Origin of the sequence: Rhizobium sp. LjRoot258 (assembly GCF_964254185.1) — a bacterium.
Lineage (GTDB): Bacteria > Pseudomonadota > Alphaproteobacteria > Rhizobiales > Rhizobiaceae > Rhizobium.
The window spans coordinates 2,577,572-2,690,963 of record NZ_CAXUST020000001.1; the positions used below are offsets into that span (position 1 = coordinate 2,577,572).

The 113,392-nt window shown below is 60.0% G+C and carries 104 protein-coding genes, 1 tRNA gene and 3 pseudogenes (2 of these 108 cut by a window edge); 48 read left to right on the forward strand and 60 right to left on the reverse strand.

Translation table 11 applies throughout. The features are described from left to right. Positions 1 to 140 carry the end of a COG3650 family protein gene (locus ACSQ9D_RS12760; RefSeq protein ID WP_436282527.1) on the forward strand. The gene continues 292 nt to the left of window position 1, outside the view, so the window shows 140 of its 432 coding nt (coding positions 293-432); its start codon lies beyond the left edge, outside the window; the stop codon is at positions 138 to 140. A 47-nt stretch (positions 141 to 187) separates the two neighbouring features. After that, the gene (gene guaD, locus ACSQ9D_RS12765) at positions 188 to 1,495 is read left to right on the forward strand and encodes a guanine deaminase (protein ID WP_436282528.1); all 1,308 of its coding nucleotides are present in this window, start codon (positions 188 to 190) and stop codon (positions 1,493 to 1,495) included. A gap of 52 nt (positions 1,496 to 1,547) precedes the next feature. On the opposite strand, the gene ACSQ9D_RS12770 is transcribed toward guaD, so the two are convergent. Continuing rightward, positions 1,548 to 2,441, reverse strand: coding sequence for a LysR family transcriptional regulator (locus ACSQ9D_RS12770; RefSeq protein WP_436282529.1), 894 nt, complete (start codon positions 2,439 to 2,441; stop codon positions 1,548 to 1,550). A 124-nt stretch (positions 2,442 to 2,565) separates the two neighbouring features. Here ACSQ9D_RS12770 and ACSQ9D_RS12775 point away from each other — a divergent pair, with 124 nt between their 5' ends. Genes ACSQ9D_RS12775 through ACSQ9D_RS12790 form a run of 4 tightly spaced genes read left to right on the forward strand, consistent with a single transcriptional unit; the run spans position 2,566 to position 5,461 of the window. Further along, positions 2,566 to 2,961 carry a (R)-mandelonitrile lyase gene (locus tag ACSQ9D_RS12775; protein ID WP_436282530.1) on the forward strand — a complete coding sequence of 132 codons (396 nt, stop codon included), beginning with the start codon at positions 2,566 to 2,568 and terminating at the stop codon, positions 2,959 to 2,961. Positions 2,962 to 2,975: 14 nt separating this feature from the next. Then, positions 2,976 to 3,965: an aldo/keto reductase gene (locus ACSQ9D_RS12780; protein ID WP_436282531.1), complete on the forward strand. Its 990-nt coding sequence runs from the start codon at positions 2,976 to 2,978 to the stop codon at positions 3,963 to 3,965. 32 nt (positions 3,966 to 3,997) lie between these two features. Further along, entirely contained in the window at positions 3,998 to 4,735 is a 738-nt protein-coding gene (locus ACSQ9D_RS12785) for an SDR family oxidoreductase (RefSeq protein WP_436282532.1), read from the forward strand. 48 nt (positions 4,736 to 4,783) lie between these two features. Further along, positions 4,784 to 5,461: a dihydrofolate reductase family protein gene (locus ACSQ9D_RS12790; RefSeq protein WP_436282533.1), complete on the forward strand. Its 678-nt coding sequence runs from the start codon at positions 4,784 to 4,786 to the stop codon at positions 5,459 to 5,461. A 36-nt stretch (positions 5,462 to 5,497) separates the two neighbouring features. Here the strand turns inward: ACSQ9D_RS12790 and ACSQ9D_RS12795 are convergent, their stop codons facing one another. Continuing rightward, positions 5,498 to 6,349: a LysR family transcriptional regulator gene (locus ACSQ9D_RS12795; protein WP_436282534.1), complete on the reverse strand. Its 852-nt coding sequence runs from the start codon at positions 6,347 to 6,349 to the stop codon at positions 5,498 to 5,500. A 95-nt stretch (positions 6,350 to 6,444) separates the two neighbouring features. Here ACSQ9D_RS12795 and ACSQ9D_RS12800 point away from each other — a divergent pair, with 95 nt between their 5' ends. After that, positions 6,445 to 7,413, forward strand: coding sequence for a quinone oxidoreductase family protein (locus ACSQ9D_RS12800; RefSeq protein WP_436282535.1), 969 nt, complete (start codon positions 6,445 to 6,447; stop codon positions 7,411 to 7,413). A gap of 75 nt (positions 7,414 to 7,488) precedes the next feature. After that, on the forward strand, positions 7,489 to 8,631 hold the full coding sequence (locus ACSQ9D_RS12805; RefSeq protein ID WP_436282536.1) for an alpha-hydroxy acid oxidase: 1,143 nt from the start codon (positions 7,489 to 7,491) through the stop codon (positions 8,629 to 8,631). A gap of 1 nt (position 8,632) precedes the next feature. Here the strand turns inward: ACSQ9D_RS12805 and ACSQ9D_RS12810 are convergent, their stop codons facing one another. From ACSQ9D_RS12810 to ACSQ9D_RS12850, 9 genes are all read right to left on the reverse strand, one after another. After that, a complete protein-coding gene (locus ACSQ9D_RS12810) occupies positions 8,633 to 9,373 on the reverse strand; it encodes a metallophosphoesterase family protein (RefSeq protein ID WP_436282537.1) in 741 nt (246 codons plus the stop codon). A gap of 3 nt (positions 9,374 to 9,376) precedes the next feature. Further along, complete coding sequence (gene uraH / locus ACSQ9D_RS12815; protein ID WP_436282538.1) at positions 9,377 to 9,733, reverse strand: hydroxyisourate hydrolase; 357 nt, start codon at positions 9,731 to 9,733, stop codon at positions 9,377 to 9,379. Further along, a complete protein-coding gene (locus tag ACSQ9D_RS12820; protein ID WP_436282539.1) occupies positions 9,730 to 10,230 on the reverse strand; it encodes an ureidoglycolate lyase in 501 nt (166 codons plus the stop codon). The genes uraH and ACSQ9D_RS12820 overlap by 4 nt, the downstream gene beginning before the upstream one ends. A gap of 4 nt (positions 10,231 to 10,234) precedes the next feature. After that, on the reverse strand, positions 10,235 to 10,597 hold the full coding sequence (locus tag ACSQ9D_RS12825; protein ID WP_037118359.1) for a HepT-like ribonuclease domain-containing protein: 363 nt from the start codon (positions 10,595 to 10,597) through the stop codon (positions 10,235 to 10,237). After that, positions 10,594 to 10,884 carry a nucleotidyltransferase family protein gene (locus ACSQ9D_RS12830; RefSeq protein ID WP_436282540.1) on the reverse strand — a complete coding sequence of 97 codons (291 nt, stop codon included), beginning with the start codon at positions 10,882 to 10,884 and terminating at the stop codon, positions 10,594 to 10,596. Before ACSQ9D_RS12830 ends, ACSQ9D_RS12825 begins: the two co-directional genes overlap by 4 nt. Positions 10,885 to 10,938: 54 nt before the next feature. Then, on the reverse strand, positions 10,939 to 11,436 hold the full coding sequence (uraD, locus tag ACSQ9D_RS12835; protein ID WP_436282541.1) for a 2-oxo-4-hydroxy-4-carboxy-5-ureidoimidazoline decarboxylase: 498 nt from the start codon (positions 11,434 to 11,436) through the stop codon (positions 10,939 to 10,941). Next, positions 11,436 to 12,359: an allantoinase PuuE gene (gene puuE / locus ACSQ9D_RS12840; protein WP_436282542.1), complete on the reverse strand. Its 924-nt coding sequence runs from the start codon at positions 12,357 to 12,359 to the stop codon at positions 11,436 to 11,438. The genes uraD and puuE overlap by 1 nt, the downstream gene beginning before the upstream one ends. A 99-nt stretch (positions 12,360 to 12,458) precedes the next feature. Continuing rightward, the gene (locus ACSQ9D_RS12845; RefSeq protein ID WP_436282543.1) at positions 12,459 to 13,181 is read right to left on the reverse strand and encodes a DUF1045 domain-containing protein; all 723 of its coding nucleotides are present in this window, start codon (positions 13,179 to 13,181) and stop codon (positions 12,459 to 12,461) included. Between the two features lie 112 nt (positions 13,182 to 13,293). Then, positions 13,294 to 14,472 (reverse strand): NAD(P)/FAD-dependent oxidoreductase, encoded by a 1,179-nt coding sequence (locus ACSQ9D_RS12850; protein ID WP_436282544.1) that lies wholly within the window; start codon positions 14,470 to 14,472, stop codon positions 13,294 to 13,296. Here ACSQ9D_RS12850 and mnmD point away from each other — a divergent pair. Further along, a complete protein-coding gene (gene mnmD, locus ACSQ9D_RS12855) occupies positions 14,471 to 15,187 on the forward strand; it encodes a tRNA (5-methylaminomethyl-2-thiouridine)(34)-methyltransferase MnmD (RefSeq protein ID WP_436282545.1) in 717 nt (238 codons plus the stop codon). The genes ACSQ9D_RS12850 and mnmD overlap by 2 nt on opposite strands. Here the strand turns inward: mnmD and ACSQ9D_RS12860 are convergent. Then, positions 15,184 to 18,018, reverse strand: a complete 2,835-nt coding sequence (locus ACSQ9D_RS12860) for a response regulator (RefSeq protein ID WP_436282546.1) — start codon at positions 18,016 to 18,018, stop codon at positions 15,184 to 15,186. The two genes, mnmD and ACSQ9D_RS12860, sit on opposite strands and share 4 nt — an antisense overlap. A 293-nt stretch (positions 18,019 to 18,311) precedes the next feature. Here ACSQ9D_RS12860 and ACSQ9D_RS12865 point away from each other — a divergent pair, with 293 nt between their 5' ends. The 3 genes from ACSQ9D_RS12865 (at position 18,312) to ACSQ9D_RS12875 (ending at position 21,572) form a co-directional block, all read left to right on the forward strand. Continuing rightward, entirely contained in the window at positions 18,312 to 18,704 is a 393-nt protein-coding gene (locus ACSQ9D_RS12865; protein ID WP_436282547.1) for a hypothetical protein, read from the forward strand. A gap of 332 nt (positions 18,705 to 19,036) precedes the next feature. Further along, a complete protein-coding gene (locus ACSQ9D_RS12870; RefSeq protein WP_436282548.1) occupies positions 19,037 to 20,734 on the forward strand; it encodes a DEAD/DEAH box helicase in 1,698 nt (565 codons plus the stop codon). A 196-nt stretch (positions 20,735 to 20,930) separates the two neighbouring features. Continuing rightward, positions 20,931 to 21,572 carry a bleomycin resistance protein gene (locus ACSQ9D_RS12875; protein WP_436282549.1) on the forward strand — a complete coding sequence of 214 codons (642 nt, stop codon included), beginning with the start codon at positions 20,931 to 20,933 and terminating at the stop codon, positions 21,570 to 21,572. On the opposite strand, the gene ACSQ9D_RS12880 is transcribed toward ACSQ9D_RS12875, so the two are convergent. Further along, a complete protein-coding gene (locus ACSQ9D_RS12880; RefSeq protein WP_436282550.1) occupies positions 21,569 to 22,480 on the reverse strand; it encodes a DMT family transporter in 912 nt (303 codons plus the stop codon). The genes ACSQ9D_RS12875 and ACSQ9D_RS12880 overlap by 4 nt on opposite strands. Before the next feature lie 355 nt (positions 22,481 to 22,835). On the opposite strand from ACSQ9D_RS12880, the gene ACSQ9D_RS12885 reads away from it, so the two are divergent. Genes ACSQ9D_RS12885 through ACSQ9D_RS12895 form a run of 3 tightly spaced genes read left to right on the forward strand, consistent with a single transcriptional unit; the run spans position 22,836 to position 26,016 of the window. After that, positions 22,836 to 24,245: a circularly permuted type 2 ATP-grasp protein gene (locus tag ACSQ9D_RS12885; RefSeq protein ID WP_436282551.1), complete on the forward strand. Its 1,410-nt coding sequence runs from the start codon at positions 22,836 to 22,838 to the stop codon at positions 24,243 to 24,245. Continuing rightward, positions 24,245 to 25,186: an alpha-E domain-containing protein gene (locus ACSQ9D_RS12890; protein ID WP_436282552.1), complete on the forward strand. Its 942-nt coding sequence runs from the start codon at positions 24,245 to 24,247 to the stop codon at positions 25,184 to 25,186. The genes ACSQ9D_RS12885 and ACSQ9D_RS12890 overlap by 1 nt, the downstream gene beginning before the upstream one ends. 11 nt (positions 25,187 to 25,197) lie before the next feature. Next, complete coding sequence (locus ACSQ9D_RS12895; RefSeq protein WP_436282553.1) at positions 25,198 to 26,016, forward strand: transglutaminase family protein; 819 nt, start codon at positions 25,198 to 25,200, stop codon at positions 26,014 to 26,016. 80 nt (positions 26,017 to 26,096) lie between these two features. Here the strand turns inward: ACSQ9D_RS12895 and ACSQ9D_RS12900 are convergent, their stop codons facing one another. From ACSQ9D_RS12900 to chvE, 5 genes are all read right to left on the reverse strand, one after another. Then, positions 26,097 to 27,530, reverse strand: coding sequence for an aldehyde dehydrogenase family protein (locus ACSQ9D_RS12900; protein WP_436282554.1), 1,434 nt, complete (start codon positions 27,528 to 27,530; stop codon positions 26,097 to 26,099). Between the two features lie 70 nt (positions 27,531 to 27,600). Beyond that, positions 27,601 to 28,596 (reverse strand): AraD1 family protein, encoded by a 996-nt coding sequence (gene araD1, locus ACSQ9D_RS12905; RefSeq protein WP_436283830.1) that lies wholly within the window; start codon positions 28,594 to 28,596, stop codon positions 27,601 to 27,603. 111 nt (positions 28,597 to 28,707) lie between these two features. After that, positions 28,708 to 29,916, reverse strand: a complete 1,209-nt coding sequence (gene mmsB / locus ACSQ9D_RS12910) for a multiple monosaccharide ABC transporter permease (protein ID WP_436282555.1) — start codon at positions 29,914 to 29,916, stop codon at positions 28,708 to 28,710. After that, a complete protein-coding gene (gene mmsA / locus ACSQ9D_RS12915; protein ID WP_024317666.1) occupies positions 29,913 to 31,451 on the reverse strand; it encodes a multiple monosaccharide ABC transporter ATP-binding protein in 1,539 nt (512 codons plus the stop codon). Before mmsA ends, mmsB begins: the two co-directional genes overlap by 4 nt. A gap of 99 nt (positions 31,452 to 31,550) precedes the next feature. Beyond that, positions 31,551 to 32,615 (reverse strand): multiple monosaccharide ABC transporter substrate-binding protein, encoded by a 1,065-nt coding sequence (gene chvE / locus ACSQ9D_RS12920; protein ID WP_436282556.1) that lies wholly within the window; start codon positions 32,613 to 32,615, stop codon positions 31,551 to 31,553. A 273-nt stretch (positions 32,616 to 32,888) separates the two neighbouring features. Here chvE and ACSQ9D_RS12925 point away from each other — a divergent pair, with 273 nt between their 5' ends. Both ACSQ9D_RS12925 and ACSQ9D_RS12930 read left to right on the forward strand, forming a co-directional pair. Next, on the forward strand, positions 32,889 to 33,899 hold the full coding sequence (locus ACSQ9D_RS12925) for a LysR family transcriptional regulator (protein WP_037118392.1): 1,011 nt from the start codon (positions 32,889 to 32,891) through the stop codon (positions 33,897 to 33,899). A gap of 55 nt (positions 33,900 to 33,954) precedes the next feature. Continuing rightward, entirely contained in the window at positions 33,955 to 34,428 is a 474-nt protein-coding gene (locus ACSQ9D_RS12930) for a hypothetical protein (RefSeq protein WP_436282557.1), read from the forward strand. On the opposite strand, the gene ACSQ9D_RS12935 is transcribed toward ACSQ9D_RS12930, so the two are convergent. Beyond that, positions 34,429 to 34,671, reverse strand: coding sequence for a hypothetical protein (locus tag ACSQ9D_RS12935; RefSeq protein WP_436282558.1), 243 nt, complete (start codon positions 34,669 to 34,671; stop codon positions 34,429 to 34,431). 154 nt (positions 34,672 to 34,825) lie between these two features. On the opposite strand from ACSQ9D_RS12935, the gene iolG reads away from it, so the two are divergent. Further along, positions 34,826 to 35,818 (forward strand): inositol 2-dehydrogenase, encoded by a 993-nt coding sequence (gene iolG, locus ACSQ9D_RS12940; protein ID WP_436282559.1) that lies wholly within the window; start codon positions 34,826 to 34,828, stop codon positions 35,816 to 35,818. A 92-nt stretch (positions 35,819 to 35,910) separates the two neighbouring features. Here iolG and ACSQ9D_RS12945 read toward each other — a convergent pair whose 3' ends face one another. Further along, entirely contained in the window at positions 35,911 to 37,134 is a 1,224-nt protein-coding gene (locus tag ACSQ9D_RS12945; protein ID WP_436282560.1) for an ROK family transcriptional regulator, read from the reverse strand. Positions 37,135 to 37,358: 224 nt separating this feature from the next. Here ACSQ9D_RS12945 and xylF point away from each other — a divergent pair, with 224 nt between their 5' ends. From xylF to ACSQ9D_RS12965, 4 genes are all read left to right on the forward strand, one after another. Further along, entirely contained in the window at positions 37,359 to 38,399 is a 1,041-nt protein-coding gene (gene xylF, locus ACSQ9D_RS12950) for a D-xylose ABC transporter substrate-binding protein (protein WP_037118402.1), read from the forward strand. Positions 38,400 to 38,663: 264 nt separating this feature from the next. Beyond that, positions 38,664 to 39,977, forward strand: a complete 1,314-nt coding sequence (locus tag ACSQ9D_RS12955) for a sugar ABC transporter permease (RefSeq protein ID WP_436282561.1) — start codon at positions 38,664 to 38,666, stop codon at positions 39,975 to 39,977. A 14-nt stretch (positions 39,978 to 39,991) separates the two neighbouring features. Next, positions 39,992 to 40,792 carry an ATP-binding cassette domain-containing protein gene (locus ACSQ9D_RS12960; protein ID WP_024317657.1) on the forward strand — a complete coding sequence of 267 codons (801 nt, stop codon included), beginning with the start codon at positions 39,992 to 39,994 and terminating at the stop codon, positions 40,790 to 40,792. A 129-nt stretch (positions 40,793 to 40,921) separates the two neighbouring features. Further along, a tRNA-Arg gene (locus tag ACSQ9D_RS12965) sits at positions 40,922 to 40,998 on the forward strand. Positions 40,999 to 41,042: 44 nt separating this feature from the next. Here the strand turns inward: ACSQ9D_RS12965 and ACSQ9D_RS12970 are convergent. Next, positions 41,043 to 42,232: pseudogene (locus ACSQ9D_RS12970) on the reverse strand (IS481 family transposase). A gap of 316 nt (positions 42,233 to 42,548) precedes the next feature. On the opposite strand from ACSQ9D_RS12970, the gene ACSQ9D_RS12975 reads away from it, so the two are divergent. Further along, on the forward strand, positions 42,549 to 42,815 hold the full coding sequence (locus tag ACSQ9D_RS12975) for a hypothetical protein (protein WP_436282562.1): 267 nt from the start codon (positions 42,549 to 42,551) through the stop codon (positions 42,813 to 42,815). Between the two features lie 59 nt (positions 42,816 to 42,874). Here ACSQ9D_RS12975 and ACSQ9D_RS12980 read toward each other — a convergent pair whose 3' ends face one another. Further along, positions 42,875 to 43,894, reverse strand: coding sequence for an ABC transporter substrate-binding protein (locus ACSQ9D_RS12980; RefSeq protein WP_436282563.1), 1,020 nt, complete (start codon positions 43,892 to 43,894; stop codon positions 42,875 to 42,877). A gap of 529 nt (positions 43,895 to 44,423) precedes the next feature. Here ACSQ9D_RS12980 and ACSQ9D_RS12985 point away from each other — a divergent pair. The 5 genes from ACSQ9D_RS12985 to ACSQ9D_RS13005 are packed head-to-tail and all read left to right on the forward strand — an operon-like array spanning position 44,424 to position 50,129. After that, positions 44,424 to 45,431, forward strand: coding sequence for an ABC transporter substrate-binding protein (locus ACSQ9D_RS12985; protein WP_436282564.1), 1,008 nt, complete (start codon positions 44,424 to 44,426; stop codon positions 45,429 to 45,431). Between the two features lie 23 nt (positions 45,432 to 45,454). Beyond that, positions 45,455 to 46,012, forward strand: a complete 558-nt coding sequence (locus ACSQ9D_RS12990) for an SCO family protein (protein ID WP_436282565.1) — start codon at positions 45,455 to 45,457, stop codon at positions 46,010 to 46,012. Beyond that, a complete protein-coding gene (locus ACSQ9D_RS12995; RefSeq protein WP_436282566.1) occupies positions 45,978 to 48,605 on the forward strand; it encodes an ATP-binding protein in 2,628 nt (875 codons plus the stop codon). The genes ACSQ9D_RS12990 and ACSQ9D_RS12995 overlap by 35 nt, the downstream gene beginning before the upstream one ends. Next, entirely contained in the window at positions 48,602 to 48,967 is a 366-nt protein-coding gene (locus tag ACSQ9D_RS13000) for a response regulator (protein WP_072379538.1), read from the forward strand. Before ACSQ9D_RS12995 ends, ACSQ9D_RS13000 begins: the two co-directional genes overlap by 4 nt. A 13-nt stretch (positions 48,968 to 48,980) precedes the next feature. Continuing rightward, on the forward strand, positions 48,981 to 50,129 hold the full coding sequence (locus tag ACSQ9D_RS13005) for a response regulator (RefSeq protein ID WP_072379540.1): 1,149 nt from the start codon (positions 48,981 to 48,983) through the stop codon (positions 50,127 to 50,129). Positions 50,130 to 50,617: 488 nt separating this feature from the next. On the opposite strand, the gene ACSQ9D_RS13010 is transcribed toward ACSQ9D_RS13005, so the two are convergent. From ACSQ9D_RS13010 to ACSQ9D_RS13070, 13 genes and pseudogenes are all read right to left on the reverse strand, one after another. After that, on the reverse strand, positions 50,618 to 51,055 hold the full coding sequence (locus tag ACSQ9D_RS13010) for a DUF6634 family protein (protein WP_436282567.1): 438 nt from the start codon (positions 51,053 to 51,055) through the stop codon (positions 50,618 to 50,620). A 456-nt stretch (positions 51,056 to 51,511) separates the two neighbouring features. Next, the gene (locus ACSQ9D_RS13015; RefSeq protein ID WP_436282568.1) at positions 51,512 to 51,811 is read right to left on the reverse strand and encodes a hypothetical protein; all 300 of its coding nucleotides are present in this window, start codon (positions 51,809 to 51,811) and stop codon (positions 51,512 to 51,514) included. Beyond that, the gene (locus ACSQ9D_RS13020) at positions 51,795 to 52,742 is read right to left on the reverse strand and encodes an endonuclease/exonuclease/phosphatase family protein (RefSeq protein WP_436282569.1); all 948 of its coding nucleotides are present in this window, start codon (positions 52,740 to 52,742) and stop codon (positions 51,795 to 51,797) included. Before ACSQ9D_RS13020 ends, ACSQ9D_RS13015 begins: the two co-directional genes overlap by 17 nt. A 145-nt stretch (positions 52,743 to 52,887) precedes the next feature. Further along, a complete protein-coding gene (locus ACSQ9D_RS13025; RefSeq protein WP_436281716.1) occupies positions 52,888 to 54,243 on the reverse strand; it encodes an IS110 family transposase in 1,356 nt (451 codons plus the stop codon). A gap of 423 nt (positions 54,244 to 54,666) precedes the next feature. Further along, complete coding sequence (locus tag ACSQ9D_RS13030) at positions 54,667 to 56,280, reverse strand: PAS domain-containing sensor histidine kinase (RefSeq protein ID WP_436282570.1); 1,614 nt, start codon at positions 56,278 to 56,280, stop codon at positions 54,667 to 54,669. A gap of 1,017 nt (positions 56,281 to 57,297) precedes the next feature. Beyond that, entirely contained in the window at positions 57,298 to 58,386 is a 1,089-nt protein-coding gene (locus ACSQ9D_RS13035; protein ID WP_436282571.1) for a CobW family GTP-binding protein, read from the reverse strand. Positions 58,387 to 58,391: 5 nt separating this feature from the next. Further along, on the reverse strand, positions 58,392 to 59,909 hold the full coding sequence (gntH, locus tag ACSQ9D_RS13040; protein WP_436282572.1) for a guanitoxin biosynthesis MBL fold metallo-hydrolase GntH: 1,518 nt from the start codon (positions 59,907 to 59,909) through the stop codon (positions 58,392 to 58,394). Positions 59,910 to 59,974: 65 nt separating this feature from the next. Further along, positions 59,975 to 60,187, reverse strand: a complete 213-nt coding sequence (locus ACSQ9D_RS13045; RefSeq protein ID WP_436282573.1) for a hypothetical protein — start codon at positions 60,185 to 60,187, stop codon at positions 59,975 to 59,977. Next, positions 60,184 to 60,968: pseudogene (locus ACSQ9D_RS13050) on the reverse strand (DUF2092 domain-containing protein). The gene ACSQ9D_RS13045 and the pseudogene ACSQ9D_RS13050 overlap by 4 nt, the downstream one beginning before the upstream one ends. A 436-nt stretch (positions 60,969 to 61,404) precedes the next feature. After that, a complete protein-coding gene (locus tag ACSQ9D_RS13055; protein WP_436282574.1) occupies positions 61,405 to 63,354 on the reverse strand; it encodes a DUF3604 domain-containing protein in 1,950 nt (649 codons plus the stop codon). Between the two features lie 55 nt (positions 63,355 to 63,409). Next, positions 63,410 to 64,528 (reverse strand): hypothetical protein, encoded by a 1,119-nt coding sequence (locus ACSQ9D_RS13060; RefSeq protein WP_436282575.1) that lies wholly within the window; start codon positions 64,526 to 64,528, stop codon positions 63,410 to 63,412. A gap of 21 nt (positions 64,529 to 64,549) precedes the next feature. After that, positions 64,550 to 65,530, reverse strand: a complete 981-nt coding sequence (locus ACSQ9D_RS13065) for a HupE/UreJ family protein (RefSeq protein WP_436282576.1) — start codon at positions 65,528 to 65,530, stop codon at positions 64,550 to 64,552. Positions 65,531 to 65,553: 23 nt separating this feature from the next. Continuing rightward, the gene (locus ACSQ9D_RS13070) at positions 65,554 to 66,438 is read right to left on the reverse strand and encodes a peptidyl-prolyl cis-trans isomerase (protein ID WP_436282577.1); all 885 of its coding nucleotides are present in this window, start codon (positions 66,436 to 66,438) and stop codon (positions 65,554 to 65,556) included. 228 nt (positions 66,439 to 66,666) lie between these two features. Here ACSQ9D_RS13070 and ACSQ9D_RS13075 point away from each other — a divergent pair. Further along, positions 66,667 to 66,866, forward strand: a pseudogene (locus ACSQ9D_RS13075) (esterase); the annotation flags it as partial. A gap of 18 nt (positions 66,867 to 66,884) precedes the next feature. Here ACSQ9D_RS13075 and ACSQ9D_RS13080 read toward each other — a convergent pair. Both ACSQ9D_RS13080 and ACSQ9D_RS13085 read right to left on the reverse strand, forming a co-directional pair. Next, positions 66,885 to 67,568 carry a methyltransferase family protein gene (locus ACSQ9D_RS13080; protein ID WP_436282578.1) on the reverse strand — a complete coding sequence of 228 codons (684 nt, stop codon included), beginning with the start codon at positions 67,566 to 67,568 and terminating at the stop codon, positions 66,885 to 66,887. A gap of 1 nt (position 67,569) precedes the next feature. Continuing rightward, positions 67,570 to 67,854, reverse strand: a complete 285-nt coding sequence (locus tag ACSQ9D_RS13085) for a GbsR/MarR family transcriptional regulator (RefSeq protein ID WP_436282579.1) — start codon at positions 67,852 to 67,854, stop codon at positions 67,570 to 67,572. A gap of 56 nt (positions 67,855 to 67,910) precedes the next feature. On the opposite strand from ACSQ9D_RS13085, the gene ACSQ9D_RS13090 reads away from it, so the two are divergent. Both ACSQ9D_RS13090 and ACSQ9D_RS13095 read left to right on the forward strand, forming a co-directional pair. Then, positions 67,911 to 68,075 (forward strand): hypothetical protein, encoded by a 165-nt coding sequence (locus ACSQ9D_RS13090; RefSeq protein WP_436282580.1) that lies wholly within the window; start codon positions 67,911 to 67,913, stop codon positions 68,073 to 68,075. Between the two features lie 306 nt (positions 68,076 to 68,381). After that, positions 68,382 to 69,131, forward strand: coding sequence for a DUF4336 domain-containing protein (locus ACSQ9D_RS13095; RefSeq protein ID WP_436282581.1), 750 nt, complete (start codon positions 68,382 to 68,384; stop codon positions 69,129 to 69,131). Positions 69,132 to 69,489: 358 nt separating this feature from the next. On the opposite strand, the gene ACSQ9D_RS13100 is transcribed toward ACSQ9D_RS13095, so the two are convergent. After that, positions 69,490 to 69,936 (reverse strand): MarR family winged helix-turn-helix transcriptional regulator, encoded by a 447-nt coding sequence (locus ACSQ9D_RS13100; protein WP_436282582.1) that lies wholly within the window; start codon positions 69,934 to 69,936, stop codon positions 69,490 to 69,492. Between the two features lie 68 nt (positions 69,937 to 70,004). On the opposite strand from ACSQ9D_RS13100, the gene ACSQ9D_RS13105 reads away from it, so the two are divergent. From ACSQ9D_RS13105 to ACSQ9D_RS13115, 3 genes are all read left to right on the forward strand, one after another. Further along, complete coding sequence (locus tag ACSQ9D_RS13105) at positions 70,005 to 70,376, forward strand: VOC family protein (RefSeq protein ID WP_436282583.1); 372 nt, start codon at positions 70,005 to 70,007, stop codon at positions 70,374 to 70,376. Positions 70,377 to 70,686: 310 nt separating this feature from the next. After that, complete coding sequence (locus tag ACSQ9D_RS13110; RefSeq protein ID WP_436280820.1) at positions 70,687 to 71,778, forward strand: IS5 family transposase; 1,092 nt, start codon at positions 70,687 to 70,689, stop codon at positions 71,776 to 71,778. Beyond that, on the forward strand, positions 71,775 to 72,119 hold the full coding sequence (locus tag ACSQ9D_RS13115; protein ID WP_072382315.1) for a hypothetical protein: 345 nt from the start codon (positions 71,775 to 71,777) through the stop codon (positions 72,117 to 72,119). Before ACSQ9D_RS13110 ends, ACSQ9D_RS13115 begins: the two co-directional genes overlap by 4 nt. A gap of 62 nt (positions 72,120 to 72,181) precedes the next feature. On the opposite strand, the gene ACSQ9D_RS13120 is transcribed toward ACSQ9D_RS13115, so the two are convergent. The 3 genes from ACSQ9D_RS13120 to ACSQ9D_RS13130 form a co-directional block, all read right to left on the reverse strand. Then, the gene (locus ACSQ9D_RS13120) at positions 72,182 to 73,090 is read right to left on the reverse strand and encodes an RNA polymerase sigma factor (protein WP_436282584.1); all 909 of its coding nucleotides are present in this window, start codon (positions 73,088 to 73,090) and stop codon (positions 72,182 to 72,184) included. Continuing rightward, positions 73,087 to 73,830: an SDR family NAD(P)-dependent oxidoreductase gene (locus ACSQ9D_RS13125; RefSeq protein WP_436282585.1), complete on the reverse strand. Its 744-nt coding sequence runs from the start codon at positions 73,828 to 73,830 to the stop codon at positions 73,087 to 73,089. Before ACSQ9D_RS13125 ends, ACSQ9D_RS13120 begins: the two co-directional genes overlap by 4 nt. Positions 73,831 to 74,471: 641 nt before the next feature. Continuing rightward, positions 74,472 to 75,383, reverse strand: coding sequence for a LysR substrate-binding domain-containing protein (locus ACSQ9D_RS13130; protein WP_436282586.1), 912 nt, complete (start codon positions 75,381 to 75,383; stop codon positions 74,472 to 74,474). A gap of 164 nt (positions 75,384 to 75,547) precedes the next feature. Between ACSQ9D_RS13130 and ACSQ9D_RS13135 the strand changes: the two genes are divergently transcribed. The 3 genes from ACSQ9D_RS13135 (at position 75,548) to ACSQ9D_RS13145 (ending at position 78,090) form a co-directional block, all read left to right on the forward strand. Further along, positions 75,548 to 76,246 (forward strand): type 1 glutamine amidotransferase domain-containing protein, encoded by a 699-nt coding sequence (locus ACSQ9D_RS13135; RefSeq protein ID WP_436282587.1) that lies wholly within the window; start codon positions 75,548 to 75,550, stop codon positions 76,244 to 76,246. Between the two features lie 69 nt (positions 76,247 to 76,315). Continuing rightward, complete coding sequence (locus ACSQ9D_RS13140; protein WP_436282588.1) at positions 76,316 to 76,732, forward strand: GlcG/HbpS family heme-binding protein; 417 nt, start codon at positions 76,316 to 76,318, stop codon at positions 76,730 to 76,732. A 200-nt stretch (positions 76,733 to 76,932) separates the two neighbouring features. Continuing rightward, complete coding sequence (locus ACSQ9D_RS13145) at positions 76,933 to 78,090, forward strand: MFS transporter (protein ID WP_436282589.1); 1,158 nt, start codon at positions 76,933 to 76,935, stop codon at positions 78,088 to 78,090. A 222-nt stretch (positions 78,091 to 78,312) separates the two neighbouring features. On the opposite strand, the gene ACSQ9D_RS13150 is transcribed toward ACSQ9D_RS13145, so the two are convergent. Continuing rightward, positions 78,313 to 79,020 (reverse strand): helix-turn-helix transcriptional regulator, encoded by a 708-nt coding sequence (locus ACSQ9D_RS13150; protein ID WP_436282590.1) that lies wholly within the window; start codon positions 79,018 to 79,020, stop codon positions 78,313 to 78,315. Positions 79,021 to 79,108: 88 nt separating this feature from the next. Between ACSQ9D_RS13150 and ACSQ9D_RS13155 the strand changes: the two genes are divergently transcribed. Further along, positions 79,109 to 79,507 (forward strand): VOC family protein, encoded by a 399-nt coding sequence (locus ACSQ9D_RS13155; RefSeq protein WP_436282591.1) that lies wholly within the window; start codon positions 79,109 to 79,111, stop codon positions 79,505 to 79,507. A gap of 983 nt (positions 79,508 to 80,490) precedes the next feature. On the opposite strand, the gene ACSQ9D_RS13160 is transcribed toward ACSQ9D_RS13155, so the two are convergent. From ACSQ9D_RS13160 to ACSQ9D_RS13175, 4 genes are all read right to left on the reverse strand, one after another. After that, positions 80,491 to 82,449, reverse strand: coding sequence for a mechanosensitive ion channel family protein (locus ACSQ9D_RS13160; protein ID WP_436282592.1), 1,959 nt, complete (start codon positions 82,447 to 82,449; stop codon positions 80,491 to 80,493). Between the two features lie 291 nt (positions 82,450 to 82,740). Continuing rightward, positions 82,741 to 83,112, reverse strand: coding sequence for a response regulator transcription factor (locus ACSQ9D_RS13165; RefSeq protein WP_436282593.1), 372 nt, complete (start codon positions 83,110 to 83,112; stop codon positions 82,741 to 82,743). A gap of 101 nt (positions 83,113 to 83,213) precedes the next feature. After that, the gene (locus ACSQ9D_RS13170; RefSeq protein WP_436282594.1) at positions 83,214 to 83,831 is read right to left on the reverse strand and encodes a response regulator transcription factor; all 618 of its coding nucleotides are present in this window, start codon (positions 83,829 to 83,831) and stop codon (positions 83,214 to 83,216) included. Next, complete coding sequence (locus ACSQ9D_RS13175) at positions 83,828 to 85,720, reverse strand: sensor histidine kinase (protein WP_436282595.1); 1,893 nt, start codon at positions 85,718 to 85,720, stop codon at positions 83,828 to 83,830. The genes ACSQ9D_RS13170 and ACSQ9D_RS13175 overlap by 4 nt, the downstream gene beginning before the upstream one ends. Before the next feature lie 189 nt (positions 85,721 to 85,909). Between ACSQ9D_RS13175 and ACSQ9D_RS13180 the strand changes: the two genes are divergently transcribed. The 3 genes from ACSQ9D_RS13180 (at position 85,910) to ACSQ9D_RS13190 (ending at position 88,846) form a co-directional block, all read left to right on the forward strand. Continuing rightward, positions 85,910 to 86,920, forward strand: coding sequence for an HAD family hydrolase (locus ACSQ9D_RS13180; RefSeq protein WP_436282596.1), 1,011 nt, complete (start codon positions 85,910 to 85,912; stop codon positions 86,918 to 86,920). 96 nt (positions 86,921 to 87,016) lie between these two features. After that, positions 87,017 to 87,850, forward strand: coding sequence for a hypothetical protein (locus ACSQ9D_RS13185; protein ID WP_436282597.1), 834 nt, complete (start codon positions 87,017 to 87,019; stop codon positions 87,848 to 87,850). 207 nt (positions 87,851 to 88,057) lie between these two features. Next, a complete protein-coding gene (locus ACSQ9D_RS13190; RefSeq protein ID WP_436282598.1) occupies positions 88,058 to 88,846 on the forward strand; it encodes a hypothetical protein in 789 nt (262 codons plus the stop codon). Positions 88,847 to 88,887: 41 nt separating this feature from the next. Here ACSQ9D_RS13190 and ACSQ9D_RS13195 read toward each other — a convergent pair whose 3' ends face one another. The 3 genes from ACSQ9D_RS13195 to ACSQ9D_RS13205 form a co-directional block, all read right to left on the reverse strand. Next, a complete protein-coding gene (locus ACSQ9D_RS13195; RefSeq protein ID WP_436282599.1) occupies positions 88,888 to 89,310 on the reverse strand; it encodes a DUF2721 domain-containing protein in 423 nt (140 codons plus the stop codon). Positions 89,311 to 89,365: 55 nt separating this feature from the next. Beyond that, positions 89,366 to 90,025, reverse strand: coding sequence for a hypothetical protein (locus tag ACSQ9D_RS13200; RefSeq protein ID WP_436282600.1), 660 nt, complete (start codon positions 90,023 to 90,025; stop codon positions 89,366 to 89,368). 98 nt (positions 90,026 to 90,123) lie between these two features. After that, positions 90,124 to 91,797 carry an arylsulfatase gene (locus tag ACSQ9D_RS13205; protein ID WP_436283831.1) on the reverse strand — a complete coding sequence of 558 codons (1,674 nt, stop codon included), beginning with the start codon at positions 91,795 to 91,797 and terminating at the stop codon, positions 90,124 to 90,126. 647 nt (positions 91,798 to 92,444) lie between these two features. On the opposite strand from ACSQ9D_RS13205, the gene ACSQ9D_RS13210 reads away from it, so the two are divergent. After that, positions 92,445 to 92,738 carry a hypothetical protein gene (locus ACSQ9D_RS13210; RefSeq protein WP_436282601.1) on the forward strand — a complete coding sequence of 98 codons (294 nt, stop codon included), beginning with the start codon at positions 92,445 to 92,447 and terminating at the stop codon, positions 92,736 to 92,738. Between the two features lie 90 nt (positions 92,739 to 92,828). On the opposite strand, the gene ACSQ9D_RS13215 is transcribed toward ACSQ9D_RS13210, so the two are convergent. The 5 genes from ACSQ9D_RS13215 to ACSQ9D_RS13235 all read right to left on the reverse strand — a co-directional run bounded on the left by ACSQ9D_RS13215 (position 92,829) and on the right by ACSQ9D_RS13235 (position 100,734). Beyond that, positions 92,829 to 94,145 (reverse strand): glucoamylase family protein, encoded by a 1,317-nt coding sequence (locus tag ACSQ9D_RS13215; protein ID WP_436282602.1) that lies wholly within the window; start codon positions 94,143 to 94,145, stop codon positions 92,829 to 92,831. A 163-nt stretch (positions 94,146 to 94,308) separates the two neighbouring features. Beyond that, positions 94,309 to 96,756 carry a phosphoketolase family protein gene (locus tag ACSQ9D_RS13220; protein WP_436282603.1) on the reverse strand — a complete coding sequence of 816 codons (2,448 nt, stop codon included), beginning with the start codon at positions 96,754 to 96,756 and terminating at the stop codon, positions 94,309 to 94,311. Positions 96,757 to 96,786: 30 nt separating this feature from the next. Next, the gene (locus tag ACSQ9D_RS13225; protein ID WP_436282604.1) at positions 96,787 to 98,502 is read right to left on the reverse strand and encodes an ABC transporter ATP-binding protein/permease; all 1,716 of its coding nucleotides are present in this window, start codon (positions 98,500 to 98,502) and stop codon (positions 96,787 to 96,789) included. A gap of 378 nt (positions 98,503 to 98,880) precedes the next feature. Then, positions 98,881 to 99,231, reverse strand: a complete 351-nt coding sequence (locus ACSQ9D_RS13230) for a hypothetical protein (RefSeq protein WP_436282605.1) — start codon at positions 99,229 to 99,231, stop codon at positions 98,881 to 98,883. Between the two features lie 309 nt (positions 99,232 to 99,540). Next, positions 99,541 to 100,734 (reverse strand): MFS transporter, encoded by a 1,194-nt coding sequence (locus ACSQ9D_RS13235; RefSeq protein WP_436282606.1) that lies wholly within the window; start codon positions 100,732 to 100,734, stop codon positions 99,541 to 99,543. 433 nt (positions 100,735 to 101,167) lie between these two features. Between ACSQ9D_RS13235 and ACSQ9D_RS13240 the strand changes: the two genes are divergently transcribed. From ACSQ9D_RS13240 to ACSQ9D_RS13265, 6 genes are all read left to right on the forward strand, one after another. Then, positions 101,168 to 102,307, forward strand: a complete 1,140-nt coding sequence (locus tag ACSQ9D_RS13240; RefSeq protein ID WP_436283832.1) for an alpha/beta hydrolase — start codon at positions 101,168 to 101,170, stop codon at positions 102,305 to 102,307. A gap of 191 nt (positions 102,308 to 102,498) precedes the next feature. Next, on the forward strand, positions 102,499 to 104,112 hold the full coding sequence (locus ACSQ9D_RS13245) for an arylsulfatase (RefSeq protein WP_436282607.1): 1,614 nt from the start codon (positions 102,499 to 102,501) through the stop codon (positions 104,110 to 104,112). 312 nt (positions 104,113 to 104,424) lie between these two features. Beyond that, on the forward strand, positions 104,425 to 105,399 hold the full coding sequence (locus ACSQ9D_RS13250) for a formylglycine-generating enzyme family protein (protein WP_436282608.1): 975 nt from the start codon (positions 104,425 to 104,427) through the stop codon (positions 105,397 to 105,399). A gap of 14 nt (positions 105,400 to 105,413) precedes the next feature. Next, positions 105,414 to 106,391 carry an HAD family hydrolase gene (locus ACSQ9D_RS13255; RefSeq protein WP_436282609.1) on the forward strand — a complete coding sequence of 326 codons (978 nt, stop codon included), beginning with the start codon at positions 105,414 to 105,416 and terminating at the stop codon, positions 106,389 to 106,391. 66 nt (positions 106,392 to 106,457) lie between these two features. Beyond that, positions 106,458 to 106,988, forward strand: coding sequence for a DUF1269 domain-containing protein (locus tag ACSQ9D_RS13260; RefSeq protein WP_037118454.1), 531 nt, complete (start codon positions 106,458 to 106,460; stop codon positions 106,986 to 106,988). Between the two features lie 105 nt (positions 106,989 to 107,093). Continuing rightward, a complete protein-coding gene (locus tag ACSQ9D_RS13265; RefSeq protein ID WP_436282610.1) occupies positions 107,094 to 108,116 on the forward strand; it encodes an Lnb N-terminal periplasmic domain-containing protein in 1,023 nt (340 codons plus the stop codon). A 331-nt stretch (positions 108,117 to 108,447) separates the two neighbouring features. Here the strand turns inward: ACSQ9D_RS13265 and ACSQ9D_RS13270 are convergent, their stop codons facing one another. The 6 genes from ACSQ9D_RS13270 to ACSQ9D_RS13295 form a co-directional block, all read right to left on the reverse strand. Beyond that, positions 108,448 to 110,175, reverse strand: a complete 1,728-nt coding sequence (locus ACSQ9D_RS13270; RefSeq protein WP_436282611.1) for a tetratricopeptide repeat protein — start codon at positions 110,173 to 110,175, stop codon at positions 108,448 to 108,450. A 131-nt stretch (positions 110,176 to 110,306) separates the two neighbouring features. After that, positions 110,307 to 110,606, reverse strand: coding sequence for a hypothetical protein (locus ACSQ9D_RS13275; protein WP_436282612.1), 300 nt, complete (start codon positions 110,604 to 110,606; stop codon positions 110,307 to 110,309). Positions 110,607 to 110,872: 266 nt separating this feature from the next. Next, the gene (locus ACSQ9D_RS13280) at positions 110,873 to 112,081 is read right to left on the reverse strand and encodes an adenylate/guanylate cyclase domain-containing protein (protein ID WP_436282613.1); all 1,209 of its coding nucleotides are present in this window, start codon (positions 112,079 to 112,081) and stop codon (positions 110,873 to 110,875) included. Positions 112,082 to 112,221: 140 nt separating this feature from the next. After that, positions 112,222 to 113,088, reverse strand: coding sequence for an efflux RND transporter periplasmic adaptor subunit (locus ACSQ9D_RS13285; protein ID WP_436282614.1), 867 nt, complete (start codon positions 113,086 to 113,088; stop codon positions 112,222 to 112,224). Beyond that, on the reverse strand, positions 113,085 to 113,294 hold the full coding sequence (locus ACSQ9D_RS13290) for a DUF1656 domain-containing protein (protein WP_037118468.1): 210 nt from the start codon (positions 113,292 to 113,294) through the stop codon (positions 113,085 to 113,087). The genes ACSQ9D_RS13285 and ACSQ9D_RS13290 overlap by 4 nt, the downstream gene beginning before the upstream one ends. Further along, positions 113,291 to 113,392, reverse strand: partial view of an FUSC family protein gene (locus ACSQ9D_RS13295; RefSeq protein ID WP_436282615.1) — the 3' portion only. It continues 1,992 nt past the right edge of the window; 102 of the gene's 2,094 nt are visible here — the last part of the coding sequence; its start codon lies off the right edge, out of view; it ends in the stop codon at positions 113,291 to 113,293. The genes ACSQ9D_RS13290 and ACSQ9D_RS13295 overlap by 4 nt, the downstream gene beginning before the upstream one ends.

The window sequence follows — 113,392 nt, forward strand, 5'->3', positions numbered from 1 at the left end:
TGACGCTGACCAAGGCGGATTGCTCCGATGGCATGTCCGATCGCCACTACCCGCTCAACGCGGTTCTGGCATTCGGGGACAAGACCATGTACGGCTGCGCCGCCACGCCGGCGGCAATCGCGGCCCAGCCGGCACCGTGACGCGAAAACCGCCACGACCGGACAATAGACAGAGGGGGCAGAACGCCATGACACACACACTTCTCCGCGGCCGGCTGCTCACCTTTTTGCGTGCGCCGCAAGAGCTTGGCGACACCGGAAGCTACCTCTACGAGAGCGACGGCGGGCTGCTGATCGAGGATGGCCTCATCCTTGCCTGCGGCGCTTACGACAAGGTGAGCGCGCAAGCCCCCGCCGACGTCGTGGCCGTCGATCATCGGCCGCATCTGATCATGCCGGGTTTCATCGACACGCATCTTCATTTCCCGCAGATGCAGGTGATCGCCTCCTATGCGGCAAACCTGCTGGAATGGCTGAACACCTATACCTTCCCGGAGGAATGCCGCTTCGTCGAAAGCGCCCATGCCGCGCGCATCGCCACGCATTTCTACGACGAGCTCGTGCGCCACGGAACGACGACGGCGGTCGCCTACTGCTCCGTCCACAAGACCTCCGCCGATGCCTTCTTCGCCGAGGCGCTGAGACGCAACATGCGCATGGTCGGCGGCAAGGTGATGATGGACCGCAACGCCCCGCAGGGACTGCTGGACACGCCTCAGATGGGCTACGACGAGACCCGTCAGATCATCGCCGAATGGCATGGCAAGGGCCGCTGCCACGTCGCCATCACGCCGCGCTTCGCGATCACCTCGACGCCGGCGCAGATGGAAGCCACCCAGGCACTCGCCCGCGAGTTTCCCGACCTGCACATCCAGACGCACCTCTCGGAAAATCACGACGAAATCAAGTTCACCTGCGAGCTCTATCCCGAGGCGATCGATTATACCGATATCTATGCGCGCTACGGCCTGCTTGGCGACAAGACGCTCTTCGGCCACTGCATTCATCTCTCGGATCGCGAGGCCGATGCGATGAGCGAGACAGGCTCGGTCGCCGTGCACTGCCCGACCTCGAACCTCTTCCTCGGCTCCGGCCTCTTCCCGCTGAAGGCGCTTGCGCGCCGGGACAAACCGGTGCGCATCGGTGTCGCGACCGACATCGGCGGCGGTTCCAGCTATTCCATGCTGCGCACGATGGACGAGGCCTACAAGATCCAGCAATTGCTTGGCGAACGCCTGAACCCGCTGGAAAGCTATTACCACATGACGCTCGGCAACGCCCGATCGCTGTCGCTCGCCGAGCGGATCGGCACGCTCGATGTCGGCTCGGACGCCGATATCGTCGTCCTTAATGCTGCCGCCACCCCGGCCATGGCACTGAAGATGGAGGTGGTGAAGACGCTGCCGGAAGAGCTGTTCGTGCTGCAGACGATGGGAGACGACCGCGCGATCGTCGAGACATACGTGGCCGGCGTCGCGGCCAAGAGCACCATTTGAGTTTTCGCGCTGCTTGGAAGAACCGGCCACCGACCGTTGGGGCCCCTGTCGCTCACGCGCGATAACGAAGCGCGTTGACGATGAGCGAAAACGCCGGAGAGGTCTGCCGTCTGCTCGGATAGTAGAGATGATAGCCGGGGAACGGCGCACACCAATCCTCAAGCACCCGGACGAGCCCGCCTGCCGAGAGATGTTGCTGCACCAGCATTTCCGGCATGTAGGCCAGGCCGATCCCCGAAAGCGCCGCGTTCAACCGCAGCTGGACATTGTTGAACACCAGCTGCCCCTCGACGCGCACCTTCAGCTCGCGGCCGTCCTTCTCGAATTCCCAGGCATAGACGCCGCCATAGGTGGGAAGGCGCAGGTTGATGCAGTTATGGTCGGTCAGATCGGCAGGTATCTCCGGTTTGGGTCGCCGCTCGAAATAGGCTGGCGCCCCCACCACCGCCATGCGCATATCCGGTCCGATGCGCACCGCAATCATGTCCTTCGCCACTTGCTCGCCCAACCGCACGCCGGCATCGTAGCGCTCGGCGACGATGTCGGTCAGCCCGTAGTCGACGATGATCTCGACGTTGATGTCGGGATAGTGCGGTAGCAGCTTTTCGAGTGCCGGCCACAGAATGGCATCGGCCGCATGCTCGCCGGCATTGATGCGGATTGTGCCCGCCGGCTTCTCGCGAAACTCGCTGAGTGCTGCCAATTCGCTCTCTATCTCGTCGAAGCGCGGCCCGATCGAGGTCAGCAACCGCTCGCCCGCCTCCGTTGGCGACACGCTGCGCGTCGTACGCGTCAAAAGCCGAAGCCCGAGCCGGGTTTCAAGCCCGCGGATCGTGTGGCTGAGGGCGGATTGCGACACGCCGAGCTTGGCCGCTGCCTTGGTGAAGCTCTTTTCCCGCGCCACGGCGAGAAAGGCCACAAGATCGTTGATCGATTGGCGCGTCATTCATGAGCCCTTCTCATAAGCATTTGCGATTTATACCATCTAATCGCAAGAAACCGAACGCCCTAAATCTCTCTCCGACACGGCCGGAAAAGCACCAGGCTGCGAAGTCACGAAAGGACGAGAGATGAAAATCAAGCGAAACGGCTCCGATCCATCCGCCAAGGGACCGGCGGATTATTTCACCGGAACGGTCCGGATCGACGCGCCGTTCCAGGCGACAGCGCCGGCGCGCGTCGGCGGCGCAACCGTGACCTTCGAGCCGGGCGCACGCACGGCCTGGCACACCCATCCGCTCGGCCAGACGTTGATCGTCATCTCAGGCAGCGGTCGGGCGCAGCGCGAAGGCGGCCCGGTCGAGGAGATCCGCGTCGGCGACATTGTCTGGTTCGAACCGGGCGAGAAGCACTGGCACGGCGCCTCCGCTACCACAGCCATGACCCATATCGCGATCGCCGAAGCCCGCGACGGCAAGGTGGTCGACTGGTTGGAAAAGGTCACCGACGAGCAATACCAGAACTGAACGAGGAGATACCAATGCACAAGCGTACACTTGGAACGAGCGGCCTCGAAGTATCCGCCATCGGCCTCGGATGCATGGGCCTTAGCTATGGCTACGGCCCGGCGACGGACGCGCAGGACGCCATCAAGCTGATCCGCGCCGCCTTCGAACGCGGCGTCACCTTCTTCGACACCGCCGAGGCCTACGGTCCGTACAAGAACGAAACACTGCTCGGCGAGGCGCTGGCGCCCTTCCGCGACAAGGTCGCCATCGCGACCAAGTTCGGCTTCAACTTCGGCCCGGACGGCGCTCAGAGCGGTATGAATAGCCGGCCCGCCCACATCAGGGAGGTTGCGGATGCGGCGTTGAAGCGTCTCAACACCGACGTCATCGATCTTTTCTACCAGCATCGCGTCGATCCCGACGTGCCGATCGAGGACGTCGCCGGCACTGTCAAGGAGCTGATCGGCGAAGGCAAGGTCAAGCATTTCGGCCTCTCGGAAGCGGGTGCCAGGACGATCCGGCGCGCCCATGCGGTCCAACCTGTCGCCGCACTCCAGAGCGAATATTCCCTGTGGTGGCGTGAACCGGAGCAGGAGATCCTGCCGACCCTCGAAGAGCTCGGCATCGGCTTCGTCCCCTTCAGCCCGCTCGGCAAGGGCTTCCTGACCGGCGCAATCAACGAGACGACGACCTTCGACAGCAAGGATTTCCGCAACGTCGTGCCGCGCTTTTCCGCCGAGGCCCGCAAGGCCAACCAGGCGCTCGTCGATCGCCTGGGCGAGATCGCGCGGCAGAAGAATGCGACGCCGGCGCAGATCGCTCTTGCGTGGCTGCTGGCCCGCAAGTCCTGGATCGTGCCGATCCCCGGCACGACGAAGATCCACCGCCTGGAAGAAAATATCGGCGCCGCCACCGTGCAGCTGACGAGCGAGGATCTCGCCGGCATCGAAACCGCCCTCTCGGGCATAAAGGTCGAAGGCGACCGCTACCCGGCGCACCTGCAGGCCAGGGTCGATCGCTAGGTGGCGACCAAAACGGATGGAAAGGACATGCCATGACGGAAGGCATCAGGGATAAGGTCGTCGTCATCACCGGCGCAAGCAGCGGCCTCGGAGAAGCCGCCGCCCGCCGTCTTGCCAGAGACGGAGCCAAACTCGTTCTTGGCGCACGACGCCTCGATCGGCTGATGGCGATCGCGGACGAGCTCGACCTCGGCGGTGATGCAGTCATCGAAACCGACGTGACGCGCTTTGATCAGGTCAAGCGGCTGGTCGATCATGCCGTTCGGCTGCACGGTCGCATCGACGTGATCATCAACAATGCCGGCCTGATGCCGCACTCTCCTCTCGAGCGCGGCAAGGTCGAGGATTGGGACCGGATGATCGACGTCAACCTGAAGGGCGTGCTCTACGGCATTGGCGCGGCGCTGCCCTACATGAAGGAGCAGAAGAGCGGTCACATCATCAACGTTTCGTCGGTGGCCGGCCACAAGGTCAATCCGGGCGGCGCCGTCTACGCGGCGACAAAGCATGGCGTGCGCGTGATTTCGGAGGGACTGCGGCAGGAGGTAAAACCCTACAACATCCGCACGACGATCATCTCGCCGGGCGCGGTTGCGACCGAGCTGCCCGACAGCATCACGGAACCCGATGTCGCCGAGCGCGTTCGCAAGGTCTACGAACTGGCGATCCCTGCCGCCTCCTTCGCCAGCATGGTGGCCTTCGCCATGAGCCAGCCGGAGGACGTCGATGTCAACGAAATCCTGTTCAGGCCGACGAAGCAGGAATATTGAAATCGAGGGCGGCCGGAGCCGGCCGCCTTCACCATACCGGAGAACAACGTGAAGCCATACGTCGTCATGCACATGGGATCGAGCATCGACGGCAGGATCGTGCCGTCGCAATGGCCACAGGAGATCACGGCCGCCCTCACCGCGATCTATGAACGCTTGCATCGCGAGCTTGCGGGCGACGCCTGGATCGTCGGACGCGTGACGATGGCCGAATTCGCAGAGGACGATCCCCGGCCAGTCGTGACGCACGAGGCCTTCCCTCGCTCCGCCTGGAAGGCGCCGGGAGCCGCGAAAGGCCCCTATGCGGTCGCGGTCGATCAGGGTGCCAAGCTGCACATGAACATCAACGAGATCAACGGCGACCCGATCGTGATGATCCTGCCGGAGAGTGTGCCGGACAACCATCTGGCGGAACTGCGCCGCGACGGAATTTCCTATCTCTTTGCCGGACGAAACGAGATCGACCTGGCTCTCGCTCTCGAACGCCTCAGTGCCGATTTCGGCATCGAACGGCTGTTGCTCGAAGGCGGCGGCGGCATCAACGGCAGCTTTCTGTCGGCCGGGCTCATCGACGAGATCAGCCTCCTCATCCTGCCTGTCGCCGACGGCAGCGTCAACGTGCCGACCACGTTCGATCGTCCGATAGAGCCGGCAACGCGTTTGTCGCTCATGTCCCTCGAGCAACTAGAAGGCGATGTCGTCTACTTGCGCTATCGCCCTTGGTAATGTGGGACGAACGGGCTGATGGATAGCTGCGGCGTATCAGCCCGACCACGAAATCGACTTCAACGCGTCCATGACAACCCGGACGATCGGCACGCTGCGGATGTCGGCATGGACGACGAGCCACAGTTCTCGCGTCAGCGGGCGCGGTTGAGGGATCGCTTCGACAAGATCATCCAGGCCGGCCAGCATGAAATTCGGCAGCATGGCGATGCCGCCGCCGGCACGCGCTGCGGCGAGCTGAAACTCCAGCGTCGTTGCCCGCAGCGCCACCTTGCGGCCCTCCGTTGCCTCGGCAAGCCGTATCGATTGCGGCGCGCTCGCCATCGTTTCGTCATAGGCGATGAAGGTCCTCTGCTCGTCCGGCGTCGCCGCAAGATAAGCAGCCGTGGCATAGAAGCCGAAAGCGACATCTCCGAGCTTGCTGATGACGAAGTTGCCCTGCTCCGGCTTCGTCATGCGAACGGCAATATCGGCCTCCCGCCGATCGAGTGAGGCGTAGCGTGTCTCACCGACGATCGTGATGCCGATATCGGGATGCCGACCGCGCAACGCGACCAGTGCGGCCGGCAGCAGTGCGGCAGCGAGCGTCGGCGGCGCGCTGATCCTGACCTCCCCGGCAAGCGTCGCACCGGCAGCAAGCCCCAGCCTCTCGACCGCAAGAGCCTCCTCGCCCATGCGCTCGGCCATCGCCGCCACCCGCTCGCCTTCCGGCGTCAGCAGAATGCGGCGGCCGCGCCGGTCGACCAGCTTCACGCCCGTCTGCTCCTCGAGCCCGGCAACCCGCCGGGAAACCGTCGCATGCTCGACTCCGAGAGCACGAGCAGCCCCGAGCAACGTGCCGGTCCGCGCCAAGGCAGCAAAATAGCGAAGACTTTCCCAATCGATCATTGTTCATTTTTTCCCATTGAATGACAATCAATAGGGAATTTTCGATCATGACGCCACGCGCAATGATGGCTGCACAGCAATCGGAGTGCGCTTTCATGGACAGGGTCGTTACACTTCTCGCGCCAGGCGGCGTCGAGCAATTGCAGGTTTTTGAACAGACGCCGCAGGATCCGGGCGCAACTGAAATCCGGATACGCCATGATGCGGTCGGCATAAACTTCCTCGACATCTACCACCGGCGCGGGCTCTACCCGTTGCCTGCCTACCCCGCCGTGCTCGGCGTCGAAGGCGCCGGCGTCGTGGAAGCAGTCGGAAGAGAGGTCACGGACCTGAAGGCCGGCGACCGCGTTGTCTACGCTGGCGCGCCTGTCGGCGCCTATGCCGCGACACGACTACTGCCAGCAGCGCGCGCCATCCGCCTGCCTGATAGCGTGCCCTCGCAGGTTGCCGCTGCCTCCATGCTGAAGGGGCTGACGGCCTATATGCTGCTGACCAAGACCTACCGCGTCGAGCCCGGAACCACCCTCCTCGTCCATGCCGCCGCCGGAGGTCTCGGAAGCATCCTCGTGCCGTGGGCCAAGCACCTTGGCGCCACCGTCATCGGAACCGTCAGCTCGCAGGAAAAGGCAGAGCTTGCCCGCGCATATGGCGCCGATCACCTGATCGTCGGCCGTAATGCCGATGTCGTCGGCGCCGTGAAGACGCTGACAGACAACAGAGGCGTTGACGTTGCCTATGACGGCATCGGCGGCGGGATGCTGGCAAAGTCCATTCGCGCCGTCCGTCCGCTCGGCGTCGTGGCAACCATCGGACAGGCAGGCGGGCCGATCCCGCCCGTCTCGGTCGACGAGCTCCGTCCGGGAAAATGGCTGACGCATCCGAGCATCATGGCCTACATCACGGATACCTCAAGCTACCTGGCCGCAGCCGAGGCGGTGGTCGAAATGCTGGCATCCGGCATCGCTGCAACGATCGCCCGCGAATACGCTTTGGAGGAGGCTGCGCTAGCCCAGCAATTCCTCGAAGAGGGACGTGCCGCAGGCAGTCTGATTCTTGTTCCATAGGCATGAAAGAGATACACAAAGCCTTGGAAATCATGTTAAGGGCCATGGCGTTATTCAGATGTGAAAGTCTTATCCATGGCCACGCCTCTCACGATCGCCGACCTGAAAAGTCTTGCCCAGCGCCGCGTCCCGAAGATGTTTTTCGACTATGCGGATTCCGGTGCCTGGACAGAGTCGACCTACCAGGCGAACGAGAGCGATTTCTCCAAGATCAAGCTGCGCCAGCGCGTGCTCGTCGACATGACGAACCGCACGCTGGAGACGACGATGATCGGCCAGAAGGTGGCAATGCCGGTGGCACTTGCCCCGACCGGCATGACCGGCATGCAGCATGCCGACGGTGAAATGCTGGCCGCCCGCGCCGCCGAGGAATTCGGCGTTCCCTTCACGCTGTCGACGATGAGCATCTGCTCGATCGAAGATGTCGCCTCGGTCACCACGAAGCCCTTCTGGTTCCAGCTCTACGTGATGCGCGATAAAGACTTCGTGCTCAACCTGATCAACCGCGCCAAGGCGGCGAAGTGCTCTGCCCTCGTCCTGACCGCCGACCTGCAGATTCTCGGCCAGCGCCATAAGGACCTGCGCAACGGCCTTTCGGCACCGCCGAAGTTCACCCCGAAGCACGTCTGGCAGATGGCGACGCGCCCGTTCTGGTGCCTGGACATGCTGCAGACGAAGCGCCGCACCTTCGGCAACATCGTCGGGCACGCCAAGAACGTTTCGGACCTCTCCTCGCTCTCGTCCTGGACGGCGGAGCAGTTCGACCCGCAGCTTTCCTGGGCAGACGTTACCCGGATCAAGGAACAATGGGGCGGCCCGCTGATCATCAAGGGCATCTGCGACGTCGAGGATGCGAAGGCGGCAGCTGAAACCGGCGCCGATGCCATCATCGTCTCCAACCATGGCGGCCGTCAGCTCGACGGCGCTCCCTCTTCCATCAGCATGCTGCCTGGTATCGTCGACGCCGTCGGCCACAAGATCGAGGTGCATCTGGACGGCGGCATTCGCTCCGGCCAGGACGTGCTGAAGGCGATCGCCCTCGGCGCCAAGGGCACCTATATCGGACGCCCCTTCCTCTACGGCCTCGGCGCCATGGGTAAGGATGGCGTTACACTCGCCCTCAACATCCTGCGCAAGGAAATGGACGTCACCATGGCCCTCTGCGGCAAGCGCGACATCAACGACGTCAACTCGTCAATCATCGCTGGCCGGCAGTAACTTACGAAATCCAGCCTGTCGCAAGCGCGCCTGCCCAATCCGGGCGGGCGTTTTCTTTTGCGAGGCAGGACATGGCCATATGGTCGTAGGCGACGGTTCGGAAGTTCGCCAGCCAGCCAGCCTCGCCCTTCTCGAGAATGCAGTAGGACGCCAGGGGGTGACCGGTCTCGACCTTGTGGTAGTGTGGCGCGTCATCGTCATAGGCGGGGCAGCCGACGCTACCGGGATTGACGATGAGCCTGTTGTCGCTGAGGCGAACCATTCGCGGGATATGGCTGTGGCCGCACAGGATCAGCGGGAAATCCGTGCCTTTCGCCAGCGCCTCGATCTCCGCGAGCGGCTTCAGGAACACGTGACCTTCGACGGACACGGATTCCAGCCAGTAGATGTTGTCGTTCGCCGGCGTCGCGTGGCAAAGATAGATTTCGTCACGGTAGACTGCACTCGTCGGCAGGCTGCGCAGCCATTGCAGGTCCTCCTCGTTCAGCTGAATGAAAGCAGCCGCGTCGGAGGCATGCATGGCTTCCCGCGCCTGTTCAATCAGATAGCGATCGTGATTGCCGCGCACGGTCAACATGGCGAGCCCCCGCAGGCGCTCAGCGGTTCGCCCCGCCGTCAGCGGCCCGCTGAAGCAATCGCCGAGATTGACGATATCGGTAACCCCCTGCGTCGCGATATCGGCAAGCACCGCTTCCAGCGCGAGATGATTGCCATGGATGTCTGCAATGGCGGCAAAACGCATGGTCTAGCTGCCGCGATAGGTCGAATAGCCATAGGGCGAGATCAACAGCGGCACGTGATAATGCGCGCTCACGTCGGCGATGCCGAAACGGATGGGCACAAGATCCAGAAAGGCCGGATGCGGCAGGGCGACACCCGCGGCGCGCAGGTAGTCGCCAGCGTGGAAGAGCAGTTCGTAGGTTCCCGCCCTGAAGCTGTCGCCGATCAAGATGGGTCCGCCATCGACCCGGCCGTCGGAATTTGTACTGACGGTCTTGATGTGGCGACGGAAGTCCCCATCCAGATGGAAGAGATCGATCCGCAGCCCTGCGGCCGGTTTGCCGGAGGCGGTATCGAGAACGTGTGTGGTCAGTCCGGTCATAGGATCGGCTCGCTGATGATGAACGGGGTTTCGAAGACGAATTCTTCCAGATTGTTACCGGGTCCCTCACGGTCTACGACGAGGAAGTCACTGGCGACGCCGAGAGACATCAGCGGATGATGCCAGACATTGCGGCGATAGTTCACGCCCTGGTCGCCTCGGGCCAGGAACACCCGAGGGCGACCGGGCCTGCCGCCTTCGTCCTTAGACACGACAACGAGGTAGGGGCGGCCGGCGATCGGCGAAAAGCTCTGGCTGCCGAACGGATGCCGCTCCATCATGGCGACTTCATAGGGAAAGGCACGCGGCTGGCCGCGGAAAAGGTTGATGATGACGCGCGCGCCCTCGCCCACCACTTCGGCGGCGGCCAATGCATGGAAGCGCTCCGTCGTGCCGTTGTTGATATAGCGCATCGTTGCCGGATCGGCTTCGATGACGTCGCCGAAGGGCGCGAAGGCAGATTTGGTGAGGGGAAGAATCTCGAGACGTTGGTTCACAGGTTTATTCGCCTTGGATGCGCCAATGGCGTATCGATTGAAGCTGCGAGATCAGGTCGGACAAATCACTTCGGACGGTGCCCCAAATGGCCGAAAGGTCCGCGCGATAGTAGTCGTGCACGATCAGATTGCGCATTCCCTTTATCTTTGCCCAGGGAAGTTCAGCGTGATCGCGGATGAAATCGGGATGGCGAACGCCGATCCGATCTGCGGCTTCGCCCAGGAGGACTAGGGACATGGTCACGGCGAGTTGGGTTCTGAGATCTGCCAGAAAAGCGTTCTCGGTCATGCCCTCAGTCAGCGCGCGTGCCTGCTCGGCAGCTTGCTGCATACGATCGACATATTCCACGAGCCGTTCTGTGCTCATACGACGATCGCTTCCGAGAGAACGTGTTCGCGTATCTTGTCGGGAAGACCTCCGGGCGTTACCAGATCCACCTTCACGCCGAGTGTCTCCGTCAAATCCTCCAGCAACCCGCCAAGATCGAACAATGTCGTACCTGGCAAGGTGTCGACCAAGATATCCAGGTCGCTATCGGGCCGATCCTCGCCGCGCGCCACGGAGCCGAAGACACGCGGGTTCGTCGCGTTGAAGCGCTTCGTCGCTTCGCGGATCGCCTGCCTGTTCTTCTGCAGCACTTCTGAGGGTTTCATGACGCAACTATAAGTCACGGAGGCAAAAGAGAAAAGCGGTACGACCGGGCTGTCTCAACGCCCCGGCAACATTGTTTCGAGGCGCAGCAGCGCAATGCGCTCGACCTCAGCCGTGGCGGTGGCGAATTCCTCGTCGCGGCCGTTGTCGACGCGCTTTTCGAAGGCCGCGAGAATATCGTCCTTGTTCAGCCCCTTCACGGCGATGATGAACGGAAAGCCGAATTTTTCGACATAGGCGGCGTTGAGTTCGGTGAACCGTGCGTGCTCCTCGGCGCTCAGGCGATCGAGCCCGGCGCCTGCCTGTTCCTTTTTGCTGTCTTCCGTCAGCTCGCCTGCTATCGCGAGGCGCCCGGCAAGATCGGGATGAGCGCGCAGCACGCCGAGCCTCTCTTCCAGGCTTGCCGCACGAAAGATGGCGACGAGCGCCGTGTGCACACGATCCACGGTCAGTTCATCACCGATGAAACCGTCGTCATAGGCGCGCTCGGCAATGAACGGCGAATGCTCAAAGACGCCGCCATAACGTGATACGAACTCGTCGCGCGAAAGCATCAGATCGTCTCCGGCTTGTGGTGGGCATGCCAATGCTGCGCGATCTCGATGCGCCGCGGGATCCACACCTTGTCATGCTTCAGCACGTATTCCATGAACCGCTTCAGCGCCGCTGCGCGGCCAGGGCGACCAACAAGGCGGCAGTGCAGGCCGACCGACATCATCTTGGGGCTGCCTGCCTTGCCTTCTTCATACAGCGTATCAAAGGCATCCTTGAGGTAGGTGAAGAACTGGTCGCCCGAATTGAAGCCCTGTGGCGTGGCAAACCGCATGTCGTTGGTTTCGAGCGTATAGGGAATGATGAGGAACGGATTGTCATCGATGCCCTTCACCCAAAACGGCAGATCGTCGGCATAAGAGTCCGAAGAATAAAGGAACCCTCCCTCTTCCATAACGAGACGCAGCGTGTTGTCCGAGGGCTTGCCCTGATACATGCCGTAGGGACGCTCGCCGGTCAGCTGCGTGTGCAGGCGCACGGCTTCCTGAATATGCTTGCGCTCGACGTCTTCCTGGAAGTCCTTGTATTCCAGCCAGCGGTAGCCATGGCTGGCGATTTCCCAGCCGGCTTCCCTCATGGCCGCGACGGCCTCGGGGTTGCGCGCCATGGCGAGCGTCACGCCATAAACGGTCGCCTGAACCTTGAGTTCCGTGAACAGGCGCCACAACCGCCAGAAACCGGCGCGCGAGCCATATTCGTAGATCGACTCCATGTTGAGGTTGCGTTGGCTCGGCCAGGGTGCAGCACCGACGATTTCCGACAAAAGGTTTTCGGAGGCCGGATCGCCGTCTAGAATGCAGCTTTCGCCACCCTCTTCGTAATTGATGACGAACTGGACGGCCACGCGGGCATCGCCCGGCCACTTCGGATCGGGCGTATTGCGTCCATAGCCGATGAGATTGCGCGCATAGGTCTCGGATACCATGAAATCACCTTCCTGAAAGTCGGCGAAACGGTAGCATCCGGTGACGGAATGTCGAGACGGAAAGTACGCAACAGAGTTTCGCCTTTGCGGCACAAACCCTTAGGCAAACGCTGGAACACGATCCCGCCGAGCGCTGACCTTGCCCATCGGATGCAGCGAATGCACGCGAAACGGCCCGCCGTTTCCTTCCTCGATCATCAACGCAACGTTGGCGACCTTCACGCGATCGGCAAGGACCGGCTCGAAGACGCCCCGAAGCGCCTGTTCGACCCGTGGCATGTCGGAATGGCTGACGGGGCCGGTCAGCGGCATGTGAAAACGAAATTCGTCCATCACATAGGGGCTTCCCCAGCGATGCAGATTGGCGAACTGCGCGGCAGATAGACCACCCGGATCCGTCCGCTCGATTTCCGCCTCGCTCAACGGCGCGCGGAATCGATCGAACTCCTGAACAACGGCGCTGGCAAGGTAGTGGGCGTGTTCGCAGGGCAGCGACGGGACGAGACTGTAGAACGCACCGAGCCTTGCCACCTCCAGACGATTGATGTGAAACGGCGAAAGCGTGCCGCAGAAGCGCATAAGATCACGCAAAAGTTGCGCCTCCGTCACATCGGCGGCAAGGCGGAAGGGCGCCTTCAGGACACCATGAAAACCATAGCGGCGTGGCATCGCCGTATGGAAAGCGATCTCGTGAATGCTCAGGCCGCGTATTGCGGTCGGCTCAACCGTCTCGCCGGAAAACACATTCCGACCCAACCAGTTTGCGGCCACATATGAGAGCGGGTCGCTCGCAGCGGGCGTGAAGCAAATGGCATAGCGCATCGAATTTCCTCCGTAGACAAACGGCGCAGCCCTCAGTCGGCGCCGCGATTGCGCTAGCAGATAGGTGATTTGCGTGACAGATTGACGAAAGGCAGGAAATGCTAATTCACGTTTAGCGTGAAGCCACGCGGATGTGATTGGCAAGCAGGAAGCTTTCGGGCAGCGCAAAGGGCGGCTGACGACCGGCGCCAAGGTGGACCGCGACCGCCGCCAGATGGTGCGCCAGACCGAAGCTGACCTTGAAGCCGCCGGTCAAGGCGATCAGGCCGTCATGGTCTGGATGCGCGCCAACCATCGGATCACGGTCGATCGCCTTCGGCCGCAGACCGGCCCATCGTTCAAGAACGGGCGCGCCTTGCAATGCCGGCACCAGTTGTGCGGCTGCCTCAATCAGTGCGTTCAGCTGTCGATCTGTCGAGAACGGCTCATCGAAGCGAACCTCGCTCGTGCTGCCGATGGCGACATGACCGCCCTCATGCGCAACGATATACAGCCCATCGCGGAAGATCGTCGGCATGGACGGGTCCATGTCGACTTTCAGCAATGCCGCCTGGCCTTTGACGGGCTGGCCCAGCGGCTTTGAAAGACCCCTCGTAAAACGCTCGAGCAAGGGAAAGGATTGGTGGCCCGCGGCCACAATGCATTGGCTGAAAGTAACGTCGCCCATGCTGGTCTTTGCGACCTTGCGCTCAAGATCGAAATCATCGACCGAAACGTGCTCGGCAACGCGGACATGCCGTGCGTCACGCAGGAATGCAGCGAGTACAGCGATGAGAGAGCGGGGGGCAACTCTGGCGGCAAGCGTGTCGTGCACCAAGCCGCTTTCGCCAGCCGCTCCGTCGAGCCAATTGTCTTGCGGAGGCCTGTCGAGTACATGCCAGTGGAAACGCCGCTCGCCCGCGATCCAGCGGTCCTCAGCATCCCGGGAATGGCCAAGCGCGATCTCGCGCAAATGCGGCTTCGGCAACGGAATGAGACGCCCTGAGCGGCGATAGCCGGCGGAAAGGCCCGTCTGCTGTTCCAACGCTGCAATCTCCGCTTCCAGCGAAACCAGCGCATCGAACTGAAATTGCTTCTTGGCGTTCCACTTGTCCGGCATATGCGCCATGAGCGCTCCGAGCAGGCCCCCGCTCGCGCGGTGGCCGAGCCGATCGGCGTCGACGAGCAGCGCATCGATGCCGAGACGCTCCGCGTGAACTGCCGCCCACAGTCCCAGGATCCCGCCGCCGACGATCAGCAGGGCAGTCGATGATTGACCGGAAGACAAGGCCGGACTATCGGCTTTGGTCATGACAGATACGGATCCTGAAAAAATTTCTGGCGCGCACCAGCCGCTTGAGTGGCGCGACGGCGATATGCCCTATTCACCGGCCTTTGGCGACCATTTTTATTGCCAGACTGATGGCAGGTTGGAATGCGGGCATGTCTTCCTTGCCGGCAACGGCCTGCCGCAACGCTGGCAGAATCTCGGCGACTTCCTGATCGGCGAGCTCGGCTTCGGCACCGGTCTGAACTTTGCCGAAACATGGCGCCAGTGGAAGCTCAATCGGCGTACGGGGCAAAAACTGCACGTCATGTCGTTCGAGCTCTATCCGATGCAGCGCGAGGAAATCGACCGTGCCCTTTCTCATTGGACCGAGATCGATGCCGAACGGCAAGCCCTGGCGGTAGCCTGGCCAGAAACGCCTCAGGGAACGGTATCCCTGAGGCTTGATGACCAGACATCCCTCAGCGTCGTCTGCGGCCGCGCTCTTGAAGGCGTTGCGGCCACCGAGGCCCGCTTCGATGCCTGGTATCTCGACGGCTTCGCGCCGTCGCGCAACGCCGATATGTGGTCTGCGGAATTGATGCGCCTCGTCTGCGACAAGACGAAGACGAACGGAACCTTTGCGACCTATGCGGCGGCCGGCTTTGTCCGGCGCAACCTGATCGCGGCAGGCTTTGTGGTGGAGCGTCGCAGCGGCTTTGCCGGAAAGCGCGAGATGCTCTGCGGCATCAAATCCTAGCTCGCCGAGCGCCCAGCCTGTTGCTCGCTTCGGCCCAACCAGAGCTCCAGCTTCTCTTCGAGCAGTTCCGGGCTGATCGGCTTTGACATGTAATCGTCCATGCCTGCCTCCAGGCAAACGTCGCGGTCGGCCTCCAGCGCATGCGCTGTCACTCCGATAATTGGCACGCGATGGCCTTGTCCGCACTCGCGATCGCGTATTGCGCGCGTCGCGTCATGGCCGTTCATCACGGGCATCGAGACATCCATCATGATGATGCGCGGGGTATAACGCTCCCATGCCTCGACGGCCTCCCAGCCGTTGCCGACAACGAGAAAGTTGCGGCCGGTTTCCTGCAATATCTGCGTGAAGACGATCTGGTTGACCTCGTTGTCTTCCGCAACCAGCACATCGATGAACTCCGTTGGTGCACGTTTGGAAGGCTGGACCTTGGGGAGCGGGGGCGGTTCCGCCTGAACGCTGGGCGGCATGGTGACAGCCGCGGTCATCTGCTTTGCCCGGCTCGCGCGCACGACGTCAACGATGGTGTTCCTCAGCACGGTGGCCCGCGCCGGCTTCATCAGATAGGCTTGGCCGTTTAGCGCTGCGAACTCTTTTTCGGTCCCGGAAATGTCCATCGATGTGAGAAAGATAATCGGCAGACGCTCGAAGCGCCTGTCGATGCGCAGTTTCCGTGCGATCCCGGCACCATTCATGCCCGGCATCTGGTAGTCGAGCACGACCGCATCGATCCCTATGCCACACTCGTGCGCAGCCTCGAGGATTGCAATTGCCGCGGATCCGTCTTCGGCTGCCGCGCCATCGAAGCCCCAAAGCACCAATTGTTCGGTCAGAATCTGTCGGTTGACCGCGTTGTCGTCGACGACGAGAACACGCGCACCCATTACGTTGACGGGCAGCGGCTTTGCCAGCCGCGCCGCGGCCACGACGAAAGGCAGGTTCACGGTAAAGACCGAGCCTTCCCCCGGCTGACTGTCCACCTCGAGGTAGCCGCCGAACAAGTCGACCAGTCCTGCCGTGATGGCAAGGCCAAGTCCGGTTCCCTCGTGGCGACGCGTGGAGGATGCGTCGATCTGCGAGAACTTGTCAAAAATGGTTCCGAGCTTGTCGCCCGGAATGCCGATGCCGGTATCCTTAACCCGGATGCTCGCCATGATCTCGTCTTGCGCGCCCGGTGCAAAGCCGACGTCCACAAGGACGTGACCACGCTCCGTGAACTTCACGGCATTGCCGAGAAGATTGGCGATGATCTGCCGGAAGCGCCCAGCGTCGCCGATTACGGCCGACGGCAAATCAGGCGCCGTGCGCACCAGCAGCTCTATGTTTTTTTCGGCTGCCGGTGACGACAGGAGGGTCGCAACATCCTCGATCGCCTCGACCAGATCGAACGTCGTGCGTCGGAGCGTCATCTGGCCGGCATCGATCTTGGAGAAATCAAGAATGTCGTTGATGATCGTCACCAGCGCATTGCCTGATTTGACGATGATATCGATGAACGTCTTCTGACGCGTATCGAGATTGGTCTTCGCCAGCAATTCAGCCATGCCGAGAACACCGTTCATGGGTGTCCGGATCTCATGGCTCATATTCGCCAGGAACTCCGATTTGACGCGATCGGCGGCTTCCGCCCGTGCCAGCAGCCGCTCGAGCTCGGCCTCGCGCTCCTTTGCTTCGGTAACGTCGGTGAACAACGCAATCCAATGCTGCCGCTCGCTGATGGTTGCATCCAGGTTGACCCAACGCTCTCCGGCGACATGGAATGGCGTCGAGATCGGTTTCTTGGCCGCGATGTTGTCACGCCAACTCGTGAGGATTTCATCCTCCTGACCGTGAAAATCCCCACGTTGAGCGCAGAACCGGAAGAGGTCGATCCATCCCCGGCCGACAGAAAGGTATTCGGGGGGAATGGCGAGAATGTCGCTGAGCGGGTCGCTGGCGAGCAGGATGATCCCGTCCTGCACGATCAAAAGGCCCTGGGACATTGCGCGCGTCGCGTCGTGCATCAGATCGCCCAGATGCTCGAGCGCTGCGCGCGTTTCGTGGACTTCCTTTTCGCGCTCACGGACCGCAGTCACATCGGCATAGGAAAGCAGAACCCGGCCATTGGAGAGACTACGGCCATCGAAAAGCACTCGCTTGCCGCCGACCCAGCCGAGCTCCACCGGCTGCTGTTCCCTCTCTGCCGCCTGGAAATGCGCCTCCCGCCGCGCAAGGATCTGCTCAGGTGTCAACCTGGCGCCGTAGCGTCCGAGCTCGTGACTATGACGGATCACGTCGATGAAGGCCCAGCCGTCAAAGCGGTGGTCACGCGGCAGATCCCAGACATAGTAGAACTCGTCATTGGCGTAGAGAACATCGCGCTTGTCGTCGAGGATCATGACGCCGACGGGAAGAGCGCGAAGGATGTTTTGGAGATCTTCTGTCAGAGCCTGGCTGCGTGCCAAGGCCGACGCCGAACGGCTATCGCTGCCATGACGCGGGGCCTTCCTTTCGAAAAGACCCAATATGTAGACACGGTCTTCGGACGGCGAGAAGCTCTCGATTCGCACCCGCTGATACCCGACAGCACCGGCATCGAAGCAAACCGCGCTTTCCTCGCTCGCGAAGACGAGAGCACGCCGTTCCTTGTCCTCGCGGATCTCCTCTTCCGGCGTATCAACGAGTTCGCGACTCCGACGCCCGATGAAATCGGAGATTTCCTTTCCGAAGAAGCATGCATAGGCCTCGTTGACGGCCACGTAGCGAAGCTCACTGTTCTTGACATAGGCAGGGTGCTCCAGATCCGCGATCCGGCGGCAGGCCAGTTCGAGAAGGTCCCCGCTCGATGTCAAAATTGGTCCTCAGTCGGGAAAGGCTTGTTCATCGATCGACTATAAACGGGCGCTCTTTAACAAGGCTTTAACCATAATTGTCGCCGGCATCGAACAGGGCCGAGCAATCCGCGATTTCGCCGGGCGCGGTCGATCAGCGATCATCCGTGGCAGCGGACCAAATCGAGTAAACGCCCCGGAACTGTGGTATCGTTTCATTCGTTTCTAGAATGGACCCGTTCAGTTGGCCCGTATACCCGGCGGTTTCGCCTGACGGCTTCAAGAACAAGCTTCGTCTACGAAAGGAGACGACCATGTCCGTACTTCATAAAAGCGTGGCGGCGGGCTTAATGGCATTGACCCTGACTGGTGCATCCCTCATCCCGGCAACACCCGCAAATGCCAACAGTGACTTCTGGGGCGGCGTCGCCGCTGGAGCCGTCGGCGGCATTCTGCTGTCGCAGGTTGCACGCCCCTACCCTTATTACGGCTACTACCCGGGCGCGTACTACAGGCCCTACTACAGGCCCTACTACAACTCCTATTATAGGCCTTACTACGGCTACAGACCATACGTCAGGCCTTATTCGGCCTATCGGAGCTACTACAGGCCCTACTATTCGCGGTCCTACTACGCGCCTCGCTGCCATATCGAATGGCGACGCAGCGGTTGGGGCGAAGCTTACCGCACAAGGGTCTGCTACTGAGATAGCGCTGGCTTGGGGCCGTGACCGGCCCTTTGCGCCACCGCTGCGTGAACCGGTGCTCTTGACTTTTGGCCCGAACTAGACCAAATGCAGGCCAGCTTTCACCTTCCGGCCGCCGCGTGAGCGTGCCCCTGCCAGCAAATAGGATGCAGGAAGAAGGACAAAAGCGCATTTCATACAGGCCGCATCCCAAGACGCGGCAGAAGCGCTGGAAAGCTTTTTCCAACAAGACAAGTTCCCACTTCACGCGGGGTTCTTGACGCCAGAATGACACCGGGCCGCACTCTGCGATCCGGCGGATTTGTTTTGGCGCGCCCTAAAAAGGTTATGACTTGACCAATTTTGAATCGCTTGGTGTGTCCAAGCCGATCGTCGCTACACTTTTCCAGCTCGGCATCGAAACGCCGACCCCTATCCAGGAAAAGGCAATCCCGCTTCTCCTTCAAGGCCGTGACCTCATCGGTCTCGCACAGACCGGCACCGGCAAGACGGCCGCCTTCGGCCTGCCGCTCATCGAAAAGCTCATCCCTGAAGAACGTCGCCCGGACAACCGCACGACCCGCACGCTGATCCTGGCGCCGACCCGCGAACTGGTGAACCAGATCGCCCAGAACCTGAAGAACTTCCTGCGCAAGTCTCATCTGCGCATCAACGTCGTCGTCGGCGGCGTGTCGATCAACAAGCAGCAACTGCAGCTTGAAAAGGGCACCGACATTCTGGTCGCCACGCCCGGCCGCCTGCTCGACCTCGTCAACCGTCGCGCCATCGGCCTCACCGCGGTGCGCTACCTCGTGCTCGACGAAGCCGACCAGATGCTCGACCTCGGCTTCGTGCACGACCTGCGCAAGATCTCCAAGATGGTGCCGAAGAAGCGCCAGACCATGCTGTTTTCGGCCACCATGCCGAAGGCGATCGCCGATCTCGCTGCCGACTTCCTGACCGATCCGGTCAAGGTCGAAGTCACGCCTCCCGGCAAGGCTGCCGACAAGGTCGAACAGTATGTTCACTTCGTCAACGGCAAGAACGACAAGACCGATCTTTTGAAGAAGTCGCTCTCCGAAAACCCCGATGGCCGCGCCATCGTATTCCTGCGCACCAAGCACGGCGCCGAGAAGCTGATGAAGCACCTCGAGCATGTCGGCTATTCCGTTGCCTCGATCCACGGCAACAAGAGCCAGGGCCAGCGCGAGCGCGCCCTCAAGGCCTTCAAGGACGGCGCCATCAAGACGTTGATCGCCACCGACGTCGCTGCCCGCGGCATCGACATTCCCGCCGTCAGCCACGTCTACAACTACGACCTGCCTGAAGTTGCCGAAGCCTATGTCCACCGTATCGGCCGTACGGCCCGTGCCGGTCGCGATGGCATCGCGATTGCCTTCTGCGCGCCTGACGAGTCGCGCCTGCTGCGCGACATCGAGCGCCTGATGAGCATCAACATCGCGGTTGCCAGCGGCGAAGCCCCTGCCAACATGAACGCGACCCCACGCCGCGGCAATGGCAACGGCAATGGCGGCAACCGCGGCCAGGGTCGTGGCGGTGAAGGTCGCGGCAGCGAAGGCCGTGGCGAACATAACCGCTCGGGCGGTCGTCCGGAGCGTCGTCCGCGTCGCGAAGGCGAAGGCGGCGAAGTGCGCGCCAACAACGAGGAACGTCGCGAGCGTCGTCCGCGTCCGGAGCGCCAGCCCCAGTCCCAGCGCAACGAGGACTTCTGCGGCCAGCGCCGTGGCGAGCCTACGCCTGCCGTCGGTCCCGACAATGATCTGGCCACGACGTCCGACTTCCGTCCGGCCCGCAAGCCACAGCGCCCCCAGCATGGCAACCATGCCAATGGCAGTGATGCAAACCGTCATCATCCCGGCGGTGGTGCACGCAACGCCCACGCTCGTCCGGCCCGCAAGCACGGCGAAGACCGCGGCGCGCAGGCCAATGCCGGCGGTGGCGAGCGCGGCGAACGTCGCGAAGGCAACGGCGGCAACCGCCGCGGTGGCCCTTCGCGCGGTGGCAACGGTCAACGCCGCGAACGCGCCTGATTAAAAGACAGGGCGGGAGAAATCCCGCCCTTCAAAATGCGCGTCTTACGGCGCCAGATCTGTTCCCCATTATTTCAATCCTACCTTGTAGCAACCGGTCAGCTGCGTTAACATGACTGTGCTGCTGTAGGGCGCGTCGGCCTCGGGCCGGAGGGGCATTGCCCGCCTACGACAACGTCAAATGTAGTCCGCGCCCATGCCCAATATCGAAAACCTTCGAAAGCAAGCCAAGACCTACCTGCGATGGCATCGCCAACGGTACTATCCCGTGGCGGCGCAAATCAGGTGGATTCTGCCCAGATATCGAGACCAAAGCGATCGAGAGATACTGGAAGCAGATTTCAAGCTCAGCGACGCCCAGGAGCTTGTTGCCAGAAAGCATCGCTTTGCGACTTGGCCGGCGCTCATAAAAGGGATCGAAGCCATGACAGGGTCGCCAGTCCTCAATAGCAACGGCTCGCTTATCATATCCGCGCAGCCGCAACTCTTCGTCTCCGACCTCGATGCCGCGTTCCGGTTTTATGTCCAGCAGCTCGGCTTTAAAGTCGCATTTTCCTATGGAGAGCCGCCGTTTTATGCCCAGGTCTTTCGCGATGGCGCCCGCTTGAATCTGCGAAAGGTCGGCGTGCCAGCTTTCGACGCCGGCTTCAGGGCCCGAGAGGTCGATGCCCTTTCTGCAACCCTGACGCTCGACGATCCGAAGCCGCTGTTCCTGGAATATCAGGCAGCCGACGTCCCGTTTCATCAGTCTCTACGGACCGAGCCATGGGGTGCACGCACCTTCATCGTGAGAGACCCGGATGGAAACCTGATCGCCTTTTCAGGCGGCGATATCTAGGCGCGCCTCATTGCGGCCATATCTCGTGAAGGCACGCTCGCCGGTCGGTTCGTCAGATAGACGCCGGCAACGACCACGACGGTGCCGAGGATCAGGGGCAGCGTCAGCGGCTCGCCGAAAGCGATAAAGGCCTCGAGCGCCACCGTTGGCGGCATCAGATAGATGAGCGAAGCCGCCCGCGAGACCTGACCGCGACGGATGAGATAGAGCAGCAGTCCGACGCCACCCATCGAGAGCCCGAATACCGACCAGATGAGCGCCGCGATGGCCTGCGCCGACGCATCGAAATGCATGCGCTCGAAAGTAAGCATCAGCGGCAACGTGACGATCAGCGCGCCGACATATTGCAGCGTGGCGATCGGCAGAAGGTTGCCGGTCTGCAGATGCTTCTTTTGATAGAGTGTTCCGTAAGTGACGGAACACATGGCGATAAGGTTGATTGCCAACGGCAACGCCGCATGCGCCAGATCAGCGGTGGCAGGATCGACAAGCTTCGGCGATATCGCGATGGCGATGCCGAGAAAACCGAGCAGCAGACCAAGCCTCTGGACGCCCTGCAGGCGCTCGCCGACGAGCAGCGGCGCAGCCATTGCCGTCAGAAGCGGCTGCAGGGCGGCAATGATGCCTGATATCCCCGCCGGCACGCCATTCGCGATCGCCCACCAGAGGCCGGCGAGATAGAAGCCATGCAGGAACACACCGGAATAGATCGCCTTGAAAGCGACCGCCCGGCCCGGCCAGGCCGCGCGCATCACGAGGCAAAGGCTGAAGAACGCCAGCGCCGACAACGCGTAACGCACCGCAAGGAAGGTAAACGGCTCCGAGTGGAGGGCGGCGTATTTCGCCACGACCCAGCCGGTCGACCAGAGAAGAACGAAAATGGCGGGTGCAAAGCGATCGAGCGACATAAATTGATCCTGGGGCAATGGATTGCGGTGCTGATAGCCGACCGATGGGGTGCCCGTCAAAAGCGAACCGCTGATCCTTACCTGAAGTTTCGTTGATGCCAGGCGCGAGCCTCCATCCGACCCCTCAGCCCGAAATTGAATCGGATGCCGACTTGAAATTGATCAACTGCTCACATTTTGAGCGAACGCTGAGGATTGATTACAGGAGCGCCGACGCCAGCTTTCGATAAATGCCCAGTTTTTCGACTGTTTTGGCCGTCGGAAGGTTTTTACGAATCTCGCCTTCAAACTGTGCATGGTTCTTGCATTGCTATTTGCGTTGTATTCAAATGAACAAAAAAGGGGAGCCACACCTTTGGCATTTGATGAAATGATCACCGGGGACGAAAGTCCGCGTCAGCCGTATGAGAAATATTTTGAGTGGTACAATAACCAAGATCGAACGCATCTGATTGCCAAATCCCGGGACGCGGAAAACATCTTCCGCAAGACTGGCATTACCTTTGCGGTCTACGGACACGCAGACTCCTCCGAAAAGCTCATCCCCTTCGACATCATCCCCCGCATCATTTCCGGCCGCGAATGGCGCAAGCTCGCTCAGGGCATCGAGCAGCGGGTCATCGCCCTCAACGCCTTTCTCGATGACATCTACCACAAACAGGAGATCATTCGCGCCGGGCGCATTCCGCGCGAGCTGATCGAGAGGAACGATACCTTCCTGCCCGAGATGATCGGCTTCCGGCCGCCCGGAGGGGTCTACACCCACATCGTCGGCACCGATATCGTGCGCACCGGCGAGGATGAGTTCTACGTGCTGGAGGACAACGCCCGCACGCCTTCCGGTGTCAGCTACATGCTGGAAAACCGGGAAACGATGATGCAGATGTTCCCGGAACTGTTCCACACCAACAAGGTCCGGCCGGTCGAGGACTATCCCTACCTGCTGCGCCAGAGCCTGGCATCGCTTGCGCCTCCCGGCTGCAAGGGCAAGCCGCGCGTCGCCGTTCTGACCCCCGGGATCTACAATTCGGCCTACTACGAGCACTCGTTCCTGGCCGACACGATGGGCGTCGAGCTTGTCGAAGGCTCGGATTTGCGCGTCATCGACGGCAAGGTGAAGATGCGCACAACGCGCGGCTACGAGGCGATCGACGTGCTCTACCGCCGCGTCGACGACGACTTCCTCGATCCCCTCACCTTCCGAGCGGATTCCGCGCTCGGCATCCCGGGGATCATGGATGTCTACCGCTCCGGCAACATCACCATCGCCAATGCACCCGGCACCGGCATATCGGACGACAAGGCGATCTATTCCTATATGCCCGAGATCGTAGAGTTCTACACTGGGCGTAAGCCGATCCTGGAAAACGTGCCGACCTGGCGCTGTTCCGAGCCGCAAAGCCTCAGCTACGTGCTCGAGCATCTGGAAGAACTCGTCGTCAAGGAAGTACACGGTTCAGGCGGTTATGGCATGCTCGTCGGCCCGACAGCTTCGAAGAAGGAGCGCGCCGACTTTGGCGAGAAGTTGAAGGCGAAGCCCGCCAACTACATCGCACAGCCGACGCTTTCGCTTTCGACCGTGCCAATCCTCGTCAACAAGGGAATTGCGCCGCGCCATGTGGATCTGCGCCCCTATGTTCTCGTCTCCGACAAAGTGCAGATCATCCCCGGCGGCCTGACCCGTGTAGCCCTGAAGCAGGGTTCGCTGGTGGTCAACTCCAGCCAGGGCGGCGGCACAAAAGATACCTGGGTATTGGAGGACTGATGCTCGGAAGAACCGCAAACGGACTCTACTGGATGTTCCGTTACTTCGAGCGCGCCGAGAACATCGCGCGCCTCATCGATGCCGGTCTTCGCATGTCGCTGACGCGAAGCGGAACCGGTGACGACGATTGGGATGGCGTCCTGCAAAGTGCGGGCGTGCGCGAGACCTACGACGAAGGCCACAGCAAGCTGACAAGTGCTGATGCTATCGACTACCTGCTGCGCGACCGCACCAACCCTTCGAGCGTCATGTCCTGCGTCGACTACGGGCGAAACAACGCCCGTATGGTGCGCACGGCGCTGACCCGTGAAACCTGGGAAGCGACCAACGAGTTCTGGATCGAACTCAAGGCTCTGCTCTCCAAGAGGCTGAAGCCGGCGGAACTGCCTGAAGCGATCGATGCCATCAAGCATCGCGCCGGACTAATCCGCGGCGCCTTCCATGGTTCCATGCTCAGAAACGAGCTCTATAACTTCGCGCGCATCGGCACCTTCATCGAGCGCGCCGACAATACGAGCCGTATTCTCGACGTGAAGTACTATGTGCTGCTGCCCTCGGTCTCGGCCGTCGGCACCTCGATCGACAACATCCAGTGGGAATCGATCCTGCGCTCGGTCTCCGCTCACCGCTCCTACAGCTGGGCCTATGACGGGGAGTATCGCGCCATGAATATCGCCGACTTCCTGATCCTCAATGGCCAGATGCCGCGCTCTCTCGCCTACTGCTACGAGAAGATCGTCAGCGAACTCGGCTATCTCGCCAAGGACTACGGCGAGCGGCTGCCGGCGCACGACACGGCAGACGCCATCCGCAAGACGCTCCAGACAGGTGCTATCAAGGAGATCATGGATCAGGGCCTGCATGAGTTTCTGGAGGATTTCGTCACGCGCAACAACCAGCTCGGCATGGAAATTTCCGACGGCTACCGGTTCTACGTATAGGCGGGCATCACATGAAACTTAAGATCAGCCACGTCACCGAATATCACTACGAAGAACCGTCAACCTTCTCGCTGCAGCGGCTGCGACTGACCCCGCCGACCGTGGTTGGGCAAACGGTCCTCAACTGGTCGCTACATGTCGAAGGCGCCAAGCCTGAAGTCGAGTATGACGATCAGTTTGGCAACCACATCAACCTGGTCTCTCTGGACGGTGAGCAGCGGACGACACGCATCGTCGCCGAAGGCGAAATCGAAACAGCAGATCAAAACGGGGTCCTTGGCCCTCACAGCGGGTTCTGCCCGCTCTGGCTGTTCCTGCGCGAGACGCCAAGGACGAAGTCCGGAAAGCTCATCAAGGAACTGATCAAAGGCGTGAGCGGCGAAAACGAACTCGCCCGCATGCATGCGCTGATGTCCGCGATTCATGAGACGGTGGCCTACCGGCCCGGGACCAGTGATACCGAAACGACGGCGGAGCAGGCGCTGGAGAAGAAAAGCGGCGTCTGTCAGGACCACGCCCATATCTTTGTCGCCGCGGCGCGCAGCCTCGGGGTGCCGGCCCGCTACGTCTCCGGTTACCTGATGATGGAAGAGAAGGTCGAGCAGGCGGCGACCCACGCCTGGGGCGAAGCGCATGTCCCCGGCCTCGGTTGGGTCGGCTTCGACCCCGCCAACAATATCTGCCCTGACGCGCGCTATGTGCGTGTCGCCTCCGGCCTCTGCTACCGCGATGCGGCCCCCGTTTCAGGGATGCGCATCGGCACGCCGGGAGAAAAGCTCTCGGTCGTTGTCAAGGTGGAAGATCAGGGACAGATGCAGAGCCAGAGCTGAGCGGCTCGCCTAGGAAGAACTCAGTATCGCAAGATTGGCCCGAGCCGCCGCATGGCGGCTCGGATGATTTTATGCAATCGTTAGGCCAGCGTGTAAGCCGTCTTGACGGTCGTGTAGAACTCCGCCGCGTACTTGCCCTGCTCGCGCGGGCCGTAGGACGACCCCTTGCGGCCGCCGAACGGAACGTGGAAATCGACGCCTGCGGTCGGCAGGTTGACCATCACCATCCCGGCTTCGGAGTTGCGCTTGAAATGCGTGGCGTGCTTCAGGCTCGTCGTCGCGATACCCGCCGACAGGCCGAATGGCGTGTCGTTGGCGGTCGCCAGCGCCTCTTCATAATCCTTGACGCGGATGACGGAGACAACGGGTCCGAAGATTTCCTCTCGGCTGATGCGCATCTGGTTCGTGGCTTCCGTAAACAGCGTCGGCTGCAGATAGAAGCCGGGTGTCTCGCGGCTGATGAGTTCGCCGCCGAAGGCGAGCTTGGCGCCTTCTTGTTTGCCGATCTCGATATAGTCGGTATCGGTCTTGAGCTGCCTTTCATCGACAACGGGGCCGATGTGCGTGCCCGATTTCAACGCGTTGTCGACGACCAGCGTCTGCAGCTTTTCCGTCAGCGCCGCGACGAAGCTGTCGTGGATGCCTTCAGTGACGATCAGGCGCGACGACGCTGTGCAGCGCTGGCCCGTGGAGAAGAAGCCAGAATTGGCGGCTGCCTCGACGGCGACGGTGAGGTCGGCATCATCGAGAACGACCATCGGGTTCTTGCCGCCCATTTCGAGCTGGAACTTGCGGTTATGCTCAATCGAGGCGGCAGCGACGCGGCGGCCCGTCCCGGTGGAACCGGTGAAGGTGATGCCCGTGACATCTGGACTGTCGAGCATCGTCTGACCGACCACCGAACCCTTGCCCATGACCAAGTTCAAAACGCCCTTCGGCAGGCCCGCACGATGCAGGATGTCGACGATCGCCCAGGAGCAGCCCGGAACGAGTTCGGCCGGCTTGAAGACGATGGTGTTGCCGTAGCAGAGCGCCGGCGCGATCTTCCAGGCGGGAATCGCAATGGGGAAGTTCCAGGGCGTGATGATGCCAATGACGCCGAGCGGATCACGGGTGATCTCGACGCCGATGTTGGGACGGACCGACGGAATGATCTCGCCTGCAAGCCGCAGCGCTTCACCGGCGAAGAATTCGAAAATCTGCGAAGCGCGGATCGTCTCGCCGATCGCTTCCGGCAGCGTCTTGCCCTCTTCGCGGGCAAGCAGGGCGCCGAGCTCGTCCTTGCGGGCCATGATCTCGTCGCCGGCCTTTTTGAGGATGACGTGACGTTCCCAGATGCCGGAGCGCGACCATGCCGGGAAGGCCGCCTTGGCGGCGGCTATGGCATTCCTGGTGTCGTCGACGGTACCGTCCGCATAGAGGCCGACAACCTCGTTGGTATCCGACGGATTGATGTTCTTGGTCGCGTCCGAGCCGACCCATTCGCCGGCAATGAGGTTTTGATAAATGGTCATGGGCTGATGAGGCCTCCTTCACCGTTCTATGAAAAACGGTCCGGACGCAAAGCGGCCGGGCCTTTCGAAATCAGAGCTGCTTGACGGCAATCTCTTCTTCGGCAGCAATCTTCAGCGGGTTGCGCAGCGGCAGGCCGAATTCGGCGACTTCGATTTCGAAGACGTCGCCCGCTTCCGCCTTGATGCCTTCCGCGAAGGAGAGCGTCGCAGTGCCGAACATATGGACGTGAACGTCGCCCGGCGCGCGGAACAGGCCGTATTTGAAGTGGTGATATTCGAGGTTGGCGAAGGTGTGCGACATGTTCGCCTCGCCCGAAAGGAAGGGCTTCTCGAAGATCACCTTGTCGCCGCGCTTGATCCGCGAGGTGCCGCGGATGTCTTCCGGTGCCGCGCCGATGCGGATTTCCGGGCCGAAGCTTGCCGGGCGCAGCTTGGAATGCGCGAGGTAGAGGTAGTTGATCCGCTCGGTGACGTGATCGGAGAATTCGTTCGACAGTGCGAAACCGATGCGGAACGGCGTGCCGTCTTGCGCAATCACATAGATGCCGGCCATTTCAGGCTCTTCGCCGCCGTCGAGCGCGAAGGAAGGCGAGACCAGCGGCGTGCCGGGTGCGGCCGAGCCGTAGCCGTTGCCTTTGTAGAACCACTCGGGCTGAACGCCCTTCTCGCCGGCTTTCGGCTTGCCGTTCTCAAGGCCCATCTTGAACATCTTCATCGAGTCGGTGAGCGTCTCTTCAGCCGCCTCGGAGGTCTTCTTGTGCATCGAGTCGCGCGTCGCGGCCGAACCCAGATGCGTAAGACCGGTGCCCGTCAGATGCAGGTGCGCAGCATCAGGATGCGTCATCGGCGGCAGAAACTTGCCTTCGGCATAAGCCTTTTCGAGATCAACCGCATCGCCGAGGCCATGCGCTTCGATCACGGAAACCAGCGACTTGCCGCCATTTGCGGCTTCCATGGCCAGCGCGTAGACGCTGCCGGCGTTCTTGACGGCTTTCGCGGTACCGCCCGGCTCGCGTACGGCGACGATGATCTCTCCGTTCGAACCCTTGATCTGCGAAATGAGCACGGTCTTCATCCTTTTTTCGATAGCGCGGAAAATGCTCCGCCAATCCGGCTCTGGAATGAACCGGATTGGTAAGTTCACATGACTGCGAATGCGTGGGCGGCGCCGGAGCGCTTAGCCCTTGTTCTTGTTGTAGACGTCGAAGAAGACGGCAGCGAGAAGCACCAGTCCCTTGACCATCTGCTGGAAGTCGATGCCGAGGCCGACGATCGACATGCCGTTGTTCATGACACCCATGATGAAGGCGCCGATGACCGCACCGGTGATCTTGCCAACGCCGCCGGACGCCGAGGCACCGCCGATGAAGCACGCTGCGATAACGTCGAGTTCGAAGCCGACGCCTGCCTTCGGGGTCGCCGAGTTCAGGCGAGCCGCAACGATCATGCCGGCGAGACCGGCAAGAACACCCATGTTGACGAAGGTGTAGAAGCTCAGCCGCTCGGTGTTGATACCGGAAAGCTTGGTGGCCTTTTCGTTACCGCCCATTGCGTAAACACGGCGGCCAATCGTCGTGCGGCGCGTCACGAAAGTGTAGGCGGCGATCAGCACGAGCATGACAACGAGAACGTTCGGCAGGCCCCTGTAGGTCGAGAGCTGGAAGCCGAGGAACAGGATCGCCAGCGCGATGATGACGTTCTGTGCAACGAAGAAACCATACGGCTCGACATCGATGCCGTGGCTCTCGTTCACCTTGCGGCGACGCCAGGCAAGGAAGAACAGCACGACCGGGATGATGACGGTCAGGATCAGCGAGGTCGAATGCAGCGGGATGCCCGCGATATCGATCATATCGCCTGGCAGGAAGCCCGTGCTGATGACCTGGAAGTCCTTCGGGAACGGGCCAATGTTCTTGCCGCCGAGCACAAACAGCGTCAGACCGCGGAACACCAGCATGCCGGCGAGCGTCACGATGAAGGCCGGGATACGGTGATAGGCGATCCAGTAGCCCTGGGCGGCGCCGATAACACCACCGATGATCAGGCACAGAATGCCGGCCAGCACATAGTTCATTTGCAAATTGACGGTCAGGATGGCCGCTATCGCACCGACGAAGGCGACGATCGAGCCGACAGAAAGGTCAATATGCCCGGCCACGATGACGAGCAGCATGCCGAGCGCCATGATGACGATGAACGAGTTCTGCAGAACGAGGTTCGTCAGGTTGACGGGCTTGAAGAGAATGCCGCCCGTATAGAATTGGAAGAACACCATGATCGCGACGAGCGCGATGAGCATGCCGTATTCACGAATGTTGCTTCGGATATAGTCCGCAACGGAAACGACGCTGCTTTCCTCGGTGGCTGAAGGGTTGACCGGAGTCATTGTTTCTTCTCCCCTGAGCGCATGATAGCGCGCATGATGGTTTCTTGGCTCGCCTCTCCCTTTGGCAGTTCCGCAACGATACGTCCTTCATTCATGACGTAGATGCGGTCGCACGTGCCAAGCAGTTCCGGCATTTCCGATGAGATCATCAGAACGCCTTTGCCGTCGGCGGCGAGCTGGTTGATGATAGTATAGATTTCGTATTTTGCACCGACATCGATACCGCGTGTGGGCTCATCGAGGATCAGAACGTCGGGATCGGAGAACAACCACTTCGACAGCACGACCTTCTGCTGGTTGCCGCCCGAGAGATTGACCGCTTCCTGAAAGATGCTGGAGCTGCGGATGCGCAGCTTCGAGCGGTAGTCCGATGCGACCTTCGATTCCTTGATACTGTCGATAACCGTGGCGCTCGACACGCCGGCCAGATTGGCGAGCGTCGTGTTGTGAACGATGTTCTCGCCGAGCACGAGGCCGAGATGCTTGCGGTCTTCGGTCACGTAGGCGAGACCGGCATCGATCGCCTTGCGAACGGTGCTGACATCGACTTCCTTGCCGTGCATGAAGACGTCGCCATGGATCTTGTGTCCGTAGGACTTGCCGAACAGGCTCATGGCGAATTCGGTGCGGCCGGCGCCCATCAGACCGGCGATGCCAACCACTTCGCCCTTGCGGACGGTGACGTTGATATCGTGCAGGACCTGGCGGTCACGATGATGCTGGTGATAGGCGTTCCAGTTCTTCACCTCGAGGATCGTCTCGCCGATCGGCACGGAGCGCGGCGGGTAACGATCGGCGAGCTCGCGGCCCACCATGTTCTTGATGATAATGTCTTCGCTGATCTCTTCGGTCTGACAGTCGAGCGTCTTGACCGTCATGCCGTCGCGCAGAACCGTGATCTGGTCGGCGACCTTGCGCACTTCGTTCAGCTTGTGCGTGATGATGATCGAGGTCAGGCCCTGGTTGCGGAACTCGATCAGAAGTTCGAGCAGCGCGTCGGAATCCCTTTCGTTGAGCGACGCCGTCGGCTCGTCGAGGATCAGCAGCTTGACGCTCTTCGACAGTGCCTTGGCGATTTCGACCAGCTGCTGCTTGCCGACGCCGATGTCGGTGACGAGCGTTTCCGGCGATTCCTTGAGGCCTACCTTGCTCAGCAGCTCTTTCGTGCGCTTGAAGGCTTCCTGCCACTTGATGATGCCGTTCTGGGCGACTTCGTTGCCGAGGAAGATGTTTTCGGCGATCGACAGAAGCGGCACCAGGGCCAGTTCCTGGTGAATGATGACGATGCCGATTTCTTCGGAATCCTTAAGTGCCTTGAAATGACGGACGTCGCCTTCGTAGACAATGTCGCCGTCATAGGTTCCGGCCGGGTAAACGCCGGAGAGAACTTTCATCAGGGTCGACTTTCCGGCCCCGTTTTCGCCCACCAATGCGTGGATCTCACCCTGTCGAACCTTGAGGTTCACATTCTCAAGCGCCTTTACGCCTGGGAACGTCTTGGTGATGTTCCGCATTTCGAGGATTGTATTGTCCATGGTCATAATCCAGCGCCAGCAGCCAAGAGGGGCGCGGCGATCATAAAATTGAAGACCGGAACCTGCAAGCAGCGGGTTCCGGCCAACTTGGTACAATTATTACTTCAGCTGGTCAGCCTTGTAGTAACCGCCCTCGACGAGGATCTTCTCGTAGTTGGTCTTGTCAACTGCAACAGGGGTCAGCAGGTAGGACGGAACAACCTTGACACCGTTGTCGTAGGTCTTGGTGTCGTTGACTTCAGGCTCCTTGCCTTCCATCAGAGCGTTGACCATGCCGACGGTAACCTTTGCGAGGTCACGGGTGTCCTTGAAGATCGTCGAGTGCTGGTCGCCAGCGATGATCGACTTGACCGACGGAACTTCAGCGTCCTGGCCCGAAACGACCGGGAGCGGCTGGTCCGGGGTGCCGTAGCCAACGCCCTTCAGCGACGAGATGATGCCGATGGACAGACCGTCGTAAGGCGACAGAACTGCATTGACCTTCGCGTCCGTGTAGTTAGCCGAGAGCAGGTTGTCCATACGAGCCTGGGCCGTTGCCGGGTCCCAACGCAGCGTACCGACCTTGTCCATGCCGGTCTGGCCGGACTTCACGACGAGCTTGCCGCCGTCGATGTAAGGCTGCAGAACAGACATAGCGCCATCATAGAAGAAGAAGGCGTTGTTGTCGTCTGGCGAACCGCCGAAGAGCTCGATGTTGAACGGGCCCTTGCCATCCTTGAGACCGAGGGCGTCAACGATGGACGTTGCCTGCAGAACGCCGACCTTGAAGTTGTCGAACGTCGCATAGTAGTCGACGTTGGCCGAGTCGCGGATCAGGCGGTCATAAGCGATGACCTTGATACCGGCGTCATGAGCCTTCTGGAGAACGTCGGAAAGCGTCGTGCCGTCGATAGCGGCGATGACGAGAACCTTTGCGCCCTTCGTGACCATGTTCTCAATCTGAGACAGCTGGTTCGGAATGTCGTCGTCAGCGTACTGCAGGTCGGTGCTGTAACCGGCTTCCTGAAGCTGCTTGACGATGTTGTTACCGTCGTCGATCCAGCGTGCGGACGACTTGGTAGGCATTGCGATACCGACAGTCCCCTTGTCGGCAGCCATAGCCGGCATAACGAACGACGCGACGCCGAAGGCCGCCGCTGCCATCAATGAGATAATGGATTTCATATCTCTCTCTCCCTTAGTTAATAAACGCGCGGACGAAAAATCGCCCGCCCCGAAACTGTGGCAGGTTCCGTCTTGGATCATACTTCAGATGGTGAGAAACGAAGTAGGTCTCCTCCACGCTCTCACACGTGTTGAGTGCCAACCAGCACACGGCGGCAAACTGGTATGGATTCCCATAACTGTCAAATAGAATAACTGGTAAAGTGCATAACAATTTTGGTATATCGTTAAAAAGTATTACTTTTAATGGAACGCGGTTGGGAGGCCGCAACCATGGCGTTCATTTCAGACCCACAGACGCATGCCCATGTGGACATTCAAACGGATATTTTCGGCGATGACGCCCTTTTGAGATCGGGGCTCAAGCTGAATCACCTACGGATGATCGTCGCAATCGAAGATAGCGGGCAGATTTCCGCCGCTGCGGAGGTACTGAACATTTCGCAGCCAGCGGCATCGCGAATCCTGTCGGAAATGGAGTCGATCGTTAAGACGCCACTGTACGAACGCGTCGCACGCGGCGTCGTGCTGACGACCTTCGGACAGGCACTTGCCAGACGGGCGCGAAAGATCATGTTGGAGCTGCGCGAGGCCGGCCGGGAGATTGCCGAACTGAAGACCGGAAAGGGCGGCGCCGTCTTCATCGGCGCGGTCACCGCGCCAGCCATGAGCCTCGTCGTACCGGCGATTAAGCGCGTCAGAACCGCCCTGCCCGGTATAGAGGTCACCATACAGGTCGAAACGAGCAACGTGCTTGCCCGCGAACTGCTCGCCGCCCGCCATGACTTCATCATCAGCCGCATTCCCGACGATCTCAATCCACGCCTGTTCCAGATTCAGGAGATCGGCGTGGAGAAGGCCTGCCTGATCGTGCGGGGCGGCCACCCGCTCCTGAAGAAGAAAAAGGTCGCCACCCTGGAAGACCTTCCACAATACGACTGGGTGTTTCAGCCACCGGGGACGCTGCTGCGCCGGACGATCGAGAACCTGTTCCTCTCTCGCGGCGTGCCGCTGCCCGAAAATATCGTCAACACGTCTTCCCTGTTGCTCACCTGTGCCACGGTTTGCCAGACGGATGCGATCGCTCCAATCGCGCTTGACGTTGCGCAATTCCTGGCGACCCACAAGTCGAAGGCCTCCGATGTCGGTGTGCTGCCGATCGATTTCGACATCAACGTCAGGCCCTACAGCCTGATCACGGCCAAGGAGCGGGCACTGCCCCCAAGCGCACGGCTGCTCTATGACCTCGTGCTGGCCGAGAGCAAGAAGGCGGCTGCGAGCTGACAAGCCTGGCACCACCTTGCCCGCATTAAAATGCCGCCTCCAAAAGAGGGCAATCATGCTGTTCGGCCAATCCCTGTTCCAGTCCGTGCTCGACCGTCTGAAAGCGGAGGACGATGAGACTGCCGAACAGGATGCACCGGCTGGCGCCCGTGTGAGCGGTCTCAACACCGGCCTCGCCTTCGACGTCATGGAAGGGGTCTCGGCATCGTCAGCGCGACCCGACCAGGCCTATGTCGAGACACTCGAATTTGCCCCTCCGAAGATCGTGGCCGAGCAGTCGCCGCCTCCTAAACCAGAGCCCGAGCCCGTGATGCCCGACTATCTCGTGCGTGTCACACCGGAAAACGTTGCTGCCGAACTGGATATTTCGGCGCACGATACCGTCCAAAGCCTGAGCGAAAAGCGCCGCGCCTTTGCCAAGAAGAATCACCCCGATCGCGTTGATCCGCTGTTTTGTGAGAACGCCACGAAACGGATGACGATCGCGAATCTGCTGATCGACCAGGCCTTGCGGCGCCTTGGCCGCTGACTACTCCGCGTCCTTCTTGTCTTCCTCGTCATCGGAAGATGGCGTGGCGGTTTCCGTCGACTGCGGCTTGTAGTTCCAAAACAGCATATAGGCCGCGTAGACGCCGGCGCCGCCCGACAGGACCGCCCAGAATGGATCTCCGGTAATGATTTCGACCAGCGCCCAGCCGAAGCAAACGGCCACAATCAGAATGCGGGCCCAGAGCGGGCGATAGGCCGGATGGTTCGGATCGATAAGTTGCATATTTGTCCCGTGCCGTATTTCGATCACATGTCTTTAGGATGGATTTTACAAATGTGAAAGAGCCGCGGGCTTGACGCGGCACCCATTAAATGGAATGAAAATTCCACATTCAGCAAAATTCGGTTCATTTGTTCCGAATTCAAGGGAGGTTCTCATGACTGTCAGATTTGGTCTTCTCGGTGCCGGCCGCATTGGCAAGGTTCATGCGAAGGCAGTGAACGGCGATGCCAACGCCAAGCTCGTCGCCGTTGCCGACGCCTTTCCGCAGGCCGCCGAGGCGATCGCATCGGCCTACGGCTGTGAGGTTCGCACGATCGAGGCGATCGAAGCCGCCAAGGATATCGACGCCGTCGTCATCTGCACGCCGACCGACACCCATGCCGATCTGATCGAGCGCTTCGCGCGCGCCGGCAAGGCGATCTTCTGTGAAAAGCCGATCGATCTCGACGTTGCCCGCGTCAAGGCCTGCATCAAGGTCGTTGACGAAACCAAGGCCAAGCTGATGGTTGGCTTCAACCGTCGTTTCGATCCGCATTTCATGGCCGTTCGCAAAGCCATCGATGATGGCCGCATCGGCGAGGTCGAAATGGTGACAATCACGTCGCGCGATCCGGGCGCCCCGCCGGTCGACTATATCAAGCGTTCGGGCGGCATCTTCCGCGACATGACCATCCATGACTTCGACATGGCCCGCTTCCTGCTCGGCGAAGAGCCGGTCGCAGTCAGCGCCACCGCTGCCGTCCTCGTCGACAAGGCGATCGGCGAAGCCGGCGACTACGACAGCGTTTCGGTGATCCTGCAGACAAAATCCGGCAAGCAGGCAATCATCTCCAACTCGCGCCGCGCCACATACGGCTACGACCAACGCATCGAGGTGCACGGCTCCAAGGGTATGGTCGCAGCCGAGAACCAGCGCCCTGTGTCGATCGAGGTCGCCAACGGCGACGGCTACACTCGCCCGCCGCTGCACGACTTCTTCATGACCCGCTACACCGAAGCCTATGCCAACGAGATCGCGAGCTTCATCGCCGCGATCGAGAAGGGCGCAAAAATTGCGCCTTCCGGCGCCGATGGCCTGGCAGCGCTGGCGCTTGCCGATGCTGCCGTACAGTCCGTCAAGGAAGGCAAACTCATCAAGATCGGCTGACGGTCCTCTCCCGACCGAAAGCCACCTGTGAAATGGCCGGGCCCCCTGCCCGGCCATTTCTCCTTTCTAGAGCAGGCTGCTCGGCGCCTGCCTTAGTCGGCTCCCTGGATGCCGGACATGACGATATCCTGGTCAATCACCGACAATGCCCTGTCCAGATGCCCCTCGAAGACGAGGTTCGCTTCATCGGGCACCACCCGGATCTCAGGCATTCCCTCCATCCGCACGACATGTGCCTGGCCAAGGCCCTCCTCGACCCCCTGCCGCAACAGGTCATAATAGCGCGTTCCCGCACCCGTGATCGCGATCGGCATACGTTCCGTCAGGCTCAACATACGCGAGAGCCCGTTTCCGAGCGCGATCCCAGCCTGCCTGAACGCAAAGGCAGACATGCGATGTCCTTGACGCGCTTGTGCAGCGATCTTGTCGAGCTCGGCAACCGGCACGAACTTGGCTGGGATCGTGTCGAGCGGCACCTCGAAGGCCATTCGCAAAATGGCGTAGAAGCCGGCATAGGCCTCGATGCATCCCTTGCTGCCACAGCGGCAGAGGCCGCCATTGGCCATATGCAGCATATGGCCAAAATTCGGCGCCGAGATCTCACGCTCCCCCTGCCCTGTGCGCCGGACGATGCCGAGGCCGATGCTATGTCCGAGCGACAACGCCGCCAGCGAGCGGAATTCCGCGGGCCTGGTATTCTCCTCATGCGCGCCGAGCGCCGCCGCAACCAGCTGCGTCTCGTTGCCGAGAATGATCTTGGCCTGCCAGTCCGGCCGCAACACCGAACCGAAGTCGATCTGATTGCTGCCGAAAATCGGCGACCAGACCAACGCCGGTTCGGTGGGGTGCACGAGACCTTTGCTGCTGATCGATATCAGCAGCACTTTTTCCTGGGGAAGCTTTGAGCGGACAAGAATACGTGAAAGCCCGTCCCTGACGGAGGCAACGAAACGCTCGGCTCCGGCAGGATCATGGGATCGTTCCTCGCTGAACCGGTCGATGAGCCTACCGGCATAATCGACCAGCGAATACTGGACGCCATCCGACGAGATGATCACGACGACAAGGTAGCCGCAGTCGCGCCGCTGCCGAAACAACACGCGCGGGCGCCCCCTCCCGCTGGCTGCCTGCTGCTCGGATTTCTCGATGATTTGCGCTTTTTCGAGATCGGCGGTGATCGCCGAGATCGTCGCTGAGGAAAGCTTCGTAAAGTCGGAAATCTCTGTATGCGCCAGCGCGCCATGTCTTCGAAGCGCGGCGAGCACGAGGAGGCTATTTCGCTGCCGGACCAATTCCGTGCTCGACTTGGTCAGCATATATGCCGGCCCTCTCCCCTCGCATTCCGCCCTTATTCACACCTCATCTCCAGCAGTTTCAGCAACGGAAATTAAGCCGGTAGTGCAGTGTTGACAGTTGAAAAAATCTCTGACACTAAATTTCTCGACTGTCGAGAAAATAATTCGAACTTCTCGTCAGCGAACCGCGGCGGCCGGAGGAACCACTGGCTGGGGCCGGCCGCAACTCACTCGGGAGGATAGTTATGAAGTCAATTTTGAAGCTGATGGCCGGGGCGGCCATCCTCGTGTCGGTCCACACTGCCGCCATGGCCGCCGATCTCGTCGTTGGCGTTTCCTGGTCAAACTTCCAGGAAGAACGTTGGAAGACCGACGAAGCTGCCATCAAGAAGGCACTGGAAGCCAAGGGCGCCAAGTACATTTCTGCTGACGCCCAGTCGTCTGCCGCAAAGCAGCTGACCGACGTTGAATCGCTGATTTCGCAGGGCGCGAACGCACTCATCATCCTCGCTCAGGACTCCGACGCAATCGGCCCTGCCATCGAAAAGGCTGCCGCTGAAGGCATTCCGGTCGTCGGCTACGACCGCCTGATCGAAAACCCGGCTGCCTTCTACATCACCTTCGACAACAAGGAAGTCGGCCGTCTCCAGGCGGAAGGCGTTTTCAAGGTCAAGCCGGAAGGTAATTACGTCTTTATCAAGGGCTCCTCGTCCGACCCGAATGCGAACTTCCTGTTCTCGGGACAGATGGAAGTGCTGAAGGCCGCCGTCGATGCCGGCAAGATCAAGAACGTCGGCGAAGCCTACACCGACGGCTGGCTTCCGGAAAATGCACAGCGCAACATGGAGCAGTTCCTGACTGCGAACAACAACAAGGTTGACGCTGTTGTTGCTTCGAACGACGGCACCGCCGGTGGTGCGATTGCAGCCCTCGACGCCCAGGGCCTCGCCGGCTCCGTACCGGTTTCCGGTCAGGACGCCGACAAGGCAGCCCTGAACCGCGTCGCGCTCGGCACGCAGACGGTCTCCGTCTGGAAGGACTCGCGCGAACTCGGCAAGCGCGCCGCTGAAATCGCCCTCGACCTCGCAGGCGGCAAGAAGATGACCGAAATCGAAGGTGTCCAGACCTTCGACGGCGGCGCCAAGAAGGTCGCCATGGAATCGGTCTTCCTGAAGCCGCTGCCGATCACCAAGGACAATCTGAACGTCGTCATCGACGCCGGCTGGATCTCCAAGGCCGAAGCTTGCCAGGGCGTCAAGGCCGGCAGCGTCAAGGCTTGCGACTAATCGACGTCCGCAAGGCATAGATTGCCGGCGCCGCAACGGCTGAGACCGTTGCGGCGCCGGATGCGGATTGGAACCGTCGCTCGATGGTCTATCCGCCTCACCCAACCATCGCGGCCTTGATTCCCTGCCGGTTTCATGTCGCGGGACAGAGCGACCGAAATTCCGGAAGCACGGCGATGGTCAGTACAAGAACGGGGCGAAGCCGCAGGCATCGAGTGATGCCGAGTGGATCAGACGTCCAAACAGTGGGGGAACGGCAAACCCATGGCCGAAATGGTAAAATCCACAACTTCAAGCGGACCGAGCATGGCTGAGGGCAACCTCGTCAGCCGCTTCTTCCGCGCGACCGAAATCGACACGCGCCTTCTCGGTATGATCGGCGCGCTCATCATCATCTGGATCGGCTTTCACATTATTACCGGCGGCCTGTTTCTGACGCCGAGAAATCTCTGGAACCTTTCGGTTCAGACAACCGACATCGCGATCATGACGACCGGCATGGTTCTCATCATCGTGACGCGCAACATCGACCTTTCCGTCGGCTCCGTACTAGGCCTCTGCGCCATGATCATGGGTGTCACGCAGGCAAAAATCCTGCCTGAGTTCATCGGTTTCGACAGCCCTTTTACCTGGATCATCACCCTGATCGTCGGCCTCATCGCCGGCGCCCTGATCGGCACCTTCCAGGGCCTCATCATCGCCTTCCTGAACGTTCCCTCCTTCATCGTGACGCTCGGCGGCCTGCTTGTCTGGCGCGGCGCAACCTGGCTCGTCACCAGCGGCCAGACGGTCGCTCCGATGGACCAGACCTTCCGCGTCATGGGCGGCGGTGCCGAAGGCTCGATCGGCGCGACCTGGAGCTGGATCGTCGGCGTGCTCGCCTGCCTTTTCGTCATCGGCAGCATCGTCAACTCCCGCCGCCAGCGCAAGCGTTTCGGCTTCCCGCGACGTCCCGTCTGGGCCGAGTACTTTCTGTCGGCACTCTCCTGCGCGTTGATCCTCGGTGCCGTCTGGATCGCCAACAGCTATTACTGGCCGATCAATATCGCCAAAAGATACGCCGAAGCGAACAGCATTCCGTGGCCCGAAACCGGCTTGGATATCCCCTACGGCATTGCCGTTCCGGTTCTGATTGCCATTGTCGTCGGCATCATCATGACCTTCATCGCCACCCGCCTGCGCTTCGGCCGTTATGTCTTCGCGATCGGCGGCAACCCTGAGGCGGCAGAACTTGCCGGCATCAAGACCCGCTGGGTCACCGTCCGCATCTTCGCGCTGATGGGCATTCTCGCCGCCGTCGCGGCAGCCATCTCGACGGCGCGCCTCAACGCCGCCACCAATGCTCAAGGTACGCTCGACGAGCTATATACCATCGCTGCAGCCGTTATCGGCGGCACATCGCTTGCAGGCGGTACCGGCACGATTGCCGGCGCCATGCTCGGCGCGCTCGTAATGCAGTCGCTGCAGTCAGGGATGGTACTGGCCCATGTCGACACGCCGCTACAGAGCGTCGTCGTCGGTGCGGTGCTGGTCGTCGCCGTCTGGCTCGACACTGTCTATCGTTCGCGTGCCAAGTAAGAGGAGTCCTAGATATGACTGATCAACGCACTCCCCAGAGCCAGAACGCTCCTCTTGTGGAACTCAAGAACATCTCGATCTCCTTCGGCGGTATCCACGCCGTGGACAACGCTTCGGTCGACCTCTACCCCGGCGAAGTCGTCGCGCTTCTCGGCCATAACGGCGCCGGCAAGTCGACGTTGATCAAGATCCTCTCGGGCGCCTACAAGCGCGACAGCGGCGAGATCCTCATCAACGGCGAGCCGGCCGACATCCGCAATCCGCGCGATGCGAAGAAGTACGGTATCGAGACGATCTATCAGACGCTCGCCGTCGCCGATAACGTCGACGCCGCCGCCAACCTCTACCTCGGACGCGAGATCCGCACGAAGTGGGGCACGCTCGATGACGTCGCCATGGAGGCCTCGGCCCGTGAAGTGATGGGACGTCTCAACCCGAACTTCCGCCGCTTCAAGGAGCCGGTGAAGGCGCTCTCCGGCGGCCAGCGGCAGTCGGTGGCGATCGCCCGCGCGATCCTCTTCAACGCCCGCATCCTGATCATGGACGAGCCGACGGCCGCCCTTGGTCCCCAGGAAACGGCGCAGGTCGGCGAGCTGATCAAGCAGCTGAAGAAGGAAGGCATCGGCATCTTCCTGATCAGCCACGACATCCACGACGTCTTCGACCTTGCCGACCGCGTCTCGGTGATGAAGAACGGCCAGGTGGTCGGCCATGCCCGCACCGAGGACGTCACCAAGGATGAAGTGCTCGGCATGATCATCCTCGGCAAGGTGCCGCCCAAGGCCATCCCCGGCCCCGGCGCCATGCAGGTCTGACCCGCGGACGTGAGACATAAAAGTCCGCCGCTCACAAGAACGGCGGACTTTTCATTTTGTAGATTGAAGCCAGCGAGAAGCTAGGCTAAGAACCACGCATCGGACAGGCGATTCAACCGCCTGCGGAATGCACCCGTAGCTCAGCTGGATAGAGTGTTGGATTCCGATTCCAAAGGTCACAGGTTCGAATCCTGTCGGGTGCGCCACTTTCTGATTTGTCCATACCGGAGACATAGGTAACAGCTTGTCCCTAAGACATGGGTGACAACCTCGTGCCGAACGGGTTGTCGATGGTTTGCAAAGTCCTCTGCTCCAGGTCGATATATCCCAGATCATAGTGCATGAAGCTGACGAGCCAAATACCGTCGTCGACCTCCTTGATTCCCAGTTTCTGTCCGGCCAGCACGGTCGAGATATTGATCTTCTTGCGGTAGATGCAGATGCGGCCGCAATGGGTCACCAGTGCGTCACGGTCGTGGAACGGATAATCGATCTCCGGCAGGCCATTATATCGGCGCGCCGATGGGCTGTAGAGATCGACCGGCGTCTTCATCGCCAGGGCTTCATGCGGCCGCTCGGTATTGAATTCGCTGACGAACGCATCGAAGCGGGCCTGTTGCTGCAGGATATTTCCGCCAGGTGGCCTGGTCGCCTCTTTCTTGAGCGTCAGGTGCATGCGCATCATGCCGGCCATTCTCTTGCGGATGGCCCGGCCTGATGCGCTCGAGCGCGATGCCGAGCCGCAGCCACCAGACCGACAGCTTCGACAGATTGTAGAGGCCGTTGGGGCTGGCGAACGGCAGGCCGTTGTCACTGCGGATCGCGAGCGGCAGGCCATGTTCGGCAAACAATCGGCGGAACGCCTCGAACACACCCACCTCCTTTGTCGATTCGAAGGCCTCGCAGGCAAGCAGGGTAGCGTGACGCCTGGTCAGTGACCGTCAGCGGGTAACAGTAGCGGCCATCGCCGAGCTTGAACTCGCCCTTGAAATCGGCGCACCACAGGTCGTTCGGCAGCAATGCCTGAGACAATGCTGTTCCTTCGGCTCGGTGTCGTTGCCGCTTACGGGCATGGGCGACCAGCCCGTGCCGGTCGAGAACGGCATGCACCGTGCTCTTCGACGGTACGCGCACATCGCCGGCCAGACGCTTCACCAGCAGTTCTCTGATCTTCCTGGCACCCCAATGCGGCTTCTCCTTCTTGAGCCGCACAATCATTGCCTCCACCGGCGCGGGCAACTGGTTGGCGTAACGCACCGGCCGTCGAGACCGATCCGTCAGCGCCTCCAGGCCGTCGTCCTTGTAGCGATTGAAGATTTTGTAGCCGGTCTTGCGCGAGATGCCGAACTCCCGGCACACATCGCTCATGCCTTCGCCCTCAAGCAGCCGGGCGACGAAACGTAGACGTTCCTCCATTACCGAAGTCTCTCTCCACGGCATCAACACCTCCCGCAAAAAAGCGAAAAGTGTCACCCCTGTCTCCGGTACAAAACGTCACCTATCTCTCAGGTCGGACATCTCACGCTTGTCATCCCTGCGAAATGGCTTGGCATATAGGCCAAACCGGCTTGGCATCCGTGAGAAATGGCTACCCGACGCCGCCTGCAGTCCTGATGGGAAACTCAACAAACGCGTGCTAAATCAATAGGTTGAAGGATTCACCGCCGCGAACGGACCTTTGCGGCTGAGCATTGATATTTTCGCATGGCGAACGACAGCGAATCCTTCAGGACGCAGTGAGGCCTTCCTAGATTGCATGGCTCACAAATCGACACTTGGGCGACGTCGGATCATCGTCTCGAAGGCCTTCACGCCCAAGGCACCCCGCGAGTGGCGGATGTTCCAGAGCATGGGGGAAGCGATCCGGAAGGATTGGTCGATGTTCACCTGGACCGAGGAACCGGATGGATCCACTCGTGCAGAGTTTCGGGTAGCGAGCGAAAGAGACGTCGCTGTCGTCGTGAACGCGCTGGCCGCCTTTCTTTCCCGTTTCAGGAATCGGCGGCAGTTGCCAAAGGAATAAGCACGCTACTCATTAAAGCCTGCCCCGATGCAGTGCCCGACACTAACGTGGAGTTTCTGCTATCCCTTCAACTCCTTCTTCAGTTCGTTTAAGAAGCGCCAGTCGGTGCCATGGGCAAGGAGCTCGTGAGGAGTGCTCTTTAGCATCCCGACTTCGTGGAGGCGCAGCGCGTAAAAGCGCAGGGTGTCCTCGGCGCTATACTCACGCCACTGAAAGGGGATTGCCTTCATGACCTGGAGGGCATGGTCGTAGCGCTGAGTATATCCTCGGCTCACCATGAGCTGTGCGGATTGCTCTGGCTCGTTGGCGCAGAAGTCCGCCGCTCTCAAGATGGCGCGGAGGGCCCGTTTGGTCGCCACCGGATTTGTGCGGACGAACTCCCGGTTCCCAGCAAGCATGCAGCAGAAGTATTGCGACCACGGCCGGTCCACGGTGCTGCTTATCACCACATGGCCGATCTGCTGCTCCCGCATCTCCTGCGGTTCCGGTGGGAAGCCCAGGTAAGCATCAATTTTCCTCTCCCTTAGGCGCCGGATGGACTCGGGTCCCGGAAGCGTGACCAAGTTTATGTCCCGACGGATATCCAGGCCCACATAAGCCATCATTGTGGCCAGAAAGACGTATCGGCTAGAATCTAGCGTCGGCACTGCCACGGTCTTGCCCTTTAGGTCGCGGATCGTTTGGACGCGATCGGTCCCGAACAGCTCAAAACAGCCGATGTGGAGTCCTGCCAGTATAACTATGGGGTCCCCCGCCTCCAGGCTGAGAAGCAGCGGGGCGGCGAAATGCCCATTGAGGTCGGCTTCACCGGAGGCGAGCGCCGACGCGATGTCTGCGGTCCCCGCTTTTTGGAGGTACTGTACCTCTGTAAACCCTTCGCTGCGCAGCAGTTCTTCGGCTACATACTGGGGAGCCTGACAGATGCTGGGGATCCTGACGAGGCGAATCCGTGTCGTCTCAGGCGGTGGCTCAGCAGCGGCTTGCCTAGGGTGCCAGCCCAGAAACCCCGCGGTACCCGCCAGGGCTAATCCATTCAAGAACTTCCGTCGGGTGAACTGTCCAGGGTAAAGGGTATGCATGATCCCTCCCTTCCAAGTCCAATGTGATGCCGAGAACGTGCCTGTGGACACTTCCGACCTCGCATGAACGACTTGCTCATACCGTTTGACCGGATTGGCGAATAATAGCACATTCCGCCACGGAATGGCGCGAGCTATCTCCGCTTGCAGTCAGCTCCTCAGTGGTGGATGCGATCGCTCGAACCGCTAGCGGCTTCGCCGTCGCGGACCTACACAATCGGTCACGACGCGCTCGCAGGCGGAATTTGCCACGGTATCGGAAGCAAGGGCGGTGCCGCGCTCTGTAAATGCGAGTTTACCGATAAGTCTTCAGAGTGGAAGCAAAGTTTTCCCTCGCTAGCGTTGCAGACAAGGCGTATATTTTTTGATCGTTGCGGGACTATAAAATCAAGCGTTAAAGACCTATTGCTTGATGCAAGGCCTGCTCTGCCTTTCCGTTGGGCCGTTCATAGGCGCGTGTTTCTTGCGAAATAGTCTTCCCCGCGATTCTGACGGGTGTTTCCCGTCTTATTAAAGAGGGAGCGCTCCGATGCATATCATCCAGAACCGCCGCTCTTTCCTGGCCAGTGCAGCGGCAGTTGGCGTCGCTGGCGTTCTAGGAACCACGACACGGGCTTGGGCTGAGCCACTGCCGGAAACGACCACCATCCGCCTCGCGAAGATCAGCGGCATCTGCATTGCGCCACAGTACGTCGCCGAGGAGCTGCTGCGTTTGGAGGGGTTCACAGACGTCCGCTATGTCACTTCAGAACCAGGCTACGGCACGTCTGAGATGATCGCGCGCGGTGAGGTGGATTTCAGTTTGAATTTCGCTGCGCCCCTTGCCGTTGCGATCGATGCAGGTGACCCAATCATGGTGCTGGCGGGCGTGCATCCTGGGTGCTTCGAACTGTTCGGAAACGAAAGCATTCGGAGTATGAGAGATCTGAAGGGCAAAACTGTAGGCGTACAGGGCCTAGGATCAACGCCGCACGTGTTTTTGACCAGCATGGCTGCATACGTCGGGCTCGACCCACAAAAGGACATCCGCTGGGTGACCGATCCAGCCGTCAGGCCGATGGAGCTTTTCATCAAAGGAAAAGTTGATGCGTTCCTCGGCTTTCCACCCGAGCCCCAGGAACTGCACGCCCGCAACATCGGCCACGTAGTCGTAAATAGCGCGATAGATCGTCCCTGGTCGCAGTACTTTTGCTGCATGCTGGCGGGCAATGCGGAGTTTGTTCGGAACAACCCTGTCGCCACCAAACGCGTGTTGCGCGCCATTCTCAAGGCGGCAGACCTATGCGTCGCCGAGCCATGGCGCATCGCGCGACAGATCGTCGATGGCGGGTTCGCCGCCAACTATGATTATGCCCTGCAGACGATGAGCGAGGTGCCTTACGGAAAATGGCGCGAATACGATCCTGAGGACACGATTCGGTTTTACGCCTTGCGGCTGCATGAGTCCGGCATGATCAAGTCGAGTCCGCACGAAATCATCGCCAACGGTACCGATTGGCGATCCCTCAGCGAGGTGAAACGCGAGCTGAAGACATGAGCAGGTGGCTAGCGCAGATTGTGATGTTGATTTTGCTAGCCGGACCAGGGCAGGCGCATGATGCATCGCACGATCAGCGCTTGCCGACTATCGGAGCGGCGGCAGACTTTACGCTGACATCACAGAGGGGGGTACCTGTCTCACTCCGCGAATTTCGCGGCAAAGTGGTCGCCATTGCGTTCATCTTCGCCTCCTGTACCGATATTTGCCCGATGCTGACCGACAACATGGCGCGTGTGAAGGACGCACTTGGTCCGACGTTCGGGGCACAGATCAATTTTGTTTCGATCACCGTAGACCCGGAAAGGGATACGCCCGAAGTGCTGAAACAATACGCGCAAAATTTCGATGCCGATGTGAAGGGCTGGGTGTTTCTTACCGGCGATCCGGCAACGGTCCATGAGATCGGTCGGAAGTATGGCATCATTGCGATGAAGACAGCGAACGGCGACGTCGACCATACTCTGCTGACGTCTCTCGTGGACCGCAACGGCAGCTTGCGCGTGCAGTATATGGGCGCCAGCTTTGATCCGGAGGAGTTCCGAAGTGATCTTCTCAGCCTCGTGGATGAATCCCGGTAACGTCGCGAGTTGGCTCGTCGGCTGCGTGGCGCAGTTGCCGGCGCGCGTCCAAACAAAGCTTTTGGTCGCATTCCTGTCGATCGTCGGAATGCTGATCGTGCTCGGGGGAGTCGAATTGCGCGTGTTGAGCGGGGTCAACGACCAGACGACCGAGCTAATCAAGTTGCAGCGCAGGATTGCAGCCTATCGCCAAGTCCAGCACGACACAACGAACCAACTCTACAGCATCGCGACCGCACTTTTGCTGCAAGACAAAAGGATGCTGGATGCAGCGCTACGCCAGCTCAGCCAGTTCGGATACGACCTCGACCGCATGGCGTTCGTCGCCGAAAGTGAAGTGGAACTGCTCGGCGAGGTCCGGCTGGAGTATGACCGGTTTACGGCTGGCGTAACGCGTGTCGCGGAGCTCATTCGCACCGGCCGCACAGACGAAGCGCGCAAAGTTCAAGTCGACCAGATCATGCCGTCGGCCGATCGGCTCGAACGGCTGACGAACCAGCTCGTCAATATGGCCGAGGCCGACATGGTGACATCCATCGATGCGACGGAAGGAGCCTACAAAACCTCGCGGCTGGTCGTGGTCTCCTTTATTCTGGGCAGTATTCTGTTGGCACTGGGTCTCGGCTACGTCATCTCCTGGTCGTTGATAGAGCCGGTCAAGAAGATCGAAACGCGTCTGCGTCAGATAGCCGCCGGCGACTTTGCCCAGCAGGTCGCGATCGGCAATCGGGACGAGCTTGGAGTGCTCGCCGACAATGTCAACCAGACCTCTGCCCAGCTCGGGCACCTGTACCAGGAAATTGAAAGCCGCAACCGAGAGCTGACTGAATCGCTTGAGCAGCAGATGGCAACTAGCGGAATCCTGCGCACCATCGCTGCCTCCCCGACGGACATTCAGCCCGTCCTGAATGCCGTTGCCGAGAGCGCGGCAAAGCTCTGCGACGCCTACGACGCGGCCATACTTCTTAAAGACGGTGAGTCACTGGCATGGAGAGCGCATTATGGTTCAATCCCGATCGACTTCGCCAGCTGGCCGATCAGTCGCGACTGGGTGTCCGGTCGCGCCTTTGTCGACGGGCAGACCGTGCATGTAGACGACCTCACCGCCAGGGGCGATGATTTCCCTGCGGGCCGAGAAATGGCGATGCGGCTTGGCCATCGGACCACCCTCGCCGCCCCGCTCCTGCGGGAAGAAGAAGCCATCGGAACTCTGACGATCCGCCGGGTCGAGGTTCGGCCCTTCAACCGCAAGCAGATTGAACTGCTCACCACCTTCGCCGACCAAGCGGTGATCGCGATTGAGAACGTGCGTCTGTTCCAGGAGGTCCAAGCGCGCACAGCCGAACTCGCACGTTCTGTCGCCGAGTTGGAGGCGCTCGGAGAAGTCACCAAGGCGGTCAATTCGACGCTTGATCTCGACACGGTGCTGCAGACAATCGTAGCGAAAGCCGTGCACCTATCCGACACGGATGCGGGCACCATCTATGTGTTCAGTAGCAGCAGGCAACAATTCCGCCCGCGTGCAACTTATGGGATGAGCGAGGAGCTGGTTGCCGCCATCTCTGGGCAGACCATTGGGTTGAAGGATCCGGGGATCGGTGACGCAGCACGGCGCCGCGAGCCTGTGCAGGTTCCCGAACTCGGCGAAGAAACCCCCACTCAGAAAATCATCCGCGAAGCCGGATATCGCGGCGTGCTGATTGTGCCATTGCTCAGGCCGGACAAGATTGTTGGCGCTCTCGTCGTCAGGCGCCGTGAACCCGGAGAATTCGACGAAAAGGTTGTCCACCTGATGGAAACCTTTGCCGCACAGTCGGTCCTAGCCATTCAGAACGCCAAGCTGTTCCGCGAGATAGAGGATAAAGGTCGAGAGCTAGAGGCGGCGAGCCGCCATAAGTCTCAGTTCCTCGCGAACATGAGCCACGAACTGAGGACACCGCTTAATTCGGTTCTGGGCTTCACGGAGCTGCTGGTTGACGGCATTTACGGTGAGCTTCCGGACAGGGCAAGGGCGACAGTGGCGCGGGTGCAGGCCAACGGCCGGCACCTATTAGGCCTCATCAACGACGTGCTCGATCTTTCGAAGATCGAGGCCGGGCAGTTAACACTGGCGCTGGACGACTATTCCCTTGGGCAGATCGTACGAACCGTGGCCGCCGCTGTCGAACCGCTAGCGCGGGAGAAAGGCCTCGCGTTCACCACGTCAGTCGCAGAGAATCTTCCCACGGGCCGCGGTGACGAGCGCCGTCTGACCCAGGTCCTGCTGAACATTGCCGGCAATGCTATCAAGTTCACCGAAGCGGGCTCCGTCGACATTCTGGCCGGGGCAACCGATGGCCACTTCGAGATCGCCGTGCGGGACACTGGGCCAGGTATCGCGCCAGAAGACCAAACTCTCATCTTTGAGGAATTCCAGCAGGTTGACAACAGCAGCACCAGGCAAAAGGGCGGAACGGGTCTCGGTCTGGCAATCTCGAAACGCTTTGTCGAAATGCACGGCGGAACAATCACCGTGGAGTCAGCGCCCGGTGCCGGTGCGACATTCCGCATGACGATACCAATCGATGCAGAGGAGCGCTCTGAAGCGGCATGAGCAAAAGGATTCTGATGGTGGAAGACACCGAAGACAACAGACAGATCGTGCGCGACCTCATCGCTACCACTGAATACGAATTGATCGAGGCCGCGGATGGTGTCGCCGGCGTGACGGCGGCGGCGGCGCAGAAGCCGGACTTGATCCTTATGGACATCCAACTGCCCGTAATGGACGGGTACGAAGCGACTCGCCACATCAAGTCCAATCCGGCACTCCGGCACATACCGATCATTGCCGTCACCTCCTACGCATTGTCGGGTGATGAGGCGAAAGCCCTGGCTGCGGGATGTGACGGATACGTCACCAAGCCGTTCAGCCCGCGCCAGCTTCTGGCAAAGATCCGGGAATTCCTGTCCTGAGGGAAGCCACACAATGCACGATCCACCCCTCATTCTCGCCGTCGACGACACGCCGGAAAATCTCGAAATCCTGCAGATGCGCCTCAAGGCGTGTGGCTACGAAGTGGCCACCGCCGCAGACGGTGAAGAGGGCCTCGCCAAGGTACACGACCTTAAGCCTGATCTCATCCTTCTCGACGTCATGATGCCGAAGCTCGACGGTATCAGCCTCGTGCGCCTGCTCAAGCAGGACGTTTCGCTTCGATCGATTCCTATCATCCTCGTAACGGCAAAAGCCGACACGCGTGATGTCGTCGAGGGACTGGACGCGGGAGCTGATGACTATCTGACCAAGCCGTTCGAGCATCGGGCGCTGCTGGCGCGCGTCCGTTCAATGCTACGGCAGAAGACTCTTCACGACACTGTCGAAGAGCAAACGCGGAGCCTTCAGGACCAGGCTGCACGGTTAGCAGTATGGAATCGATCCCTCGAACAGAAAGTGGCGGAGCAGGTCACCGCGATCGAGCGGATGGCTCGGCTCAGACGGTTTTTGCCCGCTCAGGTCGCCGATCTCATTGTTGCGGCCGAGAATGGCGACGCGCTTCTCCAAAGTCACCGCCGCGAAGTGACGGTCGTTTTCTGCGATCTGCGCGGCTTCACGGCCTTCTCCGAGACCGCAGAACCGGAAGAGGTTATGACGGTCCTTCGAGAGTATCATGCATGTCTTGGCAACCAAATCGTCCGGCACGAGGGAACTTTGGAGCGCTTTGTCGGCGACGGCGTCGTTGTTTTCTTCAACGATCCGCTGCCCTGTGCTGACCACACTGAGCGGGCAGTCTCGATGGCCACAGCGATGCGTGATGCCATCGATGAGCATTCAGAGCGGTGGCGCAAACGGGACTATGTGCTTGGCTTCGGCATCGGCATTGCGCGAGGTCATGCGACCATCGGTCGGATCGGCTTCGACCAGCGCTCGGACTATGCTGTCATCGGCACCGTCACGAATCACGCGGCTCGATTGTGCGAGGAAGCCAAGTCCCGTCAGATACTCGTCAGTCAACGCGTTTTTGCAGCCGTGGAATCGTTGATCGAGGCTGTTCCTGTCGGCGATTTACACCTGAAAGGACTTCACCGGCCAATGCCTGCCTACGCAATTGTTCGGTGGCTTGGATCGTCACGGTGAACCGTGCAGGGAAATATTCCGGAACCCGACTATCGCCGAAATAGATAACCATGTTGCCCGCTGGCTCAACAATTTCGGACAGCGTGCTGTATTGCTGGTTCCGCGATCTAGAAAGCCGCGGACACCATTCAGAGGTAAAGAATCAGTCGAACGATGACGATTTACTGATTTCGCATTCATGCCAAGCTGACCCGCGAGGTTTCACGTCGATGCCAAGCTGGCTTCACAGGACGGTCGCCGGCCACTCCGAAATATCCAGCAAAAACAATCAATCTGATTTTACGCTGATGCCAAACGCGAGATTTCTGATTGTCCATACCGAAGACATAGGTAACGGAGCGTGGTAAGCCCGCGAAGGTTTGATCCTAGGGCCGGTGATTTTGAAGATTCTTCGCCTTAGGTTTGAACCTAACGTTCTCAGGCTATCGGCGCGTGCGCTTGCCGCATGGTATTAGGCGACACCCTCATCACAGTCGTCGGCGACCAAGCTATTTTTTTAGCATCGCGAGTTCGTCACGGTACGCATTCACCATGCGTTCTAGCTTTTGCTCGCGAAACGGCTTCTCCTCGCGGATAAATGCAATCATTTCCTCAACGTCGTCGCCGCCACCAGGCGCTTCGCCAAGTGGCATGAGACGTCGTCTGCGCAGCTTTTGCGACCAATAGCGGATTTCGCGCTCCGCGGGGGGATAGGAGACACCCAGCCGATATAGGCGGTTCTCCGTCGTCGCCCAATGGGCGGGACTCCCTGTGTCCATCTGCAAGACGGGAGACGTATGACCGTGATCGCCATCGTCAATTTCCGGGTGGCCAAAGAACCAGCCGTAGAGCCACGGCCGGCTATTCGACGGGCTCTCAAGCACCCATCCCTGAAGGAGGGGCGCGGCCGCTAGCTCGGCTTCTGTCGGGACCTTATTCACTGCCATCCATCCTTCCATGCAGCTCGGTTGGGTGCTGTCACTCTCATTCCTGATTCAGATTACCCCATCGACGGTAAGGTTAGGCGTTGGAGCGGCCCCTTCAATCGATACCGGAGGTGCGATCGGAAAAACTAAAGTCGGAGAGATGCGGCCGCCGTCATCAGTAGATGACATACTGTTAGCTCAGACTGCATCTTCGCTTACTCGTTCGAATTGAGTTCCACGATGACCTGTAAGGCAGATAGTCCTTTCCACCTCGACGTCAGGAACACTGCCGTCAGGAGCCGTCGCTTCGAGCCCCATCCTTCCCATCCAATTCGACGGATATGACGGGGCGGCTCGTCCGGCAGGCGAGCTATAGTGGGCAATGGCCTTATCTTTCGCGGACTGACGCAACGAAAACCATCTTTGGGTTCGAGATCATCTTGCCCTCTTGTCGCTAGCTTGCCGTGTGATGGCAGATCAGAAATTTAGGCGGGCCAGCAATGGGCAGTGATCGGAGATCGCCAGCACCTGATCGGTGCCATCGTCTTTCTGCCGAGTTGCACCCAGTCTGCGGATCGTGACGTGTTCAGCGGGGGCGCTCGCCTCAAGGCCGGGGCCAATTAAAATGTGATCGAGGCCGACGGGGTTCCGGCAGCCAAGATAGTTCTGGGAAGCAAGGAGTGCGCTCTCCGCGGTATCGAGGTCACGAAGTTCAGAAATGGTGCAAAGAGCCGTTCCTATCTCATTGGTTTGGCAACGCTCATCCACAATTTTCAAGACGCTCGCCGCCGGCTGGCCATCTGACACCTCCTCTAGCAGAGCGGGATAGGACGCCTGCCGACCGCGGACCCGTCGCAGCGCTTCCATCCGTTCGCACAGGTGCTTGATCTCTGAGTTCGTGCCATAGATTGCGGTTGAAGTCTCCGAGCAGAACGATCTTTGCGCCATCCGATGTTTCGCGCTCGACCCAGCTTTCGATCGGGTCAATCTGCTGCTGTAGCGTCTTGCAGTCGTCGCTTCCGCCCTCAAGCTTGCCGTTGTCGAATGGCGAGACACAACTTGATTTCAGATGAACGTCGAGAATGCGCAAGGTGCCGCCGCCGACGTTCAACGTCAGCGAAAGACCTGGCCGAGGCCGCTTGTTGTCCGGGTTCGCCGGTAGGCTCAATGCATCTTCCACGTTGCATGAGACCTTGGTTCCCAGCGACTTTTTCCAGGCGATAACCAAGCGTTGGACCTTGTATCCTGTAAAACCACAAAGATCATACTCCGCGCCCCCGCCCGGAAGGATCTCCTTCACGGCCTGTTCGCCGCTGACTTCCTGAAACGCGATAACGTCGGCCGGTATCGAGCGAGAAATGAAATTGGCGATCTGTTCCTGCCGCTTTTTGTAGGCGTCCATTTTTACCCGAACGACGCCGCGGTAAAAGTACACGTTGCACACCGGAAGGCTCGATGTGTCCCAGTTTTCGATGTCGAAGGTATTTGGGACGTCCCATCCCTCTGTAGCGTCGGATGCGTTCGATGGAACCCATCGTCCGCTGCCGCTGTCTTCAATGTATTTCGCTCCACAGGCGTCAATCCATCGCTGGACTGTGGCGACGTCCATGTGCCAGCCGAGGTTCCATGTCGCGATGGCTATCTGACGGGCGGAAAGACTGGATGAAATGAGGACAAGTGTGAGCGCTGCAACCAACATCCTGAGCATGACATTCCCCTCGCTCGATGGTTGATTGCACAACTAAAATACACTCCGCGACATTTCGCAACTTCCCGCTTGCGACGGTCGATGCGGACACCCGGCCGCAATGTGCAGATAGGGAACAAAGATGTCCGGTATTCCTAAGAAACATTCAGCCGGATGTTGGCGCGGGCTGTAGGGTATACCCGAACGATTTTGCTCTTCGCTCGAGATTGGTGAGGACGCGTCGACGGTAATTCTCCTCGTAGTGGGAGGCTCCCGGATCGTTGTATTCCATACCGTGCCGCAGGGTATTGTAGAACAAGACGGCGATTTTGCGGGCCGTGGCAGTGACCGCCTTGGCCTTGCCGACGCGTGCCGACAGACGCCGATAGAATGCCCCCAACGCGGTCTGAGTGCGTCCAACCGCAACCGCGGCAAGTCGCAGTAGCGCCGCGGCCCGGCTACCAGATCGTCGGGTCCGTGACGACAACACTTTGCCGCCGGAGATTTTGTTGCTTGGGGAGAGGCACAGCCAGGAGGTGAAGTGCTTGGCATTCGGCCAGGCCGAGAGGTTGGTCCCGCACTCTCCGACCAATTTGAGCGTCAGATAAGGCCCGAGCCCGTGAATCTGAGTGACATCGCAGCCGAGCAAGCCGTACAGGGCGGCGCGAACATCGAAGGCTGGGTCATTGGATTGCTTCTGCGTTGTCCGCACGGTCGGCGGTTTTCCTACAGGGGTGGACGAGGCCTTCCGCAGCCGTTTCAACACAGCCTCGATGCGCACGTCGCAGAGCGCCACTTTGGCTTGGTAGACGTCGTACAACTCCAGCGCCTGGGTCAGGGCAAAGATGTGCTCTTCGCGATCATTGCCGACGAGCGCTTGACGGATCGTCTCCGCAGACGCATGGCAGCGTGGGTCGCGATAGGACGCCAGAACCATCGGGTCGCGCTCACCGGCCACAATCGCACGGATGATGGCCATGCCGGTGACACCGGTGATGTCTGCCACCACGTGGTGGAGCTGCAGATTCATTTGCGTCAGAGCTTTTTGCATGTGCTGGATGTGCGAGGCAGCGTAATCCAGCAAACGTTCACGCTGGCGTAGATAGGCGCGCATGACCGCAACTTCGCCCTTCAGCCGGAAGCTGGCCCTGAGCAATCCATATTCATGCAAACGCTGCAGCCATTGGGCGTCGCTAATATCGGTCTTGCGGCCTGGCACGTGCTTGGCATCACGGGCGTTGACCACTATGACCTCAAAGCCACGCTGATCGAGTATCTCGAAGACCGGAATCCAGTAGACCCCCGTGGACTCCATCGCGACCGTGCGCACGCCACACTTCGTGAGCCAGTCCGCCAACCGATGCAGATCGCCGGTGAAGGTTCCAAAACTGCGCACCGGCTCGGAAGCTTGGTCGGGGCCCACTGCGGCCACGTGCATCGTCGCCCCGATGTCGATTGCAGCAGCATTCAAGTGAGTAGGGGAAATATCCCGCTTGCTGCGAGACTTCTTTGTTCCAGCCATGGCAGGCTCTCCTATTCTCATGTCGAATGGAGAGGCTGGGCTGTGCCAAAGAATCAAATTCCTAAACGGGATCGCCGTAAACGGCGTCACCACTCTCAAGCGCGCAGCAGCCCATGGACCACGTTATGTATCGGGGTTAGACACCACCAAAATTCCGACGGCCTCTCCTCTCCAGCGCCCACTCTAGCACACCGTTTCTATCCGCCGCAGGCGGGACCCCGACCCGCGAATGGTTATAGAGCAACTGCCGGCAACGATTGTATCCGCTCCGTAGGCGTCGGGACTGGGACGAGAGAACGCGGATCAGCGGCAACCGGTGGCCGCGACCGGGCTAAGCTTTTCGCTCCCTCGGCTGATAGCCAGCGCCGGCCATGTCCCTGACGGGTCGCAAATTTGGGTGTCCCAAGCCGCAACGCATTATCGTCAGGTGTGTGCCCGGTCGATACGAAACGCTTTGCCCCCCGGTGGGCCGTGCAAATCACGTTCAGGCGCATCGGGCTTATTGACAGGCAGCGCAAAGACAAACCTTGCACCGATCGGGTTGCCTTGTTCAACCCAGAGCCGGCCATGGTGGGATTCGACGATCGACCGGCAAATTGCCAAACCCATGCCCAAGCCTTCGTTCCTGGTCGTGTAAAACGGTTGGAATATCATCTCAGGCGACTCGACGCCCGGACCAGTATCGCTGATCTCGACCTGCACCATTTCGCCGGCACGATTGGCTCGTATTCCAAGAATTCTATTGTCGATGACAGCTTCCATCGCCTGCATAGCGTTGCGGATCAAGTTGATCAAAACCTGTTGAATCTGCACGCGATCAAATGCAAAGAGCGGCAGGTCGTCGTCCATCTCCACGTCAATTCGAACGCCACGACGCGCGGTTTCCTCAGCCAGAAGACCACATGTCTCATCGATAACGGTGCTGAGGGCAGCCGTCGTCCTTCCATCGACCGAATGCTTGAACAAGGCGCGGATCCGCGTCACCACGTCGCTGGCGTGCTTCGCAGCGCCTTGGATGCGCTCCGCAGCCTGCTGCGCTCGCTCTATGTTTGGAGGATCCATTGAGAGCCAACGCCGGCATGTGTCCGACATAATCGATACAGAGGTCAATGGTTGAGCCACTTCATGGGCAATTGATGCAGAGAGTTCAGCAAGGGTTGCGGCCTGGCTGGCGCGCGCGATGTTGGCCTGGGCAAGGCTCAGGGCTTCCTGCATTCGCACGTCGCCATCAACGTCAATCGCAAGCCCAAACCATTCAACGATCGCCCCATTCAGGTTCCGTCGCGGCTCGAACCTAGTATCCCCCCACCGAAAAGCGCCATCCACAGCACGCCGGCGATATCGCACCATAAAGGCATCTCCAGTCCGTAAGCCCTGTGTGACTGTTCTTCGCAGTCTTTCGACATCTTCGGGATGAGTTAGCGTCAAGGTGGCGGCAAAGAAATCTTCGAACGTCATGTCCGGGACTCCGAGCATCTCGACGGTCCTTTTGTTGGCGTGAGTGATTTCTCCGGTTGCGCTCCAACTCACAATGTTTATTGGCAATGCGTCGACCACTCGTTGAAGATGGCGCTCGGTCAGTTGCCTCGCCTCCTCAGCACAGATATGATCGTCGATATCAAGGCACATGCCGTCCCAATGCACGACACGGCCATCCTGACCTTCCATCGGCTCGGCGCGAACAGACATCCAACGAAAAACTCCGTCGGCACGCCGCAGTCGATTGCGACCCCAAAAGCTCCGTCCCGTGGCCAGACTTTCGCCAAGTGCGGCCCGAAAGCCGTCTGCGTCGTCGGGATGGACTGCGCGATCGATTATCACATCAAGTCGTGGCTTGTCAGGTTCATCCGCTTCCGCGACGTCCCATCCCAGGTAGTCGACCAGCCGTTTGTTGAAAAACGTCGGTTCGCCATCGGCGCTCAATCGCCATAGATGGCATGGAACCACGTCAACGAGGTGTGAAAGGCAATCCTCTCGTTCCTGCAGCGCCGCTGCAGTCTTCCGATAGACGTCAATGTCGATTAATGCGCCATACATACCTGCTACCCACCTTCGGTCATGAACGGTTTGTTGTTTAGGTGTTCATGAAATACTGCGTTGTGTATTAGTTATTCATGAAACGATGTCTTCGCTACGGGTTGACGATGGAGCGGCCTTGGTGCGCGGATCGGGCGCTTTTCGGACGCGGGTCTTTGATGCAATCGTCCAGGCTGCGCCTTGCGACGGACGGATCTCGGACTGCATATGCCAGCATTCTGTTGAGCGCTGCGCAGCCGATGGCGGCCTCCGTCTGTTATCCGAGGATCGCCCCGCAGGCGGCGTCCGATGATCGACTTGCCACTTCATCCGAGAGGTCGTGGATATAGAGGGCGAGCGCCCTCGAGTCTACGCTCCTTCATGGCAGACTCTTTACCACTGAGAGCACAGTTGCCCTATTCCTCAGGTGTAGCCATCCCTCTCCCTTGACCGGATCGACCGCCAACGCGCTTCACCATAGGGTCCCCGACATCGCGACTAGCGGAGCCGACTCGGGCGGTGATGTCCGCGAAAAACGCCTCTATATCTCTTCATGTCGTCCAGATCCTCGAGTCCGACACTGATCCTAAAGACCAAATCCTCGTCGTTACATTGGGTGGCGCTTCGGTTCTGCTTCACCGGCATAGGAGCAATAGGACTACGTGTCCCGTCCCAGGAGGCGCCGATGGCGAAGGTTTCAACACATCGAGGGCTGGTGCCGCATGACGGGAGGCTTCAGGCGTCAAGACCACGCTGAACACGCTGCTGTCCCCAGAGCATCGCGCTTCCAGATTTCCGGAGCTCGGCTGCCCGTATCAGGGATTTCCGATCGCGGCCACCGCTTTCCAGGGCAGATACCTCACCGAGCCGACGTTTCATGATCAAGCTGGAGGAGTCCCTCTTGAACGCGCGTCGCATCCAGCGTGCAATAAAGACCCGAATGACTTGAGTTGCATTACCGGGGCGTCCACACACATCCTGATCAATAACCGAGCTGGCTTCGACAGGATCGATCCGCCTTCGGACATATTTGCTTTGCTATGAAACGGAGCTACAACGGCATCTGTCAAAGTTCGCGCGGAGGTCCACTCCATCCACGCCATCGTGCGCTCCGATGGCGATTATCCGGGTCAGTGGCTCTTTGCCATTCCATTCGTGCCCGACTGCGATGTCAACTCGCTTGCCGACAACCTGAAGAATGACCCGTCGGCCCGGTTCTTCGGCCGTATGCACCACGCCTTTGCATCGGTACACGCTGGCCGGAAGCTTGCGCGCCGCTTCCCGCAGAGCTTCCAGGGAAAGTGGTGCGTCGGTCTCGTAGCTCCATGTCTTGAAGGCTTGCCAATGGTCATGCCGATGGCCGTGAGCGCTATGCTCACAATCATGTCCATCACAGTCGTGAGGATGGCTGCTCTGGTCATGGGAAGAGGTGTCATCGAGGCGGGAGGGGTCGAACCGACCCACCGACAGCAGGATTTCCAGAGGCACGTTGCCGCGGGATGCCTGGACGAGCCGGTAGCGGTGGAACCGATCGTCGAGCCATGCCTTGATCCGCTCGATCTCCTCCGGGGTGACGAGATCGACTTTGTTGAGGATGAGCATGTCTGCGAACGCCACTTGGCGGAGCTTTAGTTCCATCATCTCCGGTGCAGCAAATATCTGCTCCGCGTCCACGACGCACATGATACTGTCCAGCCTGATGCGGTCGCGCATCTCTTCGTTCATGAAAGTGAGTGCGATTCCGGAAGGATCGGCCACTCCGCTGGCCTCGAGCAGGATGTATTCGGGCTTTTCAGGACGAGCCATCACCTGCGTCACTGCAGCGACCAGATCCTCGCGGATGTTGCAGCAGACACAGCCGTTGGCGAGATTGATGACATCCCCGTCACTTTCAATGCCGACAACCAGCTCGGCGTCGATGTTGATCGAACCGAAATCGTTCACCAGCACCGCGACCCGAAGGCCGTGACCGCCGTTAAGAATGCGGTTCAGCAGCGTCGTCTTGCCTGCTCCGAGAAAGCCGGTGAGGACGGTCAACGGCACCGCCTGCGCGGCAGATTGTCGGGTCGCGGCGAAGAACGACGCCGTTTCGGTATCGCCAGGCGGGAAGGTGATGTCGCGATCCATCGCCACTACTTCCTTCCTTCAATAGCGTCGATGACGGCCTGGATTTGCGCAGCCTTTTCCGACAGCTTGGTCTGTGCCTGCTTTGCCTTCACGAGGGCCATTTCACGGACATCGATGGTGTAGTCCCTCGGGTAATCCTTCTTCGGTTCGCGATACACGTCCGGTGGGTAATATTTCTTCGGGTCGATGTCCCCGTTGAGAGTTTCCGGCTCCAATTGGTCAGCAAGCGGATTTCGAGGATTGGGAAATGTGACCTTCAGATTTGTCGGGGTCAGGTCGAACAGTTCGACCGCCTCTGCGGGGCTTGGGCGTGCCATGTTGCCGGCATCTGGAATTGCTGCCTTGCGGGTCCAAATTGCATCCTTGGTGACATTGACGACCACGACGTCTGGCGCGCCGAACTGGAACAATCCGCTGTAGTGAACGCGGATCCCAGCCGTGATCTCCGGGATCAACTCCTCGTCGTAAGTCGTATGGGTGACCATCGCGAGGCGCGGCTGGATCTTGTCGAACATATAGCCCACCGCGTAGTGGGGGCTGTGAGCCTGGTCGATTGTCGTGCTCATGATGACGGGCGGCATGCCCATTTTCATCGCCTGGAGATTGGCCGTGTCCGGCTGCACCTCGGTCACAAATACGTCCACCCCCTTCGCCAATTCCAAAGAGCGTTCGTCCGGTCGACCGTCGCCGGTCCAGACGAACGATAACCCGTTCCAGTCGAGCCTGTAGGCCGAGGCGCCGTCCTTGGTGTGCGATCGCCGCCAGTGGCGGATGGTCACGTCGTTCTTGTCGTAGCAGACACCGTTGTCGTCCCGGAAATCGAACTCGTTGACCTCGACCTCGTAGCCGTCGCCGATCGGGCAAGCGTTGAAGGAGTCGGTATGCCAACGTGTCATCATCTTCATGCCCTCGATCATCGTCTTGATGCCGTCCTCGGGCGTGCGGCCAGATGGACCATGCACGCGAAGCGGCTTCCATCGCCCCATCCACGGGGCGAAGGCGAATAGATACGGCAGGTCCGCGTAGTGATCCACGTGAAGGTGGGTGAAGAAGATGTCGTTGACGACCGACAACGGCACGGCCATCGCTATGATGTTGCGCACGCAGCCGGAGCCAAAATCGAAGAAGAACCGCTTCCCGTTTCCGAGCTCCACCATGATGCAGGTGCCGGCCTGTGCGCGCGTGACCGGGATCGGCGTACTGCCGATGAAGGAAATCCGCATCTCGTCGGGTCCGAGCTGTTCCTGGCCCGGATAGTAAACGTTGTTGCTCACTAGGCTCGGCGTGGGCCGGTAGTAGGGTGGAAGCGTGATCCCGCCGCTCGGCACCCCGCCATAAGGGTTTTTCGCCTGGGCTGCGGCTGGTGTCTCTTCAGCCGTTTGCGCCGAGGACATGGTCGCCGTTGACAGAGCCGCGGCTCCGGCCAGTCCTGCTGCCTTGAGCGCCTCGCGGCGACTTATCAGCCGCTGATCGGCGCCAGCTTCATCATTTATGATGATTTCTTCTGTTGATTCCGGTTTCATGGCGCGTTTACCTCACCGATGGAAGCCCTCCGGGCGGTTCTAAAACCTCAGCCTCGAGGCCGCACCTAGCAGTAGTACACACCGACCGCGCAGCGGCGCACCGTGCGCCGTGCCACCCCAGCGACGCTGACCGGGGTAAGTGGTCGTCCAACCCTCGCCTCGGCGGTCGTCACAAAACTATGCATGCCCGGAATTGAAAGCTCGGATCCCAGTTCCAATCCGACCAACGCGACGATCCCGGTCAGCAGGGCGATTTTGAGTTTCGTCGACACGTTCATTTGGTGTCTCCTACGACAAAGTTAGCTGGAAGCTCATCGATATCGATAAGTTGCTTCGGGTCGTCGACCTTCTTGGCGTCCGTAGGGGCCTTGAAGCTGAAATCCTGCGCGTTCAGTTCCGTGCTGCTCTTCCAGTCGCTGATCTGGACGCTGTACTGCGGTCCTTGGTCTACTTGTGTGGAAGTAATGACATATCTGCAGGGATGAGGGTGCTCGCCTTGTGCGATCCATATCTGCCAGTCGACTTCCTTGGCCCGAAACGCGAGATGATCGCATTCCGTGCCGCCAATCACGCCACTGCCTAGATCCTTCACATCGACAACGTCGCGCATCAACTCGTCGTAGACGTTCGACTGGAGTAGATCAGCGCCCGGCACGGGCAGGTGGTGCTTGGTTCTCAACTCCTCGATCAGATTGTCAATCGAACCGGGCACTTCGAACTGAGCGTAGAGATTGCTGTCCTTGCTAAACAGTGTCAGCGTCTTTCCGTCGAAGGTGATCATGACATTGGCAAAGCCGCCGAACCGGGTGGCGCGGATTTTGTCGGGCCGAGCCATCTCCATCGTGCCGAACTTGCCAGCAGCAGTTTCTGATGTTCCTTGGTGACTACCTCGAGACTGGTGTCGTAGGCGAACGAGACCGACTTTTGATTTGCCATGTAGTCTGACATGGCTTTGACCAAAGCCTTGGCCTCGGTTTCGCCAGCCGCTGCGTGCGAAGGCGTTCCAGACACGATGGTCAGTGCCAGCATCGCGGATGTAAGCGTGGCTGCGAGTTGCATAGCCGTTTGCGCTATCGTCCACATCGAGGTAGCCTCCTTTGAACGTCAGGTATCGGATTCAATTTGTGCAGGCGTCGAAAATGCATCCGTGGCTGAAGCAGAACGACATGGCTCGGACTCCGAGAGGTCTCGACCACATGTCGCTTACGCATCACTGGCAATCACAAACACCGTTCAGCGCGCATATCTTGAGCAATGAGAGGTGACCCAGGCGTGCAGGCGGGCCGATCGAATCCCCGCGGCCTTACTTGCTCCCCATTTGGCCGAAACACCTGTCATATAAGCATATTCTACTATAACGTACTGCGCAAATGCAGCTCCGTCCATAGTGCCTGTTGCCGACACTCCTCGGCCTCGTTTGCGCGGAATGTCTGCTCACAGGGTGAAGCATCTAACAGGTCAAGGCGCGTGGAGCATCGCACCGCGAGCCGCCGACCTAAGGCGCAGGTGAATACCAAATTGGCGACGTATAGGCGCGCTCCTGCATCTCCATTGTAGCCTCCGGCGGTGGCGTGACGCCGAAATACTTGGCGTCGTAGGCGGTCCATCGTGGCGTCGGAATCTCGAGCACGCGGCCATAGTAGAACGCCCGTTGTGCAGGATCGAAATCGGGATCGGTCCAGACCGCGATGAGCTCCGGCGCGCCGATGGTATTGGTCCATGTGGCGCTAGCGACGTCGACCGTGTTGCCGACCGGTGGTATCTTGCCATCAGTGCCCGGCTTGCGATCGCCCGACCAGGCGACGTCATAGACCTGCTCATGAACTGCGCCCGCGGCATCGAGCCATCCCTTGACGATCTGGTATCGGTCGAGATTAGCCCCGATTGGATCCTTCAGCGCGGCGACCAAAAAAGTCGGAGTTTTTCCGGCTGGAGCTGGTCCAATGTCGCCACCCATCGGCACGCCCTTGGCATAGCCCGAAATCGCGGGGCTGCGGGTATTGGCATCACTTTCCTCGTAATCAAAGCCGCCGAAGAAGCGGACCAGCATCCGCGGCCCGGTCGTCGCATAGGTTTCGCGACGCTGCATCGCATCGAAGATCGCCTCGCGCGTGTTTTCGGTCGCCCACACGCCCGCGTAACCTGAGGCCGTCGTCTCCCACCCCATGATGATGCGATCGCCTTGTTTGGCGAACGGATGCGTTGCGCGGTCCGGCCCCGGCTCGCTGCTTGAGGTCTTGCCGAAGAAATTGTCCTCCTCGACCGCCGCCAAGCCGGTATGCGAGTCAGTGGATCCCACCATTCCAAACTTGTAGGGATTGACGCCCAGTTTTTGCTCGAGCTTGAGGCCGTTCTTTAGGGCCGAGCGGGCATATTCGTACTCGAGCATGTCCGACGTCTTGCCGACCGTGAGGTCGAGATTGCCCTTGTCCCATCGCTCGAAATTCGCAAACTCGTCATTCGGCGATAGGAAGGGATGGGTCTCGCCATCGCCCTTGATCTGAGTCGCCTCATAGAGTCGCTCCCACTTGTTGCGGGTTTCCGCATACTCGCGGTCGATCGGAGAATTTGTCCCCGGCTCGATCATCGGGAACATGCGGCCGTTCGACAGATTGCCGTTGTGCGCAATGGCAAGCACGCTGCCGCCGGTCTTGTCCTCATAGGCGGCCATCCACTTCCACAAATCGCGTGGATTGGAGCTTCCAGGCGGCAGAGTAGTGTAAGGAACGACCTGACTCGCCTTGTCGCCATTGTCGCGGAAAATGACGTTGCGGTGGAGATTGTTGCCGCCTGTACCAGAGGTCCATTCGTAGCCGATGAAGGCCGTGAACCGGCCGGGCTCATTTGCCTCCTCCGCCGCCTTGACGGTTTCCTGCCAAGCCCCCCGATATGCCGCGGAATCAGGCGAGTAGAGGATCGGTCCTTTGAATTTGCCAGCACCGAAGGCAGTGATGATATCAATGGCCGCCGCCCCACCCTGGCCGGCCTGCATCATGTCGTACCATTTGCGTCCCAGCGGATCGGCAAGAAGCTCAGGCTTTCCGGCAAACAGGTCGGGGAAGAAGCCCATATTGTCGGAATGATCGGTAACGACGAGGAAGTCGAGCGGTCGCGACAGCTTTGCGGGCTGGCCAGTGGACGATGTGACCTCCTCGCCCTTGGCGAACCGATAGGCGTCCCTTGGTCCCAGCCGCGCGCCAAAGGCGCCCGCGTCCATAGAGAAGGACGTGTGCAGGTGCGTATCGCCGAAGAGCGGCCGCGTCGGGAAATTTCGTCCTGCCCACGGCGAGTAGGGGCGCTTGGCGGGAAAGACCTTGTCGGCGGACTCCTTGTCCATGGAGCCGGAATCCAGCATGGTATCCTGTGCTGCAGCGGGGGATATATCTGTCAGGGCTGCGACAAGGGTGGCGGCCGAAGCAAGCAGCAAAAGGCGATGGGTTTTCATTGTTTCCTCCATGTTGTTCGGTCGGTGCATGCCAAGCCAATTGTTGGGAAACTGCTCATCGGAGACCACCGGACGGAGTGAGCCCGCCCTGGCGGCTCCCGCCTGCATCGGCGCCTGAAAGGTACACTGCGACCGCAAAATGCGAAGCTTCGTCGAGGCGGACGCCGGCATTCAGAATTTCACGCAGCCGGGGCACGAAACGAGCTACCTTCCAGGCGAGCAGGTCATTTGCGACATACCCGGCAAGCTCGGGATGAGCCGCCAGCAAACTGCCATAGGCGTTGACGATCGAGGCGCGCAAGTCGGCGGCCCCGCCCGTTCCCTGTACCGACAGCGCCTTCACAATTTCGAGCAACTCGCCGTTGCTTCGGCCCGGCTCGACGAAATATTCTTCCGCAAGCTGCGTCACCCCGTCCGCGCCCGTCATCTCGATGAGCGCAGTGGCATAAGCAGCGAGGTTGGTTGTTAGCCCATACTTCGCCGCGGTCTTCAGTTTTCCGCGAACGAAGGCGATGTCGTCCGGTCGGTCCGACATGCCGAGCATGAGGATATAGAGCCCATGCCATTCGACATGAAAGATGTCGTTGACGGTTCGATAAATGTCATCTCGCCCCACATTTGTTTTGAGATCGCGCAGCGTTGCGTAGGGCGCGCGCCCGACCTCGAGAAAAGCCAGCTCCGCGAGACTGCGATCTTCGTGCCGAAGGTAACGGGCGAAGAAGATCGTGCGCTCGGCTGGCGTCTTCGCGCCCACATGCCAATCGGCGACCTGGCGCATGACACCTTGATACTCGCCTGCCGCCAAACCCAGGGCCTTCCAGATCCCGCCGGAACGGTTCTGAACGAGAACGACCTGGACAGTCGGATTTAGCCGGAGAGTGCGGGCAGTCGTCGAGTCGAGGAACAGAGGGATCGCGCTGCCGTCGTAACGTCCCTTGAATGTTTCCAGCACCACGTAGGAGAAAGGCTTCGCCGGATTCTCGCGGGCGAAAACCGCCGTATCACTTCCAATGACCTGATCGGCATTCGTCATTTGAGGATAGGGCAAGCAGAGCACGCAGGCGTGAGCGGGCGTCGCGACGACGAGAAACGCAGCAGCAATCATAGGCATCAGCCAAGCCAGGACGGCGCTCGTTGGTCCGCGAGCTGCGATGAACGCGAATGAGATGTCCATGTGCCATCCTCCCTGGCGATCTTAAAACGCCGCAACCCTTTCGATGACCCAGAACATAGCGATCGTGCCGATGGCGTATGGCGGCACGAGTTCGAGCCAGGCGGGCAAAGGCCGCTTGGCCGATCGGATGAGTGCGACAAGTGCAAGCACTGCTCCGACGAAAAGAAGCTGACCGATCTCCACCCCGACGTTGAAAAACAGCAAGGCCAGTGGAATCTGTCCCGCCGGCAATCCGATCGCACTCAGGGAACCGGCAAAGCCGAAGCCATGGAGAAGCCCGAAGGCGAAAGCCACCATCCAAGGTGCTCGGGCAGAAAGACTTCTGCGCCCCTGTCGAACGTGGACGATCTCCACAGCTACAAACGCGATCGACAATGCGATCGCGGCCTCCACCGGTGGCGGGGGTACATGAACAAGGCCGAGTGTCGCCAGCGCCAGCGTGATGCTATGGGCGACCGTAAAGGCAGTGACGGTCTTTAAAAGCCCCCAGCTCCCTTTCGTGATGATGAGAAGGGAAAGCACGAACAGCAGATGATCGAATCCCAGCAGGATGTGCTCAATCCCGAGCTTGAGATAAGTGGCGGCCACCATCCCGCGGGTTTGTGCCACGGGAATGGTGGCTTCCGGCGCGCCGGGGGTTAGCCGCGCGACCCATGCGCCGCCATCGGCAAACTCGACCCGCACGAGCGCGTCTGTCATGGTGCTCCGCAGCCCTTGGATCAGAACCTTTTGGCCGGTGAGCGGCTCAATGGTCCGCATACGCCAGGTCTGAACCATGGCGTCGCCCGTCGGGCGCGAAATGGTCGGCGTGATGTTCTCAACCTTGCCTGAGAATACCGCAGCAAGCGCCAGCCGCGCGTCGCCACGCATGGGCGTCTTGAGTAGAACGCTGAACTCGTTGGGCACCTCTTCGCGGAGTTCGAGATAGGCAGGACGCACTTCATGTGCGGCGGCAACGACCAGGGACATAAGGCCAATGCCGAGTGTCAACAGCACTAACATTGCGCCGGAGTTCCAGATCCGCCTCATGGCGCTGCTGCCGCGTCAGCGACACGGTTAGTGCCGAGCAATTCCTTCGCGCTAGCGTCGAGTACGACCCCATATTTCTCGCGAAGTCGGGCAAGGTAGTCCCGATTCACGTCTCTCTCTTTCTCACGTCGCCATTCCTGCAGGACCTCGTCGCGAACCTCCTCAAAGGGGGGGTGCTTCGCCGCGCTGGTGTAAGCAATCGAGACAAGATGCAGGCCGTATCCGGATTTGACCGGCTCGCTCCATCGGCCAGGACTAAGGGCGAAAACCGCGCGCGCAAATTCCGGCCCGAACATGTTGGATACGGCCTGCTCGTCGGCGTCGCGGATTTCGGCATCAAACAACAGTCTGTCGCCGACCGTCGCCGCAGGGTCGGTGTCGCCCGACGCCTGTAGCTCGGCGAGCGCCGTCTTCGCATCCGAGAAGGCGTCCTTGCGCAGCGCCGGGTTGAAGAAGATTTGCGTGAAAGACACCCGCGCCCCGCTCTGGAAGCGGGCGGCGTTGGTCTCATAGAATTGCCGAAGCTCCGCTTCCTTTGGCTCGATGAGACCCGAGGTATCCTCGACTAGGAACTTCAGCTTCTGTGCCAGACGGCGACGCACGATCGTGTCGTTCCTGTCGAGACCCATTTCCCGCGCTTCACGGGCGAGCAGCTCCTCGGACACGAGATCGGCGACAAGCCCTTGGAGCTCTTGAGTACTAGGTGCGCGGAGCCATTGGTTGGCCCAGGTCTCCTTCAACCAGCGTACCTCGCCTTCACCGATCCGGACCGGTTCGAGGCCGCTGGCATCGGTCTGTTCGCGCTCCAGCCCCGCGTATCCGGCAAACAAGAGCGCGCCTCCAAGGACGAAGTGGAGCAGCGGTTCCCTGAGGAGGTTCACAGGACATCCTTTCAGATGCAGGAGTGCTCACAAGACATTGTTCAAGGCGGGGTCGCGAATATTCCAACTTGCTGAAACACTGATACTGTTTGCCGTGTTTGGCAAGACGACAACGGCGAACTAAGCAACTTACGGATGAGCCGAACCAAGCGGCTTCAGTAATGGGCGAATGGGATTATTTCACTTCGGCTCAAGGTTGAGGGCAACCGCTTCCGCGTCCAAAGCGGAGTTCGTCTCACCGGCGCGCGGATTTCAGATGGGCAGACGCTGACCGACAGCAAGATCGGTCTCGGTGACAAGATTCATCCGCAACAACCAGCACGGCCGCTGCCGCAGGCAACGCGACCGGACTGACACTCGCCCCGCCCAACTGCGCCAACCAGGCGGGAGGGATGACCGGCACGACAATCACAGACGGTCGTGTTTAAAAACTGCAATGTTAGTCTTCACCAGACGAGCGGAATCAGGCGCCAGCGCACGCGGCGAGCATAATCGTCATAGCCATCGAGACCCGTGCGCAGCGTCTTTTCTTCAATGCCGATCCGGACGCCGAGCAAGAGGGCGAGGATGGGAACCGCCACGAGGCCCCACCACGAGCCGAGCACGAGCGACGTCCCAGCGATGTAGAAAAGCGCGCCGAAGTACATCGGATGGCGGACGATGGCATAAGGGCCTGTCGTGATGACCGCCTGCCCGCGGTCCCTTTGTATTTTCACGACCGGCGCCGCGAAGCTGTTCGTGCGCATGGTCCAGTATATGAGCAAAATCGCCGCCAGGAGTAAGCCGCATCCTGCCCACTGCACGGAAGGTGGCATTATCGACCAGTGCCAGCGCGCAGCATCCGCTGCCATGAGTCCCATCCCTCCAAACATGAGAAGCAGGATCGGGATGAGGACCAGCTTGTCCGCGAGCGGTTGGTCCCTTTGCACGGGCGGCTTCAGGCGCTCCTGAAGCAAGCCGGGATCGACACGCGCCATGTGCAACCCAAATACAACTGAGATGGCGATCATCACGCCCAGATAGAGCCACCCGCCGGTGTAGTCTATCGTCCCGGCAGCACCGAAGATGATCGCGCCCATGAGCCCGAACCAGACGATTGTCTGGGCAAGAAGATTTAGAACGAGGCCCATTTCATGCTTCTCCCGATTGAAGCAAAAGCGCGCGCTTCGTACCTGGGGCATGATGGCGGCGCGACAGCGTGGAGTTCTCTAGCAACCGAGCAACCACGCTTGCGCTGCTCTTGCTGATCCCAAGATCCTCGGTGATCTGGTCGAGGCCGACGGAGTTAGGACAGAGAAGCAGACGCCCATAGAGCCGGGCGGCGACGGGTGGTACGCCCCATGGCGTGAGCAGCCGAGCCACGTCCTCCACGAAGCGCCGCTCGTCCTCGCCGACCTTGTTTGATATATTCGGCATCTGCCGAATATGTAGAAGAACGGGCCGCCGGCAAGCGCGAGCCCAGGATGAGGCCCATGCTTCCATATCTTGCTGCCGTGATCATCGTCATTGGGCTGCCGACACTCTACGTCGCGATGCGGTACCGCGAGTACCGCAAATTCCTTGCCGGCGCGTTCTTCGTCAGCAGCGGGATGCAATTCTACTTCTACTTGGCGAAGATCCCGATCCCGCTGATGTGAACCAGCGCGGTCCAGTCGCCTGAGCTCAGCGCCGTGCGTGGCACGGTCCACTTTGTGCTCTTTCTTATCTGTCTGTATTTCGGATGGTTCTTCCGTGGCAGGCGCCGCGCGGATTAGGCCGGCAGGACGCGATCGTTGCAGCGGCGGCGCTGGCGAGCCTGCACTGCCACTTCAAAAACCCAAGAAAAGTGCGGTATTCGGTAGCAAATGCCACCAACGCCCGCTTTCCACCCGAAGCGGACTTGCATTCCCCGACAACATGCCAGTGACTTAGCTCGCGGCAACATTGGTGATGTGGAGTGGACTGTGAGCGCCTCCCTTTATGAGCCGATCAACGTCTACAAACCTGAAGGGCTCGACATCGGTGTGGTTGACGGTCCGTTTGAGTATCTGACGGTAGCAAGGATAAGACTTCCGTTGCCGTTCACAACGCGGATGACGGTAGTGCGCCTATTGAACGGCGACCTGTTCCTTCACTCCCCCATCAAGTTCGACGCCGCGTTAGCGGAACAGTTGCAGGAACTCGGCCAAGTTCGCCACCTCGTCTCACCCAATCAGTTTCACTACGCGCACATTGTCGAGTGGGCTAAGGCGTATCCGGACGCGGTCACTTGGGCGTCACCGCGAGTGCGGCAGAGAGCCCGTGCGCGACGCATCGATGTGCGCTTTGACCACGACTTGCAGGAAATGCCGCCTCAAGATTGGCAGCGCGACCTGGACCAGGCGCTCTTTCCGGGCGGCTACTTCAAGGAGTTTATTTTCTTCCACCGTTCATCAAGGACGCTGATCCTCACGGACACCATCATCAACCTCGAACTGGACAAGATCGATGAGCCTTGGCGCACGGCGACGAGATTCAGCCGGATGGATTACCCGCACGGGCAAGCCTTTTTTGGCATGCGACTGCCTGTTCTCCTCCAGCGGCAAAAGGCGCAGGCAGTGATAAACAGATTGCGGTCATGGCAACCACGGCGGGTCATTCTCAGCCATGGTCGTTGCTTTGATGCAGATGCTGATGAGATCATCGGAAGAATATTTGGCAAGTCGACCCCTTGAGGGTACCGCGCCGCGCAAGGCCATCTCTCCTTGGGGTTGGCGTGGACTGCGTGGATTGCGGAAAGAAGTCTGACAATCGTAGCGACGAAACTTGGAAAATGGCCGGCGGTTTCGAGACACCGCTCCTTCACCAAAAGAGGAGGGCACTGCAGGTCACGAAGCCTGGTGGCCCACGACCTCCTAGCCCTCTCCGCAGGATCGCGTTTCATACGAAGTTGCGATTATAGGTTAGCGAGTAGATCGGTCCCAATATGTTTGCGCTATTCTGTAGCAGATGCCACCGTGACCGCAGCCGGCACGAAGCGGACGAAACAGGCTCGACAGTCAAGCCTCTTCGACCGTGCGTCAGCAGAGGACCTCACCGCATAGCCTCTGCTATCCGTAGCAAGGCTGAATATATGAACTCCGGATCACTCGGTGCAACGGCGTTTCGGGTCAGCACTTCGGCGTTAGCGACAATCTCGTGGGCCGCACGCAATGCCGACCGCCCGTCCGGCGTAAGTTCGGTAGTTAAGACCCTACCATGTACCGGGTGGGCCGTTCGCTTGATGAGGCCGTCCCGTTCGAGTGTCGCTATGATGGACTGCATCGTCTGCGGTGTTACGAATGCCCGCCGCGCCAGTTCCGCACTTGACAAGCCCGCGCTGAACTCAAGCCCCGCCAGTACCGAGTACTGTGGGGTCGTCAATCCGATGTTTCTAAGTTCAGTGTCGAGACGGCCCCGAAGCGCTTGCTGCGCCCGCTTCAATGCATATCCGAGCGAGCGGTAGGTGTCATCTATCGGCGGATCAATCAGATTAGACATATAAGTACCCTTATATTATATCAGACCCCTGACGATACTGCGTCAGGTATAAATAGGGAAGATAGCTCATGCCTCGCCTAATTGGACCGGATTTCATCGGGATACAGACGAAGGATCTGGACGCCGCACGGACCTTCTATCGGGACATTGTCGGGCTTACGCCCTCGGCAAAAGCCCCTCCGGGTGCGGTTGTTTTCGAAACGCACCCCATCCCATTCGCCGTCCGCACGCCAATCGAGGACTTTGACGACACGGAGAAGCTGGGGGTTGGTATCGCGATCTGGTTTGGCTGCGACGACGCTGACGAATTACACGCTCATCTATCCGAGCGCGACGTGCCTATAGCTTTCCCGCCGAAAGACGGCCCGTTCGGACGCTATTTCGCCTTCGTCGATCCATTTGGCTATACGATAACTGCGCATACCGTCCCAACAAAGTAATTGAAACCGCGTCCGCATAGAACGATTTGACCCTAACGATCGCGGCAAAAAGGCGGTCCAGAAGGACCCGCAACTGTTCCGCGTTCCCGCCAATCAGATACGAGTGATCGGTCTGAGCCGACCGACCACTCCTTGGCGGGAAGCGGCACCTTTGGGACCAGGTGCATGACATGCCAACAGGCTGTTAGCGTCGACCGAGGCAATCATATCGAAGGGTGGGGCCGGACCCCTAGCAGGCTGTTGAAAAAGAGGCCTGGCGTGGAGGCTGTGGTCGTGATTCACTGACTTTGTCGAGATTCGGAGTTGATGGATGCGCGGCGGCGATGTGAGGACGGGGCAACTCTTCAGCTATGTCGATCTGGAGGATCGTGTTCGTCGTGATCATCCGCTGCGGGCCATCCGGCAGATCGTGAACGACGCGCTCGTTTTGCTGGAACGGGAGTTTGCAGCGCTTTATTCACCGATCGGGCGGCCATCGATCGCGCCTGAGAAGCTTCTGCGCGCCATGCTTTTGCAAGCCTTCTATTCGATCCGTTCCGAGCGGCTTTTGATGGAGCGGCTGGAATACGACCTTCTGTTCCGCTGGTTCGTCGACATTGGCATTGACGATCCAGCCTGGGACCATTCGGTGTTTTCGAAGAACCGCGACCGGTTGCTCGAAGGCGACATCGCCGCGAAGTTCCTGGGTGCGATCCTGGCGCAGCCCAAGGTAAAGCGGCTGCTGTCAACGGACCACTTCTCTGTCGATGGCACGCTGATCGAAGCCTGGGCATCGATGAAGAGCTTCAAGCCGAAGAACGGCTCGGGCGAACCACCATCGGATGGCGGCGGTCGGAATGTGGAAGCAGACTTCCATGGCGAAAGGCGTTCCAACGAGACGCATGCTTCAACGACCGACCCAGATGCAAGACTTTATAAGAAGGGTAAAGGCAAGGAGGCCAAGCTGTGCTTCATGGGCCACGGGCTGATGGAAAACCGCCATGGCCTGCTGGTCGATGCCTATCTGACAGAGGCCAGCGGATATGCTGAACGGGTAGCGGCGCTGCACATGATCGAGCCCTTCACTGAGCGGCCACAAGCGATCACGCTGGGTGCCGACAAGGCCTATGACACAAAGGACTTCGTCAAAGATTTGCGGTCGATGAAGGTGACGCCCCATGTGGCGCAGAACGTCAATGGTCGCCGCTCGGCCATTGATGGGCGCACGACGCGCCATTCCGGCTATGGGATCAGCTTACGCATCCGCAAGCGCATCGAGGAGGCGTTCGGTTGGATCAAGACCGTCGCGGGGCAGGACAAGACGAAGTTCCGCGGCCGCGACCGCGTTGGATGGGCCTTCACCTTCGCGGCGGCTGCCTATGATCTGGTGCGCTTACCGAAACTGATGGCGGTGCTGTCTTGAGCGCCGCCTCGACCTGCCGCCTGATCGGCCGCTGGCGGATTATCGAGGCCGACCTATGGGATCGGGATTATCTCGACCTGGTTGAGCCTGCAGCAATCGCCATCGGGCCAGACGGTCATGGCGAAATCGCTTTCGGTGCGATGCAAGCGGGCCTCGATCTCGGCTATAGCCGATCCACCGTTTCCTTCACATGGTCTGGATTTGACGAAATGGACGAAGTCTCGGGCGATGGTCATGCTGAGTTACTCGACGATGGCTCGATCGAGGTCACGTTCGCGTACCACAATGGCGACGAAGCTATCCTCAAAGCCAAACCAGAGACTTCTTCAACAGCCTGCTAGAAAGCGCAGACAGCCAATGACCGCATTTGGACCTCGAGAAAGCGCGTCTTAATCAATGTAGGTCACCGTGATGCGGCCAGCATGACGTCCGCACCGTCCATGACATAGGTCGCATAGCGATGGTCGCGGATCAGGCTTATCTTTTGCCCCAGCCATTCGAGCAGCATGAAATATGAAGGACCGCCCGACGGTTCGGCTGATACCAGCAATATTTCCCGGCCTTCCAGCCAAGCCGGTTCGATCCTGACCGGTGGATACTCGGCATAAAAGGTGAAAAATCGACCGACATTGGCGGCGTCAGAGATTTCCGGCCGGCGCGCCTGACGAAGCCGAACATCCTGCGCCAGCATGCGACGCAAAGCGTCCCAGTCTCGGGCGTTGAAGAGCGCTGCAAAGTTCACGACCTCGGGACTCGGCGGTGGCGGAACCTCGGACCGCACGTCGGAGATGGCGCGCAATCTCGCCCGACCGCGCGACAGATGGGCCTTGACGGCATCGACACTCAGTTCCAGCAGCGCTGCGATGTCCGCAAGTGACTCTCCCAACACATCCTTGAGGATCACCGCGCTGCGTTGCGGCACCGGCAATTCTGCAAAGTGGCCCAGGGCGACCCGCACCGCGTCCTGCCGGATCAGCGCGTCCTCCGGGCCGACGGCGCTGATATCGGCCAGATCGAAAGCCATCTCAAGAGGCTCCGATCGGCGCGTACTGCGCTGGCGCAGGGCATCTATGGCTCGATTGTGGACAATGCGAAATAGCCAGGGTCGCAGCAGCGTGCCCGGCGGGATCTGGCCAGCCGTCGCAAATACCCTGGCAAACGCGTCTTGAATCACATCCTCGCCGTCGATCACCGAACCCACCAGACGAGCAGCATAGCGGTGCAGTTCCGGCCGAAGCGCGTCCGCTTCCCTGGCCAGGGCCGCGAGCAGAGTTTTCCTCTCTTCGTCTTCGAGAGCAGCGTCTTCTGTCATTCGATGACCGTCACACCCGTATCCCCACGCACCGCGTAGACCATGGCCTCGGCGAGGCCTGTCCTGCCGATCAGGTCGGCGACCATATCGCCAAAAGCCCGCGGCGTCATGTCCGGCCAGGTGGCGGCCTGTTCGGCAAATGTCCGACCCGCCGCCGCGGCATAGGCCGCGATACCGGTATCGCCCACACCGGTTCCGGCGAAGATCTGCCGGGGAACGATGACCCGGAAGCGCAGACCCAGCCCAAGTTCCGCCGACAGGCTCTCGGCATATTTTGCAATGAACCACTGCGCGCGCTTGGCTCCCGCATAACCGCCCGATAGCGGCGACCCCTGCACGGCGGCCCCGCTGGAGACCAGGACGACAAGCCCGCCCTGCGTCATCGGCAACGTTAGAGCAGCCTGTACCCAGTGCAGCGCGGCCTTGACGTCCACATTCCAGTTGGTCGTGAATGCCTCCCAGCCAATCCGGTCGATCCGTTCCATGGGCGGTTCGGCACCAGCATTCATGATGACGAGATCGGGTCGCGTCTGCTCCATGATCCGCCATGCCGCGTCGACATCGGTTGCATCAGCCGATATGGCGGTGACGGCCGGTTGCTCGCCTGGCCCCTGCACGGCAGCCGCGTTTCGGGCTACCACGGTGACTTCGGCCGCGCGGACCACAAATGCCTCGGCGAGCCCCCTCCCCAAGCCGCGGCTCCCGCCGACAACCACGATTCGCTTTCCTTCCAGATCCATCTCTCAGTCCTCATATAGGTCGAGTCCGACCGCTCGACGACGGTCGCAACAACGACGTTCCAATGAGGTGAAAAGAGTCATCGCCATCTGCGATTTGCGGAGGCCAGCGTCTAAAAGTCTGACTCGACCGAAATTCGACGGTGATCGATTTCGGCCTAGAACGGATCAACACGGACCAGCGAGTACGGCTTGATCCTGCGATGCCCATTTCGTGGACAGACACAAGGGAGGCCTTATCTTCGGTATCGGAGTGCTACGCGCAGTAATTCGCGCACAGAATGCCCAAGCTATTGCCTACTATCGAGAGTGCGGGTTCAAGCCAGCAGACAGATATTCGAGCAAAGAACCGACGCTCCAAGACGCCGACAAAGTCACCCTGACAAGACGGTTGTAATCGGCATTCCCGCCATTTTACCTAAGCCTCAGCCAGTCGACGATCTTATGGCATTTGGTCCACAATGCCGAAAACCTGCTCGCCTGTCGCAAGCGCGAAACCTGAAGCATTCAGGGCGGACAGGTTCGCAGTTCTTCGGCCGCCCTCGACCTATTCCAGCCGTTTTGCTGCCGCTCGTCGATATCGCTCGGGATTTCCGGTGCTGGCCCCTTTTGCGGACATTCAATACGAATACAAGAAAGCCATCTTAGGCCTCTTCCGAAGTCATTTCTCTTGCCAGTTCGCCGATCATCGAACGCAACCACCTGTGGGCCGGGTCGTGGCGGTAGCGAACATGCCAAGCCATCTGCACCGGGAAAGTGCCGAGGTCGACCGGCGCCGGTAGTATCTTCAGGCGCGGATCCCGCTCAAGGCTGCGGCAGATCAGTCTCGGCAGCGTTGCGCAGTAATCCGTGACGGCAAGCATCTCTGGCACGGCCAGGAAGTGCGTGACAGAAACGGCAACCTCTCGCTTAAGGTTTTGTTGCCCCAATACCTGGAAGAGGCCCGCCCGCAGCCGGCCCGGCGGAAGCACGTTCACGTGCTTGAGGCCTTCATATTGTTCTCGTGAAATACGGTCTCGAACGTCGGGGTGGTCCACGCGCACCACGCAGGCAAGTCCGTCGTCCATCAGATGCTGGACGACAAGGTTGTCGGGCGGATCGACGATCCGGCCAAGCACCATGGCGGTGGTGCCAGAGATCACCCCGGTTTCGGCAAGGTCATTCCCAAATGGTGTCATGCGGAGCTTGATTCCTGGCGCATGCTCACGAAGCCGCGCCACAAGGGCAGGCATCAGCACGAGCTCGACATAACTGTTGGGCGCGAGCGTGAACAGACGTTCGGCGTTTTCCGGCTGGAACTCCTGCTGGTTCAAGATGAGATCGTCCAGTTGAGCCAGCGCTGCTTCGATCGTCGGAGCGATCTCCTCGGCCAGTTGCGTCGGCTTTATGCCGTACCTTTCCCGGATGAACAGCGGATCCCGCAGGGTATCGCGCAGGCGGTTCAACGAATTGGACAGCGCCGGCTGGGTGATGCCCAGTCGCGCTGCAGCCCGTGTCACGCTCCGCTCCTCCATCAGGGCCAGGAAAACCGGGAGCAGGTTCAGATCATATCTCATCGAGATATAATCTCATATGATATCTAAAATCAAATAAGTAAATTTCTGAAATATGTGGGCAGGTGCCATTATCAGCTCATCGACAAGCCGCTGCGGCTGGTCGAACACCAAATCAACCGGCACGACGCCTATGGCGCGGCATCATCTGACGAAAGGATCCGACAATGAAAGTCCTCATGGTGCTTACCTCCCACGATACTCTCGGTAACACCGGCAAGAAAACCGGCTTCTGGCTCGAGGAGCTGGCAGCCCCATACTACGTCTTCAAGGACGCCGGCGCCGAGATCACCCTCGCCTCGCCGAAGGGCGGCCAGCCGCCTCTCGACCCGAAGAGCGACGAGCCGATGTTCCAGACCGACCTTACGCGGCGCTTCAATGCCGACGAGGTTGCCAAGGCGCAGCTTGCAGAAACGGTGCGCCTGGACAGCGTCGAGCAGAAGGACTTCGATACGGTCTTTTACCCCGGCGGCCACGGGCCGCTGTGGGATCTGGCCGAAGATCCGAATTCGTTCAAGCTGATCGAAACCTTCATCGCGGCCGGCAAGCCGATCGCCCTCGTCTGTCATGCACCGGGCGTCCTGCGTCACGTGACCAATGCCGACGGCACCCCGTTCGTTCAAGGACGCTACGTCACCGGATTCACCAACAGCGAGGAAGAGGCTGTCGGTCTCACGAAGGTCGTGCCGTTCCTGGTCGAGGACGAGCTGATCGGTCTCGGCGGGGTCTTTTCCAAGGTCAACGACTGGGGCGTACACACAGTGGTCGATGGCCAGCTCATCACCGGTCAGAACCCGGCGTCATCGAGTGAGGCAGCGGAGGCGCTGCTAGGCGCTTTGAGCCAGAGGAAGAGCAAGACCGCCTGAGCGGTCTAGAACACCGTGATCTGCCGACGGCTCGCGTCGGCGGGTCATCTTCAGAAACTGGAGTTTGTCATGTCCTTCCCTAATGCAACGATATTGCTGTCGGACGCTCAACAGATGATCGACAGATCCATCGCCGCCGCGTGCGCGCTGAACGTTCCCTGCTCGATTGCCGTCGTCGACTCCTCTGGGCATCTCCTGTCCTTTATTCGCCAGGACGGGGCGATGGCCGGGTCAGCGGAGCTTGCCATCGACAAGGCCTTCACCGCTCACATCTTCAACAACCGGACGGATGCGCTCGGTGCACTGGCCCAGCCTGGCGCCGAACTCTACGGCATCCAGCATTCTCATGGCGGAAGGGTCGTGGTCTTTGGAGGGGGCATTCCCATCCGCTTCGAAGGGCGGACGATCGGCGCAATTGGCGTGAGCGGTGGGACCGTCGCTGAAGACATCGCCATCGCCGAGGCCGGCTCGGTAGCCTCCTCGTAGATTTCCGGCGAGCGTCTGCCGCCGGAACAGAGCTTGGCACCCTCGCTCAGTCATCGAACCAACCAATCGCCGCGCTTCGAAGACTGGACAACCAGTCAACGGCTTCGCGCGTCCTGCGAGTAGGTCATCACCTCGGGAGAAAGAAAATGAATGGAGCTGATTGCGATAAGGAAGAGGACCGCAAGTCCTCTGAATTGACCATGGCGGTCGCCATCACCTGTGTGGTGCTGGTCGCTATCGACCTGCGACCGGCCATTGTGTCGATCGGTCCTCTTCTTCCTTCTATCCGGGACGAGTTTGCGATTTCAAACGCACAGGCATCGTTGCTGACCGCAATCCCCGCGCTGTTGATGGGGCTGTTCGCTTTCCCGACACCATGGCTTGCCCGCCGCTTCGGGCGCGACAAGGTGATGCTGGTTGCGCTCGCCACCCTTACTATCGCCACTCTCGCGCGTGCGTTCGCGGACAATGTTACGTCACTTTTCGCCGCCACAGCGGGTGTGGGTGCGGGAATTGCCGTTGCTGGGGCCTTGGTCGCCGGCTTCATCAAGAAGAACTATCCGCGCGACGTGGCACTGTTCACCGGGATCTACGCCTCCGCGATCGGGCTCGGGAGCACAATATCTGCTGCGCTGGCCGGACCTCTGGGTGAAGCAAGCGGCGGATGGAGAATTGGTGCGGGCATCTTCACCCTGCCTGGTTTTATCGCGATCGGCGCCTGGATGGTCATTGCGCGAGCGGAACGGCGAGCTGGGCCGGTTAAGTCGGGCACGTTTGCTCCCCAGAAAGGTAGTTCGCTCCCGTTTACCAATCGAATGGCGTGGCTGGCCGCGTCTTATTTCGCGCTTAACAACTTCCTGTTCTTTGGTCTGATCGCCTGGACTGCGCCCATGTATATCGAGCGCGGCATGAGCGGCACGGATGCGGCGTTACTCCTCGCCAGTTTCACTGCTGCATTCATGGTTGCAAATCCGCTTGCCGGTTTCATCAGTCGGAACAACGATCGGCGGCGTCTGATTGCCCTGTTCGCGTCTAAGTCTCTGTTCGGCATCTTGGCGATTGCTCTTATGCCGCCGACGATGCCGTATCTTTTCATTCCCCTGATCGCCCTTGGCGTCGGAGGCTCCTTTACCCTGGGCATGGTGCTGCCGCTCGACCACGCACGGGATGCGAACGAAGCGAACTCCTGGACAGCCTTTGTTCTGGGCATTGGTTACTTCGCAGGCGCCTTGGGTCCATTCTTGCTTGGCGTGGCGCGCGACAGCACCGGGGGGTTCACTGTTCCAGTCTGGATGCTGGTTATCGCCGCGGTTCTCAAGCTGTCACTAGCCCCGCTGCTTCACCCCGGCCGCATCTAGCTGGGGGAAAGCAGCAATGACCGTGTCCACCGCTCTTGTTCGGTCGCCTCCAAACTCACGTCAAAATGGTGACCTCTTTCGCATCTTCGTCTGCTATGGCGCGAACCAGACCTAAGCCGAGCGGCTGCCCACCCCTTTTCAGCCTCTGAGCAATACGAAAGATCGACCCTTTGCGGAAGTTCGCTTCCTCTCAGCCGAACTCGCGCCCGTGACCCAAAGCGGTCACTGCGCCCCACGGGGTTGTCGCATTTCGGCATCGCGCCACTGCTGCCATTGCTGCCTCAGCTTGCTCTTGGACATGCCTATGGATTCATCGAGAATCTCGACTTTGAGGATGCGTTCGGTGCGGAAATGCCGGAAGGCTTGTTTCGATTGGCACCACGCGATCAAGAGGCAGTGCGCGTCGGCATAGCCGAGAAGCACAGGCCACACGATGCGGCTGGTGACCGCCCCATCCGCCGCGCGATAGTCGAGCTCAAGCTTGCGGCCTTCCCGGATCGCCAACCTGAGCGGACGCGTGTCGCGTGTCACATCGCCGCTGACATCTTCCGGTTTGATGCTGACGGCGGGTTGGGCAATATAGGGAAGAAGGTCCTGCGGCATAACCGATGTGATCTTGGCCATCACATCGCTGGCGGCATTCCGCATGGCCGCGTCATTCAACCTTGCCACCATTTGAACGCCGAGCACGACGGCCTCGATCTCGTCAGGCGTCAGCATGAGCGGCGGCATGTCGTATCGCGGATCGAGGACGTAGCCGAACCCCGCTTCGCCTTCGATTGGAACACGCTGGGCCATCAGGTGTGCGATGTCGCGGTAGACGGTTCGCCGCGCGACCTCAAGTTCATCCGCAAGCTCAGACGAGGTCACCGGGCGGCTCGACCGTCGAAGAATCTGGATGATCTGAAAAAGTCGATCTGCCTTTCGCATGTCTGATGACGCCTGCTGCCACAACGCTGTCAGCATGGCTATGTCACAAAAGCAAGGAAAGAGATGGTCGCGCATCAGGGAGAAGATCATGAAGTTCGCATCCACCCGCCTCATTGCCTCGGACATCACCGGCATGGTGGCCTTTTATGAGCTTGTGACGGGCTGCCGCGCCGACTGGCTTGCGCCCGTCTTCGCCGAGATCGTCACCCCCGGCGCGAGCCTCGCAATAGGCAGCGCGGAAACCGTGGCCTTGTTCAGCGAGGGCAGTTCGCAGCCAGGGGCAAACAGGACGGCCATTCTCGAGTTCATGGTGTCGGACGTCGATGCGGAATTCGCACGGCTCAAGGACCAGGTCACGGTCGTGCACGCACCCAAGGATTTGCCATGGGGCAATCGCACAGTGCAGTTTTCCGACCCCGAGGGGACACGCGTCGCCCTCTATACGCCCGTAACCGACGCCGCGAGACGGCGTTTCGCTGGTCGTTGATTGAATAACGACCAATATGAACGTTTGATATACCGCGCTGACAGTCATATCTTTGAGAGGCAAGCTTCCGGGCATCCATCCGATAGGAACGACAAGTCTTGTCAGCGGCCGGCTCGTTCTTCGTCCGCTTCCTCGCCTTGAACTCGAGGACAATGGCTCCGTTTTTCTCGAGGCTGTCGCGGTCCGGAGCGAAGACGACCCGCGGCGGGATCCACTCGACCTTGAACGGAGGCTTTCCCTCGCCGCCCTCTTCGACCACGCGCCAGCGGCCCGGCCTCAGGGTCGCGTCGTCCCAGTCGATGTTCCAGTCGACCTCGTCGCAGCCGCAGTCGTAGATCTCGGTGCGGTTCGTGTCGGAGAGCGCGCTGTTGAACATGGTCAAGCTGCCCCAGAGATCCGGTCTCGGGCGGTTGAGATAGAGCATCGCGTTGGTTGCGAGCCTGCCGAGATGCCAGAGGCTTGCGCTCGCGGCGAGCTCGCGGTCTCCGATGATCTGGAGCTTCGAGTAGTCCCCCTGCGCGACGTCGAAGCCCTCGGGAACGATGAAGGAGAAGTTGCTCCCGAACCGGCGCTCGGAGGCAGAGGGCAACTGTTGTTCGGCATCGGCCCAGTCGGGATAGTTCGTGACGAAAGTTAGCATCCATCCCCGCTCCTCTCCGTCTACGTGCGTGATGTAGACGCCTTCGATGAGCGACGCCGGGTTTTCCTTGTCATACTCCAGCGTGTCGCCGAAGTGGACGTAGAAGCCCGTTCTCATCTGGATGTTGTCCAGGACGATCCCGTCGGCCCAGGTTGCTTCGAGATGCGGCGCGAGCTTGGCCATGTCATAGACCACGCCGCCGTTCTGCATGTGGCGACCGCGGATCAGCTTCAGATGGCTGACATTGTAGCTGTCGCCCTGCCGTCGCTGCCAGAGGCGTCGGGCGAAGAATTAGCCGACAAGCGCGCGTCGCTTTCATCGAACCTACCTCTCCGACCATGCCCTATAACGCAGCGCGCGGCCGATCCGAAACAGTATCCCTATCGGTTCCGCTCGGCTGCTGCGTCGTGGGGTCGGCGGCCGAATCGAGTTTCAGTTGCGCTGAACTCGGCAGCGAAGAGGATAGTTCTATTCCCTCTCTGCGGCAGGCCTCGAGGATACGCCACTTGGCGTCAGCATCGATACCACTCGCGCTGTCGACGCGAATGACAAGTTTGAAACTAACGACGAGGGCGTTCTCGGTAATGTCGGAGATGCCTTTCAACTTGAGGGGCTCAAGGATGGCATCCTTGTAGTCGGGACTATCCATCAGCTCGAGTCCCACGCTCTTCGTGATCTTCCGCAGTCTCTCCAGGTCCGTGTGACGGGCGAAATTGAGCTGGAATTTAACCGTGGACCAGTCGCGGCTGAAATTGGTGATCTGGCCAAGCTGTCCGAACGGGACGGTGTGGAGCTGACCACTTTGATGCCGGAGGCGAACCGAGCGCAATGTAAAGCCTTCGACTGTCCCGCGCACTTTGTTGCAATCGATATATTCTCCAACGCGGAAAGCGTCGTCAGCAAGGTAGAAAATTCCTGAAACAACATCGCGCACTAGGGATTGGCTGCCGAATGACAGCGCGAGACCAAATATCGAAGCGCTAGCAATAAGTGGGGCCGTGTTGATCCCAAGTTCCGAAAGGATCATCAGCGCTGTGACAACGATGATCAACAGACTCAGGCTCACCCGCACGACAGGCATAAGCGTCCGTATGCGGGATGCCCTTGTTCGCTCTGAAGCGGAAATGCTTGGGTCGGCTGTCTGAAGCGGAGGCGTTGCTGTAGCCATATATTTGTCGACAATGAACCTCATCGCCTCCCAGGCGATATATGCGCCGAGCGCTACGACACCGGCCCTGACCAATGCATCCTTCCAACTGTTCCATTGAGCCGCCGTGACGATGCCCAACGCCTCTCCGAGCCATATATGCAAGACGTAGATTATCGCGCTGATGATGATAAGAAGACGCGCGGCGCGCATGAGAATGCCGGCAAGGCGCGGTGACGGCGCCTCCCCGGACCCCGCAGCGGTTCTCGCCGCGAGCCTGCGCTGGGAAAACTTGAAGAAGGACTCGGCAAGGATGACCCCGACGACCACGTTGATTGCGGTCATCTCGACATGGTGGCCTTGCACGGCACCGTAGGCATCCATGAGGGTCCGCAGGATGATCAGTGGCAGTCCGACAGTTAACCAGCCGTCGACGATCCGTTCCTGCGCTTGGCCGCTCCTCCACCATCCAAGGCTCGTCACGAGCAATCTGCCGATCGCTCGACGCCAATGAATGGCCGACCATGTGAGGATCACAGCAAACAGCAGCGCGTTGATCAGAAGACCCGCCGCAATGGCTTCGGAAGAAACGCCCGCGGCCATGGGCACCGAGATCCATTTCCGCAACGCGTTCGCGGTGATGCATATAACCAAAAAGCAATATGTCGCACGGTTGGTGTCGTCATCAAGTTCAACGATCCGTAGGGCCGGTCTTCGTGGCCGAAACCAGATCGTTATCACCTGCACATAGAAGCTTAATTCGAGCACCACATTGAGAAGGAGTTTGCCAACGCTCGCCTGAGTTCCCGCTCCCGCAAACCAGGTGCCTTTCGCAAGGTCGCAGACGACCCATGCCATGCCGAACGCCACAATATTGACGAGCGCCGCCAAGCCGACCGTCATAAGCGTCGAAGTCTCGTCCGCGGAAAGCCTATGGCCCAAGATCCGATTGCCGAACTTGACGATCACGAATTGCAGGAAGATGGCTGTGCCCGCGGTGAACAAGACCAGCAACAGGAAGTCCCCGGCATCCCGGCCACCCGACGGCGCTTCATCGAGTTGATCAAAAGTACTGGAAAAGACCTGAGGCAGTTGCGGAAGTGCGGCGACAGCCGCAACCAGGTGGTGGAAGAATCGACTGGTGCCAGTGCCCAAGTCCCGCTCTAGCATACTCGCAGACTTCGTTGGCACAGCAGATGGAGGGTGGGATTCCGACGCCCGAGCAACTGGTTTCTCTGCCAGCTTGCTGATCACAGTGCTGCTAACTTCGTCGACGAGCTGATCTAGCTGCTCTTTCGAGAGCGTGACCGTTGAAGAAGGCGGACTGGTTTGCACATTTTGCGCATAACTGCTCACGTGTACAGGCAACAGCAGCAGGCACAGGCTAAGCAATGTCTTCTCAAGAAGACCTGTCCTCATCGGTATCTTTCCCCCTCGATCCAGAGTTCACGATCCGAGCGCCCTTTTGACCGCATCGATGAGTGCGGACCCGGCGAAGGGCTTTCGCAAATAGGCGATGCACCCTGCCTGCTCTGCCTCGGTTTTCAGGCGAGCGTCTTCGAGGCCGGTGATGAAGATCACCGGCAGCTTCAATCCAGCCACTTTCACCCTCCGCAGCAGTTCGATCCCGGACATGCCGCCGAGGTCGATGTCCAGCACGAGGCAGCCGATAGGCGTCTCTGGGTCACGGCGGAGAAAGGCTTCCGCCGATGCGTACTCGATGGCCGAAAATCCGTAGGCATTGAGGAGCCGCCCGACGCTTCGACGTAGGCTCGCATCATCATCGACAACAGCGACAGTGCGGCGCAGCTTTCCCACCTCATGCCCCCATGCGTGACAGTATGCGAGATACGCAGTTGCCTGTTATTGTAGGCGTGTCGGCGGTTCCTTGATATTGCCCTAAGGGGAAGGTCGTCCGATCACTCCGGGGCCGCAGTCCGACCGATGTCGGCAGCGATCGATACAACCTCCGCCAGCGAGCGTGCTCCGAGCTTTTCCATGACCTGATGACGGTGCACCTTTACCGTCCGCTCCGATATCCCAAGGGCAAATGCGATCTGCTTGTTAAGCTGGCCGCGGATGATCAGCGCGTAGACTTGCGCTTCGCGCGCACTCAAGCTCGCGACCAAGGTTCTCAGTTGTTGCAGACGCTCGTGCTCGGCACGATGCCTTTCATACTGAGCCAACGCGCGCTCGATCGTTTCCATCAGAACCGCCACCGAACTCGGCTTCTCCAGGAAGTCCTGTGCGCCCGCCTTCATCGCGTCGACGCCGGCCTTTATGTCCCCTTCGCCGGTCAGGAATATGATCGGCAACAATGGCGCCAGCTCGCACAACTGGCGCTGTATTTGCAGGCCAGACTGGCCCGGCATCAGCAGGTCAAGGAGAACGCAGCCCGGCTCGCAGCCTGGAAGGCGGGCGAGGAACTGATCTCCGGATTCATAGGCTTCGACCTTTAGACCATACGCTGAGAGCAGCCGTGCCGTCGCCGTTCGGTAGGATTCGTCGTCGTCGACGATATGGACGACCGGTTTCATTGACCTCTCTCCTCTCGTCGGGCCAGAGGCAGGGCCACGCGAAAGATGGCGCCGCCTTCAGGCCGGTTATCAGCAGAGATCGTGCCGCCATAGGTTTCGACAATGGCGCGCGCTATGGAAAGACCCAGGCCAGTCCCCGCCTGCTTGGTGGTGTAGAACGGCTCGAAGATGCTGGACAAACGTTCTTCGGGTATTCCGTCGCCCGTGTCAGCCACACGGAGCTCTGCCTTCTCCTTCTCAAGTCCTGTTGCAAACGTCAGGACTTTCCTGGGAGAACCGGCGTCCATCATGGCGTCCATCGCATTGGTCGCAAGATTGAGGACGACCTGCTGCACATGAACCTTGTCTGCCCGTACCGGCAGCTCGGTCGTCGGCTGATTCGTATTGAGCGTAATGCCCCTGCGCTCGGCCTCGCCGTGAATGATGTGGATCGCGCTCGACGTGACGTCGTTCAGGTCGAACTCCTGCCAATCGATCTCGCGTCTCTTCTTGAGCAATCCTCTCATCCGACCAATAATGTCGCCCGCACGCTGATCGTCCTCCTGTATGTCGAGAAGGATCTGCTGGATCAGCTCCGGATCGGGGTTGCCACTGCGAAGGAGCTGGGAGGCCGCCTCGGCATTGTTTCGAATTGCCGACAGGGGCTGGTTCAGTTCGTGGGCGATCGACGAAGACAAGGCGCCAGCCGTTGCGGACTGGTTGAGATGAACCGCTTCGAGCAGGTGAAGGCGAGACCTGCTCTCCGCATCCTGGCGACGGCGTCGCTCGAGCAGCAATGCTGCGATGACGCCTGCCTGCAGCAAAACGACGCCAAGCGCCCCTGTTGCCGCCAGCCAGTGTTCTTTCCACAGGCTTTTCTCTTTATGCAACTGGACTGTGCCTGGAGGCAGGTTCCCTTCCGCAAGCCCCCAACGCCGGAGCTGTCGCGCATCTACGATGTTTGTCTGGGGTGCTTGGATATTGGAGACCGGCCGACCCGCTATGACATCGGCGACAAGATTTCCGACGGTCCGGCCCAGAGTATCAAAGGTAACGGTGTTGCCGCCGACGACGCCGTAGTCGATGTAGGTCTGATAGGGGCCGTAGACGGGGGCACTGGCGGTTGCCGCGATCTGCCTGATCGCTTCTCGCGGGATGAAGTTTCGCCCTGCTCGATCCTTAAAGATCGTCAACGCCAGGATGATGCTGTCGGCGGGGACATCAGATGCACGTTCGATGAATTCGTCAATCGTCAGATCTTCGAGATACGTCGTTTCGTACGACCTGGAGAACTCGTCGAGATCGGCACGCGCCGTCGCCAACCATCCCCGGTCGAAGTCCGACGATCCACCGATGATATAGAGGTGGCGGGCATTGGGCTGCAGTTTGCGGGCCATTTCGGCCGTCTTCAAAATCTCGAATGTGGTAAACGCGCCGATCACGTCACCCGGTAGATCGATGCTCTCCGCGGTGGAGTTGCCGAAGCCTGCCGCGATAATTCTTGCATCAGGAGCGATGCTTGCACGGTTCGACGATATGAAGCTGGCGGACTCCTTGCCGAGTGCGACAACGACATCCGGGCGACGCGCGGCGTACTTCGCAGCCAGGAACCGTCCCATGCGTGCGACATGATCGGCTTCCGGAAATCTCGACAGATCGAGGAACTCTGAAAACAGGTCGACCTTTCCATCTTCCGCTTCCAGCAAGCGGTTTCGCAGCGCCTCCCCGGCAGCGGTCGTTGCCGCGAGCCTCTCGTCGTACGGATAGAGAATGAGAACCCGCGGAACCCGATCGACAATTGCATGCGATGTGTCTGAGGCAACGGCGTAGCAGTTCGAAGCAATCAGCAAGAGCGACGCCAGCAAGGGGCCAGCGCATCGCAATCGACCTGCCCCCCTGCCCAAGGCCATTGGTCCACCCCCCAAAGCTGCACGACGATAACACCTTGTTGGTGTGATGTCATCCGCTGCGACACCACTATTGATTGCCATGGGATTTCCCCAAAGGGCAATATCGGCGGAGGACCGGATTCGGTAGAGTTGGGCGGCGCCGGATAGAGTGCAGCTCGCCGGGCGCGCGCTCACCTGGGAGTACATCCTATGCTAGCTATCCGCGACCTCCTCAAAACGGCACGCGACGTGATGCTCGCGCTCGCCGCCACACTTTTCCTGGCGGCGTCCGCCTCCGCGCAGAGCGATCCCTTGCCGTCCTGGAACGACACCGCGCCGAAGTCGGCAATCGTCTCCTTCGTCGAGAAAGTGACCCAGCAGGGGTCGCCCGACTTCGTCCCCGAACCGGAACGGATCGCCGTATTCGACAATGACGGCACACTGTGGGTCGAGCATCCCATGTACACTCAGCTTGCCTTCGCCCTGGACCGCGTGAAGGCGCTCGCTCCGCAGCATCCGGAATGGAAAAATGTACAGCCGTTCCAGGCGGTGCTCGAAGGCGATATGACAACGCTTGCCGCATCGGGCGAAAAAGGCCTCTTGGAACTCATCATGGTCACCCACGCGGGAATGACGAACGACGATTTCCAGAAGGTCGTCACCGACTGGCTTTCGACGGCACGCGACCCGAAATTCAAGCGGCCCTACACCGAACTCGTGTACCAGCCGATGGTCGAACTGCTTTCCTACCTGCGCGCCAACGGCTTCAAGACGTTCATCGTGTCGGGTGGCGGCGTTGAGTTCATGCGGCCATGGACGGAGAAGGTCTACGGCGTCCCGCCGGAGCAGGTCATCGGTTCCTCGATCAAGACCGAGTTCAAGATGCAGGACGACATGCCGACCTTGCGCCGTCTGCCGGAAGTCAACTTCATCGATGACAAGGCGGGCAAGCCGGTCGGGATCAACGAGCAGATCGGCCGCCGGCCGATAGCAGCTTTCGGCAACTCCGACGGCGATCTCGAAATGCTTCAATGGACGACGATGGCCGGTGCGCCGGCGCGTCTCGGGATGCTTGTTCATCACACCGATGGGGAGCGCGAATACGCGTACGACCGCAACACCGAATTCGGCCGCCTCGACAAGGCGCTCGATGCAGCCGCGATCACCGGCTGGACCGTCGTCGACATGAAGAACGACTGGAAGCAGATCTTCAAGGACTAGGACTGTGCGCCTCTCGGCTAGGCCGAATCGACACCGGACCCAACTGCGTTCACAGGCGACGGGCATGCCGCCCGTCCCGACTGGGAGGATACCACCATGAAAGTCGACCGTTTCGCCACGTTGGTCTTTGCGGGAGGTTTCGCACTGACCACCGCTGCCTTTGCCCAGGACGCCCCGAAGAAGCCGCACGTACCACTCGAAAAGGCAATTGGCCAAGTGACGCCAACAGGTCCAGTGCCGTCACTGGCAGTCCTCAATGCGGCTGGTGCCAAAATCGAGAACGGAAAGCTCATTCTGACCGGCATCTCCGCCAATTCGATCGTCTTTGCCGACCGGCCGGTGCGCGCCGCCGGCCATGTGATGACCGAACAGTTCATCATGCAATGGGACGACGGCAAGGACAATTTCGCTGTCGATCCTCCGAACGCGACGGTGTCGGTGCTGGGCGGCGACGGGTCAGATGTGAGTGACGCCGTCGTCACCCTGAAGACTCCGAAACTCGACGGCACGACGCTGACGTTCGACATCGCTGTACTGGAGGGAAGTCTAACCGGGGCGACTGGACCCGCGGCCCTCTTCATCGATCACTTCGGTGGAAGTTTCGGCGGAGGGGGTTTCGGCGGTGGCGGCTTTGGTGGCGGCAGCTTCGGCGGCGGCGGTTTCCGCGGCGGAGACTTGGCGGGAGGTGATTTCCGCGGCGGCTACCGCGGAGACGACGTCCATATCGGCGACACGAACATCAACCGTGTGGGAGGCACCTACTGGCATGCGCCTGTCTACCACGGGGCCTGGTATCGCGGCGCTCCTGTCGCAGCGGGCGTGGTGGCCGGCGCGGCCATTGGAGCGGCAGCAGCCCGCCCCTACTACTACTACAATTCCTACGACAACAACCAGCAATGCGGCTACTACCCCTTCCCGCCTTGCTATTGATCATCCATCTGCGTCACGCCGCCCAGGCGGCGTGACCTTCCCTCGACATCGGAGAAACAGGCAGGACTGAGGCCCGCGGGCCACAGGCCTCGGCTATTCCGCCTGGTGATCAACCCAAAATGGGGGTTTCAGCTTGCCTGGATCCACTTCCTCTTGCACGGTCCGTACTTGGAAGCACTGGGACGGCAACGAGATCGGGGGATTCTCATGAAGGCCATTCACTTGCATGCGATTGTCTTGCTGGCAGGACTCTCAACCGCATCGATCGGCAACACCGCCGATCTGACGCCACTCGCGCCGGAGGCGAAGACGGTCGAGACCCGGAGCGGCTGGGAATTCACGGTCGCGCCATACTTCTGGGCTGCCGGAATTTCCGGGGACGTACGGCAATTCGGGCTTCCCGAGGTCCACATCGATTCCGATTTCGGCGACATTCTCGACAATCTCGACTTCGCTTTCATGGCTACGGCAGAAGCAAGGTATGACCGCTACAGCATCGTCGGCGACGTGATTTACGTCAAGCTGGGTGCCGATGCGCAGACGCGACGCGGCATCTTCGCCGACAGCGTCGGCGTGACCTCGGAGACCTTTGCAGGACTTCTCGGTGTGGGCTACGCCGTACTCGAAGATCAGAATGGCCACCTTGACGTGTTCGGCGGCATGAAAGTCTGGTCGGTCGAGACGGACATCTCCTTCAACGGCGGACTTCTGGCCGGTGTGGAGCGGGATGACAGTGCCACGTGGGTGGACGCCGTTGTCGGCCTGCGCGGAAACTACTTCTTCACTCCGGAAATCTATGTCACGGGATGGGGGCTGGTGGGCGGCGGCGGTGCCGACGTCGACTGGGACGTGGGCCTCGGCCTTGGTTACAAGTTCAACGACACCATCTCGGCGGTGGCTGGATACCGCGCCCTGGGCGTCAACTACGAGAACGACGGGTTTGTCTTCGACGTCGTCCAGCAGGGCCCGATCATAGGGGTATCCTTCCACTTCTAGTGAAGGCGAGAGCCGCCTTGAGCAGTCGGCGATCATCGCAACTAACGGTCGTCGTGCTCACCTTGCGACAGCCGGATGTCCTGCAGGAATCGGACGAGCGACGCCGCCAGGAAGCAGAGTGCCGCAACAAATAGTACGGCGGCGCCTGGTTCGTGACGGTATCCCAGAAAGGCGACGACGAATCCGAATAGGAGCAGAAGCGTCACGCCGATTCCGGCCAGCACCGCCAGGTGCAATGCGCTGTTCAAGAGGCGTTCACGCCGCCTCAGCTCCCCGATTCCCTTCTTCAGCGGGGCTCGGGCGACGTCACTCTCATCGATCTCGCGGAGGTTTCTGATCCGCTCGGTGACGCCGGAAATCCGATTGACCAAAACCGCCACCATCGCCGCGACGCCATTGAGCATGAACGCCGGCGCGACCGCGTGATTGATCATTGTTGAAAGCTGATCGGCTTCCACTGACATACAGGCACCTTCGATCCTTTCGGCACGAATGGACGAGCGCGGCGCCGGCGAGGCGCTACGGAATGACATTGACTGCACGTGCAGCCACGAGCACGAGCGTCAGCAATGAAATGGCGCTTTCGAGCATCATCAGCCCCTTCGCACGTCGGGTGAGTGGCAGCACGTCCGTCGGACTGAAAGCGGTCGCTGTGTTGAACGCAAGGGAAAGATAATCGAGGTAGAGCGGTCGCCAGTCTGGGGGCGCCAGTTCGGGAGCCGACGCCTGGGGAAAGAGCCAGTCGGGCTTTCCCGCCATCCCACGCGCGATGCGCGAGGGACCACCCGCGTCGATCTGCCAATAGAGCAGCGAGAAGGTGAGCACGTTGGTGATCCAGATGGTAAATGACGACGTCAACAGCGACACTGATCGCGTGGCGGGCGGATGCACGGTGATGATCCCGACCATATCTCCGAGTTCGGCCGCCGTGTTGCCTGCGTAGACACTGGCAAGCAGCATGATGGCGACGTGCTCGATTCGTAGCCACACAGCGTTGTCAGTCGACACCGTTACCATGATCATTGGAACGATAGCTGCTCCTAGGACCGCGTATGACACCCATCGCGGCATGGCATAGACGTGGTGCGGCAGCACCTCCAAAAGGGCGAACACTGCAAGTATCGCCACCACCGGAGGCCATCGAGGTTCGTCCCGACCTGCTTGGATGAAATCGCTCATCGTCCCCGCCCTCAGTCGGCCCAAGGGCCTGACAGGTGAAGCATGGAGCGGACGCCCCGAAGGGCGTCCGCTCCGACGTCGTTACGCAACTGCGCGCATCAATCGTGACCTGTCTTCATCTCCCGGACCTGCTGCATCACCTGCTCCAGATTGTAGCTTGCAGGGTTCTGAAGCGGCGGGAAGTCGATGTAGGTCTCGAGATGCTTCAGCCACAACTGCTGGCCGATGGGCAGGATGTTCCAGTCATAGACATAGGCGGTGGACGGTGACGCGATGGCGCCGCCTGTACCGAAGAGCGTCTTCAACTGTTGTCCGACCGAGGTTTCGAACGGATCGCGCTTGATGTTGACGACCTGCGTCCAGGCGTACGGCATCACCCCGGTAATGAAGCCAGCCGGATCGTCGGAGACCATGGCGAAGTACATCTTCCAGTTCTTGTAGCGGACAGCCGACGGCTCCTTGCCGGAATAGTACAAGAAACTGTCGCGGGCGGATGGAGACTTGCCTTCCAGGAAGTCGCGCTGATCGATCCCGTCGAGCGTGGTCTTGACGATCCCCGGATACTTGCCCGCCTCGATCTCTTTCTTCAGCCCGTCGCCCTTCGGACCGCCTGCGATGTTCACAAACGTCGGCAGCCAGTCGAGCGCCGAGAAGATGTCGTTCTTGACCGTACCGGGCTCGATGTGCCCCGGCCAACGAACCACAAGCGGCGCACGCATGCCGCCTTCCCAGGTGCTGAGCTTTCCGCCCTTGAACGGGGTGGTACCGCCATCTGGGAAGGTGAGCGTCTCGGCGCCGTTATCGGTCGTGAAGACGACGATGGTGTTGTCGAGTTCTCCCATCTCCTCGAGCCTTTTCAAGACGTAGCCGATGTTGTCGTCCATCTGCTTCATGCCGGCTTCGTTGACGCCCCAGTCCTTGCCGCCGGGCTCGCCGACCATGTTCAGATATTTGTCGGGCAACACCGTCGTGATGTGCATGCGGGCCGGGTTGTACCAGACGAAGAACGGCTTTTTGGTTTTCTCGGGGTCGTTCCTGTCGAGGAAATCGATGACCTTGCCTGAGATCTCTTCGTCAATCGTCTTGGAGCGCTCAAGCGTCAGCGGGCCCTCATCCTTGCAGCTTTGGTTCGCCGGGGATCCGTCGGACGATTTGCATGCAAGCATCGGACGCGGCGGTGTCAGGCAGGTCGTGGTTTTTGCGTCCACCGCCGCCGGGTCTTCCGCTATCCCAGGAATCGGCGTGTTCCTGCAAGGTGGTGCGATCCCCTGCTCGGTTGAGGTCTTGTTGATGTCGGGGAAGCTCACCCCCTGCATGGCGTCGAGGTGATAGAGGTAGCCCCAAAACTCCTGGAACCCGTGTGCCGTCGGCAGAGATTCGGTGGTATCTCCGAGATGGTTCTTGCCGAATTCACCTGTCGAGTAGCCGAGATCATACAGGAACTTGGCGAGGTGAGGCGTGCCGGCCCGCAGGTAGGACGGGCTTCCGGGAATCTCCGGCAGAACCATGCCGACGCGCACCGGCTGCATGCCGGTGATGAACGCGGTCCGCCCTGCCGTGCAGCTCTGCTCGGCATAGTAGGTCATGAACTTCGCCCCTTCCCGGCCGATGCGGTCGATATTGGGTGTTTCACCGACCGCGAGACCTTGGTGATAGATGCTCGGCTGCATCCATCCGATGTCGTCACCCATGATGAACAGGATGTTGGGCTTCCTGCTCTCCTGCGCATGTATTGCCGCCGTGCTCGCCAACAGGCTGCCGGCGATCGCCATTGCTGCTGTGAAGAACTTCGTAGTCCGTCTCATTTCGAATGCCTCCCTCAAGGGGCCGTCACGCAGACGACCAAGGTTGGTTGAAAGACGTGTCAAAGCAAAAAGAGAGACAATTCGGAGAGCTCCAAGTTGCGACGCAGCAAAATGGACAGAACATGGCGCTTCGTGGCACGCATATTTGCCCCTCGACTTGCCGAAAGAGGGCAGTCCACTCTTCCACATGTTTTCTACATCGTATTAGCGAGTGCAGATATTGCCCTTTAGGGAATCCCAATTCGGCATGGTGGTTGCGTTAAAGCTACGAGCGCCTGCGCGTGTTGCCACTCCCGACGGGTGCTGATACCGTGGCGCTTGCTCGCGCGAACTGCCGACCTGGTGTCGGTCGCTGCGACGGCCGGCACAGACTGTACCCCGGCAAAGGCAATGAAAAGACGCGGCATAAATGCTGCGTCACGCGCGAGCTTAGCCAAATGCGCTACAGTACTCTTCTCCTTCTAGAAAAGCTGAGCAGGCTGCAGGCTCCGCAACAATTGCCGTTCTGCGCTTGCTGCAGTCGTTTCATTCGGCGAAATATCGAAATAGAGAGTCGACTGTAAGTTTGACTTGCGACATTGTAGTATTGCTGCAGTTCCAGTGGGATGCATGTGATGTCGTACTCGCAAACACTCCCGGTCTACGCATCCGTCGTCGTGACAGGTATTGTCGCGCCGCTGTTCGCATTGTCGGCTGCCGAAACTGCAGCAGTCAAATCTGCGCGGACCCAGTCGATATCAATTCTGGTCACAGCGAACCTCGAGCAGCGAGAGCTGTCGGCGCCCGGCACCTCAATTGACTGGTGGCTGCGGGAGGATATCGTGCATGCGTCCGAGGCGACGGATGGGACGAAGAGGGTCTTCAACCGAAATTGGCTAGCGGACGAACAGCTTCGCGGCTCTCATTGATCAACCTGGCAGGCGCAATCGAACGCCGAATGATCGATTGATCCAGACGCACTCGAGATCAAGCTGCGCGCGGCTCCTCATGCACCCGAGCTACAGCCATCCGCCGGTGAAGCCCGCGCGGCGCAATCCCCTGACAATAGGTTCGCAATTGCGCATCAGATTCCATAGGAAGCCGGTGCGGTAATTCTCGATCATCAGTGCCACCGGCCCCTGATCGATCCCGAAATGGTAGGGGCTGATCCACCACCCTGTCGGACTGCTTGCGTCCTTGAAGGTCTGATTGAAGGAAGGCTTGAACCCGTAAAGCCGGCTCATCCCCAGGCTCATACCCGCGAAATTGCGAACGGTTGGAATGACGATCTCGGGTGCGAAGGGCAGCGAAGCCACCACGACCCAGGGCGCCACCGTCCCATCATCGGGTCCAAAAGGTGCGCCGCGCGCGGTGTAGTCGAAGAACTCCCGGCGCACCCCGCCAGTTTCTAGAGTCCGCCAGCCAGGACCATCGCTCGCGGTAAATCCCCAACAATGCTCGCCATAGCCCTCGAATTCCATCGGATTTCGGATCGCATATTCTTGCTGCACGAAGGTGGCCTGGCGGCTGTTCTGAAAATAGTCACTGTCGTGCTCTTGCATGAATTTGTCACGGATGTCGCGGAAATCGATCCACATATGCGAAAGCTGATGCGTAAAGAGCGGACCTGAATAGAGCAGTTCACGCCCGAAGATGTTCCTCCACTCATAGCTTTGCGTATAGGCCGCATAGCTTTCGGGCGGCAGCGGATGCGTCGGTGACCCAAGCCCCAGTATGTAGAGAAGCAGGCCTTCGTCATAACCGCGCCAGCGGTAAGGAATGAAGCCGTTCTCAGGTCGCCAGCCGTGCGTCAGCGTCGCGCCGTGATCACGCGCCCAGTTCCAGTCCGCCCGCTGGTATAGTGACATCGCAAGTTGCCTGATCTTCGTTTCTTCAGCCGTCTCCCCATCAAAATAGGTGGCGACTGTCAGCGCGCCGGCAAACAGAAAGGCCGAGTCGATCGTCGACAGCTCGCATTCCCACACCCGGCGTCCCGTCTCGATGTCGAGGAAATGATAGAAGAAGCCCTTGTAGCCGGAGGCATCCGGCTCCGGCCCCTGGTGGCATTGCAGCAGAAATTCGAGCCGCCGCCGGGCAATCTTGGCCGCAAACTCGCGAATGATGACGCCGCGCTCGACGACGATTGGAATGGTGGCGAGTGCCATGCCGATGGCCGCGATGCTCGCCGGCGCGCCATCTTGCGTCTTGTCGCGAACCAGCCCGTTGTCGGGGTTCGTACAATGCAGGTAGTAGAGCACCGACGAGAACTGCAATCGCGCAAAGTCCTGGTCGCTCGGCGCGGCCTCCATGTTTGGCGTAGTCAACACCTCAATCATGAGTCACCATCCGAATAGCTTCGAAATTCGCATTCTTGGCGTCGGCCATCGTAGCCGATACACAGATCGCCAGCCGGACTACGGCAGGAGCGATTTGGGTATCGGGTCGGCGTCATCGATGCCGCAGGACGGCCGCCCTGCTGCACCGTTGCGGGTCGGCGCCTTAGGTATTGTCGCCTTCCGTCGACGTCCTATGCGTCCTTGCTGCCGGCCCCTTGACACCCCACTTCCAACCGGTGATTTCAGGCATGTCATCGCCGTGTTTTTCAATGTATTGCCGGTGCTCGATCAGTTTTTCGTGGAGCGCCTGCTTGAGATAGGCGGCGCTGGCGCCAAGCTGCGGCAGCCGATCAATGACGTCCTCGACAAGATGGAAGCGATCAAGTTCGTTCAGAACCACCATGTCGAAGGGGGTCGTGGTGGTGCCTTCTTCCTTGTATCCTCGCACATGCAGATTACCGTGGTTGGTGCGCCGGTAGGTCAGCCGGTGGATCAGCCAGGGATATCCGTGGAATGCAAAGATGATCGGCTTGTCCTTGGTGAAGAGCGCATCGAAATCACGGTCGGAAAGCCCGTGCGGGTGCTCGCTTGACGGCTGGAGCTTCATGAGATTGACGACGTTGATCACGCGCACCTTCAATTCGGGCAGGTGTTCGCGCAGCATTTGCACCGCAGCCAGTGTCTCCAGCGTCGGAACGTCGCCGCAGCATGCCATCACGACGTCGGGCTCACTACCCTTGTCGTTGCTAGCCCATTCCCAAATACCAAGGCCCTCAGCGCAATGCTTGATCGCTTCATCCATGGTCAGCCATTGCGGCGCCGGCTGCTTGCCGGCAACGACGACATTCACGTAGTTGCGGCTACGCAAGCAATGGTCGGTGACGGAAAGCAGCGTGTTGGCGTCCGCCGGCAGATAGACGCGGATCACCTCCGCCTTCTTGTTGACGACATGGTCGATGAAACCCGGATCCTGATGGCTGAAGCCGTTGTGGTCTTGTCGCCAGACGTGCGAGCTCAGGAAATAGTTGAGCGACGCGACCGGCCGCCTCCACGGGATGTGGTTGCACACCTTCAGCCATTTGGCGTGCTGGTTGAACATCGAATCGATGATGTGGATGAAGGCTTCGTAGCAGGAGAAGAAGCCGTGCCGTCCCGTCAGCAGGTAGCCCTCCAGCCAGCCCTGGCATTGATGCTCGCTCAGAACCTCCATGATGCGTCCGTCGGGCGAGAGGTGATCGTCCTCGGGATAGATTTCAGCCATGTAGCAGCGATTGGTGACCTCGAGAACATCCTGCCAACGGTTCGAGTTGTTCTCGTCGGGACTGAACAGCCGGAAGTTCTTGCTGTTCAGGTTCAGCTTCATGACGTCGCGCAGAAACTTGCCCATGACCCGGGCCGATTCGGTCGTCGTCGCTCCCGGGCTCGGCACTGAGACGGCGTAGTCGCGGAAATCCGGCATCTTCAGGTCACGGAGCAGCAAGCCACCGTTCGCGTGCGGATTGTCGCTCATCCGGCGAGTCCCGGCCGGGGCTAGCGCGGCGAATTCGGCGCGCAGCTTGCCGTCGTCATCGAAGAGTTCTCCAGGTTTGTAGGTCTGCATCCAGTGCTGGAGGATTTCGATATGCTTCGGCTTGTCCATGTCGCCCATCGGGACCTGGTGCGAGCGCCAGTAATCCTCGCATTTCTTGCCGTCGATTTCGCTCGGGCAGGTCCATCCCTTTGGCGTGCGGAAAACGATCATCGGCCACGCCGGGCGTTTCAGATTGCCCTTCTCGCGAGCCTCCATCCAGATCCGCTTGATCTCTGCGACGGCTGTATCCATCGCTGCCGCCAACTGCTGCTGCACCTTGTCGGGATCGTGCCCTTCCACGAAAAGCGGCGCATAACCCATCCCCTCGAAGAATTTCCGCAATTCGTGCTCTGGGATGCGGGCGAGGAAGCATGGATTGGCGATCTTGTAGCCGTTGAGATGCAGGATCGGCAGCACGCATCCGTCACGGGCAGGATTGAGAAACTTATTGCCATGCCATCCCGTCGCAAGCGGACCGGTTTCCGCCTCCCCGTCGCCGACCACACAGGCAACGATCAGATCCGGATTGTCAAAGGCCGCGCCATAGGCATGGCTTAAGGCATAGCCCAGTTCGCCGCCTTCGTGGATGCTTCCCGGCGTTTCGGGAGCGACGTGGCTCGGAATGCCGCCGGGAAAGCTGAACTGCTTGAACAGACCCTTCATCCCCTCGGCGTCCTGGCCGATATTCGGGTAGACTTCGCTGTAGGTCCCTTCCAGATAGGCATGTGCGACCAGCGACGGCCCGCCATGGCCAGGCCCGATCACGTAGATCATGTTGAGGTCGTCGCGCTTGATCACGCGGTTCAAATGCACATAAAGCATGTTCAAGCCGGGCGACGTTCCCCAGTGGCCAAGCAGCCTTGGCTTGATGTGCTCCCGCTTGAGCGGTTCCTTCAGGAGCGGATTGTCAAGCAGATAGATCTGTCCGACCGAAAGATAGTTCGACGCGCGCCAGTAGGCGTCCATCAAGCGGAGTTCGTCTGCTCCAAGTGGAGCGGTCATTGTCTGATAGCTGTCAGTTGAAAGAGCTGCATTGGTCATCGTCAGCCTCCTATCGACTTTCTTGTCGTCTCAGTCTGCGCGCTGCGCGTCGCCACCGTTTGCGCGCCTATACGGCGTCTTCCACTGCCCTGCGCCATCATCGTCAAGGTCCAGGATGGCGTCATAGGACGATCTTTTGGCGGCGCTCCCGATATGAACGCAGGCGATGCCGTCATCTGCAAAACGTGTCATGATCTGGAACAGCTGATCCCAACCCACTATAGCCTCGGTCCCCTCAAGGAAAATGACACGCGGCTTCGCGATGGATAAGCTCGCCAACATCAACAGGCACTGCTCTTTTGGCGTCAAAAACGTATGCCATTCCACTTCCTGTTGAAATCCCCCTGCGTTAGAAATGCGCTCGAGTCCGAATTCGGCAAGTAGCATCGAAATCCGCTCGGCCTTAACTTCTGTGCCCGCATCGGGCGGAGCGATGAGTTGTCGAAGCGTACTCGACGGAAAATAGGGCTGCTGCGGCAGGAAGCGTATCCCTTCACCGGCGGGGCGAAGAATTCGGCCAGAACCCGGATAAGCAACGCCCGCGGTGGCTCTGAAAAGCGCGCTCCCTTGCTCCTCGCGGGCGCATGTCACCAAGACGCGGGCACGAGACGGAATGGCTATGCTCAACTCCTGCAACAACGCAGAGCCGTCTCGCTCTGACAATATCGTGAGTTTCTCGTACGACAGGCCCTCGCTGGTGTCGTCGATCTGAATTTCAGAGCGGTTGCGCTGCTGCGAGTTCTCTATTGCTTCCAAGAGCGTGCTTAGTCGCGCCACGACGGCGGCAAAATTCGAGATCGACTTGAATTGGTTGATGATCAGCGAGAAAGCACCCACCAGCATCGCGAAAGCGGCCGCCGATTGGGTAATCACGCCAAACTCGATATCTCCCCGGAAGAATGCCGGCGCGATAATGAGGGCGGGGATGATCTGGATCAGCCAATTGTAGCCGGTTGTAAAGAAGCCGACATCACGGTTCACAGAAGTCATAACGCGGAAGTTCGCAATCAGATCATCAAGTTGGCTTCCAAGAAAGGACTTCATTTGCGGCTCACTGCCGGACAGCATGACCCGCTCGGCATTCTCCCTCGCCTGAATAAGGCCCGCGCGAAAGCTTGCCTCCTTGTCGAGCTGGTCGTAGTTCAACTTGATGAGTGATCGACCCAGCCGAATTGTGAGCAGAGAGCCACATGCCGCATACAGAAAGGCAACGGCGAAGAGGACAGGATTGATGGACAAGAGCACACCAGAAAATGAAACAATCGTCAGGCCGCTACTGAAGATCATGAGCAGGAAAGACAGGGTCGTCACGGTAAAGGCGCGGATATCTTCCGAGATGCGCTGATCGGGATGCGAGAGCTCGCCCGAAACGTCGAGGCGATAGAATGCACCATCCGTCAGATACAGCTTGACGGCGCGGCGCGTCAGGAAATCCCTCCAGAGCAGTGCGAGCCGTTCCTCGCTAAAGCGCGCATACACCGATACGATCGTGGAGCCGGCAAACACGGCAAGATAGAATATTGCCTGGCGGGCGAACTCGCTAACATGCCTGTCGGCGATTGCCGTCATGAAATTTCGGCCGACGAAGCTGTTGAGCACGTTCAGCGCGTTGATCGCGAAGAACAGGATTACAAGGCTTGCCGTCAGAAGCTTGGCTGCGCCGCCGACCTCCGACGAGATGAAAATTCGCACCGAGCGCAGAAAGCGACCAGCTGTTACCTTGAAAGGAGTCCGCAGTTCTTCCATGCCTCTCCCCTTTGCGTCGTGTCATTGCCCAAGCTTCACCCAAACGATGAAGCCCCGCCTGCCTGACGGCCTCCTCGATGGCTATTCACGCGACGTCGGCTGGAGCCCAACCTCGAACGACATCTGACAACCCACCGCTCGCGCGAATGCAGGCCCGGGTCGGAGCCAGTTGCCCCTTGGTTTCCTCAACGCTTCCTCGGCCGTACTGACAAACTCCAGAGCGCCGTCTTTGCCCGCGCGCGAGCACACAAACGTTCCATGGGCCAGAACACAGGTCGTCCATGACATTCCCCGCTGATGTGACGGGAACCGTCAGCCTCCAGCCGATTTACCGGTCCGCTGAACAATGATGGCCCAGAAATCTCGACGTTGACGGGGCTACGATTTGACGTCGTGTGCCTGCCCTGACGCTCGCAGTTCCTTGAGGGTTTTGCCCACGCAAGTTCCCCCGTCAGATCCGCCTACGGCCTTTGCTTTGCCGTCCAGGGTAATAGTACCCGCAATCCGGTCTGAAGCAGAGTAAGTCGCGGTGCCGTCCTTCGTCACTCTCGACAAATAGAAGGCGTGGTAGGTACCCTTGTTTTCACAGCTGATCACCAGCGGAAAATCATCAAAGGGATCTTGTGCATATGCGGGCAAGCTGGTCAGCAGCGACGCCCCACAAGTGGCAAGCATTGCAACCGATATCTTGAGAAATATCGTCATCGTGCGAGGCGACAGATATACCATTGATCGAACCCCAACTGCGTGAAGAACGCGAGATCGCAAGGTGTCTCGAGGCATGCATCCAAGTGGCAATCAACGACCGGAAGTATGTCGCAGCATGCCGCCATTAGGCAAGAAAATTGTGGTCGACGACGACACAATCTTACCGGGAAAAGGAACATCCGCAAGCGCCTGGCGAAGACCCCGAAGTCCGGCCCTCTATGCGGGGGTTAAGGCGCAGGTACTCGACCCCTACGGAAATAGCGGTGGCCAACGCGATTGGGCTCGCGTCGACCACCGCTATCAGGCCGTTGAAGATCCCCGTCGCCGTGGTTAGGCAGGCTGGGTCGCCGTGTCGTCATCCCGTGCCGGACGACCGTCCAGAGCGCCACTCCAGAGCGTCAGAACCAAGGCTCCCACGACAAGGATTGCGCCAACCCATGGCGTTGCCCCAAGCCCCAGTGAGGATTCGACCACGAGGCCGCCGATCCATGCGCCCGCGGCAATACCAAGGTTGAAGGCCGCGATATTCAGGGCCGATGCGACGTCAACGGCGGCGGGGCGAACCTGCTTTGCCAGCTGCACAACATAGATCTGCAGGCCAGGCACGTTGGCGAAGGAGAGGAAGCCGAGTGCAGCGAGCGTCGGAACGGCCAGCCAGGTCGACGGCGCTGTGAAGCTGAAGAGGACCAGCACGATCGCCTGGGCAATGAACAATCCGGTCAAGGCGCGTACCGGGCTGCGGTTGGCGAGCCGGCCGCCGGCGACGTTGCCGATGGCGATGGCGATGCCGTAGACCACGAGGATGAGACTGACGGTGCCCGCCGCAAACCCGGTGATCTCCTGCAGGATCGAAGCAAGGAATGTAAAGGCGACGAACGTGCCACCGTATCCGAGGGCGGTCATCGCGAAGACGATGAGCAGGCGTGCGCTGCCGAGCACGCGGATCTGATCGCCGATGCTGGCAGCCGGCGCCTTCTTCAGGCTTGACGGCAGAAGCACGGCAATTGCAAGGAAGGCGATCGCGCCGAGGCCGGCAACGGCGGCAAATGTCGCACGCCAGCCGAAGATCTGACCGATCAGCGTGCCGAGCGGAACGCCGGTGACGATGGCGACGGTCAGGCCCATGAACATCATGGCGATTGCCGAGGCGCGGCGGTTTTCGGGAACGAGATCGGCTGCAATCGTCGAACCGACCGAGAAGAAGACGCCATGCGCAAAAGCCGAAAGCACACGCGCGACTAGCAATGGCGCGTAGCTTGGGCTGATTGCCGCCATGCCGTTGCCGATGACGAAGAGCGCCATTAGGCCGAGAAGCAGTGGTTTCCTTTCGATGCGTCCCGTCAGCGCCGTCAGCACCGGTGCGCCGAAGGTGACGCCCAGCGCATAGACGCTGACGATCAACCCTGCCAGCGGCAGGCTGATGAGAAGATCTGCAGCGACAGTCGGCAGCAGGCCGACGATGACGAATTCTGTGGTTCCGATCGCATAGGCCGCGATCGTCAAAGCAAAGAGAGCAATTGGCATAGTGTGCCTCGAATGATCTGCCGGTCTGCCGGCGTGGTTGACTGGCGAACATATGGAGGCACTGGATTTTGGTGATAAGCGGTCACTCGATCCAAAGATCTGTGAAACGAATTCACAGACAGTAGAGATGTCCGCAGTGGCATTGTGGAGGCTGAGACCCGATGGGAATCGGCAGCGCAGAGCGCCGTCTCCGGCTCGTTGCGGTTCGGTAACACTCGCCCAAAACTCATCGCGGCGCGTGGGCATCTCGGGAAAATCGCGCATGACATCTGCGTGGTTACTGTAAAGTACTTTCACTTTAGCCCGGCCACCGTAAGGTGCTTGCGTTTTCAATGAGGGGACCGGAAACGTGATCGCTGCCCGCACTGTTCGGACACTTGTACCGTTGCTCGTCGCCGCACTTCTTGCCGGTTGTGGTCATCCAAGCGGCGTCATGACGCCCATTGCACTGACGGCGGCAACGCCGAACACCTCGCAGGTCAGCATGCTGGTCGCGACAACCCGCGAACCGTCTGGCGACCCCGCAACGCTGTTTACCGGCGAACGCAGCCCGAAACCTTACTTGACGGCGGTCGACGTCTCGATACCGCCAAAACGGGCGCCCGGCACCGTCCAGTGGCCGAAACGCCTGCCGCCCAATCCAGCGACCGACTTTGCCGTGACCAGTGTCAAGGAGATCGACACAGTTCCGCAGGGGCGCGCCTGGTTCCGGCAGAATATCCAGGGTGGGCACGCGCTGGTCTTCGTCCATGGCTTCAACAACAAATACGAGGACTCGGTCTTCCGCCTGGCCCAGATCGTCCACGATTCCGGCATGCAGGCGACCCCGCTCCTCTTCACTTGGCCATCACGCGCGCAACTCACGGCCTACGAATACGACAAGGAAAGCACCAACTATTCGCGCACGGCGCTCGAGCAGGCGTTGCGAACGCTCGCGGCCGATCCGGATGTCAAGGACATCACCATCCTCGCCCACTCCATGGGCACCTGGCTCACCATGGAGGCGCTGCGGCAGATGGGTATTCGCGACGGCCATGTGAACGGCAAGATTCACAACGTCATCCTCGCATCCCCGGATATCGATATCCAGGTCTTTGCCAAGCAGTTTGCCGAGATGGGAACGCCAACGCCGAAATTCACGATCTTCGTATCCCAGGATGACAAGGCGCTTGCCGTGTCGAGCTTCATCACCGGCCGTGTCTCGCGTCTCGGCTCGATCGATCCGACCATTGAGCCCTATCGCTCGAAACTCGAGGCCGCGGGCATTACGGCGATCGACCTTACCAAGGTGAAGGGCGAAGGCCTGAACCATGGCAAATTCGCAGAAAGTCCTGAAATCGTTCAGCTGATTGGCCAACGCATCATCACTGGACAGACGCTGACGGATTCGAACGTCTCGCTCGGCCAGGGTCTGACCGCTGTGGTCGGGGGCACGGTGACAACCATCGGCAACGTGGCTGCCACGGCCGTCGCCGCGCCAGTCACCGTGCTTGAACAGCCGATGCAGGCAAAGAAGCGGCCTGCCGACGAAACGCTGCAGGGAGACCTCAAGCCGCAACCGCTCACCCAGTAGGCAAGACGCATTTCTGCTCGTTGTTACGTTTTGGCCATCGCTTGTTACCGTAACGTACTTACCGCGTGACGCTTTCAGTGGAACCGTGGCGGTCGTCGAAAAAGGCGACGACCGTTCAGCAGCGCCGACTTGGCCTGCTCCACAAGGAGAGCGCAAATGTTGAATGACATGCATAAAAAACGGAGATCGCTATGAGCGGATCTCTCTCAAAGCAGCTTCGGCGCGCCGCCGCAGGGCTTGCCATAGTGCTGGCCTCCACCTCGCTCAGCTATGGGGCTGCTCAAGCGCAGCAGGCGGCACCTGCTCAGAATACGGCCAAACCGAACATCCTGGTCATCTTCGGCGACGACATCGGCCAGACCAACATCGGCGCCTATTCGATGGGGGTCGTGGGCTACAAGACCCCCAATATCGACCGCATTGCCAAGGAAGGCACGCTGTTCACGGACTACTATGCCGAAAACAGCTGCACGGCCGGTCGCTCGACATTCATCACCGGGCAGGTCTGCCTTCGAACGGGTCTCTGCAAGGTCGGCATCCCCGGAGCGACGGTCGGTCTGCAGGCGCGTGACATTACCATCGCACAGGCGCTAAAGCCGCTTGGTTATGCAACGGGCCAGTTTGGCAAGAACCATCTTGGCGACCGCGACGAATTCCCGCCCACGAAGCACGGTTTCGACGAGTTTTTCGGCAACCTCTATCATCTGAATGCGGAGGAAGAGCCGGAGCGTCCCTACTATCCGAAGAACGACCAGGAATTCGTGAAGGCCAATTCGCCGCGCGGCGTGCTGCATTCCTTTGCCGATGGCGGGGTCGAGGATACCGGTGCGCTGAACCGCAAGCGGATGGAAACGATCGACGATGAAACGACTGCTGCGGCAATCGATTTCATTCAGCGGCAGGCCAAGGAAGGAAAGCCCTTCTTTACCTGGATGAACACCACCCGCATGCACGCGTTCACGCATGTCCGAGGTTCGATGCAGGGCCAAAGTGGCATGCCGGGTAACGAATACGCCGACGGTATGATCGAGCACGACGGCGATGTCGGCAAACTGCTGAAGATGCTGGACGATCTCAAAATCGCGGACAACACGATCGTCGTCTATACGACGGACAATGGTCCCAACCAATGGTCATGGCCGGATGCGGCGACGACGTCGTTCCGAAGCGAGAAGGACACCAACTGGGAAGGCGCGTTCCGCGTTCCCGCGATGGTTCGTTGGCCCGGTCACATCAAGGCGGGCGACGTGTCGAATGAGATGATGTCCGGACTTGACTGGTTCCCGACCCTGCTTGCAGCAGCCGGCGATGCCGACATCAAGGAACGGCTTGTCAATGGTACCAGCATCAACGGCAACCAGTTCAAGGTCCATCTCGACGGCTATAACCAGCTTCCCTACCTGACGGGGCAGCAGCCGAAGTCGGGACGCGAGGACTTCTACTATTTCAACGATGACGGCGAGGTCGTTGCCTATCGTTATGGCAACTGGAAGATCGTCTTTTGCGAACAGCGAGAGCCAGGAGGCTTCCAGGTCTGGGCAAACCCGTTCACCTGCCTCCGCGCGCCGAAGGTCTTCAACCTGCGCATGGACCCTTACGAGCGGGCGGATACCGTCTCCGACCAGTATTACGACTGGCTGGCGCAGAACGCCTATCTCATCCAATACGGCGTCTGGCGGGTCGCTCCCTTCCTGCAGACATTCAAGGATTATCCTCCGAGCCAGCGATCGGCGAGCTTCAGTATCGACCAGATGGTCGACGCCCTGATGCGGAGTGTGGAGCAGGGCCCAGCCATTGGGAAATAGCAAAGCGCCATGAGCGGGTTGGCTTTTTGAGCGGCCCGCTCGATTTGTTTACGGGGAGCCATGACAGCACGCGACGACCAGCCGTGACCGAGCGGCTACGCAAGGTCGGGCGGCGCTGGCGACCGCGATTGCTCGAAACAGGCAGGCGCAGCAAGACACGACGCGCGGACATTCATTACCCGCGTTGAATCCTTAGGGTGGAGCAGTAGATTTACGCCTGATGTAACGTTTTGTGGAAGGCGTGTTACCGTAACGTACTTACGGGTGATGCAACATGTGGCGATACTCAGGGCAGGCTTTTCGGAGGCGACGATGGCACTGGCATATGACACAGCACACCGGCCGCAACGTCAGGGCGACGACAATGACGACCTCGTCTGGATACCTGGCCGGACCTTCCTGATGGGTTCCAACGAGCACTACCCGGAAGAGGCCCCGGCTCATCCTGTTACCGTCGACGGCTTCTGGATCGAGGCGACGCCCGTCACGAACCGCAAATTCCAGGAATTCGTCAAGGCGACCGGCCATGTCACCCTGGCCGAGAAAACGCCAGACCCGAAAGACTATCCCGGTGCCCTGCCGCACATGCTGCGGGCCGGATCTCTCGTCTTCACACCGCCGAAATCGGTGACCGGCACGGACATCGCGCAGTGGTGGAAATTCAAGTTCGGCGCCAACTGGCGGCGGCCCTATGGCGGCCTGAGCGATCTCCGCGGCAAGCTCGACCATCCCGTCGTTCACGTCGCATATTGCGATGCGGGGGCCTATGCCGAATGGGCGGGAATGGACCTGCCGACGGAAGCCGAGTGGGAACTCGCTGCCCGCGGTGGGCTTGACGACACTGAGTTTGCCTGGGGCGATGAACTCATGCCCGACGGTGTCGCGATGGCCAACACGTGGCAAGGCACGTTCCCGACGCACAGCACGAAGCCTGCAGGCAAGGACCGAACAACGCCCGTGCGTTCGTTTCCGCCCAACGGCTACGGCGCCTATGACATGATCGGCAACGTCTGGGAGTGGACGTCGGACTACTGGTCCACGCGCCATCCGGAACCCGCGGCGAAAGCCTGTTGCATCCCAGAGAACCCTCACGGCGGCGGCAAAGAGACGAGCTACGATCCCAACCAACCGAACATCCTCATCCCGAGGCGCGTATTAAAGGGTGGCTCTCATCTTTGCGCCCCGAACTACTGCCGCCGCTATCGCCCGGCAGCTCGTCACGCCGAGCCGGAAGACACGTCGACCAGCCATGTCGGCTTTCGCTGCATCAAGCGCATTGCAACCTGATTGGGAGCATTTCGATGTCTCGATCTGTGCGCTTCTTCCTGCTTTTCCTGCTGCTCCCGGTGAGCGCATTCGCGCAGGAGCTTCCTTCCTGGAACGACGGCACGTCGAAGCAGGCAGTCGTGGACTTCGTCAAGAAGGTCACCACGGAAGGCGGCGCCGACTACGTGGCGCCCGATGACCGTATCGCCGTCTTCGACAACGACGGCACGCTCTGGACCGAGCAGCCATTCTATTTTCAGCTTGGTTTCATACTCGATCGGGTCAAGGCGCTCGCCCCGGAGCATCCCGAGTGGAAGGCGAAGGAGCCCTTCAAGTCGATCCTCGCTGGCGATCTCAAGGGCATCGCCAAGAGCGGCGAACGGGGCATCGTCGAGCTTGCGATGGAGACCCATGCCGGCATGACGACCGAGGATTTCCGCAAGATCGTCATCGACTGGTTCGCCACAGCAAGACACCCGAAGACCGGCAAGCCATACAACGAGATGACATTCCGGCCCATGCGCGAACTGCTGGACTACCTGCGCGCCAATGGGTTCAAGACGTTCATCGTCTCGGGCGGCGGCGTCGAGTTCATGCGCCCGATCACCGAGAAGGCATACGGCATCCCGCCTGAACAGGTCGTCGGCAGCACGATTACGACGCAATATGCGCTGGTCGACGATACGCCGGTCCTGAACCGGCTCCCGAAGATCGATTACGTCGATGATGGCCCCGGCAAGCCCGTGGGCATCAACACGTTCATCGGCAGACGCCCGGTCTTTGCCGCCGGCAATTCGGACGGGGACTATGAAATGCTACGCTGGGTGATGGCTGGCCAAGGGCCTCACTTCGCAATGATCATTCATCATACCGATGCAGATCGGGAATACGCATATGATCGCAAATCTGACTTCGGAAGGCTCGACAGGGCGCTTGATGAGGCTGCGGCACGCAACTGGCTGCTCGTCGACATGAAGGCCGACTGGAAGAACATTTACGCGTTCGATCAATAGGTCCCAGCTGGCGCTTGTGCCAGCCGGGCGCGCCATGCCCTCGCTATCAAACGAAAGGAACGGACAATGTCGGAACTCGTCGTGATCGGCTTTGATGCCATGGATGAAGCAGACAAGGTGCTGCTGAAATTGCACAGCCTGAAGAAGGAATACCTCGTCGATCTCGAAGATGCAGTCGTCGTGGTCCGCGACGAGGCCGGCAAGGTCCATCTCAAGCAGAGCCTCAACCTGACGGCAATCGGCGCCACGTCGGGCCTGTTGTCCGGCTCTCTCTGGGGCGGCCTCGTCGGCTTGCTATTCCTCAATCCGCTCGCGGGCTTTGCGATCGGCGGCCTCGTCGGCGCAGGCACCGGCGCGATCTCCGGCTCGCTCGCCGACTATGGCATCGACGACGAGTTCATCAAGTCTCTTGGCGGGACGATACCGAATTCCTCCTCCGCTCTCTTCGTCCTTGTGCGCAAAGCGCAACCGGAGAAGGTTCTCGCCGAGCTCCAGGGGCTGCGTGGCCGCGTCCTGAAAACCTCGCTGGCGCCGGATCAGGAGGAGCGGCTGCGCAAGGCGCTCTCGGGCAGCCCGAGCCAAGCCCCATCCACATGATCCACAGCGGCGGCCCTGCTCGCAGCGACGTTTGCGGTTGCTGCGAGGCCGCGCGATATTACTCCTCCTGATTGGCAGGCTGGCGCATGCGCGAGGGGCGAAACAATGGCAATCATCTCAACTGCGCCATCGCCTCGGACATGGCGAGTTCTGGCACTCATCGCTCGGTTCGCCTTCCGGCTGGCAGTCACCGCCTTCACGGGATGGTTTGCCCTCGCCGCTTTCTACCAGGCACCTTCTCCATGGAAATGGCCGATCATCGCCGCCGGCTTGCTCGCCGGACTGATCACCATTCTGACTGTCAGGCGGCGGCCGCTGCTCGCCGGTGTGCTTCTGCTCGCAGCAATGCTTGCGGTTTCCTACTGGTGGAGCAGCATCAAGCCAAGCAACGATCGGGACTGGGCCGCCGACGTTGCCCACGGCGTCACCGCAACGATAGCAGGCGATGAGATCACCCTGCACAACATCCGGAGTTTTCGATGGCGGACGACCGAAGACTTCGATCCGGTTTGGCAAACCGAGAAGTATGATCTCGCTTCGCTACAGTCAGTGGACCTGCTTAACTCCGTCTGGAGCAACCCGGCAATTGCTCATACCCTCGTCAGCTTTGGTTTTGCGGACGGTCGCTACGTCGTATTCTCGGCAGAGATCCGAAAGGAACGAGGCGAAGCGTTTTCGGAGATCGGAGGCTTCTTCAAGGAGTTCGAGCTGGTCCTGATTGCGGCCGAAGAAAACGACATCGTCCGGCTACGCACCAACATCCGCCGGGAAACCGTGTCCCTCTATCCTCTTCAGGTTTCCGCACAGGTAGCACGCGCGCTCTTGCTGTCCTACCTCGACAAGGCCAACGCGCTGGCGGTGCAGGCCGAATTCTATCAGACGATCACGGCAAACTGCACGACCATCGTCTTCAAGCTCGCCCGGCTGATCGATCCCGGCATCCCGCTCGACTGGCGCATTATCGTATCCGGCTACCTGCCGGACTATCTCTACGACCGCAGCCTGATCCGCACCGACGTCCCCCTCTCGCAGGTAAAGAAACAAGCCGAGATCAGCGGCCGGGCGCAAGCTGCCCCGGCGTCGAGCGACTACTCGAGGGTCATCCGGCCAACATTGGACGGAGGTTGACAGCGTAGACGAGGCCAAGTTTCATGGGTTGATTTGCACGGAGATCTTCATCCATTGCGTGTTGCGAATGTTTTGACACGCTCATTTCCGCTGTTGTCGCGGCGATGCTCCCGCAACATTTCACCCCAAGGGGTGCCGACGGCTCAAATGCCGCCATGACAAAGATCGAGCTTCGCGATCGCACCTATGTTGTGCTTGGTGAGATCGACTGAAGCTGCAACATCGATCCAGCGGCCAGTGGGCAAATGCAAGACGCCAGGCGCCTGTGTCGCACGCCATGATCATCGTGTGAGTTACCGGCTCCGCGATCGCCATGGACGATCCTACGACGCTAAAAGGCGGTCGCCAAACCCTCGGTCTTGAAGCGGGCACCCGCTTTCGTCAGCCCTTCTTCGATGGCCGCGGAAAGTACCGGCTGATAGCGTCGCGGCGCCATTCTCTCGCGGAAGGTCGTCTCGAAGTCCGGTGCAAGCTGGCGCAGCTCGGCAAGTCGCGGCACCGCTTCATCCGACCCAAGCTGCCCGAGTGCAGCAACCCGGAGGACGCTAATCAAGAAAGTGCTATGACTGACCTGCTCGGACAGCAGCGAGGCTTCCGACCAATCCTTTCGTCGGTAAGCGTCCAATGCGAGCACGAGAACCGCGTCGCTGGGAACGACATCAACTGATCTGCCGGCATCGCGCGCAAGAGAAACACCCGCATCGAAATAGCCTGACGAGAACAGCACGAGACCAAGCTTTGCCGCTGCATCGGGGTTATTGGGGTTGAGCGCGAGCGCGCGGTTGCCCGCAGCGATCGCCGCGTCCACCCGTCCACTGTAGAATTGTGACAACATCAAAGCGACGTGAGCCCGATCAGAGAGCGGTGCCAAGGAGACTGCCCGACCGGCAAGCTCGAGCGCACGTGCGATCTTGCCGTCGTCGGCAGTCTCCGCCAGCAACGCCGAGAGCGCTGCCGTTGCGTCGGCATCAAAACTGTTTGCTGCGATCGTTCGCTCCAAACAATCGATCGTGCGTGCGAAGCTCGATGCCTTGCCATCGTCCAACTGGTATTCGGCCCGAAGCACGCATGCATTGCCAAGCGATCCCTCAGAGGCGGCATGCGTTTCGATATTGTTGATGACGCCACGTGTCGCAGCGAAGCGGCGTGCGAGTTGAGCAACCAGTTCATCTCGGACCGCCGCAACCGTCCTGCCACTGGTGTCGACGCTTTCAAGGCCGGATTTGACAAGGTCGCCCGTCGCAGTGTCCACGATCTGCCACCAAATGCTGCGGTCGTCGCCATCACCATAATACTTCATGTCGATTGCATAGGCGTTCGACTTGGCCGGACGCAACACGGAGGCAAGCGGCCGTTCACGTCGTTGGGCTTGCGAAACGGTCAATGTCTGAAATTGCGTAAGGGCGGTCAGCAGCATGTCCCGAGTGACAGAGGCCTCGCCGCGCAACCCCTCATCTACCGCAGTCAGGGTGACTGCGACGGTAGGCTTGGCCGTCGTGATGGGGCGCGACCCATAAACGGCGACACCGCCGGCCACGACGGCAACCGCCAGCAGCCCCAGAGTTGCAGCCGTCACCCAAGGTCGGGCCGGGACAGCCGGCACAACCGCTGAGGGAGCTTGCTCGAGAACGAAATCCGCGGGTTCTGCGCAGGCAGTTGCGGGATGCTCTCGATCACCGATGTGTGGGAAGCCCCCCGTAGACCGCGTGAAAACGGCAACGTAGCGCCCCCTCGGCAACTGAACTGTGACACCACCCTCCTCCCCGAAAGCCTCGTAATACTGGCTGAGAGAGGATCGCAACCGGCTGAGCTCAATGCGGACGATGGGATCGAGCGACGGATCGAAATTGCTTTGTCGGCCAAGTACATCGACGGCGATAGAATAGGCTTTCACACCCTCCGCCCAACCGGCGAATTGCTGTTCCACGATATATCTGAGGATGCTCCGGCTTCTTTCGGTGGCCCTAAACCGCTCGTCGTCGAGCAGACGGTCCAGCTCTGCGCGGGCTTGCGGGCATGCGACTTCGTGATCCCCGCCGTGCTGTTCTTCAGCCTTCATCACTGCCGCCCCTACTGCGCAATGCTCAATGCCAAGTAGAACAGATGGGGTAATCGCGCAGAAAACAAGAGGTTGCAACACGAAATGCTAACAAAACCGAAACGTGATGAAGGCCGGCGCTGCCACTGGTCTTAATCCAGGAGGCGACCTCCGCGCTCAAGACAGTACTTGACGACATCCGCCTCTATCTCTGCACAGACGATTTCATACTCATGGACCATCGCGTGGTTCGTATCTCCGACAACACTTCTCAACCGATCGAGCATGGAACTCGCGTCTTCATAGGCTTCGCAAAGGCTGCCAAGAGATTCCGACTTCTCTCCGATCAGTTGAAGTTGCGCGCGCACCGCCGGCAGCCTCAGCATCAGACGGCGCAGCCCTCGCCGCTCAGCGCCAGTAGGCGTTCTTACCTTGTCGTTTTCCTTGTCCATGAAGACCACCCCGGCGTCGGTCGGCTTCGTTTCAGGCCACTTTATCGACCTGGCGATACGGTGGAAGTACGCAACGGTAACAGACCGCTTTAACAGCTGACGCCAGCCCCTGTTACGTCGGCATTTTCAGTTGTGCACTCGCATGGGTTCAACGCGCCTGCAGCGAAACTTGCTGAACTCGGCCCCGTATTGATCGGCCACCCTACGCAGTCACTCCGGATCGAGGCATACTCATACTCGTTGCGATTGGCGCGTGCGTGTTGCACTCAAATGACTGGCATCAGCGTGAAGAGCTCCTGCGCGCGATTGACGCCTCGTAGTGCATGCAGCCCTATCGAATGCAGGCTGTCCATCTGCGGTGGTGGAATGATCGCCGCGAAACTGGCCGACATCAGAAGCCGGCGCTGTAGCGACCGACAGAGAGAGACGATGCGGCTGACTTCGTTCACCGCTGGCCCGATGACCGTAAAATCAAGCCGATCCTCGCTGCCGATATTGCCGTAGAAGACGTCACCGAGGTGAAGGCCGAGATAGACGTCGGTCACAGGCCGGCCCTCGATGCGGCGCTGCGCGTTCAGATCGAGCAGGCGCTTGTCGAGCAGCGAGCGGGCGTTGAGCGCCGCAGAGCAAGCCTCGCTCGAACGCCGGCCCTTGAAGATAGCCAGTGTCCCGTCCCCCATCAGCTTGAGCACTTCGCCGCCGGCTTCCTGGACCGACGAGATCACTGCGTCGGCATAGTCATTGAGCATCGGAATGATCTCTTCCGGGTCGACGGTGTCCGAGATATGCGTGAAATTGGCGAGATCGGAAAACCAGAGCGCCGCCGAGATGCGGTCGCTTTGGCCGCGGGTGATCTTGCCGTGAAGTACGTGGTTGGCCGCATCCTGCCCGAGGTAGACCTTGGCAATCGTACCCGCCACACCGCTGATCGTCACGCATTTGACCGCCAACGCCAGACAGGGCAGCAGATCGCGCAACACGGCGATGTCGCTGTCAGCAAAACCCTCGTTGGATCGCGTGGCGAAGTGCGAGAAAAAGCAGTCGATCTCGCCGATCGTCCCACCGTCTCCGAACCGATGCGCCATGGCGATGAAGTCCGTGAAACCTGCGGCCTTCAAATCGTCAAGCAGATAAAAATCGGCCGGATCGCTATTGGTCAGGTTTCTGCGCAGCTCTCCAAATCCTGTCGTTTCCAGATGATGAAATGCGGAACGAAGCCAATTGTCGGCAATCTCGCCAGGGCCGGAGAAGCCATATTCCGACACGCGCTCAATCGCCTCCCTGCTGTCCCAGCGGAACGCGCGCCGTTCATAGATCGGGTGCAGCGTGTCCATGACGGCCACGGAACGCTCGATTAGAAGTCCATTGATGCGGCACTGTTCGCAGAAGCCGGCGAGCAGGTCTGCTTCCGCCACGCCCTTGAGCCCGCTCTGCATTAGCCAGGCGGTGATTTCTATGACGCGGCGATCGTCCACGGTTGTCTCCTAGAACCGGGCGTCCATTTTCTTTTTCTGGGGCCGAGCGGCTTTCCCGCGTCGGATCTCTGTTGTCATCGGTGGGACGCCCAGACCGGTGACTTTGCAGTTTGCGAAGGCGGCTCTTGGAGCCGCCTCGATCAATTGACGATGGTGACGCTTGCCGTACGACCGGCGACGAGGGCCGTGTCGTCGGGCAGCGCATCGAGCGCCACACGTACCGGCACGCGCTGAGCCAGGCGAACCCAGGTGAAGGTCGGGGTAACGTTGGCGAGCTGGGCGCTGGTATCGCTTCGCTCCCGGTCCTCGATGCCGCCGGCGACGCCGTCGACATGCCCCTTGAGAGGCGTCTTGCTGCCCATCAGATAGACGAGCGCGGGATCACCGATCTTGATGCGGTCCAACTTATTCTCTTCGAAATAGCCCGCTACGTAATAGGAATCGCTGTCGATCAACGCGGTAACAGCGGTGCCAGCCGCTACATAGTTGCCCGGCTTCATGGAGAAGTTGGTCAGCACACCATTGACCGGCGCACGCACCACTGAGCGGTCCAGATTGAGCTGTGCGGTGTCGCGGCTGATGACGGCTTGGTTATAGGCGGCTTCGTCCTGTTGGACGGTTGTTTCGGCCTGCTGGACCTTCTGCCGCGTCACGGAGCTCTCGCCGAGTTTGCGATAGAGCTCGAGATCGCTTCTTGCCATATCGAGCGCCGCCTTGCTGCTCTGCATCTGCGTTTCGGCCTGACGCAGGGCGAGGGTAAAGCGCGCCTGGTCGATGCGGAAGATCACATCGCCCTTGCGGACGGGCTGATTGTCCTTTGTATCCACTTCACTGACGATCCCGGAGACATCGGCAGCGAGCCGTACGACGTCGGCGCGGACCTTGCCGTCCCGCGTCCAGGGCGCGTCCATGTAGTAGTCCCACAAATGCCAGCCGAGCACTCCGGCCAGGGCAACGAAGGCGCCGGTGAGCAGGAAACGACCGGAATGAGCGAGAAGCGATTTCATAATGACACCTTGTTCAAAGACAGCGCGATGGCGCCAAGCAGGCAGAAATACATGGCCGTATCGAAGAGCGGCCGATGCCAGACCAGTCGATAGAAACCGACGGAAGCCAGCAACCGCCGCAGGATGGCATTGAGGAGATAGGCTGCGAATGCGATTGCACCGAGCGTCGGGATGAAGACACCGTAAATATCGATATCAGGCCTCATGCGGCATGTTCCTTTGCGGTTCTTCCTCCCCCGCCAGCGGCAGCGATCTGAGGGAGGCAGGCTGCATCAGGGTAGAGGGTGTATCTGAGTGCGGTCAT

Excerpts from the sequence above, each read along its gene's own strand:
- ACSQ9D_RS13135 (WP_436282587.1), top strand. The coding sequence starts at position 75,548 with ATGAAAGTCCTCATGGTGCTTACCTCCCACGATACTCTCGGTAACACC.
- ACSQ9D_RS13085 (WP_436282579.1), bottom strand. The coding sequence starts at position 67,854 with ATGCCGAATATATCAAACAAGGTCGGCGAGGACGAGCGGCGCTTCGTG.
- ACSQ9D_RS13285 (WP_436282614.1), bottom strand. The coding sequence starts at position 113,088 with ATGAAATCGCTTCTCGCTCATTCCGGTCGTTTCCTGCTCACCGGCGCC.
- ACSQ9D_RS13130 (WP_436282586.1), bottom strand. The coding sequence starts at position 75,383 with ATGAGATATGATCTGAACCTGCTCCCGGTTTTCCTGGCCCTGATGGAG.
- ACSQ9D_RS13025 (WP_436281716.1), bottom strand. The coding sequence starts at position 54,243 with ATGGCTGGAACAAAGAAGTCTCGCAGCAAGCGGGATATTTCCCCTACT.
- ACSQ9D_RS12795 (WP_436282534.1), bottom strand. The coding sequence starts at position 6,349 with ATGATCGATTGGGAAAGTCTTCGCTATTTTGCTGCCTTGGCGCGGACC.
- ACSQ9D_RS13030 (WP_436282570.1), bottom strand. The coding sequence starts at position 56,280 with ATGTATGGCGCATTAATCGACATTGACGTCTATCGGAAGACTGCAGCG.
- ACSQ9D_RS12830 (WP_436282540.1), bottom strand. The coding sequence starts at position 10,884 with ATGAAACCCTCAGAAGTGCTGCAGAAGAACAGGCAGGCGATCCGCGAA.
- ACSQ9D_RS12925 (WP_037118392.1), top strand. The coding sequence starts at position 32,889 with ATGGCGTTCATTTCAGACCCACAGACGCATGCCCATGTGGACATTCAA.
- ACSQ9D_RS12880 (WP_436282550.1), bottom strand. The coding sequence starts at position 22,480 with ATGTCGCTCGATCGCTTTGCACCCGCCATTTTCGTTCTTCTCTGGTCG.
- ACSQ9D_RS12980 (WP_436282563.1), bottom strand. The coding sequence starts at position 43,894 with ATGCATACCCTTTACCCTGGACAGTTCACCCGACGGAAGTTCTTGAAT.
- iolG (WP_436282559.1), top strand. The coding sequence starts at position 34,826 with ATGACTGTCAGATTTGGTCTTCTCGGTGCCGGCCGCATTGGCAAGGTT.
- ACSQ9D_RS12900 (WP_436282554.1), bottom strand. The coding sequence starts at position 27,530 with ATGACCATTTATCAAAACCTCATTGCCGGCGAATGGGTCGGCTCGGAC.
- ACSQ9D_RS13275 (WP_436282612.1), bottom strand. The coding sequence starts at position 110,606 with ATGGACAAGGAAAACGACAAGGTAAGAACGCCTACTGGCGCTGAGCGG.
- ACSQ9D_RS13225 (WP_436282604.1), bottom strand. The coding sequence starts at position 98,502 with ATGGAAGAACTGCGGACTCCTTTCAAGGTAACAGCTGGTCGCTTTCTG.
- ACSQ9D_RS13120 (WP_436282584.1), bottom strand. The coding sequence starts at position 73,090 with ATGACAGAAGACGCTGCTCTCGAAGACGAAGAGAGGAAAACTCTGCTC.
- ACSQ9D_RS13150 (WP_436282590.1), bottom strand. The coding sequence starts at position 79,020 with ATGCGAAAGGCAGATCGACTTTTTCAGATCATCCAGATTCTTCGACGG.
- ACSQ9D_RS12975 (WP_436282562.1), top strand. The coding sequence starts at position 42,549 with ATGGCTCACAAATCGACACTTGGGCGACGTCGGATCATCGTCTCGAAG.
- ACSQ9D_RS13020 (WP_436282569.1), bottom strand. The coding sequence starts at position 52,742 with ATGCTCAGGATGTTGGTTGCAGCGCTCACACTTGTCCTCATTTCATCC.
- uraH (WP_436282538.1), bottom strand. The coding sequence starts at position 9,733 with ATGACCGGACTGACCACACACGTTCTCGATACCGCCTCCGGCAAACCG.
- ACSQ9D_RS13250 (WP_436282608.1), top strand. The coding sequence starts at position 104,425 with ATGGCACTGGCATATGACACAGCACACCGGCCGCAACGTCAGGGCGAC.
- ACSQ9D_RS13170 (WP_436282594.1), bottom strand. The coding sequence starts at position 83,831 with ATGAAACCGGTCGTCCATATCGTCGACGACGACGAATCCTACCGAACG.
- puuE (WP_436282542.1), bottom strand. The coding sequence starts at position 12,359 with ATGGTATCCGAGACCTATGCGCGCAATCTCATCGGCTATGGACGCAAT.
- ACSQ9D_RS13105 (WP_436282583.1), top strand. The coding sequence starts at position 70,005 with ATGCCTCGCCTAATTGGACCGGATTTCATCGGGATACAGACGAAGGAT.
- ACSQ9D_RS12810 (WP_436282537.1), bottom strand. The coding sequence starts at position 9,373 with ATGCGTTTTGCCGCCATTGCAGACATCCATGGCAATCATCTCGCGCTG.
- ACSQ9D_RS12955 (WP_436282561.1), top strand. The coding sequence starts at position 38,664 with ATGGCCGAAATGGTAAAATCCACAACTTCAAGCGGACCGAGCATGGCT.
- ACSQ9D_RS13220 (WP_436282603.1), bottom strand. The coding sequence starts at position 96,756 with ATGACCAATGCAGCTCTTTCAACTGACAGCTATCAGACAATGACCGCT.
- ACSQ9D_RS12935 (WP_436282558.1), bottom strand. The coding sequence starts at position 34,671 with ATGCAACTTATCGATCCGAACCATCCGGCCTATCGCCCGCTCTGGGCC.
- ACSQ9D_RS13010 (WP_436282567.1), bottom strand. The coding sequence starts at position 51,055 with ATGGCAGTGAATAAGGTCCCGACAGAAGCCGAGCTAGCGGCCGCGCCC.
- ACSQ9D_RS12805 (WP_436282536.1), top strand. The coding sequence starts at position 7,489 with ATGGCCACGCCTCTCACGATCGCCGACCTGAAAAGTCTTGCCCAGCGC.
- ACSQ9D_RS12875 (WP_436282549.1), top strand. The coding sequence starts at position 20,931 with ATGCCCAATATCGAAAACCTTCGAAAGCAAGCCAAGACCTACCTGCGA.
- ACSQ9D_RS12770 (WP_436282529.1), bottom strand. The coding sequence starts at position 2,441 with ATGACGCGCCAATCGATCAACGATCTTGTGGCCTTTCTCGCCGTGGCG.
- ACSQ9D_RS13260 (WP_037118454.1), top strand. The coding sequence starts at position 106,458 with ATGTCGGAACTCGTCGTGATCGGCTTTGATGCCATGGATGAAGCAGAC.
- ACSQ9D_RS13140 (WP_436282588.1), top strand. The coding sequence starts at position 76,316 with ATGTCCTTCCCTAATGCAACGATATTGCTGTCGGACGCTCAACAGATG.
- ACSQ9D_RS13180 (WP_436282596.1), top strand. The coding sequence starts at position 85,910 with ATGCTAGCTATCCGCGACCTCCTCAAAACGGCACGCGACGTGATGCTC.
- ACSQ9D_RS12945 (WP_436282560.1), bottom strand. The coding sequence starts at position 37,134 with ATGCTGACCAAGTCGAGCACGGAATTGGTCCGGCAGCGAAATAGCCTC.
- ACSQ9D_RS13195 (WP_436282599.1), bottom strand. The coding sequence starts at position 89,310 with ATGTCAGTGGAAGCCGATCAGCTTTCAACAATGATCAATCACGCGGTC.
- ACSQ9D_RS13055 (WP_436282574.1), bottom strand. The coding sequence starts at position 63,354 with ATGAAAACCCATCGCCTTTTGCTGCTTGCTTCGGCCGCCACCCTTGTC.
- chvE (WP_436282556.1), bottom strand. The coding sequence starts at position 32,615 with ATGAAATCCATTATCTCATTGATGGCAGCGGCGGCCTTCGGCGTCGCG.
- ACSQ9D_RS13125 (WP_436282585.1), bottom strand. The coding sequence starts at position 73,830 with ATGGATCTGGAAGGAAAGCGAATCGTGGTTGTCGGCGGGAGCCGCGGC.
- ACSQ9D_RS12865 (WP_436282547.1), top strand. The coding sequence starts at position 18,312 with ATGTCCGTACTTCATAAAAGCGTGGCGGCGGGCTTAATGGCATTGACC.
- ACSQ9D_RS13045 (WP_436282573.1), bottom strand. The coding sequence starts at position 60,187 with ATGAACGTGTCGACGAAACTCAAAATCGCCCTGCTGACCGGGATCGTC.
- mmsB (WP_436282555.1), bottom strand. The coding sequence starts at position 29,916 with ATGACTCCGGTCAACCCTTCAGCCACCGAGGAAAGCAGCGTCGTTTCC.
- ACSQ9D_RS13080 (WP_436282578.1), bottom strand. The coding sequence starts at position 67,568 with ATGGGCCTCGTTCTAAATCTTCTTGCCCAGACAATCGTCTGGTTCGGG.
- ACSQ9D_RS12930 (WP_436282557.1), top strand. The coding sequence starts at position 33,955 with ATGCTGTTCGGCCAATCCCTGTTCCAGTCCGTGCTCGACCGTCTGAAA.
- ACSQ9D_RS13255 (WP_436282609.1), top strand. The coding sequence starts at position 105,414 with ATGTCTCGATCTGTGCGCTTCTTCCTGCTTTTCCTGCTGCTCCCGGTG.
- ACSQ9D_RS12845 (WP_436282543.1), bottom strand. The coding sequence starts at position 13,181 with ATGCGCTATGCCATTTGCTTCACGCCCGCTGCGAGCGACCCGCTCTCA.
- ACSQ9D_RS13235 (WP_436282606.1), bottom strand. The coding sequence starts at position 100,734 with ATGCCAATTGCTCTCTTTGCTTTGACGATCGCGGCCTATGCGATCGGA.
- mmsA (WP_024317666.1), bottom strand. The coding sequence starts at position 31,451 with ATGGACAATACAATCCTCGAAATGCGGAACATCACCAAGACGTTCCCA.
- ACSQ9D_RS13000 (WP_072379538.1), top strand. The coding sequence starts at position 48,602 with ATGAGCAAAAGGATTCTGATGGTGGAAGACACCGAAGACAACAGACAG.
- xylF (WP_037118402.1), top strand. The coding sequence starts at position 37,359 with ATGAAGTCAATTTTGAAGCTGATGGCCGGGGCGGCCATCCTCGTGTCG.
- ACSQ9D_RS13035 (WP_436282571.1), bottom strand. The coding sequence starts at position 58,386 with ATGGATCGCGACATCACCTTCCCGCCTGGCGATACCGAAACGGCGTCG.
- ACSQ9D_RS13265 (WP_436282610.1), top strand. The coding sequence starts at position 107,094 with ATGGCAATCATCTCAACTGCGCCATCGCCTCGGACATGGCGAGTTCTG.
- ACSQ9D_RS13155 (WP_436282591.1), top strand. The coding sequence starts at position 79,109 with ATGAAGTTCGCATCCACCCGCCTCATTGCCTCGGACATCACCGGCATG.
- ACSQ9D_RS13090 (WP_436282580.1), top strand. The coding sequence starts at position 67,911 with ATGCTTCCATATCTTGCTGCCGTGATCATCGTCATTGGGCTGCCGACA.
- ACSQ9D_RS13200 (WP_436282600.1), bottom strand. The coding sequence starts at position 90,025 with ATGAGCGATTTCATCCAAGCAGGTCGGGACGAACCTCGATGGCCTCCG.
- ACSQ9D_RS13215 (WP_436282602.1), bottom strand. The coding sequence starts at position 94,145 with ATGATTGAGGTGTTGACTACGCCAAACATGGAGGCCGCGCCGAGCGAC.
- ACSQ9D_RS13110 (WP_436280820.1), top strand. The coding sequence starts at position 70,687 with ATGCGCGGCGGCGATGTGAGGACGGGGCAACTCTTCAGCTATGTCGAT.
- ACSQ9D_RS13245 (WP_436282607.1), top strand. The coding sequence starts at position 102,499 with ATGAGCGGATCTCTCTCAAAGCAGCTTCGGCGCGCCGCCGCAGGGCTT.
- ACSQ9D_RS12850 (WP_436282544.1), bottom strand. The coding sequence starts at position 14,472 with ATGACCAAAGCCGATAGTCCGGCCTTGTCTTCCGGTCAATCATCGACT.
- ACSQ9D_RS13065 (WP_436282576.1), bottom strand. The coding sequence starts at position 65,530 with ATGTTAGTGCTGTTGACACTCGGCATTGGCCTTATGTCCCTGGTCGTT.
- ACSQ9D_RS13005 (WP_072379540.1), top strand. The coding sequence starts at position 48,981 with ATGCACGATCCACCCCTCATTCTCGCCGTCGACGACACGCCGGAAAAT.
- ACSQ9D_RS12890 (WP_436282552.1), top strand. The coding sequence starts at position 24,245 with ATGCTCGGAAGAACCGCAAACGGACTCTACTGGATGTTCCGTTACTTC.
- mnmD (WP_436282545.1), top strand. The coding sequence starts at position 14,471 with ATGACAGATACGGATCCTGAAAAAATTTCTGGCGCGCACCAGCCGCTT.
- gntH (WP_436282572.1), bottom strand. The coding sequence starts at position 59,909 with ATGAAACCGGAATCAACAGAAGAAATCATCATAAATGATGAAGCTGGC.
- ACSQ9D_RS13185 (WP_436282597.1), top strand. The coding sequence starts at position 87,017 with ATGAAAGTCGACCGTTTCGCCACGTTGGTCTTTGCGGGAGGTTTCGCA.
- ACSQ9D_RS13175 (WP_436282595.1), bottom strand. The coding sequence starts at position 85,720 with ATGGCCTTGGGCAGGGGGGCAGGTCGATTGCGATGCGCTGGCCCCTTG.
- ACSQ9D_RS13190 (WP_436282598.1), top strand. The coding sequence starts at position 88,058 with ATGAAGGCCATTCACTTGCATGCGATTGTCTTGCTGGCAGGACTCTCA.
- ACSQ9D_RS13100 (WP_436282582.1), bottom strand. The coding sequence starts at position 69,936 with ATGTCTAATCTGATTGATCCGCCGATAGATGACACCTACCGCTCGCTC.
- ACSQ9D_RS12785 (WP_436282532.1), top strand. The coding sequence starts at position 3,998 with ATGACGGAAGGCATCAGGGATAAGGTCGTCGTCATCACCGGCGCAAGC.
- ACSQ9D_RS12780 (WP_436282531.1), top strand. The coding sequence starts at position 2,976 with ATGCACAAGCGTACACTTGGAACGAGCGGCCTCGAAGTATCCGCCATC.
- ACSQ9D_RS12825 (WP_037118359.1), bottom strand. The coding sequence starts at position 10,597 with ATGAGCACAGAACGGCTCGTGGAATATGTCGATCGTATGCAGCAAGCT.
- ACSQ9D_RS13290 (WP_037118468.1), bottom strand. The coding sequence starts at position 113,294 with ATGAGGCCTGATATCGATATTTACGGTGTCTTCATCCCGACGCTCGGT.
- uraD (WP_436282541.1), bottom strand. The coding sequence starts at position 11,436 with ATGCTTTCGCGCGACGAGTTCGTATCACGTTATGGCGGCGTCTTTGAG.
- ACSQ9D_RS13060 (WP_436282575.1), bottom strand. The coding sequence starts at position 64,528 with ATGGACATCTCATTCGCGTTCATCGCAGCTCGCGGACCAACGAGCGCC.
- ACSQ9D_RS12895 (WP_436282553.1), top strand. The coding sequence starts at position 25,198 with ATGAAACTTAAGATCAGCCACGTCACCGAATATCACTACGAAGAACCG.
- ACSQ9D_RS13240 (WP_436283832.1), top strand. The coding sequence starts at position 101,168 with ATGACGCCCATTGCACTGACGGCGGCAACGCCGAACACCTCGCAGGTC.
- ACSQ9D_RS12960 (WP_024317657.1), top strand. The coding sequence starts at position 39,992 with ATGACTGATCAACGCACTCCCCAGAGCCAGAACGCTCCTCTTGTGGAA.
- ACSQ9D_RS13205 (WP_436283831.1), bottom strand. The coding sequence starts at position 91,797 with ATGGCGATCGCCGGCAGCCTGTTGGCGAGCACGGCGGCAATACATGCG.
- ACSQ9D_RS13230 (WP_436282605.1), bottom strand. The coding sequence starts at position 99,231 with ATGGTATATCTGTCGCCTCGCACGATGACGATATTTCTCAAGATATCG.
- ACSQ9D_RS12985 (WP_436282564.1), top strand. The coding sequence starts at position 44,424 with ATGCATATCATCCAGAACCGCCGCTCTTTCCTGGCCAGTGCAGCGGCA.
- ACSQ9D_RS13270 (WP_436282611.1), bottom strand. The coding sequence starts at position 110,175 with ATGAAGGCTGAAGAACAGCACGGCGGGGATCACGAAGTCGCATGCCCG.
- ACSQ9D_RS13145 (WP_436282589.1), top strand. The coding sequence starts at position 76,933 with ATGGCGGTCGCCATCACCTGTGTGGTGCTGGTCGCTATCGACCTGCGA.
- ACSQ9D_RS12800 (WP_436282535.1), top strand. The coding sequence starts at position 6,445 with ATGGACAGGGTCGTTACACTTCTCGCGCCAGGCGGCGTCGAGCAATTG.
- ACSQ9D_RS13210 (WP_436282601.1), top strand. The coding sequence starts at position 92,445 with ATGTCGTACTCGCAAACACTCCCGGTCTACGCATCCGTCGTCGTGACA.
- ACSQ9D_RS12990 (WP_436282565.1), top strand. The coding sequence starts at position 45,455 with ATGTTGATTTTGCTAGCCGGACCAGGGCAGGCGCATGATGCATCGCAC.
- guaD (WP_436282528.1), top strand. The coding sequence starts at position 188 with ATGACACACACACTTCTCCGCGGCCGGCTGCTCACCTTTTTGCGTGCG.
- ACSQ9D_RS12775 (WP_436282530.1), top strand. The coding sequence starts at position 2,566 with ATGAAAATCAAGCGAAACGGCTCCGATCCATCCGCCAAGGGACCGGCG.